The organism is Thalassiella azotivora (genome assembly GCF_054781695.1).
The window spans coordinates 1-114,978 of record NZ_BAAGTX010000006.1; the positions used below are offsets into that span (position 1 = coordinate 1).

The 114,978-nt window shown below is 74.9% G+C and carries 107 protein-coding genes and 1 pseudogene (1 of these 108 only partly in view); 79 read left to right on the top strand and 29 right to left on the bottom strand.

The features are described 5' to 3' along the window. The 6 genes and pseudogenes from ACYVQV_RS05390 to ACYVQV_RS05415 all read left to right on the top strand — a co-directional run. Positions 1-707, top strand: a pseudogene (locus tag ACYVQV_RS05390) (hypothetical protein); the annotation flags it as partial. A 294-nt stretch (positions 708-1,001) separates the two neighbouring features. Beyond that, positions 1,002-1,673: a DedA family protein gene (locus ACYVQV_RS05395; RefSeq protein ID WP_461022241.1), complete on the top strand. Its 672-nt coding sequence runs from the start codon at positions 1,002-1,004 to the stop codon at positions 1,671-1,673. Positions 1,674-1,935: 262 nt separating this feature from the next. Continuing rightward, entirely contained in the window at positions 1,936-3,036 is a 1,101-nt protein-coding gene (locus ACYVQV_RS05400) for an aminotransferase class I/II-fold pyridoxal phosphate-dependent enzyme (protein WP_461022242.1), read from the top strand. Further along, positions 3,033-4,859, top strand: a complete 1,827-nt coding sequence (gene cobT, locus ACYVQV_RS05405) for a nicotinate-nucleotide--dimethylbenzimidazole phosphoribosyltransferase (RefSeq protein WP_461022243.1) — start codon at positions 3,033-3,035, stop codon at positions 4,857-4,859. The genes ACYVQV_RS05400 and cobT overlap by 4 nt, the downstream gene beginning before the upstream one ends. A 7-nt stretch (positions 4,860-4,866) precedes the next feature. After that, positions 4,867-5,709 (top strand): uroporphyrinogen-III C-methyltransferase, encoded by an 843-nt coding sequence (gene cobA, locus ACYVQV_RS05410; protein ID WP_461022244.1) that lies wholly within the window; start codon positions 4,867-4,869, stop codon positions 5,707-5,709. Further along, positions 5,706-5,924, top strand: coding sequence for a hypothetical protein (locus tag ACYVQV_RS05415; RefSeq protein ID WP_461022245.1), 219 nt, complete (start codon positions 5,706-5,708; stop codon positions 5,922-5,924). The genes cobA and ACYVQV_RS05415 overlap by 4 nt, the downstream gene beginning before the upstream one ends. A gap of 80 nt (positions 5,925-6,004) precedes the next feature. Here the strand turns inward: ACYVQV_RS05415 and ACYVQV_RS05420 are convergent, their stop codons facing one another. After that, positions 6,005-7,015, bottom strand: a complete 1,011-nt coding sequence (locus ACYVQV_RS05420) for an aldo/keto reductase family protein (protein WP_461022246.1) — start codon at positions 7,013-7,015, stop codon at positions 6,005-6,007. 81 nt (positions 7,016-7,096) lie between these two features. Further along, positions 7,097-7,678 (bottom strand): DUF3043 domain-containing protein, encoded by a 582-nt coding sequence (locus ACYVQV_RS05425; protein WP_461022247.1) that lies wholly within the window; start codon positions 7,676-7,678, stop codon positions 7,097-7,099. A 62-nt stretch (positions 7,679-7,740) separates the two neighbouring features. Here ACYVQV_RS05425 and ACYVQV_RS05430 point away from each other — a divergent pair, with 62 nt between their 5' ends. Beyond that, a complete protein-coding gene (locus ACYVQV_RS05430) occupies positions 7,741-9,147 on the top strand; it encodes a M20/M25/M40 family metallo-hydrolase (protein WP_461022248.1) in 1,407 nt (468 codons plus the stop codon). Positions 9,148-9,206: 59 nt separating this feature from the next. Here the strand turns inward: ACYVQV_RS05430 and nadA are convergent, their stop codons facing one another. Continuing rightward, positions 9,207-10,412 (bottom strand): quinolinate synthase NadA, encoded by a 1,206-nt coding sequence (gene nadA, locus ACYVQV_RS05435; protein ID WP_461022249.1) that lies wholly within the window; start codon positions 10,410-10,412, stop codon positions 9,207-9,209. A gap of 91 nt (positions 10,413-10,503) precedes the next feature. Between nadA and ACYVQV_RS05440 the strand changes: the two genes are divergently transcribed. The 4 genes from ACYVQV_RS05440 (at position 10,504) to aat (ending at position 14,019) form a co-directional block, all read left to right on the top strand. Beyond that, positions 10,504-11,652, top strand: a complete 1,149-nt coding sequence (locus ACYVQV_RS05440) for a glycerate kinase (RefSeq protein ID WP_461022250.1) — start codon at positions 10,504-10,506, stop codon at positions 11,650-11,652. Between the two features lie 150 nt (positions 11,653-11,802). Continuing rightward, a complete protein-coding gene (locus tag ACYVQV_RS05445) occupies positions 11,803-12,177 on the top strand; it encodes a HesB/IscA family protein (RefSeq protein ID WP_461022251.1) in 375 nt (124 codons plus the stop codon). Between the two features lie 97 nt (positions 12,178-12,274). Next, positions 12,275-13,261: a carbohydrate kinase family protein gene (locus ACYVQV_RS05450; protein ID WP_461022252.1), complete on the top strand. Its 987-nt coding sequence runs from the start codon at positions 12,275-12,277 to the stop codon at positions 13,259-13,261. 56 nt (positions 13,262-13,317) lie between these two features. Beyond that, the gene (aat, locus tag ACYVQV_RS05455) at positions 13,318-14,019 is read left to right on the top strand and encodes a leucyl/phenylalanyl-tRNA--protein transferase (RefSeq protein ID WP_461022253.1); all 702 of its coding nucleotides are present in this window, start codon (positions 13,318-13,320) and stop codon (positions 14,017-14,019) included. A gap of 23 nt (positions 14,020-14,042) precedes the next feature. On the opposite strand, the gene ACYVQV_RS05460 is transcribed toward aat, so the two are convergent. Together ACYVQV_RS05460 and ACYVQV_RS05465 are read right to left on the bottom strand one after the other, a co-directional pair. Next, the gene (locus ACYVQV_RS05460) at positions 14,043-14,315 is read right to left on the bottom strand and encodes a sulfurtransferase TusA family protein (protein WP_461022254.1); all 273 of its coding nucleotides are present in this window, start codon (positions 14,313-14,315) and stop codon (positions 14,043-14,045) included. Beyond that, positions 14,312-15,505 (bottom strand): cysteine desulfurase family protein, encoded by a 1,194-nt coding sequence (locus ACYVQV_RS05465; protein ID WP_461022255.1) that lies wholly within the window; start codon positions 15,503-15,505, stop codon positions 14,312-14,314. The genes ACYVQV_RS05460 and ACYVQV_RS05465 overlap by 4 nt, the downstream gene beginning before the upstream one ends. Positions 15,506-15,679: 174 nt before the next feature. Here ACYVQV_RS05465 and ctaC point away from each other — a divergent pair, with 174 nt between their 5' ends. The 4 genes from ctaC (at position 15,680) to ACYVQV_RS05485 (ending at position 19,379) form a co-directional block, all read left to right on the top strand. Further along, a complete protein-coding gene (gene ctaC / locus ACYVQV_RS05470) occupies positions 15,680-16,531 on the top strand; it encodes an aa3-type cytochrome oxidase subunit II (protein WP_461022256.1) in 852 nt (283 codons plus the stop codon). After that, on the top strand, positions 16,531-18,276 hold the full coding sequence (ctaD, locus tag ACYVQV_RS05475) for an aa3-type cytochrome oxidase subunit I (protein ID WP_461022257.1): 1,746 nt from the start codon (positions 16,531-16,533) through the stop codon (positions 18,274-18,276). Before ctaC ends, ctaD begins: the two co-directional genes overlap by 1 nt. Beyond that, positions 18,273-18,674 (top strand): cytochrome c oxidase subunit 4, encoded by a 402-nt coding sequence (locus ACYVQV_RS05480; RefSeq protein ID WP_461022258.1) that lies wholly within the window; start codon positions 18,273-18,275, stop codon positions 18,672-18,674. Before ctaD ends, ACYVQV_RS05480 begins: the two co-directional genes overlap by 4 nt. 180 nt (positions 18,675-18,854) lie before the next feature. Next, on the top strand, positions 18,855-19,379 hold the full coding sequence (locus tag ACYVQV_RS05485; RefSeq protein WP_461022259.1) for an AAA family ATPase: 525 nt from the start codon (positions 18,855-18,857) through the stop codon (positions 19,377-19,379). A 403-nt stretch (positions 19,380-19,782) separates the two neighbouring features. Here ACYVQV_RS05485 and qcrB read toward each other — a convergent pair whose 3' ends face one another. The 4 genes from qcrB to ctaE form a co-directional block, all read right to left on the bottom strand. After that, positions 19,783-21,441 carry a cytochrome bc1 complex cytochrome b subunit gene (gene qcrB / locus ACYVQV_RS05490; RefSeq protein ID WP_461022260.1) on the bottom strand — a complete coding sequence of 553 codons (1,659 nt, stop codon included), beginning with the start codon at positions 21,439-21,441 and terminating at the stop codon, positions 19,783-19,785. Beyond that, on the bottom strand, positions 21,438-22,472 hold the full coding sequence (qcrA, locus tag ACYVQV_RS05495) for a cytochrome bc1 complex Rieske iron-sulfur subunit (RefSeq protein WP_461022261.1): 1,035 nt from the start codon (positions 22,470-22,472) through the stop codon (positions 21,438-21,440). Before qcrA ends, qcrB begins: the two co-directional genes overlap by 4 nt. Positions 22,473-22,513: 41 nt before the next feature. Then, positions 22,514-23,302 carry a cytochrome bc1 complex diheme cytochrome c subunit gene (gene qcrC, locus ACYVQV_RS05500; protein WP_461022262.1) on the bottom strand — a complete coding sequence of 263 codons (789 nt, stop codon included), beginning with the start codon at positions 23,300-23,302 and terminating at the stop codon, positions 22,514-22,516. Between the two features lie 94 nt (positions 23,303-23,396). Continuing rightward, entirely contained in the window at positions 23,397-24,044 is a 648-nt protein-coding gene (gene ctaE / locus ACYVQV_RS05505; protein WP_461022263.1) for an aa3-type cytochrome oxidase subunit III, read from the bottom strand. A gap of 118 nt (positions 24,045-24,162) precedes the next feature. Between ctaE and ACYVQV_RS05510 the strand changes: the two genes are divergently transcribed. Then, positions 24,163-24,597 carry a hypothetical protein gene (locus tag ACYVQV_RS05510; RefSeq protein WP_461022264.1) on the top strand — a complete coding sequence of 145 codons (435 nt, stop codon included), beginning with the start codon at positions 24,163-24,165 and terminating at the stop codon, positions 24,595-24,597. Further along, positions 24,594-25,646 carry an anthranilate phosphoribosyltransferase gene (gene trpD / locus ACYVQV_RS05515; protein ID WP_461022265.1) on the top strand — a complete coding sequence of 351 codons (1,053 nt, stop codon included), beginning with the start codon at positions 24,594-24,596 and terminating at the stop codon, positions 25,644-25,646. Before ACYVQV_RS05510 ends, trpD begins: the two co-directional genes overlap by 4 nt. A gap of 40 nt (positions 25,647-25,686) precedes the next feature. Here the strand turns inward: trpD and ACYVQV_RS05520 are convergent, their stop codons facing one another. Next, on the bottom strand, positions 25,687-25,968 hold the full coding sequence (locus ACYVQV_RS05520) for an Lrp/AsnC family transcriptional regulator (protein ID WP_461022266.1): 282 nt from the start codon (positions 25,966-25,968) through the stop codon (positions 25,687-25,689). Then, the gene (locus tag ACYVQV_RS05525) at positions 25,965-27,815 is read right to left on the bottom strand and encodes a DEDD exonuclease domain-containing protein (protein ID WP_461022267.1); all 1,851 of its coding nucleotides are present in this window, start codon (positions 27,813-27,815) and stop codon (positions 25,965-25,967) included. The genes ACYVQV_RS05520 and ACYVQV_RS05525 overlap by 4 nt, the downstream gene beginning before the upstream one ends. 180 nt (positions 27,816-27,995) lie before the next feature. Here ACYVQV_RS05525 and ACYVQV_RS05530 point away from each other — a divergent pair, with 180 nt between their 5' ends. From ACYVQV_RS05530 to ACYVQV_RS05540, 3 genes are all read left to right on the top strand, one after another. Continuing rightward, on the top strand, positions 27,996-28,280 hold the full coding sequence (locus ACYVQV_RS05530) for a hypothetical protein (RefSeq protein WP_461022268.1): 285 nt from the start codon (positions 27,996-27,998) through the stop codon (positions 28,278-28,280). Beyond that, on the top strand, positions 28,240-29,682 hold the full coding sequence (locus tag ACYVQV_RS05535) for a hypothetical protein (RefSeq protein ID WP_461022269.1): 1,443 nt from the start codon (positions 28,240-28,242) through the stop codon (positions 29,680-29,682). Before ACYVQV_RS05530 ends, ACYVQV_RS05535 begins: the two co-directional genes overlap by 41 nt. Positions 29,683-29,744: 62 nt before the next feature. Beyond that, a complete protein-coding gene (locus tag ACYVQV_RS05540) occupies positions 29,745-30,887 on the top strand; it encodes a glycosyltransferase family 4 protein (protein WP_461022270.1) in 1,143 nt (380 codons plus the stop codon). 64 nt (positions 30,888-30,951) lie between these two features. Here ACYVQV_RS05540 and ACYVQV_RS05545 read toward each other — a convergent pair whose 3' ends face one another. Then, positions 30,952-32,742, bottom strand: a complete 1,791-nt coding sequence (locus tag ACYVQV_RS05545) for an AMP-dependent synthetase/ligase (protein WP_461022271.1) — start codon at positions 32,740-32,742, stop codon at positions 30,952-30,954. Between the two features lie 121 nt (positions 32,743-32,863). On the opposite strand from ACYVQV_RS05545, the gene ACYVQV_RS05550 reads away from it, so the two are divergent. The 8 genes from ACYVQV_RS05550 to ACYVQV_RS05585 all read left to right on the top strand — a co-directional run bounded on the left by ACYVQV_RS05550 (position 32,864) and on the right by ACYVQV_RS05585 (position 38,841). Beyond that, entirely contained in the window at positions 32,864-33,259 is a 396-nt protein-coding gene (locus tag ACYVQV_RS05550) for a polyketide cyclase / dehydrase and lipid transport (RefSeq protein WP_461022272.1), read from the top strand. Between the two features lie 44 nt (positions 33,260-33,303). Next, complete coding sequence (locus ACYVQV_RS05555) at positions 33,304-33,753, top strand: hypothetical protein (protein ID WP_461022273.1); 450 nt, start codon at positions 33,304-33,306, stop codon at positions 33,751-33,753. Between the two features lie 179 nt (positions 33,754-33,932). Further along, positions 33,933-34,376, top strand: a complete 444-nt coding sequence (locus ACYVQV_RS05560; RefSeq protein WP_461022274.1) for an SRPBCC family protein — start codon at positions 33,933-33,935, stop codon at positions 34,374-34,376. Positions 34,377-34,384: 8 nt separating this feature from the next. Next, complete coding sequence (locus tag ACYVQV_RS05565; protein WP_461022275.1) at positions 34,385-35,521, top strand: ArsA family ATPase; 1,137 nt, start codon at positions 34,385-34,387, stop codon at positions 35,519-35,521. Between the two features lie 26 nt (positions 35,522-35,547). Then, a complete protein-coding gene (locus tag ACYVQV_RS05570; RefSeq protein WP_461022276.1) occupies positions 35,548-36,030 on the top strand; it encodes a hypothetical protein in 483 nt (160 codons plus the stop codon). After that, positions 36,023-37,015 (top strand): ROK family glucokinase, encoded by a 993-nt coding sequence (locus ACYVQV_RS05575; protein WP_461022277.1) that lies wholly within the window; start codon positions 36,023-36,025, stop codon positions 37,013-37,015. Before ACYVQV_RS05570 ends, ACYVQV_RS05575 begins: the two co-directional genes overlap by 8 nt. Positions 37,016-37,102: 87 nt before the next feature. Beyond that, entirely contained in the window at positions 37,103-38,131 is a 1,029-nt protein-coding gene (locus tag ACYVQV_RS05580) for an ROK family glucokinase (RefSeq protein ID WP_461022373.1), read from the top strand. Then, the gene (locus tag ACYVQV_RS05585; RefSeq protein ID WP_461022278.1) at positions 38,128-38,841 is read left to right on the top strand and encodes an endonuclease/exonuclease/phosphatase family protein; all 714 of its coding nucleotides are present in this window, start codon (positions 38,128-38,130) and stop codon (positions 38,839-38,841) included. Before ACYVQV_RS05580 ends, ACYVQV_RS05585 begins: the two co-directional genes overlap by 4 nt. A 56-nt stretch (positions 38,842-38,897) precedes the next feature. On the opposite strand, the gene ACYVQV_RS05590 is transcribed toward ACYVQV_RS05585, so the two are convergent. The 3 genes from ACYVQV_RS05590 to ACYVQV_RS05600 all read right to left on the bottom strand — a co-directional run bounded on the left by ACYVQV_RS05590 (position 38,898) and on the right by ACYVQV_RS05600 (position 41,728). After that, positions 38,898-40,148, bottom strand: a complete 1,251-nt coding sequence (locus tag ACYVQV_RS05590; protein ID WP_461022279.1) for an ornithine cyclodeaminase, nickel-pincer nucleotide-dependent — start codon at positions 40,146-40,148, stop codon at positions 38,898-38,900. 126 nt (positions 40,149-40,274) lie between these two features. Continuing rightward, the gene (locus tag ACYVQV_RS05595) at positions 40,275-40,958 is read right to left on the bottom strand and encodes a hypothetical protein (protein ID WP_461022280.1); all 684 of its coding nucleotides are present in this window, start codon (positions 40,956-40,958) and stop codon (positions 40,275-40,277) included. Positions 40,959-40,963: 5 nt separating this feature from the next. Further along, positions 40,964-41,728: an alpha/beta hydrolase gene (locus tag ACYVQV_RS05600; protein WP_461022281.1), complete on the bottom strand. Its 765-nt coding sequence runs from the start codon at positions 41,726-41,728 to the stop codon at positions 40,964-40,966. Between the two features lie 251 nt (positions 41,729-41,979). On the opposite strand from ACYVQV_RS05600, the gene ACYVQV_RS05605 reads away from it, so the two are divergent. From ACYVQV_RS05605 to ACYVQV_RS05630, 6 genes are all read left to right on the top strand, one after another. Next, entirely contained in the window at positions 41,980-42,909 is a 930-nt protein-coding gene (locus ACYVQV_RS05605; RefSeq protein WP_461022374.1) for a lysophospholipid acyltransferase family protein, read from the top strand. Beyond that, positions 42,906-44,144, top strand: a complete 1,239-nt coding sequence (macS, locus tag ACYVQV_RS05610; protein ID WP_461022282.1) for a MacS family sensor histidine kinase — start codon at positions 42,906-42,908, stop codon at positions 44,142-44,144. Before ACYVQV_RS05605 ends, macS begins: the two co-directional genes overlap by 4 nt. A 96-nt stretch (positions 44,145-44,240) precedes the next feature. Further along, positions 44,241-44,909: a response regulator gene (locus ACYVQV_RS05615; RefSeq protein WP_461022375.1), complete on the top strand. Its 669-nt coding sequence runs from the start codon at positions 44,241-44,243 to the stop codon at positions 44,907-44,909. A gap of 203 nt (positions 44,910-45,112) precedes the next feature. After that, positions 45,113-46,054, top strand: a complete 942-nt coding sequence (dapA, locus tag ACYVQV_RS05620; protein WP_461022283.1) for a 4-hydroxy-tetrahydrodipicolinate synthase — start codon at positions 45,113-45,115, stop codon at positions 46,052-46,054. Then, positions 46,051-47,736, top strand: coding sequence for a ribonuclease J (locus ACYVQV_RS05625; protein WP_461022284.1), 1,686 nt, complete (start codon positions 46,051-46,053; stop codon positions 47,734-47,736). Before dapA ends, ACYVQV_RS05625 begins: the two co-directional genes overlap by 4 nt. 36 nt (positions 47,737-47,772) lie before the next feature. Beyond that, positions 47,773-48,132, top strand: coding sequence for a TFIIB-type zinc ribbon-containing protein (locus ACYVQV_RS05630; RefSeq protein ID WP_461022285.1), 360 nt, complete (start codon positions 47,773-47,775; stop codon positions 48,130-48,132). Positions 48,133-48,157: 25 nt separating this feature from the next. Here the strand turns inward: ACYVQV_RS05630 and ACYVQV_RS05635 are convergent, their stop codons facing one another. Further along, positions 48,158-49,795 carry a multicopper oxidase family protein gene (locus ACYVQV_RS05635; protein ID WP_461022286.1) on the bottom strand — a complete coding sequence of 546 codons (1,638 nt, stop codon included), beginning with the start codon at positions 49,793-49,795 and terminating at the stop codon, positions 48,158-48,160. Between the two features lie 38 nt (positions 49,796-49,833). Next, entirely contained in the window at positions 49,834-50,301 is a 468-nt protein-coding gene (locus tag ACYVQV_RS05640; protein ID WP_461022287.1) for a hypothetical protein, read from the bottom strand. Positions 50,302-50,520: 219 nt separating this feature from the next. Between ACYVQV_RS05640 and ACYVQV_RS05645 the strand changes: the two genes are divergently transcribed. The 6 genes from ACYVQV_RS05645 (at position 50,521) to ACYVQV_RS05670 (ending at position 58,509) form a co-directional block, all read left to right on the top strand. After that, positions 50,521-53,223, top strand: a complete 2,703-nt coding sequence (locus ACYVQV_RS05645; protein ID WP_461022288.1) for a DNA translocase FtsK — start codon at positions 50,521-50,523, stop codon at positions 53,221-53,223. A gap of 22 nt (positions 53,224-53,245) precedes the next feature. Next, positions 53,246-54,778 carry a 30S ribosomal protein S12 methylthiotransferase RimO gene (rimO, locus tag ACYVQV_RS05650; RefSeq protein WP_461022289.1) on the top strand — a complete coding sequence of 511 codons (1,533 nt, stop codon included), beginning with the start codon at positions 53,246-53,248 and terminating at the stop codon, positions 54,776-54,778. Further along, on the top strand, positions 54,775-55,419 hold the full coding sequence (pgsA, locus tag ACYVQV_RS05655) for a CDP-diacylglycerol--glycerol-3-phosphate 3-phosphatidyltransferase (protein WP_461022290.1): 645 nt from the start codon (positions 54,775-54,777) through the stop codon (positions 55,417-55,419). Before rimO ends, pgsA begins: the two co-directional genes overlap by 4 nt. Before the next feature lie 80 nt (positions 55,420-55,499). Beyond that, positions 55,500-55,970, top strand: a complete 471-nt coding sequence (locus tag ACYVQV_RS05660; protein ID WP_461022376.1) for a CinA family protein — start codon at positions 55,500-55,502, stop codon at positions 55,968-55,970. A gap of 286 nt (positions 55,971-56,256) precedes the next feature. Beyond that, positions 56,257-57,783, top strand: coding sequence for a S8 family peptidase (locus ACYVQV_RS05665; RefSeq protein WP_461022291.1), 1,527 nt, complete (start codon positions 56,257-56,259; stop codon positions 57,781-57,783). Positions 57,784-58,200: 417 nt separating this feature from the next. Further along, positions 58,201-58,509 (top strand): helix-turn-helix domain-containing protein, encoded by a 309-nt coding sequence (locus tag ACYVQV_RS05670; RefSeq protein WP_461022292.1) that lies wholly within the window; start codon positions 58,201-58,203, stop codon positions 58,507-58,509. A 121-nt stretch (positions 58,510-58,630) separates the two neighbouring features. Here the strand turns inward: ACYVQV_RS05670 and ACYVQV_RS05675 are convergent, their stop codons facing one another. Both ACYVQV_RS05675 and ACYVQV_RS05680 read right to left on the bottom strand, forming a co-directional pair. Then, positions 58,631-59,548 carry a DNA-formamidopyrimidine glycosylase family protein gene (locus tag ACYVQV_RS05675; protein WP_461022293.1) on the bottom strand — a complete coding sequence of 306 codons (918 nt, stop codon included), beginning with the start codon at positions 59,546-59,548 and terminating at the stop codon, positions 58,631-58,633. Continuing rightward, positions 59,535-64,592, bottom strand: coding sequence for an ATP-dependent helicase (locus ACYVQV_RS05680; RefSeq protein WP_461022294.1), 5,058 nt, complete (start codon positions 64,590-64,592; stop codon positions 59,535-59,537). Before ACYVQV_RS05680 ends, ACYVQV_RS05675 begins: the two co-directional genes overlap by 14 nt. A gap of 82 nt (positions 64,593-64,674) precedes the next feature. Here ACYVQV_RS05680 and ACYVQV_RS05685 point away from each other — a divergent pair, with 82 nt between their 5' ends. From ACYVQV_RS05685 to ACYVQV_RS05720, 8 genes are all read left to right on the top strand, one after another. After that, positions 64,675-65,409: an N-acetyltransferase gene (locus tag ACYVQV_RS05685; RefSeq protein ID WP_461022295.1), complete on the top strand. Its 735-nt coding sequence runs from the start codon at positions 64,675-64,677 to the stop codon at positions 65,407-65,409. Positions 65,410-65,473: 64 nt separating this feature from the next. Next, positions 65,474-65,710, top strand: coding sequence for a DUF3046 domain-containing protein (locus ACYVQV_RS05690; RefSeq protein ID WP_461022296.1), 237 nt, complete (start codon positions 65,474-65,476; stop codon positions 65,708-65,710). Beyond that, positions 65,700-67,046, top strand: coding sequence for an MFS transporter (locus ACYVQV_RS05695; protein WP_461022297.1), 1,347 nt, complete (start codon positions 65,700-65,702; stop codon positions 67,044-67,046). Before ACYVQV_RS05690 ends, ACYVQV_RS05695 begins: the two co-directional genes overlap by 11 nt. Before the next feature lie 177 nt (positions 67,047-67,223). Continuing rightward, the gene (locus ACYVQV_RS05700) at positions 67,224-68,162 is read left to right on the top strand and encodes an ABC transporter ATP-binding protein (RefSeq protein WP_461022377.1); all 939 of its coding nucleotides are present in this window, start codon (positions 67,224-67,226) and stop codon (positions 68,160-68,162) included. Next, positions 68,162-69,001 carry an ABC transporter permease gene (locus tag ACYVQV_RS05705; protein WP_461022298.1) on the top strand — a complete coding sequence of 280 codons (840 nt, stop codon included), beginning with the start codon at positions 68,162-68,164 and terminating at the stop codon, positions 68,999-69,001. The genes ACYVQV_RS05700 and ACYVQV_RS05705 overlap by 1 nt, the downstream gene beginning before the upstream one ends. Further along, the gene (locus tag ACYVQV_RS05710) at positions 69,001-69,843 is read left to right on the top strand and encodes an ABC transporter permease (protein ID WP_461022299.1); all 843 of its coding nucleotides are present in this window, start codon (positions 69,001-69,003) and stop codon (positions 69,841-69,843) included. The genes ACYVQV_RS05705 and ACYVQV_RS05710 overlap by 1 nt, the downstream gene beginning before the upstream one ends. 230 nt (positions 69,844-70,073) lie before the next feature. Then, positions 70,074-72,200 (top strand): intein-containing recombinase RecA, encoded by a 2,127-nt coding sequence (gene recA / locus ACYVQV_RS05715; RefSeq protein ID WP_461022300.1) that lies wholly within the window; start codon positions 70,074-70,076, stop codon positions 72,198-72,200. A 287-nt stretch (positions 72,201-72,487) separates the two neighbouring features. Further along, positions 72,488-72,964: a regulatory protein RecX gene (locus ACYVQV_RS05720; protein WP_461022301.1), complete on the top strand. Its 477-nt coding sequence runs from the start codon at positions 72,488-72,490 to the stop codon at positions 72,962-72,964. Positions 72,965-72,967: 3 nt separating this feature from the next. Here the strand turns inward: ACYVQV_RS05720 and ACYVQV_RS05725 are convergent, their stop codons facing one another. The 4 genes from ACYVQV_RS05725 to ACYVQV_RS05740 form a co-directional block, all read right to left on the bottom strand. After that, the gene (locus ACYVQV_RS05725) at positions 72,968-73,855 is read right to left on the bottom strand and encodes an amino acid ABC transporter permease (RefSeq protein WP_461022302.1); all 888 of its coding nucleotides are present in this window, start codon (positions 73,853-73,855) and stop codon (positions 72,968-72,970) included. Continuing rightward, complete coding sequence (locus tag ACYVQV_RS05730) at positions 73,852-74,502, bottom strand: amino acid ABC transporter permease (RefSeq protein ID WP_461022303.1); 651 nt, start codon at positions 74,500-74,502, stop codon at positions 73,852-73,854. Before ACYVQV_RS05730 ends, ACYVQV_RS05725 begins: the two co-directional genes overlap by 4 nt. Positions 74,503-74,580: 78 nt before the next feature. Beyond that, positions 74,581-75,471 (bottom strand): glutamate ABC transporter substrate-binding protein, encoded by an 891-nt coding sequence (locus ACYVQV_RS05735; RefSeq protein ID WP_461022304.1) that lies wholly within the window; start codon positions 75,469-75,471, stop codon positions 74,581-74,583. A 58-nt stretch (positions 75,472-75,529) separates the two neighbouring features. Further along, positions 75,530-76,327: an amino acid ABC transporter ATP-binding protein gene (locus ACYVQV_RS05740; protein ID WP_461022305.1), complete on the bottom strand. Its 798-nt coding sequence runs from the start codon at positions 76,325-76,327 to the stop codon at positions 75,530-75,532. Positions 76,328-76,430: 103 nt separating this feature from the next. Between ACYVQV_RS05740 and miaB the strand changes: the two genes are divergently transcribed. The 9 genes from miaB to ACYVQV_RS05785 all read left to right on the top strand — a co-directional run bounded on the left by miaB (position 76,431) and on the right by ACYVQV_RS05785 (position 86,833). Further along, positions 76,431-77,900 (top strand): tRNA (N6-isopentenyl adenosine(37)-C2)-methylthiotransferase MiaB, encoded by a 1,470-nt coding sequence (gene miaB / locus ACYVQV_RS05745; RefSeq protein WP_461022306.1) that lies wholly within the window; start codon positions 76,431-76,433, stop codon positions 77,898-77,900. A gap of 171 nt (positions 77,901-78,071) precedes the next feature. Next, positions 78,072-79,592 (top strand): alkaline phosphatase PhoX, encoded by a 1,521-nt coding sequence (locus ACYVQV_RS05750; protein ID WP_461022307.1) that lies wholly within the window; start codon positions 78,072-78,074, stop codon positions 79,590-79,592. Between the two features lie 163 nt (positions 79,593-79,755). Beyond that, positions 79,756-80,022 (top strand): hypothetical protein, encoded by a 267-nt coding sequence (locus ACYVQV_RS05755; RefSeq protein WP_461022308.1) that lies wholly within the window; start codon positions 79,756-79,758, stop codon positions 80,020-80,022. Continuing rightward, a complete protein-coding gene (locus ACYVQV_RS05760; RefSeq protein ID WP_461022309.1) occupies positions 80,019-83,162 on the top strand; it encodes a helix-turn-helix transcriptional regulator in 3,144 nt (1,047 codons plus the stop codon). Before ACYVQV_RS05755 ends, ACYVQV_RS05760 begins: the two co-directional genes overlap by 4 nt. Positions 83,163-83,171: 9 nt before the next feature. Next, positions 83,172-83,981, top strand: coding sequence for a class III extradiol ring-cleavage dioxygenase family protein (locus ACYVQV_RS05765; protein ID WP_461022310.1), 810 nt, complete (start codon positions 83,172-83,174; stop codon positions 83,979-83,981). A 62-nt stretch (positions 83,982-84,043) separates the two neighbouring features. Further along, positions 84,044-85,060, top strand: coding sequence for a tRNA (adenosine(37)-N6)-dimethylallyltransferase MiaA (miaA, locus tag ACYVQV_RS05770; RefSeq protein WP_461022311.1), 1,017 nt, complete (start codon positions 84,044-84,046; stop codon positions 85,058-85,060). Positions 85,061-85,069: 9 nt separating this feature from the next. Further along, positions 85,070-86,017 (top strand): diaminopimelate epimerase, encoded by a 948-nt coding sequence (gene dapF, locus ACYVQV_RS05775; protein WP_461022312.1) that lies wholly within the window; start codon positions 85,070-85,072, stop codon positions 86,015-86,017. A gap of 279 nt (positions 86,018-86,296) precedes the next feature. Continuing rightward, complete coding sequence (locus ACYVQV_RS05780; RefSeq protein WP_461022313.1) at positions 86,297-86,527, top strand: hypothetical protein; 231 nt, start codon at positions 86,297-86,299, stop codon at positions 86,525-86,527. Between the two features lie 93 nt (positions 86,528-86,620). Beyond that, positions 86,621-86,833: a hypothetical protein gene (locus ACYVQV_RS05785; RefSeq protein WP_461022314.1), complete on the top strand. Its 213-nt coding sequence runs from the start codon at positions 86,621-86,623 to the stop codon at positions 86,831-86,833. A 44-nt stretch (positions 86,834-86,877) separates the two neighbouring features. Here ACYVQV_RS05785 and ACYVQV_RS05790 read toward each other — a convergent pair whose 3' ends face one another. Continuing rightward, on the bottom strand, positions 86,878-87,489 hold the full coding sequence (locus ACYVQV_RS05790; protein WP_461022315.1) for a class I SAM-dependent methyltransferase: 612 nt from the start codon (positions 87,487-87,489) through the stop codon (positions 86,878-86,880). 187 nt (positions 87,490-87,676) lie between these two features. On the opposite strand from ACYVQV_RS05790, the gene hflX reads away from it, so the two are divergent. The 5 genes from hflX (at position 87,677) to ACYVQV_RS05815 (ending at position 93,827) form a co-directional block, all read left to right on the top strand. After that, positions 87,677-89,200, top strand: a complete 1,524-nt coding sequence (gene hflX / locus ACYVQV_RS05795) for a GTPase HflX (protein WP_461022316.1) — start codon at positions 87,677-87,679, stop codon at positions 89,198-89,200. A gap of 58 nt (positions 89,201-89,258) precedes the next feature. After that, the gene (locus ACYVQV_RS05800; RefSeq protein ID WP_461022317.1) at positions 89,259-89,957 is read left to right on the top strand and encodes a hypothetical protein; all 699 of its coding nucleotides are present in this window, start codon (positions 89,259-89,261) and stop codon (positions 89,955-89,957) included. A gap of 9 nt (positions 89,958-89,966) precedes the next feature. Then, the gene (locus ACYVQV_RS05805; RefSeq protein WP_461022318.1) at positions 89,967-92,021 is read left to right on the top strand and encodes an ATP-dependent DNA helicase; all 2,055 of its coding nucleotides are present in this window, start codon (positions 89,967-89,969) and stop codon (positions 92,019-92,021) included. 91 nt (positions 92,022-92,112) lie between these two features. Then, a complete protein-coding gene (locus ACYVQV_RS05810; protein ID WP_461022319.1) occupies positions 92,113-93,006 on the top strand; it encodes a L,D-transpeptidase family protein in 894 nt (297 codons plus the stop codon). Further along, positions 93,003-93,827 carry a M15 family metallopeptidase gene (locus ACYVQV_RS05815; protein WP_461022320.1) on the top strand — a complete coding sequence of 275 codons (825 nt, stop codon included), beginning with the start codon at positions 93,003-93,005 and terminating at the stop codon, positions 93,825-93,827. Before ACYVQV_RS05810 ends, ACYVQV_RS05815 begins: the two co-directional genes overlap by 4 nt. Positions 93,828-93,886: 59 nt before the next feature. On the opposite strand, the gene ACYVQV_RS05820 is transcribed toward ACYVQV_RS05815, so the two are convergent. Then, positions 93,887-94,828: a LysR family transcriptional regulator gene (locus ACYVQV_RS05820; protein ID WP_461022321.1), complete on the bottom strand. Its 942-nt coding sequence runs from the start codon at positions 94,826-94,828 to the stop codon at positions 93,887-93,889. An 81-nt stretch (positions 94,829-94,909) separates the two neighbouring features. On the opposite strand from ACYVQV_RS05820, the gene ACYVQV_RS05825 reads away from it, so the two are divergent. Together ACYVQV_RS05825 and ACYVQV_RS05830 are read left to right on the top strand one after the other, a co-directional pair. Beyond that, the gene (locus tag ACYVQV_RS05825) at positions 94,910-96,013 is read left to right on the top strand and encodes an aminotransferase class V-fold PLP-dependent enzyme (RefSeq protein ID WP_461022322.1); all 1,104 of its coding nucleotides are present in this window, start codon (positions 94,910-94,912) and stop codon (positions 96,011-96,013) included. Between the two features lie 18 nt (positions 96,014-96,031). Continuing rightward, positions 96,032-97,042 carry a nucleoside hydrolase gene (locus tag ACYVQV_RS05830; RefSeq protein ID WP_461022323.1) on the top strand — a complete coding sequence of 337 codons (1,011 nt, stop codon included), beginning with the start codon at positions 96,032-96,034 and terminating at the stop codon, positions 97,040-97,042. A 15-nt stretch (positions 97,043-97,057) separates the two neighbouring features. Here the strand turns inward: ACYVQV_RS05830 and ACYVQV_RS05835 are convergent, their stop codons facing one another. After that, complete coding sequence (locus ACYVQV_RS05835; RefSeq protein ID WP_461022324.1) at positions 97,058-97,330, bottom strand: DUF7218 family protein; 273 nt, start codon at positions 97,328-97,330, stop codon at positions 97,058-97,060. Positions 97,331-97,534: 204 nt separating this feature from the next. Between ACYVQV_RS05835 and ACYVQV_RS05840 the strand changes: the two genes are divergently transcribed. Then, positions 97,535-98,167: a UdgX family uracil-DNA binding protein gene (locus ACYVQV_RS05840; RefSeq protein ID WP_461022325.1), complete on the top strand. Its 633-nt coding sequence runs from the start codon at positions 97,535-97,537 to the stop codon at positions 98,165-98,167. Between the two features lie 15 nt (positions 98,168-98,182). Here ACYVQV_RS05840 and lexA read toward each other — a convergent pair whose 3' ends face one another. Next, complete coding sequence (gene lexA / locus ACYVQV_RS05845) at positions 98,183-98,929, bottom strand: transcriptional repressor LexA (protein ID WP_461022326.1); 747 nt, start codon at positions 98,927-98,929, stop codon at positions 98,183-98,185. A gap of 386 nt (positions 98,930-99,315) precedes the next feature. Here lexA and ACYVQV_RS05850 point away from each other — a divergent pair, with 386 nt between their 5' ends. Beyond that, complete coding sequence (locus tag ACYVQV_RS05850) at positions 99,316-99,771, top strand: LysM peptidoglycan-binding domain-containing protein (RefSeq protein ID WP_461022327.1); 456 nt, start codon at positions 99,316-99,318, stop codon at positions 99,769-99,771. Here ACYVQV_RS05850 and ACYVQV_RS05855 read toward each other — a convergent pair. After that, a complete protein-coding gene (locus tag ACYVQV_RS05855) occupies positions 99,744-100,541 on the bottom strand; it encodes an MBL fold metallo-hydrolase (protein ID WP_461022328.1) in 798 nt (265 codons plus the stop codon). The two genes, ACYVQV_RS05850 and ACYVQV_RS05855, sit on opposite strands and share 28 nt — an antisense overlap. Positions 100,542-100,633: 92 nt before the next feature. Between ACYVQV_RS05855 and ACYVQV_RS05860 the strand changes: the two genes are divergently transcribed. Both ACYVQV_RS05860 and ACYVQV_RS05865 read left to right on the top strand, forming a co-directional pair. Beyond that, the gene (locus ACYVQV_RS05860; protein ID WP_461022329.1) at positions 100,634-101,134 is read left to right on the top strand and encodes an OsmC family protein; all 501 of its coding nucleotides are present in this window, start codon (positions 100,634-100,636) and stop codon (positions 101,132-101,134) included. Positions 101,135-101,211: 77 nt separating this feature from the next. Next, on the top strand, positions 101,212-101,658 hold the full coding sequence (locus ACYVQV_RS05865; protein ID WP_461022330.1) for a nitroreductase family deazaflavin-dependent oxidoreductase: 447 nt from the start codon (positions 101,212-101,214) through the stop codon (positions 101,656-101,658). A gap of 45 nt (positions 101,659-101,703) precedes the next feature. Here ACYVQV_RS05865 and ACYVQV_RS05870 read toward each other — a convergent pair whose 3' ends face one another. After that, positions 101,704-102,441: a GOLPH3/VPS74 family protein gene (locus ACYVQV_RS05870; RefSeq protein WP_461022331.1), complete on the bottom strand. Its 738-nt coding sequence runs from the start codon at positions 102,439-102,441 to the stop codon at positions 101,704-101,706. Positions 102,442-102,648: 207 nt separating this feature from the next. On the opposite strand from ACYVQV_RS05870, the gene ACYVQV_RS05875 reads away from it, so the two are divergent. The 11 genes from ACYVQV_RS05875 to ACYVQV_RS05925 all read left to right on the top strand — a co-directional run. Next, complete coding sequence (locus tag ACYVQV_RS05875) at positions 102,649-102,963, top strand: (2Fe-2S)-binding protein (RefSeq protein WP_461022378.1); 315 nt, start codon at positions 102,649-102,651, stop codon at positions 102,961-102,963. Beyond that, a complete protein-coding gene (gene bfr, locus ACYVQV_RS05880; protein ID WP_461022332.1) occupies positions 102,845-103,324 on the top strand; it encodes a bacterioferritin in 480 nt (159 codons plus the stop codon). Before ACYVQV_RS05875 ends, bfr begins: the two co-directional genes overlap by 119 nt. A gap of 123 nt (positions 103,325-103,447) precedes the next feature. After that, entirely contained in the window at positions 103,448-106,807 is a 3,360-nt protein-coding gene (locus ACYVQV_RS05885; RefSeq protein WP_461022333.1) for a SpoIIE family protein phosphatase, read from the top strand. Then, positions 106,804-107,856 (top strand): DNA polymerase IV, encoded by a 1,053-nt coding sequence (locus tag ACYVQV_RS05890; protein ID WP_461022334.1) that lies wholly within the window; start codon positions 106,804-106,806, stop codon positions 107,854-107,856. Before ACYVQV_RS05885 ends, ACYVQV_RS05890 begins: the two co-directional genes overlap by 4 nt. Before the next feature lie 199 nt (positions 107,857-108,055). Continuing rightward, the gene (locus tag ACYVQV_RS05895; protein ID WP_461022379.1) at positions 108,056-108,607 is read left to right on the top strand and encodes a helix-turn-helix domain-containing protein; all 552 of its coding nucleotides are present in this window, start codon (positions 108,056-108,058) and stop codon (positions 108,605-108,607) included. A 180-nt stretch (positions 108,608-108,787) separates the two neighbouring features. Then, the gene (locus ACYVQV_RS05900; RefSeq protein WP_461022335.1) at positions 108,788-109,858 is read left to right on the top strand and encodes an ABC transporter substrate-binding protein; all 1,071 of its coding nucleotides are present in this window, start codon (positions 108,788-108,790) and stop codon (positions 109,856-109,858) included. Between the two features lie 44 nt (positions 109,859-109,902). Next, positions 109,903-110,709: an ABC transporter ATP-binding protein gene (locus tag ACYVQV_RS05905; RefSeq protein ID WP_461022380.1), complete on the top strand. Its 807-nt coding sequence runs from the start codon at positions 109,903-109,905 to the stop codon at positions 110,707-110,709. Next, a complete protein-coding gene (locus ACYVQV_RS05910) occupies positions 110,709-111,542 on the top strand; it encodes an ABC transporter permease (RefSeq protein WP_461022336.1) in 834 nt (277 codons plus the stop codon). The genes ACYVQV_RS05905 and ACYVQV_RS05910 overlap by 1 nt, the downstream gene beginning before the upstream one ends. 165 nt (positions 111,543-111,707) lie before the next feature. Further along, positions 111,708-113,066 (top strand): FAD-dependent oxidoreductase, encoded by a 1,359-nt coding sequence (locus ACYVQV_RS05915; RefSeq protein WP_461022337.1) that lies wholly within the window; start codon positions 111,708-111,710, stop codon positions 113,064-113,066. A 3-nt stretch (positions 113,067-113,069) separates the two neighbouring features. After that, complete coding sequence (locus ACYVQV_RS05920; RefSeq protein ID WP_461022338.1) at positions 113,070-114,296, top strand: CaiB/BaiF CoA transferase family protein; 1,227 nt, start codon at positions 113,070-113,072, stop codon at positions 114,294-114,296. Continuing rightward, on the top strand, positions 114,293-114,978 hold the 5' portion of the coding sequence (locus ACYVQV_RS05925) for an enoyl-CoA hydratase-related protein (protein WP_461022339.1). 127 nt of this gene lie beyond the right edge of the window; only the first 686 of its 813 coding nucleotides appear in the window; its start codon is at positions 114,293-114,295; the stop codon falls past the right edge of the window. Before ACYVQV_RS05920 ends, ACYVQV_RS05925 begins: the two co-directional genes overlap by 4 nt.

Here is a 114,978-nt window from a genome sequence, read left to right on the forward strand (position 1 = left end):
GCCCGGAGGGCCGCCCCTGCGGCGGCCGGGCCGTGCCCGGCCCGGGCGGCGGTGCACCGGCCGGTGAGGTCGCCGCTGCGGAGGGTGGGCCGGACGCGGGGACGTCGACGACCGCGGCGTCCTGCGGGCCGGCGGCGGGCGATCCGGTCGCGGCCGAGCCGGTGGCCGGTGAGCCCGTGGCGGGTGAGCCGGTGGCCGGTGAGCCCGTGGCCGGTGAGCCCGTGGCCGGTGAGCCGGTGGCGGGTGAGCCCGTGGCCGGTGAAGCGGTGGCCGGTGAAGCGGTGGCGGGTGTGCCGGTGGTCGGAGGTGTCGGTCCGGCCGCCGCGGAGGCCGCCGGGGAGGGTGCCGCCGTCCGGTCGGCGCCTGCCGCACCCCCCGGACCCCCGGCGGCGGGCGTGGGCGCGTCCTGCGGCGAGCCCGTGGGCGACCCGCTCGCGAGCGGGTCGGTGCCGGTGGCCTGCCCCTCGGCGGTCGCGGCGCCGGCGGCCGCTGGTGCGCTGGTCGCCTCGGTGCGGGACGGGGGCGTCCCGACGGGCGTGTCGCCGGTGCCGGCGTCCTCGCTGCTCGTGCTGTCGGTGCTGCCGGTGCCTGCGCCGGCGCTGTCCTGGCCGGTGGGGCCCGCGTCGGTGCGGCTGACGCTGATCGGGTCCGGTGCCGTGTCCTGGGCGACGGCGGGACCCGGGGCCGCGTCGGCCTCACCCGGGTGACCACCGAGGACCTTGGCCCCGCTGGGCGGTGCGACCACCCGTCTGCGCCTCTTCGACGGGTCGCCTTCGGTCGGGCGCTCCGAGTCGTTCACGGTCCCTCCTCAGGGCGGGCCGGCCACGGCCGACCGGTTACCGGCTGCTGCCGGTGATCATGTCGCGTTCTACCACCACTGGGGAGGCTATTCCTGTCCGGAACCTCGCGCCGTCCGGTTCACCGCGCGCGGCGTGGCGCCGCGACGGCAGCCTGCCGGGCGCTTGCCTGCGTGCGCGGCGGGCCGCGCGTAGGGTCGGACCGTGAACCGCGCACCCCTGCTGCCCCGCTCCGTGAGCGGGGCGGGATCCGCGGACGGCCAGGGTCTGGGGGGTCTGGCGGGCTGGGTGGCCGACGTCATCGACAGCCTGGGGGAGGTCGGGGTCGGCCTGCTCACGCTGCTCGAGACGGTCTTCCCCCCGGTCCCGAGCGAGATCGTCCTGCCGCTCGCCGGCTACCTCGCGCAGCGCGGGCGGATGGAGCCGGGGTGGGTCCTCGTCGCGGCCACCCTCGGGTCGCTGGTCGGTGCCTGGCTCCTGTACTGGTTGGGGCACGCGGTGGGCCCGGAGCGCTCCCGCCGCGTCGTCGCGGCCGTGCCGCTGATGGACGCCGAGGCCGTCGACACCGCCGTGGCGTGGTTCCACCGGCACGGCCCCACCGCGGTCCTGGTGGGACGGCTGGTCCCGGGGGTGAGGTCGCTGGTCTCCCTCCCGGCCGGGTCGGAGCGGATGCCCTTCGTGCGCTTCACCCTGCTCACCGCGCTGGGCAGCGCCGCCTGGAACGGGCTGCTCGTCGGGGCGGGCATGCTCCTGGGCACCCAGTACCGCCTCGTCGAGGAGTACTCGTGGGTGCTGGACGTCCTGCTCGTGGGTGGGCTGCTCGTCCTCGTGGTGCTCGGCGTCCGCCGGCGGTTGCGGCAGCGGTCAGCGCGCTGACCTCCACCTGGGTGACCGCGTCGGGGGTGCCTTCCCGTGCCGACGACGGGGGCGTACATTGCCGGTCGACCCGTCGCCGTCCGGAGGCGGGTGGCCCGACGACGTGGAACGGCAACGACTGGATGAGGCAGCGGCGGACGGAAGCGGTCCCCGCCGCACCGCCGCTCGCAGGTCGTGACCCACAGTGGCCGACTGGCCACGGCCCGCAGCCCGTCCGTGGAGGTCGCGCCGGGATCCGCTCGGCTCGTCCGGAGGTGCCCCGGTGAGCGCCGGACCGACGCGGTCGGGACACCCCGGCGCGAGCCGGACCGTCTCCGGCCAGCGCCCGGCGGTCGCCGACATGGCCCGCACCAGCCGCACCCCCGTCCCGCCCTCGTGGCTGCGCCGGGTGCTGCACGAGGCCCTGGACGACCTGTCCGCGCACCCGCGACCCGAGCAGGCGGTGGCCGCCCTCGCGCGACGGCACGCGGTCGGCGAGCAGTCGGTGCTCGTCACAGCCGGTGCCGGGGAGGTCCCGACCCTGCTCGGCCGGGCGCTGCTGCCTGCGTCCGACGTGCGGCGCGCCGCGGTCGTGCACCCGATGCCCCAGGAGGCGGAGCGGGCGCTGCGCCTCGCCGGCCACGACGTCGTCCGCGTCGTCCTGCGCCCCGAGGACGGCTTCGAGCTCGACCCGCACCAGGTCCCCGACGACGTCGACCTGGTCCTGCTCGGCAACCCCGCCAACCCGTGCTCGGTCCGCCAGCGGGCGTCCCTGCTCGCCGGCCTGACCCGCGCCGGCCGGGTCGTGTGCGTGGACGAGTCCTTCCTGCCGGGCGGCCCCGGGGACCCGGGGTCGATGCTCGCCACCGGAGCGCCGGGCGTCGTCAGCGTCCGCAGCCTCACCAGGACCTGGGGGGTGGCGGGACTGCGCGCCGGGTACGTCGTGGGCGACCGGGACGTCGTGTCCCGCATGCGCGTCCAGCAGGCTCCCGGGACCGTCAGCTCGCTCGCGCTCGCCGCGCTGCGGGCCAGCGCCGAGCCGCAGGCGGTCGCCGAGGCCTTCGACCTCACCAGCACCGGGGTCTCCCAGGCGCGCCTGCTCGCGACCGCCCTGCGGGCCCTCGCCGAGGAGGGGCTGGACCTGCACGTCCCGGTGTACCCGCAGGCGCCCTTCGTCCTGGTGCGGGTGGACGACGGCGAGTTCCGCCGCCAGCGGATGCGCGCCCGCGGGTGGGCGATCCGCAGCTGCACCGACTTCCCCGGCCTGGGGCCGGACTGGTGGCGGCTGTCGGCGCGCGACCCCCTCGTGACCGTGCGCTTCCTGGAGGACCTGCGGGACGTGCTGTCGCTGCCCGCGCTCGCCGTCCCGGACAGCGGCTGGTGAGCCCCCGCGACGTGGCCCCGCCGTTCGACGACGACGACCGCGAGGCCGTGCACCGGGTGCTGCGCGAGCGACGTGACGTCCGCAGCACGTTCCGGACCGACCCGGTCGACGACGCCGCGCTCACCCGTGTCCTCGCCGGCGCGCACGTGGCGCCCAGCGTCGGGCTGTCGCAGCCGTGGGACTTCCTCGTGGTGCGCGACGAGCGCACCCGACGCCGCGTCGCGGACGTCGTCGCCGCGCAGCGTGCCCGGTTCGCCGCGTCGCTGCCGGCCGCGCGCGCCCGCGCCTTCGCCGGGCTGAAGGTCGAGGCCGTGCTCGACACCCCGGTCAACATCGCGGTCACCTGCGACCCGACCCGGGGCGGCCGCCACGTCCTCGGCCGGCACGCCGACCCCCGCACCGCCGCCTTCTCCGTCGCCGGCGCCGTGCAGAACCTGTGGCTGGCCGCCCGGGCCGAGGGCCTCGGCGTCGGCTGGGTCAGCTTCGCCGAGCCCGAGGAGCTGCGCGCCGCGCTCGACCTGCCCGCTCACGTCGAGGTCGTCGCCTACCTGTGCCTCGGCCACGTCTCCGCCTTCCCTCCCGGACCCGAGCTCGCGCTCGCCGGGTGGGCCCGCCGACGGCCCTTGGCCTGGGCGGTGCACCATGAGCGCTGGGGACGACGAGGCCTACCCGGAGGAGAACCCGTGCACCTGCTCGACGAGACCGTCGCCGCGATCCGTGGCGCGGACGACGCGGTCGCCGCGCGGGCGTGGGACCGCCAGCACGACCTGACCAAGCCCCGCGGCTCGCTGGGCGCCCTCGAGGCCCTGGCCGCCCGCGTCGCCGCCTCGACCGGCCAGGTGGAGCCGGTGCTCGAGCCGGCCGCCGTCGCGGTGTTCGCCGCCGACCACGGCGTCCACGCCCGCGGGGTGTCCCCGTGGCCGCAGGAGGTCACCGCCCAGATGGTCGCCGCCGTCCTCGGCGGCGGCGCGGCCGTCAACGCCTTCGCCCGCCAGGCCGGTGCCGAGGTGCAGGTCGTCGACCTCGGTGTCGTGGGCGCGGTCCCGGGAGCGGACGAGGAGCTCGCCGACGGCTCGGTGCGCCGGGGCGGCGCGCCGGGCCTGCTGCGTCGTCGGGTCGCCGAGGGCACCGCGGACCTGTCCGAGCGGCCCGCCATGACCCGGGCGCAGGCCGTCCAGGCGCTCGAGACGGGCATCGAGACGGCCCGTGACCTCGTCTCCGCAGGCAACCGGCTGCTCGTCGCCGGGGACCTCGGGATCGCCAACACGACGGCGTCCGCCGCGCTCGTCGCCGTCCTCACCGGTGCCGACCCCGAGCTCGTGACGGGCCGCGGCACCGGGGTGGACGACAGCGTGCTCGCCCACAAGGTCACCGTCGTGCGGCAGGCGCTGGACCTGCACCGACCCGACCCGGCGGACCCCGTCGGCGTCCTCGCCGCCGTCGGCGGCCTCGAGCACGCCGGCATCGCCGGGTTCCTGCTCGGCGCCGCCGCGTGCCGGGTGCCCGTCGTCCTGGACGGCGTCATCGCGTGCGCCGCTGCCCTCGTCGCGCAGGCCCTGGCACCGGCCGCCGTGGACCACTGGGTCGCCGGCCACCGCTCCGAGGAGCCCGGCGCCACCGCGGCCCTCGCCGTCCTCGGCCTCGAGCCGGTGCTCGACCTGGGCCTGCGGCTCGGCGAGGGCACCGGGGCGGTGCTCGCCGTGCCGGTGGTCCAGGCCGCCTGCCGGGTGCTGGGGGAGATGAGCACGTTCTCGTCGATGGCGCTGCAGGACGCCGCCGAGCGCGCGTCGGAGTCGGCCGCGCTGGCCGACGACGACCGCTGACCGTCCCGTGACCGGCGACGCGCGGCCGCGCGACGACGCGGGTGCGGGTGGCGACGCGGACGCGGTCGGGGGGCGCGGTCGCGTCGTCCTGGTCGGCGGCGGACCGGGCGACCCCGGCCTCATCACCCTCGCGGGGTGGCGGGCGCTGCAGGAGGCCGACGTGGTCGTCACCGACCACCTCGGCCCGGTGTCGGTCCTCGACGACCTGCCCGAGGGCGTCGAGGTGGTCGACGTCGCCAAGCACCCCCGCGGCCCGTCCACCCCGCAGGAGACCACGAACGCCCTGCTCGTCGAGCACGCGCTCGCGGGCCGGGTGGTGGTGCGGCTCAAGGGCGGCGACCCGTTCCTCTTCGGTCGCGGCGGCGAGGAGGTCGACGCGTGCCGGGCCGCGGGCGTCCCGGTCGCCGTCGTCCCCGGGGTGACCAGCGCCGTGGCCGTGCCCGCCCTCGCCGGGATACCGGTCACGGACCGGGAGCTGTCGCAGGGCGTCACCGTCCTCTCCGCGCACGTCCCTCCCGGCGACCCCCGCAGCACGGTGGACTGGGCGGCCGTGGCGCGCACCGGGACGACGGTCGTCGTCCTGATGGGCGTGCGCACGCTGCGCGCCGTCGCCACCGCGCTGGTCGACGGCGGCCTGCCTGCGTCGACGCCGGTCGCCTGCGTCCAGGACGGCGGTCTGCCGACCCAGCGCGTCGTGGCCGCCACGCTGGCCGACGCGGCCGACGCCGCCGACGCCGCCGGGCTGCGACCGCCGGTCGTGACCGTCGTCGGGGCCGTCGCCGCCCGTGCCCGGGTGGGCGACGGCGCCGGTGGCAGCGACGGACCGGCGGCTCCTACGCTGGCCCCATGACGTCGAGCACCTGGACCTGGACCTTCGAGGACGCCACGGGCCGGCCGGTGTCGCCGCCGTCCGCGCCGTCCTCGCCCTTCCCGACGCAGGCGGACGCGGAGAGCTGGGTGGGGGAGACCTACCAGCAGCTCGTCTCCGAGGGGGTCGACGCGGTGCGCCTGCACGACGGTGACTCCGAGGTGTACGGCCCGATGTCGCTGCACCCCGCGGGCTGAGGCCAGCGGGCGGCGGGCCGCGGACGTGACGAGGGGCGACCCGGCCCGGGCCGGGTCGCCCCTCGCGTCGCGTCGGGTCCTCAGACCACGCGGGTCTGCGGAGCGCCCTCCCGGGTCCGGGCCGGGTCGCGCTCGACGACGCCGTCGAGGGCGTCGTCGATCCGGCGCATGACGTCGGCGTCCAGGCGGACCCCGGCGGCCTTGACGTTCTCCGCGACCTGCTCGGGGCGGGAGGCGCCGACGAGGGCCGCGGCCACGTTGTCGTTCTGCAGCACCCACGCCACCGCCAGCTGCGCCATGGACAGGCCCAGGTCGTCGGCGACGGGCCGCAGGTCCTGGACCTTGGCGAGCGTCTCGTCGTTCATGAACCGCTCGATCATCTTCGCGCCGCCCTTGTCGTCGGTGGCGCGCGAACCCTGCGGGTGGGGCTGGCCGGGCACGTACTTGCCGGTCAGCACCCCCTGGGCGATGGGGGACCAGACGATCTGGGAGACGCCGAGCTCGCGGCAGGTGGGGACGACCTCGTCCTCGATGACGCGCCACAGCATCGAGTACTGCGGCTGGCTCGAGACGAGCTGCACGCCGAGCTCCTTGGCCAGGGCGTGACCCTCGCGGATCTGGTCGGCGGTCCACTCGCTGACACCGATGTACAGGGCCTTGCCCTGGCGGACGACGTCCGCGAAGGCCTGCATCGTCTCCTCCAGCGGCGTCTCGGTGTCGTACCGGTGCGCCTGGTAGAGGTCGACGTAGTCAGTGCCGAGCCGTCGCAGCGAGCCGTTGACCGACTCCATGATGTGCTTGCGGGACAGGCCGGTGTCGTTGGGGCCCTTCGGGCCGGTGGGCCAGTAGACCTTCGTGAAGATCTCCAGGGACTCGCGCCGCTCGCCCTTCAGGGCGTCACCCAGCACCTGCTCCGCCACGGTGTTCGCGTAGACGTCGGCCGTGTCGAACGACGTGATGCCCGCGTCGAGCGCCGCGCGCACGCACTGCGTGGCGACGTCGTTCTCGACCTGGGACCCGTGGGTCAGCCAGTTGCCGTAGGTGATCTCGGAGATCTTGAAGCCGCTGTTGCCGAGGTATCGGTACTCCATGTGGCGACCCTACGGGCGACAAGGGTCGTCCCACGAATCAGGAGACGGCGTCCGCCCGGATCAGCAGCGCGTGCAACGCGTTCAGGACGGGTACTCGCCGCGCGCCACCATCGGCTTCGGCAACCGCGTGCGGCGGATCTGGAACGCCCGCAGCACGCCGTAGCGGACGGTGCCGCCCTGCAGCCCCTCCTCGCCGAACCGCGCCAGCAGCGCCTTGCGGAGCTGCCGGGCCAGCAGCCAGCCGTCGAGCAGGGACATCAGCACCGTGGCCCACAGGGCCAGCGTCGCGACGAGCCGCAGCAGCGGGCTGGGGGCGAACGTCAGCAGGACGACGACCAGCGCGATGAGCAGGAAGAACTCGCCGACGCTCCACCGGGCGTCGACGTAGTCGCGCACGAAGCGCTTGTGCGGACCCTTGTCCCGTGGCGGCAGGTGCTTCTCGTCGCCGCTGAGCATGGCCTCGCGGGCCCTCATCCGCTCGGCCCGGGCGTGCTCGCGGGCCTGCTTCGCGGCGGCCTTGCGGTCGTCCGGCACCAGCGGCCGCCGGCGCTGGGCGACCCGCTCGTGGCGCTTGGGCGTCGGACGGTTCTTCGCCCCGGGACGCGGCGCCACCTGACGCGGGGCGGGGGCCTGGGGGGTGGGCGTCTTCTTGCGTCCGAGCACACGCCGAGCGTACCCGCGCCCGTCGTCGTGACGGTCCGGCGGTGTCGCTACCGTGACCCGTCATGACCGCCTCGACGACCCCTGCGCCTGCTCCCGACCTCGACGTCACGGCCCTGCGCGAGGCCGCAGCGGCCGTCCTGCCCGGGGTCCGGGCCGACCTGGAGCGGCTGGTCCGCATCCCGAGCGTCTCCGCGGCGGCGTTCGACCAGGCGACCCTCGACACGAGCGCCGAGGCGGTCGCGTCCCTGCTGCGGGACGCCGGTATGCCGGAGGTCGAGGTCCTGCGCGCGGAGCGACCCGACGGCAGCCCGGGGGCCCCCGCGGTGGTCGCCCGCCGTCCGGGGCCCGACGGCGCGCCCACCGTGCTGCTGTACGCCCACCACGACGTCCAGCCCCCGGGTGCCGAGGCCGACTGGACCACCCCCGCCTTCGAGCCGACCGAGCGCGACGGGCGCCTCTACGGCCGCGGTACCGCTGATGACAAGGCGGGGGTCATGGCCCACGTCGCGGCCCTGCGCGCGCTGCTGCCGACCTGGGGGCCGCAGGACGGCGTCGGTGTCGTCGTCTTCGTCGAGGGCGAGGAGGAGTCCGGGTCCCCGTCGTTCGCCGACTTCCTCCGGCGCTACCGCGACCGCCTCGCGGCGGACGTGATCGTCGTCGCCGACTCCGACAACTGGGCCGTGGACACCCCGTCGCTCACGACGAGCCTGCGCGGACTGGTCGAGGCGGACGTCGAGGTCCGGACGCTCTCGCACGCCGTCCACTCGGGCATGTACGGCGGCGCGGCCCCCGACGCGATGATGGCCACCACGACCCTGCTGTCGCGCCTGTGGGACGACGAGGGCGACCTCGCCGTCGAGGCGCTCCAGCGGCACGAGTCCCACGACGTGACGGTCGCGGAGGCCGACGTCCGCCGCGACGCGGGCGTGCTGGACGGCGTCCGGCTCGTGGGGCGCGGCCCGGTGGCCGCCCGGATGTGGAGCCGGCCGTCCGTCACCGTCACCGGGGTCGACGCGCCGTCGGTCGCCACGGCGTCGAACACCCTGCTGCCGGTCGTGCGCGCCAAGCTGTCGATGCGGATCGCGCCCGGCCAGGACCCGCAGACCGCATTCGAGGCGCTGCGGGAGCACCTGCTCGCCACCGCGCCGTTCGGCGCGCAGGTCGAGGTCACCCTCAAGGAGCTCGGGCAGTCCTTCGCCGGCGACGTCGGCGGCGAGGTCTACGACACCGCCCGCTGGGCCCTGTCCCAGGCGTGGGACGGCGCCCAGGTCGTGCACCAGGGCATCGGCGGCTCCATCCCGTTCATCGCCGACCTCACCGACGTGTTCCCGGACGCCACCGTCCTCGTGACCGGTGTGGAGGACCCGGACACCCGGGCGCACGGCTACGACGAGTCGCTCAGCCTCGCCGTGCTCGAGCGCGCCTGCCTGGCCGAGACGCTGCTGCTGGCGGCGCTGGCCGCCCGCTGAGGTCGGCCGCCCGCCGCGCGGGCGGTCCGCCCGTCCCGGGCCGAGGGGTCCTCGCGGGCTCAGACCGGGACGGTCGCACGCGCGGTCGGGCCGGGCAGGGCCAGCATCCGGTCCAGGGCCACCCGCGCCCAGTGGGCGACGTCGGGGTCCACCGCGATCCGGTTGACCACGCGCCCGGCGGCGAGGGACTCCAGCGACCACACGAGGTGCGGCAGGTCGATCCGGTTCATCGTCGAGCAGAAGCACACCGTGCGGTCCAGGAAGTGCACCTGCAGCTCCGGGTGCCGGTTCGCCAGCCGGCGCACCAGGTTGAGCTCGGTGCCGATCGCCCAGTGCGAGCCGGGCTCGGCGCCCTCGAGCGCCCGGATGATGAACTCGGTGGACCCCACCAGGTCCGCGGCGGCGACGACCTCGTGCCGGCACTCGGGGTGCACCAGGACGTTCACCCCGGGCACCCGCTCGCGCACGTCGGCGACGTTCTGCGCCGAGAAGCGCCCGTGCACCGAGCAGTGCCCGCGCCACAGGACCATCCGCGCACCACGCAGCTGCTCAGGCGTCAGGCCACCGGCCGGCTTGTGCGGGTCGTAGACGACGCAGTCGTCCAGGGACATGCCGAGGTCGCGCACCGCCGTGTTGCGCCCCAGGTGCTGGTCGGGCAGGAAGAGGACCTTCCCCCGGCCCTCGGCCCGCTGCTCGAACGCCCACGTCAGCGCCGTCGCGGCGTTGGACGACGTGCACACCGTCCCACCGTGACGGCCGGTGAACGCCTTGATCGCCGCGGAGGAGTTCATGTACGTCACGGGCACGACGTCGTCCGCCACGCCGGCGTCGACGAGGACGTCCCACGCGTCCTCCACCTGGGAGATCGCGGCCATGTCCGCCATCGAGCAGCCGGCGGCCAGGTCCGGCAGCACGACCTGCTGGGCGTCCGAGGTGAGGATGTCGGCGCTCTCGGCCATGAAGTGCACGCCGCAGAACACGACGTACTCCGCGTCCGGTCGCGCGGCGGCCTCCCGCGCGAGCTTGAACGAGTCGCCCGTGACGTCGGCGAACTGGATGACCTCGTCACGCTGGTAGTGGTGGCCGAGCACGAACACCCGGTCACCGAGCGCGGCCTTCGCCGCGCGGGCGCGCTCGACCAGACCCGGGTCGGACGCGGCGGGCAGCTCACCCGGGCACTCGACCCCCCGCTCGCTGCGCAGGTCGGCGTCGCGGCCCAGCAGGAGCAGCGCGGCAGGGGTCGCACGGGGCTCGGTGAAGGTCACGCCGCGATGCTACGGCCCCCGACGCCGCGCGCGTCAGCGGTCCGCGGGGTGGGGTGCGCCACCGCCGCGGGGCCTGCGCGAGGATGACCCGGTGCGCGTCCTGATCGCCCCCGACTGCTTCTCGGGCACCCTGACCGCCTCCCAGGCCGCCGCCGCGATGGCCGCGGGGTGGCGCCGGCAGGCGCCCGCGGACGACGTGGCCACCTGCCCGCTGTCCGACGGCGGACCCGGCTTCGTCGACGCCCTGCACGAGGTGCTCGGCGGTGAGCTCGTCGCCGTCACCGTCACCGGCCCCGTCGGCGACCCGGTGCCCGCGACGGTCCTGGTCGTCCCCGGGGCGGACGGCGCGCCCGGTCACGCGTACGTCGAGTCGGCCCAGGCCTGCGGCCTGCACCTCGTCCCCGCCGACCGCCGCGACCCCACGCGCACCACGACGACGGGCGTGGGCGAGCTGCTGCTGGCTGCCGCGGGCACGGGGGCTCGCCGCGTGGTCGTCGGCCTCGGCGGGTCCGGCACCGTCGACGGCGGAGCGGGGGCGCTGGCCGCGCTGGGTGCCGGGGCTCCCGAGCTGCTCGCCGGCGGCGGGGGCGCCCTCGACGCGCTGCCCGGCGCCGGGCTGACCGGCCTGGCCCGCGCCCGCGAGCGCCTCGCCGGGGTCGAGCTGGTGGCCGCGAGCGACGTCGACGTCCCGCTCCTGGGGTTCAAGGGCGCCGCCGCGGGCTTCGCGGCCCAGAAGGGCGCCACCCCCGAGCAGGCCCAGCACCTCGACCGGGCCCTCGGTCGTTTCGCCCAGGTCGCCCTCGAGACGCTCGGGCCCGACCTGGCGCCGCAGCGGCTCGTCGCCGAGGCCGGCGCCGGTGCGGCCGGCGGGCTGGGGTTCGCGCTGCGGCTGCTGGGTGCGGTGCGCGAGCCCGGGGCGCAGGTCGTCGCCGACGCCGTCCGGCTGGGCGACCGGCTCGCCGCCAGCGACCTCGTGGTCACGGGGGAGGGCTGCTTCGACTGGCAGTCGCTGCGGGGCAAGGTGGTGGCCGCCGTCGCCCACCACGCGCTCGCCGTCGGGGTCCCCACCGTCGTGGTCGCCGGCCAGGTGCAGGTCGGGCGACGCGAGACCGTGGCCCTCGGCGTGGAGTCCGCCTACGCCGTCGCGGAGCGTCCCGACGACGTCGAGCGGTCGCTGGCCGACCCCGCCGGGACGCTCGCTGACCGCACCGCGCGCGTGGCCCGCACGTGGTCGCGCTGAGCGGGGCGTAGGCTGGAGCGAGGGGGACGCCCCACCGCCTCCGGCGGCGGGAACAACCAGGCGCCTCCCTCGGGTTGACCCCGGTGACGGCAGGCGCCGCCCCCGGTGGCCTGCCCCGGACCTGCCCCCGGCACCACGGAGAGATGGCACATGAGCGAGACCCAGACCAGCACCCCGGCCGAGACCACCACCGCGCCCACCCACGGCGTCGAGCTGACCGCTCCGGCTGCTGAGAAGGTCCGCAGCCTCCTGGAGCAGGAGGGGCGCGACGACCTGCGGCTGCGCGTCGCGGTGCAGCCCGGCGGCTGCTCCGGCCTGATCTACCAGCTGTACTTCGACGAGCGCACGCTGGACGGCGACGCCGTCCGCGACTTCGACGGGGTCGAGGTCGTCGTGGACCGCATGAGCGTCCCCTACCTCGACGGCGCGACGATCGACTTCGCGGACACGATCGAGAAGCAGGGGTTCACGATCGACAACCCCAACGCGGGCAGCTCCTGCGCCTGCGGCGACTCCTTCAGCTGAGCTGCGCCGACCCGGCGCGCACGACGGGCACCCCACAGGCCGTGGGGTGCCCGTCGTCGTCCCGGGGGTGGTCGTCCGGCGGGTAGAGTTCCCGCTCGTGCGCCTCGCAGTCACCGGGTCCATCGCGACCGACCACCTCATGACCTTCCCGGGCCGGTTCGCCGACTCCCTCGTCGTCGAGCAGCTCGACAAGATCTCCCTGTCGTTCCTCGTCGACGACCTCGAGGTCCGCCGGGGTGGCATCGCCGCCAACATCGCCTTCGGGCTGGGCAACCTCGGCCACCGGCCGGTGCTCGTCGGCGCGGTGGGGCAGGACTTCGTGGACTACCGCTCGTGGCTGGACCGCCACGGCGTCGACACCAGCCACGTCCACGTCAGCGAGCTCCGGCACACCGCACGCTTCGTGTGCACCACGGACGCCGACCACGCGCAGATGGCCTCGTTCTACGCGGGCGCGATGACCGAGGCGCGCGAGATCGAGCTCGGCCCCATCGCGGAGCGTGCCGGGGGCATCGACATGGTGGTCATCAGCCCCAACGACCCCGAGGCGATGCTGCGGCACACCGAGGAGTGCCGGACGCGGGGCATCCCGTTCGTCGCCGACCCCTCGCAGCAGCTCGCGTGGATGGACGGCGACCAGATCCGCCAGCTCGTCGACGGCGCCGCGTACCTGTTCAGCAACGCCTACGAGGCCGCGCTGATCGAGAAGAAGACCGGGTGGTCGGCGGAGGAGGTGTCCGCCCGCGTGGGCGTCCGGGTCACCACGCACGGCCGGGACGGCGCGACCGTCGAGGCGGGTGGGGTGGAGGTCGCCCGGGTCGCGACGCCGAGCGAGGAGCGGCGCGCCGACCCGACGGGGGTGGGCGACGCCTTCCGGGCGGGCTACCTGGCCGGGTTGGCGTGGGAGCTGTCCGCGGAGCGCTGCGCCCAGGTGGGCGCGATGCTCGCCACGTACGTGGTGGAGACCGTCGGCACGCAGGAGTACGAGCTGGGGCGGGCGCGCTTCCTGTCCCGGTTCGCCGAGGCGTACGGGGACGCGGCGGCCGCGGAGGTCGGCGAGCACCTGCGCACCCCGCGGCCCTGACGGGCCCGGCCGGGGTGGCGGGCCGCGTGCCGTCGGGCAGGCGCTGAGGTCCGTCGGTGACGACGGGCGGCGAGGACGTCGGGGCGCAGCTGCGTGACCTGCTGTCGCGGGTGCCCGCTGGCGAGGACCTGGTCGCCGCCGGTGCGGACCTCGAGCCGGCCACGCTGCTGGCCGCCTACCGGTCCGGGCTGTTCCCGATGGGCCTCGGCCGGCACGGCAGGCCCCCGTGGGGCTGGTGGTCACCCGACCCCCGTGGGGTGCTGCCCCTGGATGGTCTGCGGGTGAGCCGCTCGCTGCGCCGGTCGGCCCGCAGGCTGCGGTGGACCACCGACACCGCCTTCCGCGAGGTCGTCGCCGGGTGCGCCGACCCGCGCCGGGAGGGGCGGTGGATCACCCCGCGCGTCGCCGCCGCGTACACCAGGCTGCACGAGCTCGGCCACGCCCACAGCGTCGAGGTCTGGCAGGGGGACCGGTTGGTCGGTGGCCTGTACGGGGTCGAGGTCGGCGGCCTGTTCGCCGGGGAGTCGATGTTCCACGGCGTCACCGACGCCTCGAAGGTCGCGCTGGTCGCGCTGGTCGACGTGCTGCGCGCGGACGGTGACCCGCGGCGGCTGCTCGACGTGCAGTGGTCGACGCCCCACCTGGCCGGGCTCGGGGTGGTGGAGGTGCCGCGCGCCGAGTACCTGCGGCGGCTCGCCTCGGCGGTCGCCGCCCCGCCGGCGGCCTGGCCGGCACGGCCCGCCGCAAACCGGCACTGACGTCCGGGGACCCGCGGCGCTCCTCAGGCGACCTCGACGAGCAGCTCCAGGACGCCGTCCCGGTCTCGGGAGCCCATCAACCGCTGGCCCCGCATCCGGCACCATGCCGCGACGTCGGGAGCGGCGGCCGGGTCCGTGGCCAGCAGGAGCACGGTGTCACCAGGCCGCAGCCCCCGCACGGCCCGGGCGAGCTCGATGACCGGCAGCGGGCACCGGGCCGAGCGGGCGTCCACGACGAGCGTCGCCTCGCGCCGCCGCTGCTCGACCGGAGGGCGCTCGGGGTCCCCGCCGGTCACAGACCCTCCGCCCCCAGCACGGCCCGCAACCGGCTCACGGCGCGGGGGAGGACCTCGAGGAAGCGCTCGGCATCGGTCTCGAGGCGGCCGGGCGGCGCACCCGGGGGCAGGCCGACCCGCACGTTGCCGTGGGTGAGGGCGCCCATGGCGGACAGCACGTGGCTGGGCTCGAGCGTGTCCGCCGTGCACGCCGACCCGGAGCCCACCGCGAACCCCTCGCGGTCCAGCTCGGTGACCAGCGCCTCGCCCTCGACGTACAGGCAGGAGAACGTCAGCACGTGGGGGAGCCGGTCGGTGGGGTCGCCGACGACCTGCAGGTCCGGCACCAGCTGCGGCAGCCGGCGGCGCAGCAGGTCCACGACGTCCCGCCGCCGGGCGTCCTCCGCCTCCCGCTCGTCCTCGGCGGCCCGCAGGGCGACCGCCGCGCTGAGCAGCTCGGGGACGCCCACCGGCCCGGGTCCCGAGCGAGGGTCGGAGCCGGTCGGCGGCCACGGCCACCGCCACCGGACGCCGGTGCGCACCGCCAGCAGCCCCACCCCGGCCGGACCGCCCAGACCGTGCACGCCCGACGCCACGACGTCCCAGGACGAGGGCACGACGGCCCGGCCGAGCGCCGGGTCCGCGTCCACGACCAGCGGGACCCCCGCCTCGACGGCGACCGCGTGCGCGCGCTCCACGGGCTGCACGGTGCCCACCTCGCCGTTCGCCGCCTGCAGGCACGCCGCGGCCACCCCGTCCTCGTGCACGACGGCCGTCCAGGCGGTCAGGTCGACCCGGCCGAGGTCGTCGACCCGCACCGGGTGCGCGGTGCCGCCACCGGCGACGTGGTGGGCGGCCGTGCGCAGCACGGACGAGTGCTCGACCGCGGAGTGCACCAGGGCGCCGCCGACGCGGCGCCGTCCCGCCAGCACCCCCAGCACCCCGGTCCGGACGGCGTCCGCGTGGCCGGCGGTGACCACCAGCTCATCGGGTCGCGACCCGAGGCCCGCGGCGAGGACCTGGCGCGCGCCGTCCACGAGCGCCGCGGCGCGCCGGCCCTCCGAGTGCAGCCGTCGCGGGTCCGCCCAGCCGTCGTCGAGGGCCGCCAGGAGCGCCTCGCGGGCCCGGGGGTGGTAGGGGACGACCGACGCCGCGTCCCAGTACGCGCGGTGCCCGGACGCCTCTCCGGCAGGGTGGTGCGGACTCGCCACGCGGGCACCGTAGCCGCACCCCGCCGCCGTTCCGCAGGCCCCAGGGAGTAGGGTTCGCGTGTTCGTGTTGGTAGCTCTCGTCCTCCCGACGAGTCAGCACTGTGGAGTGGGAAGGCCGACGTGCATCCGGACGACCGAACCCCTGGCCGACGCGCCGGCACCCGCCTCGCGGCGGTGGCGCTCGTGGCCGCCCTCGTCACCGCGGGCTGCTCCGCGGAGCAGCTCTCGACGGGCTACCTGCCCACCGAGCGCGACACCACCAACCAGGTCAACCGCGTGATCGACCTGTGGAACGGCTCCTGGATCGCGGCGCTCGTCGTCGGCGTGATCGTCTGGGGCCTGACGATCTGGTGCGTGGTCGCCTACCGGCGGCGCAAGGACGAGACGGGCCTGCCGGCGCAGATCCGCTACAACGTGCCGTTGGAGCTGCTGTACACCGTCGTCCCGGTCTTCATGGTCGCGGTGCTCTTCTACTTCACCGCGCGCGACCAGTCCGAGATCGAGGCGCGGGACCCGAACCCCGACGTGACCATCAACGTCATCGCGAAGCAGTGGGCCTGGGACTTCAACTACGTGGACGCCGACGTCTACGAGTCCACCGAGCAGGTGCCGCTGGACGGCACGGAGGCGCCGGAGGAGCTCATCCCGACGCTCTACCTGCCGGTCGACCAGTCGGTCGAGGTGGTCCTGCAGGCGCGAGACGTCATCCACTCCTTCTGGGTCCCGGCCTTCCTCTACAAGAAGGACATGATCCCGGGGCGGACCAACCACTTCACCGTCACGCCCCAGCGCGAGGGCGTGTACAAGGGCAAGTGCGCCGAGCTGTGCGGCGAGTACCACTCCGAGATGCTCTTCAACGTCGAGGTCGTCTCGCAGGAGCGCTTCGAGGAGGAGATGCAGGAGCTGCGGGACCGCGGGCAGACCGGGCAGCTCGGCATGGACCTGAGCCGCCAGGGTGAGCCGACGCGCGACCTCGGCATCACCGAGGACGAGATCGGCCGCGGCGGAACGGACGGGACGGACTGATGACGAGCTACTACGAGGCGGCCGGCGCGTCCGGCGCCACGCCCCGGACCCGGACGGTCGCCGAGCGGCGCAGCCGGCGCGGCGCCACCGTGGTGAAGTACCTGACGTCGACCGACCACAAGGTCATCGGCAACCTGTACCTCATCTCCTCCTTCTTCTTCTTCTGCGTCGCCGGTGTGATGGCGCTGTGGATCCGGCTCGAGCTGTGGGAGCCCGGCATCCAGTTCGTGCAGAGCAAGGAGCAGTACAACCAGCTCTTCACGATGCACGGCACGATCATGCTGCTGCTGTTCGCTACGCCGCTGTTCGCCGGCTTCGCGAACTGGATCATGCCGTTGCAGATCGGGGCGCCGGACGTCGCGTTCCCGCGCCTGAACATGTTCGCCTACTGGCTGTACCTCTTCGGCGGCCTGATCGCCTGCGCCGGCTTCTTCACCCCGGGTGGAGCCGCCTCGTTCGGCTGGTTCGCCTACGCGCCGCTGTCCAGCCAGGTCTACTCGCCGGGGATCGGCGGTGACCTGTGGGTCTTCGGCCTGGCGTTCGCCGGCTTCGGCACGATCCTGGGCGCGGTCAACTTCATCACCACAATCATGTGCATGCGCGCCCCCGGCATGACGATGTGGCGGATGCCGGTGTTCACCTGGAACATCCTCGTGACCAGCATCCTCGTGCTCATGGCGTTCCCGCCGCTGGCCGCCGCGCTGCTGGCGCTGGGTGCCGACCGCCGGCTCGGGGCGCATGTGTTCGAGGCCGAGAACGGCGGGGCCATCCTCTGGCAGCACCTCTTCTGGTTCTTCGGGCACCCCGAGGTGTACATCATCGCGCTGCCGTTCTTCGGCATCGTCACCGAGATCCTCCCCGTCTTCAGCCGCAAGCCGATCTTCGGCTACAAGACGCTGGTGTTCGCGACGATCGCGATCGCGGCGCTGTCGGTGACGGTCTGGGCCCACCACATGTACGTGACCGGCGCGGTGCTGCTGCCGTTCTTCGCGTTCATGACGATGCTCATCTCGGTACCGACAGGCGTGAAGTTCTTCAACTGGACCCTGACGATGTACCGAGGGTCGTTGACGTTCGAGACACCGATGCTCTGGGCGATCGGCTTCCTCGTCACCTTCCTGTTCGGCGGACTCACCGGCGTCATCCTCGCCAGCCCGCCGCTGGACTTCCACGTCAGCGACACCTACTTCGTCGTGGCCCACTTCCACTACGTGGTCTTCGGCACGGTCGTGTTCGCCATGTTCGCCGGCTTCTACTTCTGGTGGCCGAAGTTCACCGGCAGGATGCTCGACGAGCGCCTGGGCAAGGTCCACTTCTGGATGCTCTTCCTCGGCTTCCACGGCACGTTCCTGATCCAGCACTGGCTGGGCGCCATCGGCATGCCTCGCCGGTACGCCGACTACCTCGTCACCGACGGGTTCACGTGGATGAACCAGGTCTCGACGATCGCGTCGTTCCTGCTCGGGGCGTCGATGGTGCCGTTCCTGTGGAACGTCTACAAGACGTGGCGGGATGCGCCCAAGGTGCTCGTGGACGACCCGTGGGGCTACGGTGCCTCGCTCGAGTGGGCGACGTCCTGTCCGCCGCCGCGGCACAACTTCACGTCGCTGCCGCGCATCCGCTCGGAGCGGCCCGCGTTCGACCTGCACCACCCGCAGGTCGCCGCCGGCGACGTCGCGACACCCGACGACTCGATCATGGGCAAGCTGGCTGACGAGCCGGACCTGAAGGGGGCCTCCTCGTGAGGATCACGACCGCGGTGTTCGCGGGCCTGACGCTGTTCTTCCTGCCCGTCGGGATCGTCTACGGCTGGCTCACCAAGTTCGACGAGCCCGTGGGGTTCGCGGCCCTGCTGCTGACGGGCGGGATGGCGGGCATGGTCGCTGTGTACACGTGGATGACGACTCAGCGGCTGGAGACGCTGTCAGGTGACCAGCCGGACGCGGTGATCGAGGACGACGCCGGGGAGCAGGGTTTCTTCAGCCCGCACTCGTGGTGGCCCCTGCCACTGGCCTTCGGTGCCTCGCTGGTGTTCCTGGGAGTGGCGATCGGCTGGTGGATCTTCTTCATCGGGATCGGCTTCAGCGCCGTCGCTCTCATCGGCTGGGTGTACGAGTACTACCGCGGCGCCCACGCCCACTGACAGCGAGACTGATGGCTCCGCAGGCCCCGCCGGTCACCGACCGGCGGGGCCCGCGGCGTCATCCCGTCAGGCACCTGCCGAGCGCCTCGCGTCCGCCGTCCGCCGGTGGACCTGTCCTGAGTTCGCGGGTGGTGACCACAACTGGGCACTGAACCGCTCCTCGAGCACGTCCGAGGGCCCGTGCTGGAGCCCGGGGCGCGACCTGGTCTGGTGCGGATGATGTGCGGCGTCGCGGGTTCGGGCAAGACGACGTACGCTCGCCACCTCGAGGCCCTCGGTTTCACCAGCCTCTCCGTTGACGAGACGATTTGGCGCACCGTCGGCCGTTACGGCGTCGACTACCCGCCGAGGGAGTACGAGCGGCACCAGACGAGCGCCACCCGCCAGGTGCGGCGGGAGCTCGTCGACGGCCTGGCGGCTGGACGCTGCACGGTCCTCGACCTCAGTTTCTGGTCCAGGCGGGACCGTGCGTCGTGGACGCGTCTCATCACCGAGCACGGTGGGCGGCGCGAGCTCGTCCACCTCCAGGTGGACGAGACCACGCTCCGGCATCGGCTCGCCCGCCGGGCACAGCGCTTCGACGCGGACGCTGCGTTCCCTGTCACGCCGGAGACGCTCGACCGCTACCTCGCCGGCTTCCAACCACCGCAAGGCGAGGGGGAGACGGTCCTGTGCTGGGCGGACGCAGGCGTCGACCACCCCTGAAACCCCCGGCGAGCCCCGATGGGGCGCCCGGAGCGCGGCGGTTCCGGCAGCGCCCGCCCGGCGCCCCGTGCCCGCACGTTTCCACCAAGGTGCGGGTTGGGTGCCGTCTGGGGGCGCAGGTTTCCACCAAGGTGCGGGTTGGGTGCCGTCTGGGGGCGCACGTTTCCACCAAGGTGCGGGTGGGGTGCCGTCTGGGGGCGCACGTTTCCACCAAGGTGCGGGTGGGGTGCCGTCTGGGGGCGCACGTTTCCACCAAGGTGCGGGTGGGGTGCCGTGTGGGGCGCACGTTTCCACCAAGGTGTGGGTCGGGTGCCGTGTGGGGACACCGTGCGGAGACGCCGCACGGCGACGAGGGCCGCTCCCCGGTGTGGGGAGCGGCCCTCGTGTCGAGCGGTGGTCCGGGTCAGTGCCCGGTGGTGACGGCCGGACGCTCCGACTCGCCCTCGACCGCGTCGTGCTCGGCGTGACCGTGGTGGCTGGCCGCCAGCTCGGCAGGGGTCAGCGGCTCGACGCGGTCCTCGTAGAACCACTCGGACAGCTTGCGCCGCACGCGGTCCTTGCGAGCCCCCGGCCGCGCGACCCCGTTCTCGTCCACGTCCGGCGCGAGCTCCAGCGGGCGACGGGACTCGTGCTGCACCAGCAGCCAGCGCTCGTGCTCGTCGAGGGCCTCGTGGACCTCGAAGTACTCGCCGTCGGCGGTCCGGACGATCCGACCGGTCTCCCGTCCGTGCAGCGCGAGCTCCTTGTCCTTGCGCTGCATGCCGAGGCAGATCCGCTTGGTCGCCCAGAAGGCCACGGCGGGGGCCACGAACAGGAGCACCCGGAACGCCCACGTCAGGTCGTTGATGGACAGCCCGAAGTGCGTGGCGATGAGGTCGTTCGTCGCGGCCAGCGCCAGGATGACGTAGAAGACGATCGCGGCCACACCGGCGCCGGTCCGGAACGGGGCGTTGCGGGGACGGTCCAGCAGGTGGTGCTCCCGCTTGTCGCCGGTGACCCACGACTCGATGAACGGCCACGCGATCAGGGCGGTGACCATGATGCCTGGCAGGACGAGACCCGGGACCAGGATGTTCCAGGAGATCGTGAACCCGGCGATCGTGGACTCCAGGCCCGGCATCAGCCGCAGCGCGCCGTCCACGAACAGGATGTACCAGTCCGGCTGGGTGCCGGCGGAGATCGGCGACGGGTCGTACGGGCCGTAGTTCCACACCGGGTTGATCGCCACCGTCGCCCCGAGGAACGCGATGATGCCGAAGACGATGAAGAAGAACCCGCCGGCCTTCGCCGTGTACACGGGGAAGAGCGGGAAGCCCACCACGTTCGAGTTCGTGCGCCCCGCGCCCGGGTACTGGGTGTGCTTGTGCAGGGCGACGAGCCCGACGTGCGCGCCGATCAGGGCCAGGATCAGGCCGGGGATCAGCAGCACGTGGACGATGTAGAGCCGCGGGATGATGGACTCACCCGGGAACTCCCCGCCGAAGAGGAAGAACGAGACGTACGTGCCCACGACGGGGATGGCCTTGATGACGCCGTCGATGATCCGCAGGCCGTTGCCGGAGAGCACGTCGTCCGGCAGCGAGTAGCCGCTGAAGCCGGCGCCGAGGCCCAGCAGCGCCAGGACGCTGCCGAGGATCCAGTTGATCTCACGGGGCTTGCGGAACGCGCCGGTGAAGAACACGCGGAACATGTGCACCGTCATCGTGGCGATGAACAGCAGCGCGGCCCAGTGGTGGATCTGCCGCATCAGCAGGCCACCGCGCACGTCGAACGACAGGTGCAGGGTCGAGGCGAAGGCCTCCGACATGGTCACGCCGTACATGGGCGCGTACGAGCCCTCGTACTCGATGAGGCCCATGCTCGGGACGAACCACAGCGTGAGGAACGTCCCGGAGATGAGCAGCACGATGAAGCTGTACAGCGCCATCTCGCCGAGCATGAACGACCAGTGGTCGGGGAAGATCTTGCGTGCCATGCCCTTGACGGCCTTGGACACGCCGAGCCGCTCGTCGAGGAAGTCCGCAGCCCCGGCGGCGGGTCCGGTACTCGTCGTGGTGCTCATCCGCGCTCCCAGTAGCTCGGTCCGACGGGTTCGAGGAAGTCGCTCTGGGCGATGAGGTAGCCCTCGTCGTCGATGGCGATCGGGAGCTGCGGCAGCGGGCGCTTGGCGGGACCGAAGATCACCTTGCAGTGCTGCGTGACGTCGAAGGTCGACTGGTGGCAGGGGCAGAGCAGGTGGTGGGTCTGCTGCTCGTACAGCGCCACCGGGCACCCGACGTGGGTGCAGATCTTGGAGTAGGCGTAGATGCCGTCGACGTCCCAGCCGACCCGCTCGGGGTCCTGCTGGACGTCGTCCGGGTCGAGCCGGATCAGCAGGACCGCGGCCTTGGCCTTGTCCTCCAGCACGTGGTGCGACTCGTACAGGTTCTCCGGGATGACGTGGTACACGGAGCCGAGCGTGACGTCGGCTGCCTTGATCGGCTCGCCGTTGGGGTCACGCGCCAGCCGGACCCCGCGGGCCCACAGCGTCTTGGTCAGCACGTCCTGGGGGAGGGGCCCGAGGTCGCCCAGGAGGAACACGGCCGGGAGCGGGAAGAGGGCCAGCGCGCCGAGCAGCGAGTTGCGGATCAGGGGGCGCCGGCCGATGCCGGACTCGGCGCTGCCGGTCTTCAGGATCTCCACGGCGGCGGCGCGCTCCGCGTCGGTGCCCCGCATCGTGTGCCGGTTCTCGACGAGCTCGTGGTCGGGCATCAGCGTCTTCGCCCAGTGCACGGCGCCGAGGCCGATGCCCATGAGCGACAGGGCCATCCCGATGCCGATGACGAAGTTGGACAGCTGCAGGGTGGCGAAGTCGCCCCCGTCCGGCTGCCAGGCGAGGTAGCCGACGACCGCGATGACCGTGCCGACGGCCGACAGGGCGAACAGGAGGGTGACCTGCCGCTCGGCACGCTTGGCGGCAGCCGGGTCGGTGTCGGCCATCCGGTAGCGGTGCGCGGGCAGTCCCGGGTCCTCGAACCGGTCCGGCAGGCCGGCCTGGTCGTCGCGCTGGGCGACGTCGGTGGAGGTCGCCTGCCCGTGCTCTGGTGCGTTCATGCCGTCCCGTCCTGCTCCGCTGGGCTCCGAGTGACGTCCGCTCACGACGACTTCGCCCCCAGCCAGACCGCGGCGCCGATGAGCAGGGCCATCGCGCCGACCCACACGAAGAGGCCCTCCGAGACCGGCCCGAGGCTGCCGAGCGACAGGCCGCCGGCGGAGGGGCGCTCCTCCATGTACTTGAGGTAGCTGATGATGTCGTTCTTCTCCTCGGGGGAGAGGTTCGCGTCGTTGAAGACGGGCATCGACTGCGGGCCCGTGGCCATCGCCTCGTAGATGTGCTTCTCGCTGACACCGTCCAGCGCCGGAGCCCACTTGCCGCGGGTCAGCGCGCCGCCGGCGCCGGCGACGTTGTGGCACATCGCGCAGTTGATGCGGAACAGCTCGCCGCCGCGCGCCAGCGCCTCGGGGTCGTCGGTGGGACGCAGCACGTCCTCGTCCGGGATGGCCGGGCCGGGGCCGAGGCTCGCCACGTAGGCTGCGAGGTCGGCGGTGTCCTGCTCGGTGAGCTCACGGGGCTTGTTCGGGGCCTGCGGGGCGGTGGCCTGCATCGGCATGCGGCCGGTGCCCACCTGGAAGTCCACCGCGGCCGCACCCACGCCGACGAGCGACGGCGCGATCCCGGTGCCCGTGGCCTGGTCGCCGTGGCACGTGGAGCAGTTCGCCAGGAACAGCTCGCGGCCGCGCTCGGCGTCGCCCTCGGCGGTCGTGCCTGCCTCCGCGGAGCCCGGCGCCACGGTGGCGTAGGCCGTGCCGGTCACGAGCAGGCCGAGGAGCAGGAGCACCACGGTGGCCAGTGGGTGGCGCCGGCGTGCGGCGAGTGCCTTCACAACGAGGTCCTTCTCTCTCGTCCGGCGCCCCGGTGGGGGGTCCGGTCCGGCTCGCGGTGCGCGCCGGGGTCGGGGTCGGTGCGGTCCGGGCGGGTCACTTCAGCACGTAGATGATGACGAACAGCCCGATCCACACCACGTCGACGAAGTGCCAGTAGTACGACGTGACGATCGCGCTGGTGGCCTCGTGGTGCCCGAACCGACGCGCGGCGAACGCGCGGCCGATGATGAGCAGGAAGGCGATCAGACCACCGAGCACGTGCAGACCGTGGAAGCCGGTGGTCAGGTAGAAGACGGAGCCGTACGCGTGCGAGGCGATCGTGACGCCCTCGGTGACGAGTGCCGCGTACTCGTAGATCTGCCCGGCGATGAACACCGAGCCCATCGCGAAGGTGAGGACGTACCACTCGACCATGCCCCACCGGCGGACGTCGAGCAGCGAACCGGTCCGCAGCGCCTGGAAGCGCTCGGCGGCGAACACACCCATCTGGCAGGTCACCGAGCTCAGCACCAGGATGGTGGTGTTGGCGAGGGCGAACGGGATGTTGAGCTTCTCCGTCTCGCTCACCCACAGGTCGGGCTCGACCGCGCGGATCGTGAAGTACATCGCGAACAGGCCCGCGAAGAACATCAGCTCGCTGGAGAGCCACACGATCGTGCCGACCGACACCATGTTGGGTCGGTTGACCGTCACGTGGGTCGGGGTGCCTGAGACTGCGGTTGCTGTCGCCACGAGGAGCATTATGTCTGGCCCGGGTCCGCGGGGACAGGCACCCCCCGTGTCGTCCGGCGTGGCCCTCGACACGGGTAGCATCCGCGAGCAGGCGACGACACGGCCAGGCGAAGGCGGCGAGGACGCGATGACGACCAGCAGCACCCCCGAGCGGACGCTGAAGGCGCTGCTCTACAGCAGCAACGCGCAGACGCGGTCGGCGGTGCGGATGGCGGTCGGTCGGCGTCCGGCGTCGGACCTGCCCGTCGTCGAGTGGGTCGAGTGCGCGACGCAGCCGGCGGCGCTGGCCCACGTCGACGCCGGTGGCTTCGACCTGCTCGTGCTGGACGGCGAGGCCCAGCCCAGCGGCGGCATCGGCCTGTGCCGCCAGCTCAAGAACGAGGTCTACCGCTGCCCGCCGGTGCTGGTGCTGACCGGCCGGCCCCAGGACGCGTGGCTGGCCGCCTGGTCGCAGGCGGACGCCGCCGTCCCGCACCCGCTCGACCCGCTGGCCGTCGCCGACGCCGTCGCCGACCTCGCCCGGGCGCGGTTCGCGGCCACCGGTGCCGCCGGACGGGCATGACCTCCCCGGAGGCGGCTCGTTCGTTCCCCCAGCTCGTCTCCACCCTGCTCCAGGGCCAGGACCTGGCGGCCGACGAGACCGCCTGGGTGATGGACCGCGTGATGGCGGGTGAGGCGACGCCGGTGCAGGTCGCCGGCTTCCTCGTGGCGCTGCGCGCGAAGGGGGAGACGGTCGACGAGCTGCGAGGGCTCGTCGAGGCGATGCTCGGCAACGCCGTGCGCATCGAGGTGCCGGGTCCGACGGTCGACATCGTGGGTAGCGGTGGCGACCGCGCCAACACGGTCAACATCTCGACGATGGCCTCGCTCGTGGTGGCCGGCGCCGGCGAGCGCGTCGTCAAGCACGGCAACCGGGCCGCCTCCTCGGCGTGCGGTTCGGCCGACGTCCTCGAGGCGCTCGGCGTGCGCCTGGACCTTCCTCCCGAACGGGTCCAGGCCCTCGCCACCGAGGTCGGCATCACCTTCTGCTTCGCCACCGTCTTCCACCCCGCGATGCGGCACGCCGCGGTGCCACGGCGCGAGCTGGGGGTGGCGACGGCGTTCAACTTCCTCGGCCCGCTGACGAACCCCGCTCAACCGCAGGCCAGCGCGATCGGGGTCGCCGACCGCCGGATGGCCCCGCTCGTCGCGGGTGTGCTCGCCGCGCGCGGGACCTCGGCCCTGGTGTTCCGGGGTGACGACGGGCTGGACGAGCTGACCCTGAGCGGTACCTCGACGGTGTGGTGGGTGCGCGCGGGCGAGGTGTCCCGCGAGGTCCTGGACCCAGCCGACCTGGGGCTGGACCGCGCGGACGTCGAGGCGCTGCGCGGTGGCGACGCCGCCCACAACAGCGCGGTGGCGCGGGCCCTGCTCGCGGGCGAGCGCGGCCCGGTCCGCGACGCGGTGCTGCTCAACGCCGCCGCTGCGCTCGTCGCGGCCGGACGGGGCAGCGGCGAGCTCGTCGAGCGGATGGCGCAGGGGCTGCAGGACGCCGCACGGGCCGTCGACTCCGGTGCGGCGGCCGACGTGCTGGACCGGTGGGTCGTCGCGACCGGCGGTCAGGTCGGCTGAGCCGGCCCGGCGCGGACGCGCCGCCGACGGCCGGAGCGAGTCAGTCGCCGAGCCCCAGGTCGAACGCCGACTCCAGGTCGTGACGCGAGTAGGTCTGGAAGGCGATGTACGTCCGCGTGCCGCGGACCCCGGGCACCTTGCTCACCCGGTCGGCGATGACGTCGGCGAGCGCCTCGTGCTCGCGCACCCGGACCATCGCGACGAGGTCGGTGTCGCCGGTCACGGAGTAGACCTCGCTGACGCCCTCGATCTCGGCGATCTCCTGCGCTGCCTCCGGGATGCGGTCGACGTCGGTCTCGATGAGCACGATCGCGGTGATCACTGGTCCTCCTGGTGCCGGGTCCGCAGCAGCGTAGTGCGTGCCCGGAAGGGGTCGGTGCCGCGCCCGTGGCGGGGCGCGACGGCGGGCTCGCCGAACCGGGGTGCCTCGTCGCGCAGGGTGCCGTGCGGGTCGACCCGGGTGCGCCACCGGGACGCGCCGTTCACCGGGCACGACCAGCTGCCCTCGAGCGCGACGAGCCGCACCCCGGGCGACTCCAGCCAGCGCAGGACCTTCTCGGTCTCCTCGGGGTGCGCGGCCCCGACGGGCCCAGGGGGCCTCGCGACGACCTCACCGGTCGCGCGCAGCGCCTCCACGAACGGCATCGGGTCGGCCCCGGGGGGCGTGGTGGTCGTGCCGGCGAGGCGCCCCCAGCGGACCAGGACGACCTCCCAGCCGCCCTTCGGCGACCGCCTGGCCGCCACGAGCTCCTCGGTGCCGGCGAGCGGGGCCAGGCGCTGCGCGCGGCTGGCCCCACGCAGGTAGGCCAGCAGGCGGTCGCGGTGCAGGGCCGCCTCCTCATAGCGCTGGTCGCGGCTGAGCGCCTCCGCCCGGGACAGCACGGTCGTGGCCACGCGCTCGGCGTCCTGGGTGAAGGCCGACCGGGCGGCGTCCACCACCTCGGCGTACTCCTCCCGCGTCTGCGCCCCGGTGCACGGCGCCCCGCAGCGCCCGATGTCGGCGAGCACGCAGGCGCCCGCGTCGGGTGCGGGCCGGGTGGGGATGCGGCGGGTGCACTGGCGCAGCGGGAACGCCTCGTGCAGCGCGGCCACCGCGCGCTCGGCGGCTGCGGTCGAGCCGAACGGCCCGAGGTACGCGGCCCCCTGCTCCACGTCGCCCCGTACCTGGCGGACGACGGACAGCCGGGGGAACGGCTCCACGGTGAGCTTGACCCAGGGCGCCCGCTCGGGGTGCCGGCTGCGCCGGTTGAAGCGCGGCTTGTGCTCGGCGATGAGCCGCAGCTCGCGCACCTGCGCCTCGAGGGACGTCTCGCAGACCACCGGCCGGACGTGCTCGGCGAGGGCCACCATCTGGCCCATCCGGCTGCGGGTCTCGGACGCCGTGAAGTACGTGCGGACCCGGGTCCGGATGTCCTGCGAGGTGCCGACGTACAGCACCTCGCCGCGCGCGTCGCTGAACACGTAGACCCCCGGCGCGTGCGGGAGCCCCTCCGCGAGGTGCCGCTTGCGCCGCTGGGCCAGCGTGACGCGCGAGGTGTACGTCGTCAGCTCCTCGAGCGACGTTACGCCCAGGTTGCCCACGCGCTCGAGCAGGCCGTGCAGGACGTCGACGGTCGCGCGCGCGTCCTGCAGGGCCCGGTGGTTGGGCGTGGTGGTCGACCGGAAGAGCCGGGCGAGCGTGCCGAGCTTGCGGTTCGGCACCTCGTCACGGGAGACCACGTGCTGGGCGAGGCGCACCGTGTCCAGGACGTGGTGCCCCGGCCAGGCCACGCCCGTGCGGACGCAGGCCGCCTTGAGGAAGCCGACGTCGAAGCCGGCGTTGTGGGCGACGAGCACCGAGCCCCGCGCGAACTCCAGAAAGGCGGGCAGCGCGGTCTCGACCTGCGGCGCGCCGACGAGCATCGAGCTCGTGATGCCGGTCAGGACGGCGATGAAGGGCGGGACGGGGTGGCCGGGGTCCACCAGGGTCTGGAACTCGCCGACGACCTCACCGCCGCGGACCTTGACCGCGCCGATCTCGGTGATGCCGCACTCCTGGGCCGAGCCGCCCGTCGTCTCGAGGTCGACGACGACGAAGGTGACGTCCGACAGCGGGGTCCCGAGCTCGTCGAGGGTCGCCTGGACCGGGACGGCCGGAGGCGCGGGGTCTCGCGGGACGGTGCTGCTCACGGGGCGAACGCTAGGTGGGCGCACCGACACCGGCGGGCAGCGACGCGCGGCGGGCGGCCGGTCGTGACGTCCGCTGCGCGTGGCCTGTCGGTGGGCCCGCTTAGCGTCCTGGGCGTCCCGGCCGTCCGGCCGGGGCAGGCAGACGCGGCGGGGGGCCGCGGACGGACGGAGGAGGGGCTCGTGATCATCGACTGCGACGGGTGCAGGGTCCGTGACCTGGCGTGCGGCGACTGCGTGGTGTCGGTGCTGCTCGGGGCGCCGGGCGACCTGGACGCCGCGGAGGCGCGGGCCATCGACGTCCTGGCGGGGTCGGGGCTGGTGCCGCCGCTGCGGCTGCTCGCGCCGTCGGCGCCGCGCGGCGCAGCGGGTCACGGACGGGAGCAGGACGACCGAGCGGTGACGCAGCGCACCTACGATGGCACGCGTGGTGGCGCAGCGCGACGAGGTGACGTCCGGGCCGGCTGAGGCCTCGGGCCCGGTCCGCGACGCCGCCGGTCGAGGGCGTCGACGTCCTCGGTGGACCACCCGGGCGCTGCTGCCCGCGGTGGCCGTCGTCGTGGCGGCTGCCGTGGTCTCGGCGGTGCTGTTCCTGCGGGAGGGTGCGCCCGACGCGGGGCCGGGGGCCGCGCCGCCTCCGTCGGTCAGCCCGGTCACGCCGTCGGTCGACCCGGCGCTCGACCGTCGACAGGCGCTCGACGTCCTGCTGGGCGTGCGGTCGGGTGCGGCCCTGTCCGGGGACGCCGCGGCCTGGCTCGGCACCGTGGACCCCCAGGCCGAGGACTACGCGACCCGCCAGGGCGAGGTGATCGACCGCCTGGGTCGGCTGCCGCTGACGTCGTGGTCGTACGAGCAGGCCGGCCAGGGCCCGGCCTTGTCCGCGGCGCGCAGGACCGAGCTGGCCGCCGACGACGCCTGGGTCGCCCGGGTCGTCCTGGCCTACGCCCTGGCCGGCGGTGGTGGGCAGGTGCGGCGCGAGCAGAACCTGACCGTCGTGCGACGGGGGGACGCCTGGTTCCTCGCGGGTGACCGCGACGGGCCCACGGCGGTCGACCTGTGGGACCTCGGCCCGGTGCAGGTCGCGCGTGGCGGCAGGTCCCTCGTGCTGGGCACCGCCGGGCAGGACGTCCTCGACCGGTACGCCGGGGAGGTGGACGAGGCGGCCGAGCGCGTGGACGCGGTGTGGGGGACCGGCTGGCCCCGCACCGTGGTCGTGATGGTGCCCCGGGACAGCGCCGAGATGGCCGCGCTCCTCGGGCGCCAGGACGCTGCGGGCCTCGACCAGATCGCGGCGGTCACGACCGGGGAGATCGGGCTCGACTCGGTCGCGACGTCGGCGGACCGGGTGATCGTCAACCCGGACGGGTTCGCCGAGCTGGGGCCGCTCGGCCGGGACGTCGTGCTCGTGCACGAGATCACGCACGTCGCCACCCGCGCGACGACGACCGCCAGCGTGCCCATCTGGTTGAGTGAGGGGCTCGCGGACTACGTCGCGTACGCCGGCACCGACCTCGGCCCGGACGACGTCGCCGCCGACCTCCTGGCCCAGGTCCGGGACGGGCAGGGACCTGCCCGGCTGCCCGGGCCGGCCGAGTTCGACCCGGCCAACGGCCAGATCGCCGCCGCGTACTCCGGCTCGTGGCTCGCCGTCCGGCTGGTCGCGGACCGCGCCGGCCAGGACGGCGTCCTGGCGCTGTACCGGGAGGTGGCGGGTGCGCAAGGGGGCACGGCGCGGTCCACACCCGGTGCCACGCCCGCCTCCCAGGCGGTCGTGGACGCCGCGCTGCAGCGCCGGCTCGGGGTCGACGAGGCCGGCTTCACCGACCTGTGGCTGTCCGAGCTGGACCGGCTCGCCGGCGACGGCACCTGACCTGCGCCCGGGCCCGCCTGCCCCGGTGCGGCGGGGTGGACCCGGCGCCCTAGGGTCGGCCCATGCACGGCTCGCGCACGCTCGTGGTGACCAACGACTTCCCCCCGCGGACCGGCGGCATCGAGTCGTTCGTCCTCGCCGTGACCGAACGGATGGACCCCGACCGCGTCGTCGTGCACACGGCCCGACAGCCCGGGGACGCCGCGTTCGACGCGACGCTGCCCTTCGAGGTCGTCCGCGACCCCTCGCCGCTGATGCTGCCCACGCCCGCGATCAGCCGCCGTGCCGCGGGACTCGTGCGCTCGCGCGGGTGCGACCGGGTCTGGTTCGGGGCGGCGGCTCCCCTGGGGCTGATGGCATCGCGCCTGCGCGCGGCCGGGGCGCGGACGACGGTGGCGACGACGCACGGGCACGAGGTCTGGTGGGCCACGCTGCCCGGGACGCGGCGCGCGCTGCGCGCGGTCGGCGACCGCAACGACACCGTCACCTACCTCGGCGAGTACTGCCGGACCAGGATCGCCGCGGCGCTGTCCGAGTCGGCGCGCACCCGGATGCGCCAGCTGACCCCGGGGGTCGACGACACCGTCTTCCACCCCGGCAGCGGCGGTGACGCCGTGCGCGCCAGGCACGGACTGGGGCAGCGGCCGGTCGTGGTCTGCGTGTCGCGCATGGTCGCCCGCAAGGGCCAGGACGTGCTCGTGCGGGCGATGCCGCAGATCCGGCGGCGGGTGCCCGACGCCGCGCTGCTGCTGGTCGGCGACGGACCGCACCGCCGCGCGGTGGAGCGGTCGGTGCGCGAGCTCGGCCTGACCCGCGACGTCGTCCTCGCCGGCCGCGTGCCGTGGCAGGAGACGCCCGCCTACTACGACGCGGGGGACGTGTTCGCGATGCCGACGCGTACGCGCCTCGGCGGGCTGGAGCCCGAGGCGCTGGGCATCTGCTACCTGGAGGCGGCGGCGACGGGGCTGCCCGTGGTGGCCGGGGACTCCGGCGGGGCCCCGGACGCGGTGCTGGACGGCGAGAACGGCTGGGTCGTCGACGGCCGGGACGTGTCGGCGGTGGCCGCGCGGGTCGCCGACCTGCTGTCCGACCCGGGGACGGCGCGGCGGATGGGGGAGCGGGGGCGGCGCTGGGTCCGCGAGCGCTGGTTGTGGGACCAGCAGGCGGCACGGTTGAACGCGCTGCTGCACGGTCGCGAGCCGTGACACGCCACCGCCCGCCGTCCCGGGTGGGGACGACGGGCGGTGGGTGCGGTTGGCCGCTGCGGGCTCAGCCGGCGTAGATGGCGGCGACCTCGTCGGCGAAGTCCTTCATGACGACGTTGCGCTTCAGCTTCAGCGACGGGGTCAGGTGCCCGGTCTCCTCCGTGAAGTCGACCGGGAGGATCCGGAACGCCTTGATCGCCTCGGCCCGCGAGACCGCCTCGTTCGCCTCGTCGACCGCGGCCTGGACGGCGGCGCGCACGTCGTCGTCGCGGGCGGCGTCGGCGACCGACAGGTCGGGCTTGCCGTTGTTGGCCAGCCACGTGGGCAGCATCTCGGGGTCGAGCGTCACCAGCGCCGCCACGAACGGCTGGCCGTCGCCGACGACGATGGTCTGGCTGACCAGGGGGTGCGCCCGCAGCCGGTCCTCGAGCACCGCGGGGGCGATGTTCTTGCCGCCGGCGGTCACGAGGATCTCCTTCTTGCGACCGGTGATCCGCAGGCAGCCGTCCGGGGTGATCTCGCCCAGGTCGCCCGTGCGGAACCAGCCGTCGGTGAAGGCCTCCTCCGTGGCGGTCGGGTTGTTCCAGTAGCCGCGGAACACGTGCGGGCCCCGCAGCAGGATCTCGCCGTCCTCGGCGATCTTGGCGGCGGTGCCGGGGATCGGCTGGCCGACCGTGCCGATCCGCAGCACGTCCAGGGAGTTCACGGACGTCGGCGCGGTGGTCTCGGTCAGGCCGTAGCCCTCGAGGATCGTCAGGCCGATGCCGCGGAAGAAGTGGCCGAGACGGGCACCCAGCGGGGCGCCGCCGGAGACCGCGTACCGGGCGCGGCCGCCCAGCTTCGCCCGCAGCTTGCTGTAGACGAGCTTGTCGAACACGGCGTGCATGAGCTTCAGGCCCAGGCCCGGTCCACCCGCGTCGATCGCCTCGGAGTACGCGATCGCGACGTCGGCCGCCTGGCGGAAGATCTTGCCCTTGCCACCGGACTCGGCGGTCTGCTCGGCGGAGTTGTAGACCTTCTCGAAGACCCGCGGGACGGACAGGATGAAGGTGGGCTGGAAGGACCCGAGGTCCTCCAGCACGTTCTTGATGTCGGCGGTGTGCCCCATCGTGGTGCCCGACGCCGCGCAGAGCACCTGGATGAAGCGGGCGAAGACGTGCGCCAGCGGCAGGAAGAGCAGCGTGGAGGCCTCCTGGGAGCCGACGACCTCCTTCAGCTGGGCGGTCGAGTTGCTCGCCAGCACGGTGAAGTTGCCGTGGGTGAGCTCGCAGCCCTTCGGGCGGCCGGTGGTCCCGGAGGTGTAGATGATCGTGGCGAGGTCCTGCAGGCCGGACGCGCTGCGCCGCTGCTCGACGTCCTCGTCCGTGACGGACCCGCCCGAGGCGGCGAGCTCGCGCAGCGAGCCGGCGTCGATGCCCCACACGTGACGCAGCTCTGGGAGCTGGTCCCGGACGCGGCCGACGAGGTCGGAGTGCTGCTCGGTCTCGACGACCACCCCCACGGCGCCGGAGTCGCTGAGGATCCAGGAGACCTGCTCCGCCGAGGAGGTCTCGTAGATCGGGACGGTGACGGCGCCGGCGAACCAGGCGGCGAAGTCGGTGAGGGTCCACTCGTAGCGCGTCTTGGACATCAGGCCGATGCGGTCGCCCGGCTGCACCCCGGCGGCGACCAGGCCCTTGGCCAGCTCGGTGACCTCTCCGAGAAACTCGCGCCAGGTGACGTCCTGCCAGCGATCGGCGACCTTGCGCCGGAACGCGACGGCGTGCGGCACGCGGACGGCGTTCTGGACGACGAAGTCGGTGATATTCGACGACGGGTCCACCTCGACCAACGGGGGGACGGAGAACTCTCGCACGAAACGCTCCTGGGGATCGGGGGCGGGGTGCCCGGCGGCGGGCGCTTGCGACCCTACCCGCCAGTAGGCCACCGGGGGGAGGGTTCGCACGTCACGGATCGGTCGCTGTCATCCTGTCGGAGTGACCGCGATCGACCTGGTCGACGACACCTTCGTCGCCGCGCCGCCGACCGTGGTGGCCGGGCACGTCCACGACCCGTCGCGCTGGGCCGTCTGGTGGCCGGACCTGGGGCTCGTGGTCAGTCGGGACCGCGGACCCAAGGGCGTCCAGTGGGTCGTGGCCGGGCGCGCCCGGGGGTGGACGGGGACGGCGGAGGTCTGGCTGGAGCCGTGGGGGGACGGGGTGCTGGTCCACCACTACCTGCGGCTCGACCCGGTCGACGGCGGCGACCGCCTGAGCCCGCGCCGGGCGGATGCCGAGCGACGGCGCCGTGCCCTGGCCTGGAAGGCGCACGTCCACGCGCTCAAGGACGCCCTCGAGCGCGGCCGCCGTCCCGGGGAACCCGTCGTCGGCTGAGGCCGGGCTCAAGGTCCCGGGTGGCCGGGCCGATGTGCACGGGGATGGACGACGTCGTGACCACGACCCGGTGTCCCTCGTGCAGCGCCCGGCTGCCCGACGGGGCCGCCTGGTGCACCCTCTGCTACGTCCCGCTGCCCCACGCCGCCGGTCCCGCCGCGACGGACGACGACCTCGCCGGGACCCGCGACCGGGTGGGCGCCGCCGACCAGGCGGGATCGCCCGGCGAGCCCGGTGGCCGGCGCCGCGGGCGGCACGCCGCACCCTCTCCCGAGGACGCGGCCGCGCCGGTGGTCTCCGAGGCCGAGCGAGCCAGGGCCGAGGCCCTCGCCGACGAGATGCTGCTGCGGATGGCTGCGGAGCGCGGGGCGCCCCGTCTCGTCCGCGAGGTCACCGGCTCCACCCCGCGCCGGCTGCTCGTGGGCGTCGTCGGGCTCGTGGTGGTGGGTGCCCTCGTCCTCGGCCTGATGGCCGTGGCCGGCACGCTCGGCTGAGACCGCGCGCCCGACCCCGGTGCGGGTGGCGCCGCAGTGTCGACCTGCAGTGTCGACCCGCGGTGTCGACCTGCCGTGTCGACCCGTCGTGTCGACGCAGACCGGCGGCGGCGTGGACGGGTAGCCTTCCGCGCAGCCCGGCGGGCCTGCCGGGCGGTCACGACACCGGGAGTCCGCCGATGGCCGAACGCACCGAGTCCAGCATCCACGTCGAGGCGTCCCCGTCGGACGTGCTCGCGGTGATCGCGGACCTGGCGTCGTACCCGGAGTGGGCGGGCGACGTGAAGAGCGTCGAGGTGCTGCAGAGCCGGGGACGCAGGCCCAGCACGGCGAGGTTCGTCGTGGACAGCGGGCCGATCAAGGACACGTACGTCCTGGACTACACCTGGCCCGCCGGGCGCTCGGGCGAGGGCGTGGTCAGCTGGACCCTCGCCGAGGAGGGCTCGATCATCACCCGCCTCGACGGCGACTACGAGCTGGCCGCGGACGGCGGTGGCACCACGGTGACCTACCGGCTCGCCGTCGACGTGCGGATCCCCATGCTCGGGATGCTCAAGCGCAAGGCCGAGAAGGTCATCATCGACACCGCGCTGAAGGAGCTGAAGAAGCGGGTCGAGGGCTGACCGCGGCCGTGCGCGTCCTGCTCGTCACCGGCAAGGGCGGCGTCGGCAAGACCACGACGGCCGCCGCCACGGCGGTGCACGCGGCGCGTGCCGGCCGCAAGGTGCTGGTCGTCTCGACGGACGCCGCCCACTCGCTGGCCGACGTCCTCGACCGCCCGGTCGCCGCCCGGCCCACCGAGGTGGAACCGGGCCTGTCCGCGCTGCAGGTCGACCCGCGCACCCGCGCCCGCACCAGCTGGGACGTCGTGCGCCGCTACCTCGTCGACGTCCTCGACGAGCTCGGGGTCGACCCGATGACCGCCGAGGACCTCGCCTGCCTGCCCGGCGCCGATGACGTGCTGGGCCTGCTGGAGCTGCGAGACCAGGTCGCGTCCGGTCCGTGGGACGTCGTGGTGGTCGACTGCGCCCCCACCGCGGAGGCGCTGCGGTTGCTGGTGCTGCCCGAGGTGGTGGGGCGGCAGCTGCAGCGCCTGCTCTCGCCCGAGCGGCGGATCGCGCGGCTGCTCGCGCCCGGGCGCGCCGGCGGCGCGGCCCGCCCCGGCGAGGCGGTCGTCGCCGCGGCGCGCCGGCTCACCGACGAGCTCTCCGAGGTCCGTGGGCTGCTGACCGGTCCCGGGGCCGCCGTGCGGGTGGTGACGACCGCCCAGCGGGTGGTGCTGGCCGAGTCCCGGCGGGCCTACACGGCCCTGGCGCTGCACGGGTACGCCGTCGACGCCGTGGTGGTGAACCAGGTGCGACGGGAGGCCGACGAGCGCGACGCGGTGCGGGAGGCCTTCCCCGGCGCCTCGGTGCTCAGCGCCCCGCACCGGGTCGACGAGCCGGTCGGTCCCGACGCCCTGGCGGCGCTGGCGTCGGACACCTACGGGACCGCCGACCCGGTGAGCGAGGCGGGCGCTGCCGAGCCGTTGCGTGTCCGGCGCGACGGCGACGACCTGGTCCTCGACCTGTGGCTCCCCCTGGTGAGCGTCTCGGACGTCGACCTGTCCCGGCAGGGTGACGACCTCGTCGTCGACCTCGGTCCGACGAGGCGGGTGCTCGCCCTGCCCGCCGCGCTGCGTCGCTGCGACGTGGTCGGCGCGACCCTGCGGTCCGGGCACCTGCTGGTGCGGTTCCGCCCTGACCCCGACCGGTGGCGGTCGTGGTGAGCGGGGGCGGGGCGGAGCGTCCGGCGGTGGGTGAGGAGGCCGTGCGCCTCCTGGGCGCCCTCCAGGACGCCGCCGCGGCGTGGGCCGCCGCGGGGGGTGGCTCCGGCGGCCCTGCCGGGGACGGCCCGACGACGTGCACGTGCGGCCGGTCCGCCGCCGCGCCGTGCAGGGTCTGCCCGGTGTGCCGGGTCGTGGAGCGCGTGCAGCGCCTGCGGCCCGAGGCGGTGCACCACGTCGCGGAGGCCGCGACGGCGTTGCTCGTCGCGCTCTCGGACCTCCTCGCCGACGAGCCCGGTGGTACCGGCGCGCCGGACGTCCCGGTCGGGGAACCGGCTGACGCCCCGGCCGACCAGCCGGCCGACGAGCCGGCCGACGAGCCGGGCACGGGTCGCAACCCGCCGCAGGATGGGCACGGCGGACACCACGGCCGAGGGACGTGGGACGGTGGGCCGCCGGTGCAGCGGATCCCCGTCACCGAGGACGACACGAGCGGAGGACCAGGTGGCTAGCGCACAGGGGTCGCGGAACCCCGACCGGACCGGCGGGAGCGCCATCGGCGTCGACGTCGGGGGGACGAAGATCGCGGCCGGGGTGGTGGCGCCCGACGGCACGATCGTGGCCCGCACCCGCAGGCAGACCCCCGCCCAGGACCCGGAGGCGATCGAGTCCGCCGTCGCCGAGGCGGTCGCCGAGCTGCGGGCCGAGCACGAGGTGCACGCGGTGGGCGTGGCGGCCGCGGGCTACATCGACGCCACGTGCTCGACGGTGCTCTTCGCCCCGAACCTCGCCTGGCGCGACGAGCCGCTGCGCGAGGAGCTCGAGGCCCGGACCGGGCTGCCCGTGCACGTGGAGAACGACGCGAACGCGGCGGCGTGGGGGGAGTTCCGGTTCGGGACCGCCCGCGACGTCGACGACATGGTCCTGCTCACCGTGGGCACGGGTCTGGGCGGCGGCGTCGTCGTCGACGGCAACCTGCTGCGGGGCGCCCACGGCGTCGCCGCCGAGCTCGGTCACGTGCGCGTCGTGCCGGACGGGTTGCGTTGCGGGTGCGGCAGCAAGGGCTGCTGGGAGCAGTACGCCTCCGGGTCCGCGCTGGTGCGCGAGGCGCGGGCGCTGGCGCGCTCCGGTGCGCTGCCGGGCGCCCGGCTGCTCGAGCTGGCGGGGGGAGACCCCGACGCCATCACCGGGCCGCAGGTGACGCAGGCGGCCCAGGAGGGCGACCCGGCCGGCCAGGAGCTGCTCGCCGACCTCGGCCGGTGGCTGGGTGAGGGCGCGGCGAGCGTCGTCGCCGTCCTGGACCCGGCGCTCGTCGTCGTCGGCGGGGGCGTCGCCCACGCGGGGGACCTGCTGCTGGAGCCGATGCGCTCCGCGTTCCGCCGGCACCTCACCGCACGCGGGTACCGGCCGGAGGCCCGGATCGCCCCCGCCTCCCTCGGCAACGACGCGGGGATGGTGGGTGCGGCCGACCTCGCCGCCCGGCGGCACGACGGGTAGCCGGCCGTGACCTCCGCAGGGGCGCCCCGCGGTCCGGACGAGCACGCCGCCGCTCCCCGACGGCCGCTGCGCCCGCGGAGCCGGGTCATCGGACGCAGCGCCCGGCAGGTCGTCCGCCAGCAGGCCCGCCGCGCGCTGATCGGCGACGGTCCCGCGATCGGCGTCGACGTGGGCGGGACGAAGGTCGCGGCCGGGGTCGTGGACGGGACGGGCCGGGTGGTCCGCCGCACCCGCCGGGACACGCCGACGACCAGCGCGCAGGCGGTCGAGGACGTCATCGCCGAGGTGGTCGAGGAGCTCGCCGAGGGGCAGGACGTCGTCTCCGTCGGCATCGGCGCCGCGGGCTTCGTCGACGCCGAGCGCTCCAGCGTCCTGTTCGCCCCGCACCTGGCCTGGCGCGACGAGCCGCTGCGCGACGCCGTCGAGCGCCGGGTCCGGGCGCGTCTGGGCCGGCGGGTGGGCCGGCGCACGGTGGTGGAGAACGACGCGAACGCCGCGGCGTGGGCCGAGTACCGATTCGGCGCCGGGGCGGGGGAGAGCCGACTGGTGCTCGTCACCCTCGGGACGGGCATCGGCGGCGGCATCGTGGACGACGGCCGGGTGCAGCGGGGGCGCTTCGGCATCGCTGGCGAGTTCGGGCACATGGTCGTGGTCCCCGGCGGGCACCGCTGCGAGTGCGGCAACCGCGGGTGCTGGGAGCAGTACGCCTCCGGCAACGCCCTGGGCCGCGACGCCCGCGAGCTCGTGCGCACGGGTTCGCCGCTGGCGGCCGGGCTGCTCGCCCGGGCCGGCGGCGACCCCGACGCCGTGGTGGGTCAGCTGGTCACCGGCGCCGCGGCCGACGGCGACCCCGCGGCGCGGGAGGTGCTCGCGGACGTCGGCACCTGGCTGGGCAGGGGACTGGCGAACCTCGCGGCCGCGCTGGACCCCGGGACGTTCGTCGTCGGCGGGGGCGTGTCCGCGGCAGGCGAGCTCCTCCTCGGCCCGGCGCGGGAGGCGTTCCGCCGCTCGCTGACCGGGCGGGGGCACCGGCCGGAGGCCAGGCTGGTCGGGGCGACGCTCGGACCGGACGCGGGTCTGGTCGGCGCCGCGGACCTGTCGAGGGGGTGGGGGTGACGGACGACGGCCCGGCGCAGCCCGCGCTGCGCGTGCTCTGCTGGAACGTGCGCGACATGCTCGGCGACCCGCTGGCGGTGCACCGTGTCGTCCGCGCGGCCCGCCCCGACGTGGCCTGCCTCCAGGAGGTCTCGCGCCGCCCCCTGTCCCGCTCGCGGCTGGCGGCCCTGGCCCGGGCCACCGGCCTGCTGTTCACCTGCGGGGGGCGTGCGGGCGGGGGCACCGCGGTCCTGACGAGCCTGCGCACCCGGGTCGACGACGCCGCGGCGGGCCGGTTGCCCGTGCAGGGGGTGCTCACGCGCCGTCGCGGCTGGGCCGGGGCGACCGTCCGGCTGCCCGGCGGGGGGCCGCTCGTCGTCACGAGCGTCCACCTGGGGCTGGACGAGCGGGAGCGGGCCGACCACGTGCGTTGCCTGCTGGACCTGCGGGTGCCCGCCTGCCCTCCCGCCGCCGTCGTCGGGGACCTCAACGAGCCGCCCGGCGGGCCGTCCTGGCGCGTGCTCGGAGAGCGGCTCGCGGACGCGTGCCCCGACGGCGGGCCGACCTTCCCCGCGAGGCGCCCACGACGACGCATCGACGCCGTCCTGGTGGACGCCCGGGTCCAGGTGCTGGGCTGCGGGTTCCCGCAGGGCGTGTCCGCGAAGGACGTCCTGGCGGCCAGCGACCACCTGCCGGTCCTCGCGTCCCTCGTCCCCCCGCCGTCGGCCTGACCACGAGCCCGCGCTCCGCCGCGCGCTCGCGGGGGCGGGTCAGTCGCGGTGGCGGGTCAGTCCCGGGGTCGCGGCCGGTCCGGGACGAGCTCGTCGGCGAGCTGCTCGAGGAACAGGCCGATGTCGGTCACGATCCCGCGGGCCTGCGAGGAGCCGCGGTCCGCCAGCTTCGTCACCGTCGCGGGGTTGATGTCGACGCACACCAGGGGGACGGACGCGGGCAGGATGTTGCCGGTCGCCACCGAGTGCAGCATCGTCGCGACCATGATCGCGAAGCCGACGCCCTCGAGCTGCGCACGCATCGCCCGCTGACCCTCGATGACGTCCGTGTGCACGTCGGGGAGCGGTCCGTCGTCCCGGACCGAGCCGACGAGGACGAAGTCCTTGCCCTCCTCGACCAGGGCGTGCATGACGCCACCGGTGACCACGCCGTCCGCGACGGCCCGGGCGATGGAGCCGCTGCGCCGGACCGCGTTGATCGCGCGGATGTGGTGCTCGTGCCCGTGCTCCACGCCCCGACCCTTGGTCAGGTCGACTCCCAGCGAGGTGCCGTAGATGGCCGACTCGATGTCGTGCGTGGCGATCGCGTTGCCGCCGAAGAGGACGTCGACGTAGCCGGCGCGCACGAGGGCCACCATCGCGGGCGAGGCGCCGGTGTGGACGACGGCCGGGCCGGCGACCCAGAGCACGCGCTTGCCCGCCGCCTTGCAGTCCCGCATCTCCTGGGCGATCTGGCGGACCAGCAGCGCCTGGGGCTTCTCGCTGGAGACCTCCGAGTTCATGAACTCGAAGACCTCGTCCTCGTCCGGCCGCTCCATCGCCGCCTGGACGATCCGCACCCCGCCGAAGCCGCAGACGATCCGGTCGCCGACCTTCGCGTCGCTGACGGGGACGGTGCGCACCGCGAGGGTCGGGCCCTCGCCCGTGACGAGCAGACCGCAGTCCATCTCGGGGTGCTGGACGTCGACCCACCGGCCCTGCAGGCGCACCTGGGTGGCCAGGTTGGTCGTGGAGTAGAAGTCGGCCGGGAAGACGCCGTCGGCGTCGACCTCGCGGGTGAGCGCCTCGCCGGGGTCGGTCAGGTTGACCCCGTAGGAGTTCAGCCGCATGAGGATGGACGCGAGGTGCTCCTCGTCGTCGGCGGTGACCCGGATGCGGGCGTAGGACTCGTCGTCGGAGTCCTTGCCGACGTCGAGCCGGACGATGACGTAGTCGCCGCCGAGGGCGCGCACGTCCGACGCGCACCGTGACAGCACGCCCGTGTCCAGCAGGTGCCCGCGGATCTCCACCGTCTCCGAACGCTGCACCGACGCACCTCCACGACCTCGCGGCTGCCCGGGGCGCCGTCGCCCCGGGGACGAGCGGAGGCTACCCCTCGATCAGGGCCGGGGTCGCATCGCGGCGCGTCGCCCGCCCCGGTGGGACGACGACGGTCAGACGACGGCGCCCTCGTCGGGGTCGTCGTCGTCCCGGTCGGGCATCCGCAGCACCAGCGTGGCGAAACCCGCCACGAAGGCGGCGACGGCTGCGACCACCAGGATGGTGGGGGCGCTGCGCCAGAACAGGGCCGCGAGGAGGAAGAACAGCGGGGCCCCGAGGACCGCGCCCCACGCCAGCCGGGACACCGTGTCCCCGGTCGGCAGCGGCGGCGGCTCGGGCGGGACGTACCGCTCGTCGTCCTCGGCGGCGGCGGAGCGGGCCGCGACGGCGTCCTGGTGCGCGCCGACGTCCAGGGCGGCCTGCCCCCCGACGTGGGACCGGGGGGCGTCCCACTCGTCGTCACCCCAGCCGTCGTCTTCGCCGTCGTCCGCCGGGACGTCGTCGTCGCGCCACGTGCCGTCACCCGTGGGCGGAGCGGGGACGGGGTCGGTCGCGTCGACGTCACCGGCCGGCGCCCCGGTCCCGGCGGCCTCCTCCGGCTCCGCGGTGCGCCCGCCGCCGGTCGCGGGGCGCTGCGACGGCCGCTCGGGTGCGTCCTCGGCGCCCGGGGGGGCCGCAGCTCCCGGTGGGCCGGTCGCGGCCGTCGCGTCGTCGTCCCAGTGCGCGACGATGTCGGCCCAGGCCGCCTCGACGTCGACGCTGCCGTCGTCGTCGCGCTCGGGGGGCGGTGCGGACACGGTGCTCAGCGCCTGCTGGTCGCGGTGGTCGTGACGCGCTCGACGAACTCGACGGTCCGCTCGAAGATCCGCTGGGCGTCGTGGTCCTGGGTCGCCACGTGGTAGCTCTCCTCCAGCACGACCTCCTCGACGTCGGTGGAGGACACCCGTGCCAGGACGAGCGCGCTGCTGGACGCGGGCACGACGTGGTCGACGGTCGAGCGCATCAGCAGCAGCGGCGCCGTGACCTCGGGCAGGTCGCGGACGACCTCCCGGTACAGGCCGAGCATGGAGTGCAGGGCGTGCAGCGGCGTGCGGTCGTAGGCGAGCTCGACCTCGCCCTGCTTCTTGATGTCGCTGGCGATGCCCGGCAGCGACGCCACGACGTGGCGCAGCACGGGGAGCGCGACGAGCCGGCGGTCCTCGAGGTGCACGGCCGGGTTCACCAGGACCAACCCCGCCACGGCCGGGCCGTGCTCCTCGGCCAGCCGCAGCGCCAGCGCCCCACCCATCGACAGGCCGCCGACCACGACCGCGCGACAGCGCTCGCGCAGCTCGCGCAGGGACCGGTCCACGGTGGTGTACCAGTCCGGCCACCGGGTCCGGTTCATCTCCTGCCAGGTGGTCCCGTGCCCGGGCAGGCGGGGGGCGCGGACCGTGAACCCCACCGCGGCCAGGTGCTCGCCCCACGGACGCATGCTGGCCGGCGTCCCGGTGAACCCGTGGCACAGCAGCACCCCGACGTCACCACCGTCGTGGGAGAAGGGCTCGGCCCCGCGCATCACCGGCACGGAGTCATCGTGGCACGCCGGGTGAGCGGCGGTCGAGACGGTCCGTGTGCCGGTCCGTGTGCCGGTCCGCGTGGCGGGACGCCCGGGGGCCGGGGCGCGTCCGCCGTGTCCCGGTGGTCGGTGCTGCGGCACGCGGGACCACGCACCGTCTGGCAGAGTTCGCTCTGCGTTCGCTCTGCGCGAGGGCCGGCGCACCGCCGGTGCCGACCGCGGGGGCAGTGGCAGCCGCAGGGGCGGCGGGACGGAGGACGGTGTTCTACTGGGTGCTCAAGCGGATCGTCCTCGGTCCGCTGCTGCGTGCGCTGTTCCGGCCCTGGGTGGTCGGCGGTGAGCACGTCCCGTCCGAGGGCGGCGCGATCCTGGCGAGCAACCACCTCTCCTTCTCGGACTCCTTCTTCCTGCCCCTGATGGTCGAGCGGAAGATGACCTTCCTCGCCAAGTCCGACTACTTCACCGGCCGCGGGATCAAGGGCCGGCTGACCGCCGGGTTCTTCCGGGGAGCGGGCCAGGTGCCCGTCGACCGGTCCGGCGGCGAGGCCGGGGAGGCCGCGATCCGCACCGGCCTGCGCGTGCTCGCCGCCGGTGACCTGCTCGGCATCTACCCCGAGGGGACCCGCAGCCCCGACGGCCGGCTCTACCGCGGCAAGACGGGTGTGGCGCGGCTCGCGCTCGAGGGCAAGGTGCCGGTGCTGCCCGTCGTCATGGTCGGCACGCGCGAGGTCCAGCCCATCGGCCGGCGCATCCCGCGTATCCGGCGGGTGGGGATGATCATCGGTCCGCCGATGGACTTCTCGCGGTACGAGGGGATGGAGGGCGACCGCTTCGTCCTGCGGTCCATCACCGACGAGATCGTGTACGAGCTGATGCGGCTGTCCGGCCAGGAGTACGTGGACGAGTACGCCGCGACCATGAAGGAGCGGATGGCCGCCGCCCTGCGCCAGCGCACGAGCGGCACCGGCCCGGCGGGTGACGCCGCCGGCGAGGGTGCCAGCGCGCCGGGTGGACGCGTCGCCCCACCGGCCGCGTCGGTCGGGCACCCGGCGGCCGCGTCCGAGGACCCCCCGGTCGACGTGGTGGACGGGACGGCCGCCGAGGTGCAGCCGGATGCCGTGGACGACGCCCTCGACGTCGAGCCGGACGTCGGGGACCCCGGCGTCGCGGACGGTCGCCGCGCCGGGTGACGGGCCCTGGCCACCGGGCGCGGACGCGCGGCCTGGCGCGGCCCGGCGCCCGCCGCGCCGGCTCGCCGGACGGCGCCTTCGGCACGCGGCTGCGTCCCGGCGACGACGACTTCGGTCTGGTCACCGCGCTGTGGCGCGGGGTCGACGTCTTCCGGGTCGCCTCCCTCGCCTACGCCGTCCTGACCTTCGTCCTCACGCACGGCGCCTACCGCCGCCCGGTGGCGGCGGCTGCCGTGCTGGTCGGGATGGGCGTCTGGACCGGCTACGTGTGGTTGCGGCGCTCGCGGCCCGGGCGTCTCGTCGTCGCCGACCTGGTCGTCTCCGTCGCCGCGGTGCTGTCGACCCGGTGGGTGGACGACGTCACCCGCGTCGGCGAGGGCGCCTCCACCCTCCCGCTCACCTGGCCCGCGGCCTCCGTGCTCGCCTGGGCCGTGTGGCGCGGCTGGTGGGGCGGTGTCCTGGCCGCCGCGGCCGTCGGTGCCGCCGACCTCGTCGTCGTGGACCCGGTCAACGGCCGCACCGTCCACAACATCGTCCTGCTGCTGCTGGCCGGCGCCGTCGTCGGCTACGCCGCGGGCCTGTACCGCCGCAGCCGCCGGGCCCTGGCCGAGGCGCTGCGCGTCGAGGCGGCCGTCCGCGAGCGCGAGCGGCTGGCCCGCGACATCCACGACTCGGTCCTGCAGGTGCTGGCCCACGTGCAGCGGCGCGGGGCACGGCTCGGGGGAGAGGCCGCCGACCTGGGACGCCTCGCGGGCGAGCAGGAGGTCCTCCTGCGCCACCTGGTGACGGGTGAGGGTGCGCTCGCCGGACGAGGACCCGGACCAGGACCCGGACCCGGACGCGGCCTCGTCGACCTGCGCGCCGCCGTCCGGGGGGTCTCGGTGCCCCGTGCGGAGGTCGCGGCGCCGGCGCACCCCGTGCCGGTCCCGGTCGTCGTCGCCGAGCAGCTCGCCGCCGCCGTCGCCGCGGCGCTCGACAACGTCGACCGGCACGCCGGTGACGGCGCCCGCGCCTGGGTACTGGTCGAGCAGGAACCGGCCGCCGTCGTGGTCACCGTCCGGGACGACGGCGTCGGCATGACGGCCGGCCGGCAGGCCGAGGCCGCCCGGGAGGGACGGCTGGGCCTCGCCTCGTCCGTGCGGGGCCGGGTCCGGGACGTGGGAGGCGTCGTCGCCGTCACCTCGTCACCCGGGACGGGGACGGAGGTCGAGATGCGCGTCCCCCTGCCCGCCTAGGCTTCGGCCGTGCAGGAGGACGAGCAGGAGGACGTGCAGGGAGAGCAGCGGACCGGCGCGGCGCCACCCCGGCCGCCAGGGGACGGCGAGGCCGCCGTGAGAGTGCTCGTCGCCGACGACCACCCGATGTGGCGGGACGCGGTCGCCCGCGACCTGCAGGACGCGGGCTACGACGTGGTCGCCACCGCCGCCACGGGGGCGGAGGCGGTGCGGCGCGCGCTCGCCACCCGCCCCGCGGTGGCGCTGCTGGACCTGCAGATGCCGGAGGTCGACGGCGTGGAGGCGACCCGCCGGATCGTCGCGGGCGTCCCGGGCACCCACGTCCTGGTCCTGTCGGCCAGCGGCGAGCAGGAGGACGTGCTCGAGGCGGTCAAGGCCGGCGCCAGCGGGTACCTGGTCAAGTCGGCGACCCGGGAGGCGCTGCTGGACGCCGTGCGGCGGACCGCCGCGGGGGAGGCGGTGTTCACACCCGGGCTCGCGGGCCTCGTGCTCGGCGAGTTCCGGCGCGTCTCGGCCGCACCGCCGCCGCGCCGGGAGCCACCGCGCACGGGGCTCACGCCGCGTGAGATCGAGGTGCTGCGGCTCGTCGCCAAGGGGATGTCCTACCGGCAGATCGCCGAGCGCCTCGTGGTGTCGCACCGGACGGTGCAGAACCACGTGCAGAACGTCCTGGGCAAGCTGCACCTGCACAACCGGGTGGAGCTCACCCGCTGGGCCATCGCCGCCGGGCTCGAGGACCCGGGAGCCCCGCCCCGGTCCGAGTGAGCCACGTCACCCGATCGGCCCAGTGCCGGCTGTAACGCTTCCGTCCCCTCGCCCGATGGAGCCCTCGAGACCCGGTGGCTGCCCGAACCCCCGAGCGGGGAGCCACCGGGTCCTCGTACGCCTCGTCCTCCGCACCGTCCCACACCGTCGAGCCGGTCCCGGGGGCACCGGGACGCACCTGGCACAGCGGTACGGTGGCCCCCATGCCCAACGCCTCGCCGGACCGTCCGGCCCGCCCGTTCGGGGCGGTCCTGTCCGCCATGGTCACCCCGTTCGCCGCCGACGGGTCCGTCGACCTGGACGGCGCGGCGCGCCTGGCGCGCCACCTCGTGGACGTCGACGCCCACGACGGCCTCGTCGTCAGCGGGACGACGGGGGAGTCGCCCACCACGTCGGACGCGGAGAAGGACGCCGTGCTGCGCGCCGTCCTGGAGGCGGTCGGCGACCGCGCCCACGTGGTCGCGGGCGTCGGCACCAACGACACGGCGCACACGGTGGAGCTGGCCCGGGCGGCCGAGCGGGCCGGCGCCCACGGCCTTCTCGTCGTCACGCCCTACTACTCCAAGCCCCCCCAGGAGGGGCTGCTCGCGCACTTCCGCGCCACCGCCGACGCCACCGGCCTGCCGGTGATGCTGTACGACATCCCGGGCCGCTCGGGCGTGCCGATCGAGGTGGACACGATGCTCCGCCTCGCCGAGCACCCGCGGGTCGTGGCCGTCAAGGACGCCAAGGACGACCTGCACGCGGCCGCCACGGTGATGGCGCGCACCGACCTGGCCTGGTACTCCGGCAGCGACGAGCTGAACCTGCAGCACCTCGCGCAGGGCGCCGCCGGCGTCGTCAGCGTGCCCGGGCACGTGATCGGCTCCCGGCTCGCGGCGCTGGTCGCCGCCGTGGACGCCGGCGACCTGGTGACCGCGCGCCGGGTGCAGCGCGAGTGCGCCCCGGTCGTGGACGTGGTGATGCGCCGCACGCAGGGCGTCATCGCCGTCAAGGCCGCGCTGGAGGTGCTCGGCCTGCTGCCGAACCGCGACGTCAGGCTCCCCCTCGTCCCCGCCGGCGACGACCTCGTCACCGAGATCCGCACGGTGCTCGCCGCCGCAGGGCTGGGCGCCGCGACCCCGCAGGAAGCAGGCCGTCCGTGAGCCACCCGCACCCCGAGCTGTCCGCACCGCCCCCGGTCGACCCGCAGTCGCTGCGCGTCGTGCCGCTCGGCGGGCTCGGCGAGGTGGGACGCAACATGGCCGTCCTGGAGCACCAGGGCAAGGTCCTCGTCGTCGACTGCGGGGTGCTGTTCCCCGAGGACCACCAGCCGGGTGTCGACCTCATCCTGCCCGACTTCTCCTACATCGCCGACCGGCTCGACGACGTCGTCGGCGTCGTGCTCACGCACGGCCACGAGGACCACATCGGCGCCGTGCCGTTCCTGCTCCGGCTGCGGCCGGACATCCCCCTGATCGGGTCCCAGCTGACGCTCGCGCTGATCGAGGCCAAGCTGCGCGAGCACCGGATCAAGCCCCTCACGCTGGCCGTCACCGAGGGGCAGGTCGAGCAGCTCGGGCCGTTCGGCTGCGAGTTCGTCGCGGTCAACCACTCCATCCCGGACGCGCTCGCGGTGGCGGTCCGGACGGCGGCGGGCACGGTCCTGCACACCGGCGACTTCAAGATGGACCAGCTGCCCCTCGACGGGCGCATCACCGACCTGCGCGCGTTCGCGCGGCTCGGCGAGGAGGGGGTCGACCTGTTCATGGTCGACTCCACCAACGCGGAGGTGCCGGGCTTCACCACCCCCGAGCGGGAGATCGCCCCCGTCCTGGACCGGGTGTTCGCCGGCGCCCAGCGGCGCGTGATCGTCGCCTCGTTCGCCTCGCACGTCCACCGGGTCCAGCAGGTGCTCGACACGGCCCACGCGCACGGGCGCAAGGTGGCGCTCGTCGGCCGGTCGATGGTCCGCAACATGGGCGTCGCCGCAGACCTGGGCTACCTGACCGTGCCGGACGGCGTCCTGGTCGACGTCAAGGCCGTCGACGACCTGCCCGAGGACCAGGTGGTGCTGATGTGCACCGGGTCGCAGGGCGAGCCGATGGCGGCCCTGTCCCGGATGGCGAACAAGGACCACCGCATCCAGGTCGGGCCGGGGGACACGGTGGTGATGGCGTCGTCCCTCATCCCCGGCAACGAGAACGCCGTCTACCGCGTCATCAACGGGCTCACCCGCCTGGGCGCCGACGTCGTCCACCAGGGCAACGCGCGGGTGCACGTGTCCGGTCACGCCAGCGCCGGCGAGCTCCTGTACTGCTACAACGTCATCCGGCCGCGCAACGTCATGCCGGTGCACGGGGAGATCCGGCACCTGCACGCCAACGCGGCCCTCGCCCGTGCCACCGGCGTCCCGGCCGACCGCGTCGTCATCGCCGAGGACGGTGTCGTGGTGGACCTCGTGGACGGCGTCGCGCGGGTCGTCGGTGCGGTCCCCTGCGGGTACGTGTACGTCGACGGCTCGTCGGTCGGGGAGATCACCGACGCCGACCTCAAGGACCGGCGCATCCTCGGCGAGGAGGGCTTCATCTCCATCTTCGTCGCGGTCGACTCGGCCACCGGCAAGGTGGTGGTGGGGCCGGAGATCCACGCCCGCGGGGTGGCCGAGGACGACGCGATCTTCGACGGCATCAGGCCCTCGATCTCCGAGGCGCTGGCCGACGCCGGTCGCCAGGGGGTCAGCGACACCCACCAGCTGCAGCAGGTCGTCCGGCGGGTCGTCGGCCGGTGGGCGGGGACGAAGCTGCGCCGGCGTCCCATGATCATCCCGGTGGTCGTCGAGGCCTGACGGGAACCACCGCCGGACCCCGGGGGTTGGACCGGCATGGACCTCACCTGCCCCAAGTGCCGCGGTGCGATGCGCCAGTACGAGCGCAACGCCGTGGTCGTCGACCAGTGCACGGACTGCCGCGGCGTGTTCCTCGACCGCGGGGAGCTGGAGAAGCTCATCGACGCCGAGGCGCGGTGGGCCGACGGCGTGCCGTCGGCCGCGGCGAGCGCGCCGCCGCCGGCTCCGCAGCAGTACCAGCAGGCGCCTCAGCAGCAGGGTTACCAGCAGCAGGACTACCGGCAGCAGGGTTACCAGCAGCAGGGCTACCGGCAGCAGCCGTACCAGCAGGGCTACCGCGACGAGTACCGGAAGAAGCACCGCCGCAAGTCGTTCCTCGACGAGCTGTTCGACTGACGGCCTCGACGGACGCCGGACGGGATCACCGCCTCACCTCGAACGTCGCCATCATCATCATGTCCTCGTGCTCGAGGTTGTGGCAGTGCATCACGTAGCGCCCCGGCAGGTCCGGGAAGCGCACGAGGACGTCGACGTGCTCGGCGGGCCGCAGGTCCACGGTGTCCTTCCAGCCGCCGTCCATCGGCCCCGGCCCGCCCGACCCCCGCGCCACGACCTGGAAGGCCGCGAGGTGCACGTGCACCGGGTGGTGCAGGTCGCCCCCCAACCGCCACCGCTCGACCTGCCCGGGCCGGACCACCGCCTCCGGGCGGACGGGGTCGAACACCCGGCCGTTGACGGTCCACGGTGCGTGCCCGCCGTCGCCGTCCCGCGCGGTGACCGGCCCGCGGGTGAACCGGAAGGCGCGCGTCGCCACGGCGTCCTCGCCGCGCAGCCGCTCGACGTCCACCAGCCGCGAGGGGACCTCCCGACCGGCGGCGGCCGCACCCCGGCCACGGCGGACGACGTCGAAGCGCATCACCAGGCCCGCGCCGCCCTCGCCGAGGGTGTTGCGCAGCACCACGCGGGTGCCCACGGGGTAGGCGGAAAAGTCCACCACCACGTCGACCCGCTCCGCAGGGGCCAGCGTGAGGTTCGAGTGGCCGACCGGCGCGGCGAGCAGGCCGCCGTCGGAGCCGACCTGGGTGAACGCCGCCCCGGACGGCGGGGGAGGGTCCAGCTCGAGGCGGTACCGACGCGCGTTGGACGCGTTGAGCACCCGCAGCCGGTACGCCGCCGCGTCGACGTCGGCCACCGGCCACGGGGTGCCGTTGACGAGGACGACGTCCCCGAGGACCCCCTCGACGGCGTGGTCCCGGACCCCGGGCTGCCGGGTGAGCGTCGGGTCGAGGGAGGGGTAGAGCAGCTCCGCGTCGTCGCCGAAGGCCCGGTCGGCGACCATCAGCGGCAGCTCGTGCTCGTCCCGGGGGAGGCCCAGGGCCTCCTCGGCGTCGTCGCGCACGAGGTGGAACCCGGCCAGGCCGCGGTAGACCATCGGGCCGGTGAAGTCCATCCGGTGGTCGTGGTACCAGAGCGTGGCCGCCGGCTGGTCCATCGGGTACCGGTAGACCCGCCGACCCGTGCTGACCCTCGCCAGCGGGTCGCGGACGTGCCCGGCGCCGCCCGGTGGGTGCCCGTCGCCGCCGTGGGCGTGCCCCGGTGCGGACGGCGCGTGCCGACGTTGCGCGGTCGGCTCCGGCAGCACCAGCTCCGTCGGGAAGCCGTCGTCGCCGGCCGGGACCACCCCGCCGTGCAGGTGCACGACCATCGGCACCGGGAGCCGGTTCACGTGCTCGACGTGGACCGGGCGGCCGCGGCGCGCCTCGACGGTGGGTCCGGGGAAGGAGCCGCCGTAGGTCAGCATCTCGGTCCGCAGGCCGGGCAGCACCTCGACCTCGGTGACCCGCGCCTCCACCCGGTAGGTGTCCACGTCCGGCGCGGTCGCCGGGGTGGGTGCGAGCACCGGCGGAACGGTCAGGGCCAGGGTGAACGGGGCGGGCAGCGGGCGCGTGCTGCGCAGCAGCTCACCCGTCGACCCGTGGGTGGAGCACCCGGCGGTCACCCCCGCGCCGGCCGCCACCGCGCCCCACGCGCCGGCCCGCAGCACGGAGCGACGGGTCACCACGGGTCCCGGTGGCGCCGGGGGCCGTCGCCCGGCGCTCACGTCCACCACCCGCGCCGTGGCCGACCCGCCGCGGGGCTGCACGTCCACGCGGCGAGGGCCACGGCGCCACCCACCACCACGACCCCCAGGACGACGTGCACCGACAGCACGCGCGTCCACCCGAGCACCATCTGCACGCCCTCCAGGCACCACAGCACCACCGCCGCGGCCGTCGGCCACCCCGCACCGCCCCGGGCCCAGGTCAGCCCCGCCGCTGCGACGACGACCGCGGCCGCGCCCGGCAGCAACGACCCGTTCACCCCGTGCGCGGCGACCCAGTCGAACCGGCCGTCGAGGTAGCCGCCGATGAGCACGGGCTGGGCCAGGGCCAGCAGCGCGTGCGCGACCGCGACCAGCGCGAGCAGGAGCCGGCTCGTCCGGGGCCCGCGGCGTGCGGCCGGCGACCGCCGACCGGACCCGGGCGCCAGCCCCGGCGTGGACGGGGGGAGAGGTGACGTGACCACCCACCCAGCCTCGGCCGCCGGGGGGCCCGGCGGAACGCGGCCAGCCACCGCAGCGGTCTCGCGCCCGCCCCCGTCGTGGAGGTGGGGCGGTCCCCACCCCGCGCTGTCCCGTCAGGCTGTCCCGTCAGGCTGTCCCGTTCGGGCGGTCCCGTCGGGGCGTGCGGCGTGTGACGGCTGTGAATCCCGGGACCCGTGGGGTCCGCGCGGTAGCGTGGCCGCATGGCCAGCCGCACCTCCACCCCGGCGCGCCGCACGGGCCAGGGGGCTCGCGGCGGTTCGACGAAGTCCACCCGCGGGTCCTCCCGCCCGGCCGGGCGCAAGCCCGCCACGTCGAAGGGCGCCGGCCTGCCCCTGCCGCTGCGGGCGGCACGCGGCGCGTGGATGGGCTGCGCCCACGTCGTCGGCGGGACGGCCCGCCGGATCGGCAGCGGTGCCCGGGACCTCGACCCCGCCCACCGCAGGGACGGCGCGGGCCTGGTCCTCGTCGCCCTCGCCGTCGTCGTCGCCGCCCGCGAGTGGTGGGGTCTCGAGGGCTCCTTCGGTGACGTCGTCCACGCCGTCGTGGCGGGCACGTTCGGCCGGGTCGGGCTGGCCGTGCCGCTCCTGCTGCTGCTGGCCGGGGTCCGGCTCATGCGCCACCCCGAGCGGACCCAGGCGAACGGCCGGATGGGTGTCGGCCTGTCGGCCGTGGTGGTCGCGGCCAGCGGCCTGACGCACGTCGCCGGCGGCCTGGCGTCGCCGTCGGACGGCGCCGACGCCATGCGCGCCGGTGGCGGCATGATCGGCTACCTGGTCTCCTCCCCGCTGGCGGCCGCCGTGACCGTCTGGGTCGCCGTTCCGTTGCTGGTGATGCTCGGCTTCTTCGGCGTCCTCGTGGTCACCGCCACGCCGGTGCACGCCATCCCCGAGCGGCTGCGGGGCCTGTACCACCGGCTCACCGGGCACACCGAGCCGGAGGCCGAGCCGGTCGCCGACGACGCCCCGACCCAGCCCCTGCGGCGCGGCCCACGTCGCCGTCGCGTCGGTGCCGCCGCCGGCACCGGGTCCGGTGACGAGGCGTTCGAGCAGGCCGTGCAGGTCGTCCCCGACAAGCGGTCCGGGCGCACGGGCGGCCGCGCGGGCGCCGCCGACGCGGCCGACGGCGCGGACGGCGGTCCTCGTCCGGGGGAGAAGCGGCCCGTGCCAGGTCTCGTCGTCCCCGGTGGATCCGGCGCTCCCGCAGGGGAGACCCAGGGCAAGGCGGCGGCGAAGACGCCGTTGGAGGCCCCGCCCACCCAGCCCCTGCCCCAGCGCGTGGAGCAGCTGGCGCTCGCCGGTGACGTCACGTACACCCTGCCCCCGAACGAGGTGCTCGCCCCCGGGTCGCCGCACAAGGCCCGCAGCGCGGCGAACGACCGCGTCGTCGAGGCGCTCACCGGCGTCCTGGAGAGCTTCGACATCGACGCGCAGGTGACCGGGTTCAGCCGCGGCCCGACGGTCACCCGGTACGAGGTCGAGCTCGGGCACGGTGTGAAGGTCGAGCGCGTCACCGCGCTCAGCAAGAACATCGCGTACGCCGTGGCCAGCGCGGACGTGCGGATCCTGTCGCCGATCCCAGGCAAGTCCGCCATCGGCATCGAGATCCCCAACACCGACCGGGAGACGGTCTCGCTCGGCGACGTGCTGCGCAGCCAGGCCGCCCGGGGCAACCACCACCCGATGGTGATGGGCGTCGGCAAGGACGTCGAGGGCGGTTACGTCATCGCCAACCTGGCGAAGATGCCGCACCTGCTCGTCGCCGGGGCCACCGGCGCGGGCAAGTCGAGCTTCGTGAACTCGATGATCGTCTCCATCCTCATGCGGTCCACGCCCGACGAGGTGCGGATGGTCCTGGTCGACCCCAAGCGGGTCGAGCTCACCGCCTACGAGGGCATCCCGCACCTGGTGACGCCGATCATCACCAACCCCAAGAAGGCGGCGGAGGCGCTGCAGTGGGTGGTCCGCGAGATGGACACCCGGTACGACGACCTCGCCGCGTTCGGCTTCAAGCACGTCGACGACTTCAACAAGGCCGTCCGGGCGGGCAAGGTCCAGCCGCTGCCCGGCAGCGAGCGCAAGATCGCGCCGTACCCCTACCTGCTGGTCATCGTCGACGAGCTCGCCGACCTGATGATGGTGGCCCCGCGCGACGTCGAGGACTCGATCGTGCGGATCACCCAGCTGGCCCGAGCCGCCGGCATCCACCTGGTGCTGGCGACGCAGCGGCCGAGCGTCGACGTCGTCACCGGCCTGATCAAGGCGAACGTGCCGAGCCGGCTGGCGTTCGCCACGTCGTCGCTGGCGGACTCGCGCGTCGTCCTCGACCAGCCGGGCGCCGAGAAGCTCATCGGCCAGGGGGACGCCCTGTTCCTGCCGATGGGTGCGTCGAAGACGATGCGCGTGCAGGGCGCGTGGGTGACCGAGTCCGAGGTCAACGCCGTCGTCGAGCACGTCAAGACCCAGCTCAAGCCCGTGTACCGCGAGGACGTCACCGTCGCCGCCGCCAAGAAGCAGGTCGACGAGGACATCGGCGACGACCTGGACCTGCTGCTGCAGGCCACCGAGCTCGTCGTCACCACGCAGTTCGGCTCGACGTCGATGCTGCAGCGCAAGCTGCGCGTGGGCTTCGCCAAGGCGGGCCGGCTGATGGACCTGCTGGAGTCGCGGGGCGTCGTCGGCCCGTCCGAGGGTTCCAAGGCCCGCGACGTCCTGGTCAAGCCGGACGACCTGGCGGCCACGCTGGCGCTGCTTCGCGGCGAGGAGCCGCCCGCCGCGGCCGACGACGGCGAGGTGGCGGCCGCTGACGGCGACCGCTACGGGGATGACGTCGTGGGTGACCAGTTCGACGCGTCGGCGCAGGAGTCGCAGTCGCAGGACGCCTGGGAGCTCACCGGGCGGGGCTGACCGCTCGCGTAGCCTGTGCGCCGTGTCGACCCCCCAGCCGCCGACCCCGGCCGCCACCGCCACCGGCGGTCCCCCGTCGTCGTCGCCGTCGTCGCCGTCCCGGTCCGTCGCCCTCGTCACGCTCGGGTGCGTGCGCAACGAGGTGGACTCGGAGGAGCTGGCGGGACGGCTGGAGGCGGCCGGCTGGCGGCTCGTCGACGACGCCGCCGAGGCGGACGTCGCGGTGGTCAACACGTGCGGTTTCGTCGAGCAGGCGAAGAAGGACAGCGTCGACGCCCTGCTCGAGGCCGCCGAGCTCAAGGAGCACCACGACGGTGCGCGCACCAAGGCCGTGGTCGCGGTCGGCTGCATGGCCGAGCGGTACGGAACCGAGCTCGCCGACTCCCTCCCCGAGGCGGACGCCGTGCTGGGCTTCGACTCCTACGCCGACCTCTCCTCCTCGCTGGACGCGGTCCTGCGGGGGGAGCGGCCCGCCTCGCACGTGCCCCGCGACCGGCGCACGCTGCTCCCGGTCAGCCCGGTCCGGCGCCAGCAGGCCTCCGGCGCGCTGGTCGTGCCCGGCCACGGCTCGGTGGCCGAGCCGCTGGCGGCCCAGGTCAGCGGACCGGCGTCCGGTCCCCGCGTGGTGCGACGCCGGCTGGACGGGCGGCCGTGGGCACCGCTGAAGCTCGCCTCGGGCTGCGACCGGCGGTGCACCTTCTGCGCCATCCCCGCCTTCCGCGGCTCGTACCTGTCGCGCCGGCCGGCGGAGGTGCTCGAGGAGGCCCGCTGGCTCGCGGCCGAGGGGGTGCGCGAGCTCTTCCTGGTCAGCGAGAACTCCACGTCCTACGGCAAGGACCTGGGGGACATCCGCCTGCTCGAGGCGCTGCTGCCCGAGCTGGCTGCCGTCGAGGGGGTGGACCGGGTCCGCGTGTCGTACCTGCAGCCGGCGGAGGTGCGACCCGGCCTGCTCGAGGCCATCGCGGGCACCGACGGCGTCGCGTCCTACTTCGACCTGTCCTTCCAGCACAGCGCCCCCGACGTGCTGCGGCGGATGCGCCGGTTCGGGTCCACCGACCAGTTCCTCGACCTGGTCGCGCGGGTGCGCGCCCTGGCGCCGCAGGCCGGCGTCCGCTCCAACGTGATCGTGGGCTTCCCGGGGGAGACGGAGGCGGACCTGGAGGAGCTGCGGCGCTTCCTGGTCGAGGCCGAGATGGACGTCGTCGGCGTCTTCGGGTACTCCGACGAGGACGGCACGGAGGCCGCGGGCCTCGAGGGAAAGCTGCCCGAGCACGAGGTCGCGGCGCGGCTGGCGGACGTCACGTCGCTGGTGGAGGAGCTGACCTCGCAGCGCGCCGAGGCGCGGGTGGGCACCGAGGTGCTCGTCCTGGTCGAGGAGGTCGACGAGGACGGCGTCGCGTGGGGTCGCGCCGAGCACCAGGGGCCGGACGTCGACGGCGTGACCTCGCTGACCGCCGCGCCGTCCGCCCCGGAGGCCGTCCACGGGCCCGGGGAGCTCGTCCGCGCGCGAGTGGTCGCCGCCGAGGGGGCCGACCTCGTGGCGGAGGTCGCGTGAGCGCGCCGGGACCGACACCGGCGTCCGACGCGCCGAGCGCCTGGAACGTCGCCAACGCCCTGACGGTGCTGCGGATCGCGCTGGTGCCCGTGTTCGGGCTCCTGCTCGTGCACGACGGCGGTGAGGACCCGGCGTGGCGGCTCGGCGCGTGGCTGGCGTTCACCGCGGCGGTCCTCACCGACCGGTTGGACGGCGACCTGGCCCGCCGCTACGGGCTGGTGACGGACTTCGGGAAGGTGGCCGACCCGATCGCGGACAAGGCCCTGGTGGGTACGGCGCTCGTCCTGCTGTCGTGGCTGGGCGAGCTGCCCTGGTGGGTGACGGCGGTGGTGCTGCTCCGCGAGCTGGGCATCACGCTGCTGCGCTTCGTGGTCATCCGGCACGGCATCATGCCCGCGTCTCACGGCGGCAAGATCAAGACCGTGCTGCAGACGGTGGCGATCGGGCTCTACCTGCTTCCGCTGCGCTCGTGGTTCGGTGGGTGGGCCGTCGACGTGGCGTGGTGGGTGATGCTGGTCGCGGTCGCCGTGACGGTGGTGACCGGGGTCGACTACGTCGTCCAGGCGGTGCGCATGCGTGCAGGCAGTGACCGGACGGCGGCCAAGCGCGCCGCCAGGGCCGCCGGTCGTGACGGGGCGTGACGGAGCCGGTGCAGGAGTCGGTGCAGGAGTCGGTGCAGGAGTCGGTGCAGAAGTCGGTGCAGAAGTCGGTGCAGGAGTCGGTGCAGGAGTCGGTCGTCCGGACGGCGGCGGCTGCTGGGCTCACCGTCGCGGTGGCCGAGTCGCTGACCGCCGGGCTGGTCGCGGGCGCCCTCGCCGACGTCCCGGGTGCCTCGGCCGTCCTGCGTGGCGGCGTGGTGGCCTACGCGACGGACCTGAAGTCCGACCTGCTGGGCGTGCCGGCCGGCCTGCTGGCCGAGCGTGGCGCCGTGGACGGCGACGTGGCCGCGGCCATGGCTGCTGGGGCGCGTTCCAGGCTGCGCAGCGACCTCGGGGTCGCCACCACGGGCGTCGCCGGCCCTGACCCGCAGGACGGGGTCGACCCGGGGACCGCGTTCGTGGCCGTCGCGTGGCCCGGCGGCGGTACGGTCCGGAGGCTGGAGCTCGACGGTGACCGGGCGTCGGTGCGCGCAGGCGCCGTGAGGGCTGCGCTGGAGCTGCTCGACGAGGTGCTCGGGCAGCTCTCGCCGTGATCCGGCGGCCACCGAGCCCCGGCTGCGGAGTGTGACAGGCCAGTCACAGCTCGCCCTGACGGAGCGTCACGTCCTCTGACCCTGAGTGCTGTGAGAGCGTGTCCACCACTGTCCGTTTCGCCTGACTTAGCAGCGTTAAATCTGGATTTCAAGACTGTCATAGATGACGATCCGGGGTCTAACGTCCCTCGCGGCTGAGGGCACCCGGCCCGCAGTCGAACTCCAGGAGGCAGACGTGAGAAGAAGGTCGCGAAACGGCGCCCTCGCAGCGGGTACCCTCGCCGCGTTGGCGCTGGTCGCTCCGGCGGCGACCGCGCTGGCAGCACCTGCCGGCGAGGCCGAGCTGGCACCGCTGATGGCCACCGACTCCCCGAACGCGGTCAAGGGCAGCTACATCGTGGTGCTCAAGGACCAGCACCTGAGCCTGGGCGCCCGGCAGGCGTCCGAGACCGTCACGGCGGCGGCCGACCGGGCCGAGGAGGCCGGTGTCGAGGTCACCCACAAGTACACGACCGCCATCCGCGGCTACGCCGCCGAGATGACGGACGCCGAGCTCGCCGAGGTGCGCAAGGACCCGGCCGTCGACTACGTCGAGGCCGACCAGGTCATGAAGGTCGCCGGCAGCCAGTCGAACGCCACGTGGGGTCTCGACCGCGTCGACCAGCGCAACCTGCCGCTCAACCGCACCTACACCTGGACCCCCACCGGCTCCGGGGTCGACGCGTACATCATCGACACGGGTGTGCTGACGTCGCACCAGGAGTTCTCCGGCCGCACCGCCTCCGGGTACTCGGCCGTCAACGACGGCCGCGGGACGACCGACTGCAACGGCCACGGCACGCACGTCGCCGGCACCGTCGGCGGCACCACCTACGGCGTCGCCAAGGGCGTCACGATCATCCCGGTCCGTGTCCTGGGCTGCGACGGCTCCGGCTCCAACTCCGGTGTCATCGCCGGCATGGACTGGGTCGCCAACAACGCCAGCGGCCCGTCCGTCGCGAACATGAGCCTCGGTGGTGGCGCCTCCACCGCCACCGACGCGGCGGTCAACCGCATGGTCAGCGCCGGCGTCACCGTCGTGGTCGCCGCGGGCAACGAGAACCAGAACGCCTGCAACGTCTCGCCGGCCCGGGCGCCCGCCGCCCTGACCGTCGGCTCGACGACCAACAGCGACGCCCGCTCGAGCTTCTCGAACTACGGCAGCTGCGTCGACGTGTTCGCGCCGGGCTCGAACATCACCTCGGCCTGGTACACCTCGAACTCCGCGACGAACACCATCAGCGGCACCTCGATGGCCTCGCCGCACGGCGCCGGCGTCGCCGCGCTCTACCTCCAGGGCGCCCCGAACGCCTCCCCGGCGACCGTGAACAACGCGATCGTCAGCACCTCGACTCCGAACGTGCTGTCCGGCGTCGGCTCCGGTTCGCCGAACCGGCTGCTGTACTCCCTGCTGAGCGGCGGCGGTGGCGGCGAGCCGACCCCGACCCCGACCCCCACCCCGACCGACCCGCCGTCCGGCGACTGCTCGGGCACCGTCACCGGCTCGCTGTCCGGCGCCCGTGACTCGGACGTCTACACCTACACCGTGTCCGGCTCCGGCCAGCACTCCGGCTGCCTGACCGGCCCGTCCGGGACCGACTTCGACCTGTACCTGCAGAAGCAGAGCTGGTACGGGTGGACCACCGTGGCGCGCGGCATCAGCGGCAGCTCCACCGAGAACGTGACCTACAACGGCACCGCGGGCAACTACCGCTGGGTCGTGCAGTCCTACAGCGGCTCCGGCAGCTACACCCTGAAGTACGGCATGCCGTGACCCGTGGTGCGCTGACGCTCCGCGCCGAGACGTCGTCGGAGTAGGAGCGGCACCACCGACCCCCGGTCGCCGTCGGCCCAGCGACAGCAGGCGGACGGTCCCACCGACCGAGGACGGACGCCCCACCCGCACCGCGGGTGGGGCGTCCTGCGTCTCGGTGCGGACATCTCGCGATGGGCAGCGATTTCCCACGGTCTCTCCCGCGGCCGCCACGGCGTCCCCGCGATGGACGGCCGTCTCAGTGGGTGGTCGGCACGGTGCCCGCGGAACAGCCTCGGCCCGCGGGCCGTTGGACCCGACGTGGTTGATCCGTACAGGGCATCTGGGGGCTCCGAGCGGCGCGTGCTCGCCGCGCGAGGGTACGGTGGTGGGCACGCCCTGGGGAGCCGGGGACCGACGCGGGAGGGAGGCCCTGACGTGGTGCTGCTGCGCCGTGAGATCGGCGACGTCCTGCGCGACGCCCGCAACCGCCAGGGCCGCACGCTGCGCGAGGTGTCCGCCGCCGCCCGGGTCTCCCTGGGGTACCTGTCCGAGGTCGAGCGCGGCCAGAAGGAGGCCTCCTCCGAGCTCCTGGGCTCGATCTGCGGCGCGCTCGAGGTCCCGCTGTCCCTCGTCCTGCGCGAGGTGAGCGACCGCGTCGCCCTCGCCGAGTCCGTCACCGTCCCGGACACCGTCCCGCCGGAGTTCACCGAGGACGTGCAGGGCGACCTGTACAGCGTCGTCTGAGTCGTCTGAGTCGTCTGAGTCGTCTGAGTCGGCTGAGTCGGCTGAGTCGGCTGAGTCGGCTGGGTCCTCCGGGTCGTCGCAGTGGTGTGGGCCCCAGCGTCGTGACGCGCTCGTCCCCGCGTCACCCGCGGGGCGCGTACCCGCCGGGCCCTCGCGGGCCGCGTCGCCGGGTGGGGGCGGCCGCCGGTGTCGGCTGCGGCTGCCACCCGGCGGGAACGGGCTGGCACCGGGGGCAGTGGAACGCGACCCGGTCCTGCGGGGCCGCCCCGATGGGGTCGACGCGCACGGGGGTGCCGCAGCGGCGGCAGGGCCGTCCGGCGCGCGGGTGCACCCAGCTGGTGCGCCCGGGCCGCAGGTCGCCGGTCGTGGCCTGCACCGGCCGGTCCGCGTTCACGCCGAGCATGCGGCGCGCGACGTCGACGACGGCGCCGAGGTCGACGTCGCGCACCGGCGCCCACGGGCTGACGCCGCGCACGAACAGGCTCTCGGCCATGTAGTAGGTGCCGATGCCGGCGAGGTTGCGCTGGTCCAGCAGCGCCTCGCCGACGGCGCGGTCGGGCTGCCCGGCCAGGTTGGCCAGCGCCGTCCGCCTCCCGCGGTCCTCCCAGTCCTCGGCGAGGACGTCCGGACCGAGGTGACCGACCACGTCGGCCTCGGCGTCCGTGCGGACGAGCTCGAGGACCCCGAGCCGGTGACCGACCGCCGTCCAGACCGCGGTGGCGAGCACCGCGCGCACGCCGTCCTCCGGGCGGCGGGGGCCGTCCGCGCCCCAGCCCCGCCCGGTGCGGTGCACGTGCCACGACCCCTCCATCCGCAGGTGGCTGTGCAGCGTCACAGGCGGTTCGTCAGGCCGGTGCAGGGGCGGGGTCATCCGCGTGAGCAGGTGCTTGCCGACGCTGCGCACCTCGGTGACCCGCCAGCCGGTCAGGTCCACGGTGGCCAGCGACGGCCACCTCAGGTCGCAGTGGACGAGCTCACCGCCGGCCAGCGCGGAGTGCAGCCGGCGGGCGGTACGCAGGACGACGTCACCCTCGGGCACGGCCCGGTCCCGTGCCCGGTCGCATGCGCAGGCCGCGCGGGGTCGCGTGGAAGCCGGCCGCCTCGAGGGCCTCGGCCAGCGGGCCGCCGGTCAGGACGCCCTCGCCGTCGGCGCGCTGGACGGTCAGCCGACCGAGGGCGCCGTCCCGCACCGCTCCGGCCAGACCGTCGGCCGCGCCTCGCAGGACCGTCGGGTCGTCCGTCCACGACAGCAGCGACCGCCCCCCGCGCTCGACGTACAGGACGAGGTCCCCGTCGACGAGCACCACCACGGCGCCGGCCTTGCGACCGGGACGGTGACCCACCGTGCCGTCACCGGCGGCCGGACGCTCGGGCCAGGGGAGCGCGGCCCCGTAGGGGTTCGCCGGGTCGGCGGCGGCCAGGACGACGGCCGGCGGCACGACCGCGGACCGGGCGCCCCCGTCCGGTCGGGGCGAGGGTTGCTCCCACCACACGTCGGGGCCGGGGCCGGCGGACCGACCCGGGTCGGGTCGTCGTGGGCCGCCACCTCGCCCGTCCGGGGCAGGCGGCCCCGCCCAGGGCCCCTCGTCGGCGGCGGCCCGGCTGCCGGGCCGTCCACCCACGGGACGCGCCGACGCGCGCAGCCGGTCCACGGCCCCGGTGGAGGCGAACTGCGACGCGCCCAGACCCTCGACGAAGTACCCCCGCCGCACCCGGCCGGCCTCCTCCATCGCCGCGAGCACCCGGTACACGGCCGCGAAGCCGCCGACGACCCGCTCCGCGCCGACGCTGCCCCGGGTCAGGACCCCGTACCGGTCGAGGAGCACCTCGGCCGTGGCGTGCGCCCGCAGGGTCGCGTCCTGCTCGGGCGGGGGCAGCAGCGACCAGCGGCCGGCGGCGGACGGCGGGCCGGAGCGGCTCGGCACGACCGCCCGCCCGGCCTGCCGCCCGGCGGCGCCACCGGCGAGCCCGCGCAGCCCGCCGCGGCCGGGCCGGGCGTAGCGCGTCCGGGGTGCGGACGGCGCGCGGCGGTGGGTGACCCGGCCACCGGTCAGGCGGGCGCGAAGCGGCGCCAGGGTGTCGTTGGTGAGGTGCCCGGCCCAGACGAGGTCCCACAGCGTCTCGGTGAGCGCGGCGTCGTCGGTCGACCCGACCGCGTCCGACAGCGCCCTGAAGAAGTACGCCCCCCCGCCGGCGAGGGCGTCCAGGACCGCACGGTGGGCGTCGGTCGGCTCCAGCGCGGTCTCCGGCTCGGGCAGCGTGAGGGACGCGGTGTCGGCCAGGTGCAGCGACACCCAGCCGTCGTCACCGGGCAGCGCCCCGTGCCCGGCCCAGAGCACCTCGCCGGAGGCGGTGAGCTCGTCCAGCAGAGCGGGGGAGTAGTCCCGGACGCGCGCGGGGAGCACCAGGGTCTCCAGCCCGCTGGCGGGCAGCACCGCCCCCGCGAGCTGCTCCACCACCCGCACCAGGCCGTCCACCCCGCGCAGCCCGCCGCGTCGCCCGCCCTGCCCACCGCTGCGCCCACCGCCATTGCCGCCGTCCGCGCTGCCGCTTGTCGACACCCCCTGCCACGCCGGTAGGAACGTGGCCAGGTCCTGCGCGGGGACCGGCTCCACCTCTGCCCGCAGCGCCGCGAGGGACCGACGGCGCAGCACCCGCAGCACCTCGGCGTCGCAGTAGTCGAGGGCCCCCGGGGCGGAGGGCTCGACGCCGGGCAGGACGCCGCGGACCGCGTCCGGGAGCAGCTCCCCGGAGGCCACCCGGCCGGTCGCCTCGAGCCGGCGGAGGGCGTCGGTGACCACGGCGACGCCCAGGCCGTACCGATGCGCGACCTGCGGCGCCGTGAACGGCACGTGGGTGCGCGCGTAGCGGGTGACCAGGTCGCCGACCGGGTCCGGAACGGGTTCGGTGAACGTCTCGGCGACCCCCACCGGCAGGGGCGTGCCGAGGGCGTCGCGCAGGCGCCCGGCGTCCTCGACGGCCGCCCAGCGCGGTTCGCCGGCGACCCGCACGGCGATCACCCGGCGGGACTGCTCCAGGGACGCCAGCCAGCCCGCCACCGCCGGCTCGTCGGACAGGCTGCGCTGCGCCACCTCGCCGGTGGACAGCGGACCCAGCACCCTCAGCAGGTCCGCGACGTCCTCGGCGTCCCGGGCCCGCCGGTCCTCCGCGAGGCGCTGCAGCTCCCCGTGCGTGCGCAGCACGGCCTGCGGGTCCAGCAGGTCGGCGAGGGCCGCTCCCTCGCCGCGGCCGAGCAGCTCCGCGAGCAGCGACGGGTCGAGCGCGAGCGCCGCGGCCCGCCGCTCGGCGAGCGGGCTGTCACCTTCGTAGAGGAACTGCGCGACGTACCCGAACAGCAGGCTCCGCGCGAACGGGGACGGCTGCTGGGTCGTGACGTCGACGACCCGCACCTGCCGGGCGCGCAGGTCGCGCAGCAGGCTCACGAGGCCCGGCACGTCGAAGACGTCCTGGAGCACCTCGCGGACCGTCTCCAGCACCACCGGGAAGGAGGGGTAGCGGCTGGCGACCTCGAGCAGCTGCGCGGCCCGCTGACGCTGCTGCCACAGCGGTTGCCGGCGGTCCGGGCGCCGGCGCGGGAGCAGGAGGGCGCGCGCCGCGCACTCGCGGAACCGGGCCGAGAAGAGCGCCGACCCGCCGAGCTCGGCGGTGACGAGCTCCTCGACGTCCTCGGGCTCGAGCAGCAGCGCGTCGGTGACGTCCGGGGGCTCGCCGCCCTCCAGCTCGAGGTCTGGCAGGCGCAGCACCAGGCCGTCGTCCGCCGGCATGGCCTGGACGTCCACCCCGTGCTTCTCACGCATCCGGGCGGCGACGGCCAGCGCCCACGGGGCGTGCACCTGGGCCCCGAACGGGGAGTGGACGACGACCCGCCAGTCGCCGAGCTCGTCGCGGAACCGCTCGACGACGAGGGTCCGGTCGTCGGGCACGTGCCCGGTGGCGTCCTGCTGCTCGCGCAGGTAGGCGAGCAGGTTGTCCGTCGCCCAGGTGTCCAGGCCCGCCTCGGCGACGCGGTGGCGGGCGACGTCCCCGTCGAGGCCGCCCGGTCCCGCGGCCAGCTCGCGCACGAACCCGCCGATGGCCGCGCCGAGCTCGGCGGGCCGGCCGAGGGAGTCCCCGTGCCAGAACGGCAGCCGGCCCGGCTGGCCGGGGGCGGGGGTGACGAGCACCTGGTCGTGGGTGATGTCCTCGATCCGCCACGAGCTCGCGCCGAGGGTGAACACGTCACCGACCCGGGACTCGTAGACCATCTCCTCGTCGAGCTCGCCGACCCGGCGCCCCGGTCCCTCGCCGGTGGCCAGGAAGACGCCGTAGAGCCCGCGGTCGGGGATCGTGCCGCCACTGGTGACCGCGAGGCGCTGCGCCCCGGGACGCGCGGACAGCACGCCGGCGACGCGGTCCCACACGAGCCGGGGGCGCAGCTCGGCGAACTCCTCGCTCGGGTAGCGGCCGGCCAGCATGTCCAGCACGGACTCCAGCACCCCGCGGGTGAGGGTCGCGAACGGCGCGGCCCGGCGCACGACGGTCTCCAGGTCGTCGACCGGCCAGTCGTCCATCGACGTCATGGCCACGACCTGCTGGGCGAGGACGTCCAGGGGGTTGGACGGCACCCGCAGCGCCTCGATCCGCCCGGCGCGCATCCGCTCCGTGACGACGGCCGTCTGGACGAGGTCGCCGCGGAACTTCGGGAACAGCACGCCGCGGCTCACGGCGCCGACCTGGTGGCCGGCCCGGCCGATCCGCTGCAGTCCGGAGGCCACGCTGGGCGGGGACTCGACCTGGACGACGAGGTCGATCGCGCCCATGTCGATGCCGAGCTCGAGGCTGGACGTCGCCACCACGGCGGGCAGCCGCCCGGACTTCAGGTCGTCCTCGATCAGCGCGCGTTGCTCCTTGCTCACCGACCCGTGGTGCGCGCGGGCCAGCACGGCCGGCGCCCCCACGGACGCACCCGCCTGCGCCATGACCTGCGCCGGCGCCACGGACCCGGGGTCGGGCAGCGCCTCGGCGTCCTCCTGCCGCTGCGCCCAGACCTCGTTGAGACGGGCGGTCAGGCGCTCGGCGAGACGGCGGGAGTTGGCGAACACGAGCGTGCTGCGGTGGGCGGTCCCCGCGGCGCCCCCGCCGGCGGCCTCGACACCTCCGTCGGGGCCCTGCGTGACGAGGTCGACCACCCGCTCCTCGACGTGCGGCCAGATGGACGCCGTGCGCGGCGCCCCGGCCGCCGGGCCGGTGAGGTCGTCCGTCTCCTGGCCCAGCTCGCCCATGTCGGCCACGGGGACGACGACCCGCAGGTCGAAGACCTTCGTGGACGGCGGCTGGACCACGGCCGTGCGCCGCCCGCCGTCCGCCGGCGCCCGGGAGCCCGCGAGGAACCGGGCCACCTCGTCGACCGGCCGCACCGTCGCGGACAGCCCGATCCGCTGCGCGGGCCGGTCGAGCAGCGCGTCGAGACGCTCCAGCGACAGCGCCAGGTGCGCGCCGCGCTTGGTGCCGGCCACGGCGTGCACCTCGTCGACGATCACCGTCCGCACCCCGGCCAGCGCCTGCCGGGCCTGGGACGTCAGCAGCAGGAACAACGACTCGGGGGTGGTGATCAGCACGTCCGGCGGCGTGCGGGCGATCGCCCGGCGCTCGGCCGCAGGCGTGTCTCCGGACCGCATCGCGACCCGGACCTGCGGCTCCGGGTGGCCCAGGCGCAGCGCGGCGTGCCGGATCCCGGTCAGCGGGGCGCGCAGGTTGCGCTCCACATCGCTCGCCAGCGCCTTCAGCGGTGACACGTACAGGACCCGGCACCGGTGCAGCGGGTCCTCGGGGACGGGGGAGGTGACCAGGCCGTCGAGGGCCCACAGGAACGCCGACAGCGTCTTGCCCGACCCCGTGGGCGCCACGACCAGCGCGTGCTCGTCGCGAGCCACGGCGTCCCACGCCCCGAGCTGCGCGGCGGTCGGCTCCGCGAACGACTGGGTGAACCACTCCCGCGTGGGCGCGGAGAACCGGCCCAGGACCGCGGCCGGGTCGAGGGCCGCTGCGGCGACGGGTGCGGCGTCGGGTGCGGAGCCGGTCACGGCGCGATCGTGTCAGGCGACGCCGACAACGGCGCGCCGGAGACCCGCTGGCCGCGAGCGCGCCGCGGGTACCGTCGGCCGCATGCAGGTCGTCACCCTCGCAGAGCGCCCGGACCTCGCCGACCGGGTCTTCGACTTCCCCGGCGCGTGGCCGGAGCACATGATGCACGACCCCACCGCCGAGCTGTACTACGAGGACGTCCTGTCGGCGCTGCCCCAGCACGTCCTGCTCGCGGTCGAGGACGGCGCCGCGGTGGCGAGGGCGTTCACGGTGCCGCTCCGGCACGACCCCGGGCCCGCCGAGCTGCCCGACGACGGCTGGGAGTGGGCGATCCGGTCCGGTGCGCGCACCCGGCTCGAGGGCTGGACGCCGAACCTCGTGTCCGCGCTGGAGATCACCATCCAGACCGGCCACCGTGGACGCGGCCTGGCGGCGGTGCTGCTCGAGGCGATGCGACGCAACGTGCGCCGGCTGGGTTTCGACGACCTCGTCGCGCCCGTGCGACCCAACGGCCGCGGCGCGTCCGTGGACGAGCCGATGACCGACTACGTCGCGCGCACCCGCGACGACGGGCTGCCGGTCGACCCGTGGCTGGGGGTCCACGTGCGGGCGGGCGGCACCGTCGTCGGCGTCGCCCGCACGTCCATGGTCATCGCGGGCGCCCTCGACCGCTGGCGGGAGTGGACTGGCCTGCCCTTCGACGCCACGGGCCCGGTCCGCGTCCCAGGTGCGCTCGTCCCCGTCGACTGCGACGTGCGCCACGACCGGGCCGTGTACGTCGAGCCCAACGTGTGGGTCCACCACCGCCTGACCTGACGCCCGCGCCCCGAGCTCGCCGCCGGCTCGCCGTGCGGGGTCCGGCCCGTGGCACCCTGTCCCGGTGAGGCACAGCGACTTCTGGCGCCTGATGGAGGACGAGTTCGGACGGGCGTACGCGCGCTCCGTCGCCTCCGACCAGGTGATCGGCGCCCTCGGTGGCCGGACCCCCCACCAGGCGCTGGACGCCGGCGTGCCACCGCGCGAGGTGTGGCACGCGGTGTGCGACGCCATGCACGTCCCGGCCGAGCGGCGGCTGGGTGCCGACCCCGAGGACCGGAGGCGCCGCGGTGCCCGCTGAGCCCGCCCCGACCTCGGACGCCGACCCGGCGACCCGGCTCCAGGCGACCACCGCGGTCCACCAGCGGCGGACCGTCCGCACGCTCGTCGTCAGCCAGGTCCTCGGCGGCGTGGGCGTCGCGGGCGGCATCACGGCGGGGGGCCTGCTCGCCGAGGAGGTCTCGGGGTCGACCTCCGTGGCCGGCCTCGCGCAGACCGCGACCGTCCTGGGCGCCGCACTGCTCGCGGTGCCCCTGGCGCGCGTGGCCGCCGCCCGGGACCGCCGGGCCGCGCTCGCCGGCGGCTACGCCATCGGCCTGGCCGGCGCGCTGCTCACCCTGCTGGCGGCCGTCGCGGGGTGGCTGTGGCTGGTCCTCCTGGGGTCAGCCCTCTTCGGCGGGGGCACGGCGTCCAACCTGCAGGCCCGCTACGCCGCGACCGACTCGGCGACCCCGGCCACCCGGGGGCGGGCCCTGTCGGTGGTCGTCTGGGCCACGACGGTGGGCGCCGTCGCCGGACCCAACCTCGTCGGGCCCGGCGCCGCCGTCGCGGACGTCCTGGGGCTGCCGAGGCTGGCCGGCCCCTACCTGTTCTCGGTGGTCTCCTTCGCCGCCGGGGCCGCCGTCGTGCTCGCGCTCCTGCGCAGCGCGCCCGCGGCGGACCCGGACGGGGCGTCCGGCGCCTCGGGTCGCGCCGCCCGCGCTCCGGGGCCGCGCCTGCTCGTCGTCCTCACCGAGGTGTGGCGGGTGCCCCGCGCCCGGCTGGCGGTGACGGGCATCGCCGCCGCCCACGCCGTCATGGTCGGTGTCATGGTGATGACGCCCGTGCACCTCGGCCACGGCGGGGCGACGCTGACCGTCGTCGGCGTCGTCATCAGCCTGCACGTCGCCGGCATGTACGCCGCCAGCCCGGTGATGGGCTGGCTGACCGACCGGCTGGGGCCGGTACGTGCCCTCGGCGCCGGCTGCGTCGTCCTGCTGACCTCGCTCCTCCTGGCGGCGACGAGCCCGGGCGCCCCGGGAGCACCGGGTGAGGAACTGGGGCACGTCGACTACGGCTCCGAGCCGGTGCAGGTCGCGGCGGCGCTGACGCTGCTGGGACTGGGCTGGTCCGCGTGCGTGGTCGCCGGCTCGGCACTGCTCGCCGAGGCGGCGCCGGAGCCGGTCCGGGTCCCCGCCCAGGGCGCGTCGGACATGGTGATGGGCCTGGCCGGTGCCGGCGCGGGGGCGCTCGCAGGCCCCGTGCTGGCAGCCGCCGGGTACGGCCGGCTGAGCCTGCTCGCCGGGCTGCTGCTGCTCCCCGTGCTGACGCTGGCGGTCGTGCTGCTGCGTGGGCGGCGCGCGGCCACGCCGCTGTGAGCGGCCACGCGGGCGGGCGAGGGGCCACCGGTAACGGGTGCGGGTGGAAACCCGGTCGTCGACGGTCGGGGGCGGTCGCTAGCGTGGTCCGACGTGCCAGACAGCCACGGTGGGACCACGTCAGCCGCGCCACCAGCCGGGCCGGGTGAGCCGGGCCCGGACGCCCGCCGCGGCTCCGTGGGGGACGACGTCCCCGCACCGTTGATCGACGCGCGCGGGCTCACCAAGCGCTTCGGTGACTTCACCGCGGTCGCCGGCATCGACGTGCAGGTGCAGCCGGGGGAGTCGTTCGGGTTCCTCGGTCCGAACGGGGCCGGCAAGAGCTCGACGATGCGCATGGTCGGCTGCGTCTCCCCGCCGTCCGGAGGCACCCTGCGCATCCTCGGTCTCGACCCGGCCACGGACGGCCCGGCGATCCGGGCGCGGCTGGGCGTCGTCCCGCAGCGCGACACCCTCGACGAGGAGCTGACCGTCGAGGAGAACATCTGGGTGTACGGCCGGTACTTCGGCCTGTCCCGGTCCGTCGTCCGCGAGCGGGCCGCCGAGCTGCTGGAGTTCGCCCAGCTGTCCGACCGGGCGGGGTCCAAGGTCGAGCCGCTGTCGGGCGGCATGAAGCGCCGCCTGACGATCGCCCGCTCGCTGGTGAACTCGCCGAGCATCCTGCTGCTCGACGAGCCGACGACCGGGTTGGACCCCCAGGCCCGGCACGTGCTGTGGGACAGGCTCTTCCGGCTCAAGCGGTCCGGGGTGACCCTCGTCCTGACGACGCACTACATGGACGAGGCGGAGCAGCTGTGCGACCGGCTCGTCGTCATGGACCACGGCCGGATCGTCGCCGAGGGCTCGCCGCGCTCCCTGATCGAGCAGCACTCCAGCCGCGAGGTCCTCGAGCTGCGGTTCGCCGCGGACGACCACGCGCCGTTCGCGACGCGGGTCGAGGGGCTGGCGGAGCGGGTGGAGGTGCTGCCGGACCGGCTGCTGCTGTACGTGCCGGACGGCGACGCGGCCGCGACCGCGGTGCACGAGCGCGGCCTGACCCCGCTGTCGAGCCTGGTCCGCCGCTCCACCCTCGAGGACGTGTTCCTGCGGCTGACCGGCCGGACGCTGGTGGACTGATGGCCACGACGACCCACGCGCGGCCGGTCACCGCGCCCGCACCCGGCGGCCCGCGCGGCGGCGGCTGGCGGTCCGCGTTCGAGTTCTGGTGGCGCACGTACCTGCGCACCTGGCGGGGGAGCGTCTTCACGGGGTTCCTGTCGCCGCTGCTGTACCTGGCGGCGATGGGGTACGGACTCGGGGCCCTGGTCGACCGCGGCGACGCCGGCGGGGTGCTCGTCGCGGGTGAGGTCGTGCCCTACGTGCTCTTCGTCGCGCCGGGGGTGCTGGCCGCGACGGCCATGCAGGCGGCCGTGGGGGAGGCCACCTACCCGGTCATGGGCGCCATCAAGTGGCAGCGCCAGTACCACGCGATGATCGCCTCCCCGCTCGGCGTGCAGGACGTCGCCCTCGGGCACCTCGCGTACCTCGTGGTGCGGGTGGCGATCACCTCCGCCGTGTTCGTCGCGGTGGCCGCGGCGCTCGGGGCGTTCGCGTCGTGGTGGGCGCTGCTCGCCCTGCCGGCGGCGGTCCTGACGGGGACGGCGTTCGCCGCGTCGGTGTACGCGTTCGCCACCGCCCAGGAGAACGACCAGGGCTTCAACGTGCTGTTCCGCTTCGTCGTCACGCCCATGTTCCTGTTCTCGGGGACGTTCTTCCCCGTCGACCAGCTGCCCGGCTGGCTGCAGCCCGTCGCCTGGGTGACGCCGCTGTGGCACGGCGTCGAGCTGTGCCGCTCCCTGACGCTCGGGACCGTCGAGGTCGGGCCGGCGGCGCTGCACGTGGCCTACCTGCTGCTGTGGGTCGCCGGCGGCGTCGCCGTGGCGCTGCGTTGCCTGGGCCGGAGGCTGGTGGACTGATGAGCGCAGGAGCACCTCCGGCGGCGGCCCGCGGCGGGGCCGTCCACCAGCTCGCCCGCGCGCTGCCGCTGCCGGCCGGCGCGGGGATGGCGCGGATGCTCGTCGAGCGCAACGCCCGCGCCTTCCGGCGGATGTGGGTCACCGTCGTCAGCGGCTTCTTCGAGCCGGTGTTCTACCTGTTCGCCCTGGGCGTCGGCCTCGGCGCGCTGGTCGGCGAGGTGGCCCTCGGGGACGGGACCTCGGTGCCGTACGCGGTCTTCGTCGCCCCGGCGCTTCTGGCGTCCTCGGCCATGAACGGTGCCGTGTACGACTCGACCTTCAACATCTTCTTCAAGCTCAAGTACGCCAAGCTCTACGACTCGGTGCTCGCGACCCCGCTCGGGCCGCGGGACGTCGCGGTGGGGGAGATCGGGTGGGCGCTGCTGCGCGGCCTGGTCTACTCGGTGGCCTTCTTCGTCGTCGCGGTGCTGGCCGGGCTGGTGACGTCGTGGTGGGCGGTGCTGGCGCTGCCCGCCGCGTCCCTCATCGGGTTCGCCTTCGCGTCCGTGGGGATGGCGGCCACGACCTTCATGCGGTCGTGGGTCGACTTCGACTACGTGCAGCTGGCGATCCTGCCGATGTTCCTGTTCTCGGCGACGTTCTACCCGCTGTCGACGTACCCCGACGGGCTGCAGTGGGTCGTGCAGGCCACCCCGCTGTTCCACGGGGTCCAGCTGGTCCGGGACCTCATGCTGGGCCAGCTGCACGCGGGGCTGCTGTGGCACGTCGGGTACCTCGTGGCGATGGGGCTCGTCGGGCTGGTCGTCGCCGGCCGCCGGCTCGAGCGGCTGCTGCTCTCCTGACCCCACCCGCGGTCCTCCCGGCCCACCCGCCGGTTCGCGACACGCCGGGCGCCGGACTGGACCTCGAACACCTGTTCGGTACTGTGCTGTCCACAGGTGGCGGGTCGAGGCCCTCCCCGTCCACAGGCAGCGCGTGGCGAGCACCCGCTGTCGGTGGGGACCCGTAGCGTCGTCCACGACGACACGACGACTTGATCCGGCGAGCGCGCCGGCGACCGTGAGGTAGGGACATGCCAGCTCCTGCAGACCGCGAGAAGGCCCTCGACACCGCTCTCTCGCAGATCGACCGCCAGTTCGGCAAGGGCTCCGTGATGCGCCTGGGCGACGACATCCGGGCTCCCATCGAGACCATCCCCACGGGGTCGATCTCCCTGGACGTCGCCCTCGGCATCGGCGGTCTGCCCCGCGGCCGGGTCGTGGAGATCTACGGCCCGGAGTCCAGCGGTAAGACGACGGTCGCGCTGCACGCCGTCGCCAGCGCCCAGAAGGCCGGCGGCATCGCCGCCTTCATCGACGCCGAGCACGCGCTCGACCCGGAGTACGCCAAGAAGCTCGGGGTCGACACCGACGCCCTGCTGGTCAGCCAGCCGGACACCGGTGAGCAGGCCCTCGAGATCGCGGACATGCTCATCCGCTCCGGTGCGCTCGACATCATCGTCATCGACTCCGTCGCGGCGCTCGTGCCGCGGGCCGAGATCGAGGGCGAGATGGGCGACAGCCACGTGGGCCTGCAGGCCCGGCTGATGTCCCAGGCGCTGCGCAAGATCACCGGTGCACTCTCCGCGTCCAAGACGACCGCGATCTTCATCAACCAGCTCCGCGAGAAGATCGGAGTCATGTTCGGGTGCTTCTCGTACAACACCCGCGTGACCCTGGCGGACGGCAGCACGGAGAAGATCGGCAAGATCGTCAACCAGCGCCTGCCCGTCGAGGTGCTCACCTACGACGCCGCCGCCGACCAGGTGGTCGCCCGCCCGATCACCAACTGGTTCGACAACGGGCCGACGGAGAGGTTCCTGCAGTTCACGGTGGCGAAGTCCGGTGGCAACGGTCGTTCGCAGTTCGCCGCGACGGAGAACCACCTCATCCAGACCCCCGGTGGGTGGCGTGAGGCAGGGGAGATCCTGGCGGGTGACCGCGTCGTCGCCGCCGAGAAGGTCCGGCTGAGCGACCAGCAGTGGCAGGTCGTCCTCGGTGGTCTGCTCGGTGACGGGCACCTCGCCCCCAACCGTCGCGGACGTAACGGCGTCCGCTACCGGATGGGTCACGGGGCCAGGCAGGTCGAGTACCTGGACTGGAAGGCCTCGCTGCTGGGCAACATCCCCCAGTCGCGGTCCGAGCGAGCCGACGGTTCGGTGCACGTCGACCTGACGCCGCTGCCCGAGCTCGGCGAGCTGCGCGAGGTCATGTACTGGGGTGACGGCAAGAAGCACGTCACCGACGACGTGGTCAAGGCCCTCACGCCGCTCGCGCTGGCGATCTGGTACATGGACGACGGCTCCTTCGCCTCGCGATCGAAGGGTCTGCAGGCGCGCACCGAGGGCGGTAGCGGACGGATCCAGATCTGCGTCGAGGCCCTCAGCGAGGGCTCCCGCGAGCGCCTGGCCGACCACCTGCGCGACACCTACGGCGTGGAGTGCTCGCTCCGGCTCGCCGGCAAGCGGCAGAAGGCGGTCCTCACCATGACGCGTGCCGGCACCGACGCCTTCATGGAGGTCGTCGCCCCGTACGTCCACCCGTCGATGGCCTACAAGCTGCTCCCGCGCTTCCAGGACCGGTTCGCCGTGCAGCCCGAGTTCGTGGCGCCGGCGGAACGCCTGGTGCCGACGCGGGTCCTCGACGTGAAGGTCAAGCCGCCGACGCGCTCGATGCACCGCTTCGACATCGAGGTGGCGGGGACGCACAACTACTTCGTCGACGGCGTCATGGTGCACAACAGCCCCGAGACGACCACCGGTGGTAAGGCGCTGAAGTTCTACGCCTCGGTCCGGCTGGACGTCCGCCGCATCGAGACGCTCAAGGACGGCAGCGAGCCGGTCGGCAACCGCACCCGCGTGAAGATCGTCAAGAACAAGCTCGCTCCGCCGTTCAAGCAGGCCGAGTTCGACATCCTCTACGGCCAGGGCATCTCGCGTGAGGGCGGCCTGATCGACATGGGCGTCGAGCACGGCTTCGTCCGCAAGTCGGGCGCCTGGTACACGTACGAGGGCGACCAGCTCGGGCAGGGCAAGGAGAACGCGCGGTCGTTCATGCGCGACAACCCGGACCTGGCCGACGAGCTGGAGAAGAAGATCAAGGAGAAGCTGGGGGTCGGCCCGCGCGTCGACGCGCCGGCTGAGGCGCCGGTCGAGTTCTGAGGTCGATGACACCCGAGGACCAGCACGGTCACGACGACCCGCTCCCTTCCACCGACGAGGTGGGGGAGCGGGTCGTCCCGCGCGGTGACGGCGGGTCCCGGCGGGCACGGCGCAACGGTGGGCGACGTCGTGACGACGGTCGCCGCCGAGCCGGTCGGGGTGCGAGCGCACCCGACGCCGGTCCGTCGGTCGACGGTCCGTCGACCGCCGGTCCGTCGGTCGACGGTCCGTCGGGCGACCCGGCGACGGACGACCGCGCCGCCGACCCGGACGCGGACCCGCACTCGGTGGCGAAGGCGATCGCCCTGCGTCAGCTGACGATGGCCTCGCGCAGCCGGGCGCAGCTGCGCCAGGCGATGGCCCGCAAGCTCGTCCCGGACGACGTGGCCGAACAGGTGCTCGACCGGCTCGAGGAGGTGCGGCTCGTCGACGACGCCGCGTTCGCCGAGGGGTACGTGCGGTACCGGCAGCGTGAACGGGGGCTGGCCCGCCGGGCGCTGGCGTACGAGCTCCGGCAGAAGGGTGTCGACGACGAGACCGCCCGGGCCGCGCTCGACGAGCTCGACCCCGACGACGAGCTGGCCGCCGCACGGGACCTCGTCGCCCGCAGGCTGCGCAGCACCGCACGACTCGACCGCGACGCCCGGATCCGCCGCCTGGCCGGCATGCTCGCCCGCAAGGGGTACCCGGCCGGGGTCGCCATGCAGGTCGTCAGGGACGCCCTGGCCGCGGAGGGCGAGTCAGCCGAGGACGACTGGACCTGACCGTCAGGCGCCGGTGTTCGCCGGCTCCTTCTGCTCTGCCGTGGTGGTCGACCGGCCCTGCCGCTTCTGGATGAAGATCGCCAGTCGCGACAAGGCGATGTTGATGGCGATGTAGATGACGGCGACGACCGTGAACGTCTGGATCGGGTTGTCCAGGTTCTGCTGGATGCGCTCCCCGGCGTTGAGCAACTCCTCGTAGCTACCGACGAACGCGATCAGCGACGTGTCCTTGAGCACGACGACGAGTTGGCTGATGACTGCGGGCAGCATTGTCCGAAACGCCTGAGGGAGCAGCACGATCCGCATCGTCTGCCCGTCGGTGAGCCCTGTCGCGAGCGCAGCTTCGCGCTGACCCTTCGGCAGGGAGAGGACACCGGCGCGAATGATCTCCGCGAGAACCACCATGTTGTAGGCCGTCAGACCGAGGACCAGGCCCCACAGCTGCTGCCCGCCCGGCCACCCGGAGAGGTCGACACCGACGTCGGGAAGCACGCGGACGCCGAAGTAGATGAGGATGACGACTGGTGCCCCACGGAGGATCTCGACGACACCGATCAACGGGATCCGGCCCGCCTTGCCGAGGGACAACCTGCCGACGGCGATGATCGTGCCCAGGCCGAGGGAGAGCACCATCGCGATGGCGGCGGCCTTCAGCGTGTTGAGCAGCCCGTCGCGCAGCACGCCCCACACCAGGGGGAAGAGCTCGTCGTTGGGGTTGATGAGCGGCCCCCATCGCTCCATCGTCAGCTCACCGCCGTCCGCGAGCCGGTCGATGACGACGTAGGCGACACCGGCCAGGACGGCCAGCGCGATGACGGTGCCCACCGCGATACGCCGGCGCGCGCGAGGGCCCGGCTCGTCGTAGAGGACCGAGGTCTGCGGGGCGCTCATCGGGCGATCGCCACCTTCCGCTCGATGACCTGCAACAGCGCTCCGGCAGGCAAGGTGATGAGCAGGTAGCCGATCAACGCACCGGTGATGACCGGGAGCGTCTCGTAACCGCGCGCGCTCGTCAGCGTCTGGACCTGGCTCCAGAGGTCCGAGCCGACGCCGAAGGCCCCCACTACCGCGGAGTTCTTGAACATCGCGATGATGACGCTGCCCAGGGGCGGGACGACCGTTCGCAGCGCCTGCGGCAGCACCACGTGCCGTAGCGACTGCGAGAAGGTCAGTCCGATCGACCGTGCGGCCTCGGCCTGGCCGGGGGCCACGGAGTTGATGCCGGAGCGGATGGCCTCGCACACGAAGGCCGAGGTGTAGAGGATCAGCCCCAACACGCCGAAGTAGTAGTACGAACGGTTGATGCCGATCTCGGGGAGGCCGAAGGCGCAGAAGAACAGCACCACGGTCAGCGGCGTGTTGCGGAAGGTCGTCACCCAGAACGACCCGAAGGCGCGCAGCGGCGGCACCGGTGACACCCGGCAGGCGGCGATGACCGTACCCAGCACCAGAGACCCTGCCAGCGCGCCGAGGATGATCCTCAGGGAGCCCAGGAACCCTGCCCAGTACATGTCGAGGTTGCCGGTGACTGCTTCCACGCGACCCTCCTGAGGTCGGACGGCGCTCGGTCCAGCGCATGGCACGCGTGCGCTGGACCGAGCGGTCTCACGGCTGGATCAGACGCAGGGGTCCGGCTCCGGCAGCTCGGGGGTCTGAGTGCCCTCGATCTGCCCGGCGGTCGACTCCCAGGCCTCCAGGTAGGCGTCCTCGTTGTCCTGGAGCGCCTGGTTGATGAACTCGCAGAACTCGGTGTCGCCCTTCTCGATGCCGATGCCGTACGGCTCCTCGGTGAACTGCTCACCGACGAGCTTGTACGCGCCGTCGGACTCGGCGACGAAGCCCAGCAGGATGACGTTGTCCGTCGTGACGGCGTCGACCTGGCCGTTGCCGAGGGCGTCCTCGCACTGGGAGTACTCCTCGAAGAGCACCAGCTGGTCGGGGCTGGCGAGGTAGGGACGGATCTGCTCGGACGGCGTCGAGCCGGTCACCGAGCAGACCTTGGCGTCCGGGTTCTCGGCCAGCGACTCGGGGCCCGTGATGGTCTCGTTGTCGGCGGCCACCATGATCTGCTGACCGGCCGTGTAGTACGGACCCGCGAAGCTGATCCGCTCCTTGCGCTGGTCGTTGATGGTGTAGGTGGCGACCACCATGTCGACCTCACCGCCCTCGATGACCTCCTCGCGGATGGCCGACGGGGTCTCGACCCACTCGATCGAGTCCTCCTCGATGCCGAGCTCGGCGGCGATGATCTTCGCGACCTCGACGTCGAAGCCCTCGAGCTCGCCCTCGAGGTTCTCCAGGCCGAAGCCGGGCTGGTCGAACTTGGTGCCGATCCGGATCGTCCCGGCCTCGTTGATCTCGGCCATGGTGGTGCCGGCCTCGAAGTCGGTGTCGGCCTCGACCTCGACGTCCGGGCCGGCGCCCTCGTCGCCGTCGCCCCCGCACGCGCTGAGCGTCAGCGCGGCAGCCATCGCGGTGGCGAACACCGCAGTACGTCGGATCCTCATGAACGTCCCCTTCTGTCGGTACCGGGTCTGTGCCGCCGGGCCACTCGAGTGGCCCGGCTCAGTGGGTCAGGATCTTGGACAGGAAGTCCTGGGCGCGGGCGCTCTGCGGGTTGGTGAAGAACTCCTCGGGCGTGTTCTGCTCGACGATCTCCCCGCCGTCCATGAAGACGACGCGGTCGGCGGCGCGGCGCGCGAAGCCCATCTCGTGGGTGACGACGATCATCGTCATCCCCGACTTCGCCAGCGTCGTCATGACGTCGAGGACCTCGTTGATCATCTCGGGGTCCAGGGCGGACGTCGGCTCGTCGAAGAGCATCACCTTCGGGTCCATCGCCAGCGCCCGCGCGATGGCCACGCGCTGCTGCTGGCCGCCCGACAGCTGCGCCGGGTACTTCTCGGCCTGGTTGGCGACCCCGACGCGCTCGAGCAGCTCGCGGCCGCGCTTGTCGGCGTCCGCCTTCTTCTGCTTGCGCACCTTGATCGGCCCGAGCGTCACGTTCTCCAGGACGGTCTTGTGCGCGAACAGGTTGAACGACTGGAACACCATGCCGACGTCCGCGCGGAGCTTCGCGAGCTCCTTGCCCTCCTCGGGCAGCGGCTGCCCGTCCAGGGTGATGGAGCCGGCCTCGAACGTCTCCAGCCGGTTGATCGTCCGGCACAGCGTCGACTTGCCCGAGCCCGACGGTCCGATGACGACGACGACCTCGCCGTGGCCGACCGTCAGGTCGATGTCCTTGAGGACGTGCAGGTCACCGAAGTGCTTGTTGACCTTGTCGAGGACGACGAGCGGTTCGTGCCCACCGCCCTGCTGGGGCGCCGGCTGGCCGGCTGCCTGACCGTCTGCGGACTGCGCCATGCGGGGGAACCTACTGGTCGAGGGCCCCTCGGGCCACGCAACCGGCGGTGCGCGGTGGTGTTGTGACCAGTCCGCAACCTCAGCACGTACCCTGGACGGCGAGATGAGGACCTACGCCGTGCGCACCTTCGGGTGCCAGATGAACGTGCACGACTCCGAGCGGCTCGCGGGCCTGCTCGAGGGCGCCGGGTACGCCCCGCTGGACCCCGCCGCCGACCCGGACGCCGCCGACGTCGTCGTGTTCAACACGTGCGCCGTGCGGGAGAACGCCGACAACAAGCTGTACGGCAACCTCGGTCACCTGGCGCCGGTGAAGGCCAAGCGACCCGGGATGCAGATCGCCGTCGGGGGGTGCCTGGCCCAGAAGGACCGCGACACGATCGTGAAGAAGGCGCCCTGGGTGGACGTCGTCTTCGGCACCCACAACATCGGGTCCCTGCCCGCGCTGCTCGACCGCGCCGAGCACAACCGCGAGGCCCAGGTCGAGATCCTCGAGTCGCTCGAGGTGTTCCCCTCGACCCTTCCCACGAAGCGCGACTCCGCCTACTCGGGCTGGGTGTCCATCAGCGTCGGCTGCAACAACACCTGCACGTTCTGCATCGTGCCGAGCCTGCGCGGCAAGGAGAAGGACCGCCGCCCCGGCGAGGTGCTGGCCGAGGTCCAGGCCCTCGTGGACGACGGCGCCATCGAGGTGACGTTGCTCGGCCAGAACGTCAACACCTACGGCGTCGAGTTCGGCGACCGCGGCGCGTTCGCCAAGCTGCTGCGCGCCTGCGGTGGGATCGACGGCCTGGAGCGGGTCCGCTTCACCAGCCCCCACCCCGCCGCCTTCACCGACGACGTCATCGAGGCGATGGCGCAGACGCCGAACGTCATGCCGCAGCTGCACATGCCGCTGCAGTCCGGGTCCGACCGAGTGCTCAAGGCGATGCGCCGCTCCTACCGCAGCGACCGCTTCCTCGGCATCCTGGACCGCGTCCGCGCCGCCATCCCCGACGCGGCCATCTCGACGGACATCATCGTCGGGTTCCCGCGGGAGACCGAGGAGGACTTCCAGGCCACCCTGGACGTCGTCGCCCGGGCGCGGTTCGCGAACGCCTTCACCTTCCAGTACTCCAAGCGCCCGGGGACGCCGGCCGCCGAGCTGCCCGACCAGCTCCCCAAGGCCGTCGTCCAGGAGCGCTACGAGCGGCTCGTCGCGCTCCAGGACCAGGTCTCCTGGGACGAGAACACGACCCAGGTCGGCCGCACCCTCGAGGTGCTCGTCGCCGAGGGGGAGGGGCGCAAGGACGGCGCCACCGCCCGGCTGTCTGGCCGGGCCCGGGACAACCGGCTCGTGCACTTCACGGTCCCCGACGGCGCCGAGCGTCCCCGCCCGGGCGACGTCGTCACCGTGGCGGCGACCTATGCCGCCCCGCACCACCTGGTCGCCGACGGCCCCGGGTACGCGCTGCGCCGCACCCGCGCCGGCGACGCCTGGGACCGCCGCCAGGCCGACTCCTGCGGTGCGCCCGCGGCCGGTCCCGGCCAGCGGGCGGTCTCGCTCGGCCTGCCGTCGCTGCGCCCCGCCTGAGGACCGCTCCCAGCCGTCCGCCCCAGCCGTCCCCCCAGCCGTCCGCCCGCGTGGTCGGCGCCGGCCACCGCCGGTGAGGGCCGCCGTCCCTCCTGACCGCCCACCTGGCCCCGCACGCAGCGCGGAGGTACCGTCACAGGGTGCGATGACAGCGAGCGGAGGGAGGTCGTCGTGCCCGACGTCGACCGCCGCGCGGTCCTGCGCGCCGGCGTCACCGCCGTCCTCGCCGGGCACCTCACCGGTGCCGGCTGGGTCTCGGCCGACTCGGACCCGCCGACCCCTGGCCGCGGCCGCACCGTGCTGGACCCGGTGCGCGACCTCAGGGACGGCCAGGTGCGCCTCGCCCTGCCCCGCGGGTTCAGGTACCGCAGCTTCGACCCCGCGGGCGCCGACCTGACCGCCGCCGCGGCCGCCGGTGCCGTCGTCCCCGCCGGTCACGGGGCGCTCGGCGCCTTCCGCGCCGCCCGGCGCCCGGGGCTGTTCACCCTCGTGCGCGACCACGACCTGACCGACCCCGCCACGGGGGCCGGGGTGCCGGTGGCGGCCGCCGACGGGGCGGTCCACGACCCCGCCGCACCCGCCGGGACGACCACCGTCGTCGTCGACGGCGTCGGCGAGGTGCGAGAGTCCCGCGTCAGCCTCGCGGGCACGCTGGCGAACAGCGGCGGCGGCGTGATGCCGTGGGGTTCGTGGGTGACCTGCGAGGGCACCGTCGCCGGCCCCGACGTCCAGCCGGCGGTCGAGGCCGACGTCCAGTCCGGTCCGACGCCCACCCAGTCACCCGGGGGCCCCACCGCGCCGGCCCTCACGGACCGGCACGGCTACCTGTTCGAGGTCCCGGCCGACGCCGTGGGCGACGGGCTGCCGGTGCGGGCCGCGGGCCGCTTCGCCCACCGGGGCGTGGCCCTCGCGGAGGGCGAGGGCGCCTACTACCTGACCGAGGACGCGGGGACCGCCCCGAGCGGCTTCTACCGCTACGCCCCGCCGAGCGACCCGGACCGGTCGGGCCGGCTCGAGGACGGCGGCCGGCTCTCCGCGCTCGCCGTGCACGGCCGCGCCCGCCACCACCTCGAGGCGGAGGACCGCGTCGGCGCCACCTTCAACGTCGAGTGGGTCGAGGTCGACGAGCCCGATCCCGCGTTCACGGTGCGCGACGGGCGGCCCGAGGTCGACGCCGCCACCGCGGTGCAGCACGTGGGCGCCCAGTCCCGCGACGGCGGCGCGGCGCTGTTCGCCGGTCTCGGGCAGGTCGTCGTCGTCGACGGCGTCGTGTACTTCGCGGCCCCGCACGGCGGCGGTGGGCGTCAGGACTGGAAGGACGGCGACCCCCCGCTGGCCGACGGGTTCGGCCGGGGGAACGGGCAGGTGTGGGCGTACCACCCGCGTCGTCAGCTGCTCGAGCTCGTCGCGGTGACCCGCCGCGGGGACTCCCTGACCCGGCCGCACGCGCTGGCCGGCGGACCGTCGGGGTCCGTGCTGCTGGCCGGCCCCGGCACCGTGGGGCACCGTCTGCGGCTGCGCCAGCCCGACGGGACCGCGGTGGAGGTCGCCCGCACCAGGGACGCCGCCGCGGACAGCGAGGTCACCGGCGCGGTGCTGTCGCCCGACGGCCGGACCCTGTTCGCCAGCCTGCGCGGTGCCGAGGACGTCTCCGTCGCCGTCTGGGGCCCGTGGGAGCGCCTGCTGCGCTGACCCGCCCGGTGGTCGTCTGAGGTACCTCAGGTCGTCGTCTGAGGTGCCGCGTGGCTTCGCCCTCACGCGTGCTGCGTGAGCTCCCGATCCGTGGCCGCCGCCCTCAGGCCCAGGCTGGTGGTCACGCCGGGGCACCGGGCCCAGGCGGGACGGAGGGTCAGCCATGTTCACCACGTTCGGACCGGTCCTCGACGCCGAGATCGCCTACCGGCAGCAGGCCGCGCGGGTGAGCCGCCGGCCGCTGAGGTCGCACCTCCCGCGCCACCGCCGCCCTGTCCTCTCCGTGCGCGGCCAGGCGCCGGGTGGGCGCACGGCGTCCGCCGGGGCCGGTGCCGCTGCCACCCCGAGGCCGGTGGTCCGCACCGCAGGCGCCGCCCCCGCGGGCCGCGCGGTCGGCTGCGGTGCCGCGGGCGCCGGTCGCGCCGCGTGAGCGACGCGCTCGCGGTCGCCGCCGTCGCCGCGCCGGGTGCCAGGATGGGTGACGTGCCCCGCGCCACCTCCACCTCGCGGCTCGTCGGCCGACGCGAGCAGCTCGAGACGCTGCGTGTGGCGCTGGGCGAGGCCGCCTCCCGCCGGCCGGCGACGGTCCTCGTCGGCGGCGACGCCGGTGCCGGCAAGACCCGCCTCGTCGAGGAGCTGGTGCGCGAGGCCGCCTCCGACGGCGCGCTCGTGCTGGTCGGGCACTGCCTCGACCTCGGCGACGTCGGCCTGCCCTACCTGCCCTTCTCCGAGGCGCTCTCGCACGCGCGCCGCACCGGGACGGCCGACCTCGACGCGGTGACCGGCCGGCACCCGGCCCTCGCCGGCCTCGTCGGCGGCGGTCCCGTCGCCTCCGACGACGAGGTCGGGCGGCTGCAGCTGTTCGAGGCGGTCGCGGCGGCGCTCCGCGAGCTGGGCGAGCAGGCGCCCGGCCCGGTGCTCCTGGTCCTGGAGGACGTGCACTGGGCCGACCCGTCGACGCGTGACCTCCTGCGCTTCCTGGTGGCCCGCGCCCGCGACCAGCGCCTGCTCGTGCTGGCCACGTACCGCTCGGACGACCTGCACCGCAGGCACCCGCTGCGCCCGCTGCTCGCCGAGCTGGTGCGCCACCCCGCCGTCGAGCGGGTTGAGGTACCGCCGTTCACCCCCGAGGAGCTGCGCGAGTTCGCCGACGTCGTGACCGGCGGCACCGCGAGCGACGCGGTCGTCCGCGGCGTCGTCGAGCGCTCCGAGGGCAACGCCTACTTCGCGCAGGAGCTGCTGGAGGCGGGTGAGGACGGCTGGTGCGGACCCCGGGCCGCGCTGCCCGAGACGCTCAGCGACGTGCTGCTGGCGCGGGTGGACCGCCTCGACGCCGCGGTCGTCGAGCTGGTGCGCGTAGCCAGCGTCGCCGGACGCCGGGTGGCCGAGCCGCTGCTCGCCGCCGCCCTGGGGCGCGGGGCCGCCGAGCTCGAGCCGTCGCTGCGGGCAGCGGTCGCCCACCAGGTCCTCGTCGCCGTCGACGGCGGCTACGCGTTCCGGCACGCCCTGCTGGGCGAGGCCGTCTACGCGGACCTGCTCCCCGGCGAGCGGGTGCGCGTGCACGCCGCGTACGGGGCCGCCCTGGCCGACCCGACGCTCGGGTCGGCCGCCGAGCTGGCGCACCACTGCCGCGCCGCCCAGGACCTCCCGGGCGCCCTGTCCGCGTCCCTGGCCGCCGCACAGGAGGCCACGCGGCGGTTCGCCCCGGCGGAGACGCTGCGGCACCTCGAGACGGCGCTGTCGCTGTGGGACGCCGTCCCCGACGCCCCGCAGCGTGCCGGTGGTGGTCAGGACGACCTGCTGCTGCGGGCCGCCGCGGCGGCGCACCGGGCCGGTGAGCTCGACCGCAGCGCCGCCCTGAGCCGGCAGGCGGTGCACGTGGCCGCCGACCGCGGCGACGCCGCGACCGAGGCGGTCGCCCGCCTCCACCTCGCGCAGGACCTGCTGGCGCTCGAGCAGCCGGGCGCGCTCGACCAGACGACGCGGGCCCTGGCGCGCCTCACCGGCCCCGGGACGGCCCTGGCCTCACCCCGCCCACCGACCGGCACCGGGCCGGACGGAGGGCCGGACGGAGGGCCGGAGTGGGCCGCGGACGACCGGACGACGCGCCTGCTCAAGGCCGCGTCCGTGCACGCCAGGGTCAGCCTCAGCGCGGACCGTGACGACGACGCCCGGGCCTGGGCGACGTGGGCGCTGGAGGGCACCCGCACCCTGGGGCTGACGTCGGTGGAGGCCGACCTGCTGACCACCCTGGCCGTCCTCGCCGAGCCGGAGACCGCCACCGACCTGCTGCGCCGTGCCCTGGAGGTCGCCCGGCGCGGCGGGGTCGTCGGGGTGGAGCTGCGGGCGTCCTACAACCTGGCCGCCAACCTCTACTACGGGGGCGCCGTCCCCCAGGCCCTGGCGACTCTCGGCGAGGCCAGGGAGAGGGCCGAGCGCGCCGGTGCGCGCTGGAGCTCGTGGGGCCTGGAGCTGCGGGTCCTGGAGGTCATCGCCCGGTACCTGCACGGTGACTGGGAGGGCAGCGCCTCCGTCGCCTCGCTGGTCGGGACCAGCGCACCGCCGGACCTCGTCGCGGCGCGGCTGTCCGCCGCGGGCCTGTACGTGCGCGTCGGTCGCGGCGACCCCGACGCCGTCCGGGACGCCGAGGGCCTGCGCCCCGCGTGGGGCCGCGACGGGCAGATCGCCCTGGTGGGCGGTGGGGTGCTGGTCGACGCGCTGACGTGGCAGGGCCGCTACGCCGACGCCGTGACCGTCGCCCGCGAGGTCGTCGACCACCTCACCCGCACCTGGAACGACTACTTCCTCGGTGGGATCTGGCTGTCCGCCCTGGCGGTGGCCGCGCTCGCCGACCAGGCGGCCGCCGCCCGCGGCCGGGGCGCACCGGACGACGTGACGCGCGAGGCGGACGACCTGCTGCAGCTGGCGCAGACCACCGCCGAGCGCGGCAGGCCCCGCCTCGGGCGCCTCGGCCCCGAGGGGCGGGCGTGGGTGGCACGGGTCCGTGCGGAGCACGCCCGCGCCCACGGCCGCGCCGAGCCGGCGCTGTGGCAGGAGGCGGTGGACGCGTTCGGCGACGGCTACCCCTACGAGCAGGCGCGCAGCCGGTACCGGCTCGCGGAGTCGCTGCTCGAGACGGGACGCCGGGACGAGGCCGTCGAGGAGCTCGCCGCCGCCCGGCGCGCCGCCCGCGACCTGGGTGCCGAGCCGCTCGCCGCTGCGGTCGTCACCCTGGCCCGGCGGGCCCGCGTCCCGCTGCCGCCGACCGCTCCACGCGACGAGCCGCCGGCCCCGCTACCAGCGCGCGGGCCGAGTCCGCCCGGTCCGCCCGGTCCGCCCAGTCCGCTCACCCCCCGCGAGGCGGCGGTCCTGGCGCTCGTCGCCGAGGGCCTGACGAACCGCCAGGCGGGGGAGCGGCTCTTCATCAGCGAGAAGACCGTCAGCGTGCACCTGAGCAACCTGATGACCAAGCTCGGCGCGACCGGGCGCACCGAGGCGGTGTCGATCGCGCACCGGCGGGGCCTCCTGGCGGGTGCGGGCCACGACGCCGCCGGGTCGCCGCTCGGCTAGCGTCGGGACGTGCCCGTCGCCGTCGCCTGCCCCGGCCCGCCGCTGCTCGTGCCCGGGGTCGCGGGGACCACGGCGCCCGAGGTCGACGAGCTGCGGGCGGCCTGCCAGGCCGCGGTCCGCGCGGTCGTCCACGACGCCCGGCGGTCCCCTGTGCCGCCCGCTGCACGTGCGGGCGACGCGAACGGTCACCTCGACGAGCCCCCTGCGGGCGTGACGCTCGTCGCCGTCGTGCCCGGGCCGCCGGGCACGCCGGTCGACGGCCGGCCGTGGCGCCTCGACGCCGCGGGACCGGGCACGCTGTCCGGGATCGGCGTCGACGTCCCGGCCGCCGACCGGCCCGACCCGGACGGGGCCGACCGGCCGCCGCTGCCGACGTCCGCCACCGTCGGCCGGTGGCTGCTCCGGGACGCCGGGTGGACCGGCCGTGTCGACCTGCTCGTCCTGCCGGCGACCGCGACACCGGGCACGTGCCTGCGGCTCGGCGCCGAGCTCGCCGGCCGGCCGCTGCTCGTCGTCGCCGACGGGTCGAACCGGCGGGGCCCCAAACCACCTGGGGGGCCCCACCCCGACGCGGACGCCGTGGACCGGGACGTCGCGCGGGCGCTCGCCGCGGGCGACGCCGGCGCGCTGGAGCGGCTCGACGCCACCCGGTACGCCGCCGCCGGCTGCGAGGGCCGCGCCGGCTGGCAGGTCCTGGCCGGGTGGGCACGAACCCGCTCGCCCGCCGTCCGAGCGGCCCCCGGCGGGGTGCGGGCCGAGGTGCTGCACGACGCGGCGCCCTTCGGCGTGGGGTACCTCGTGGCCTCGTGGACGGTGTGAGCCCCCCTCGGGCTCCGAGCGCCGGTACCGGCGCGCGCCGCGACGGGTGCCACACTCGTGGCGTGACGTCGGACCGGCCCGGTGAGCGGGGAACCCCCCTGGTCGTCGTGGTCGGCCCCACCGCCTCCGGCAAGTCGGACCTCGGCGTCGCCCTCGCCCTGGCCCTGGGCGGTGAGGTGGTCAACGCGGACGCCTCGCAGCTGTACCGGGGGATGGACGTGGGCACCGCCAAGATCCCGCCGCAGGAGCGGCGCGGGGTCCCGCACCACCTCCTCGACGTCCTGGACGTCACGCAGGAGGCCAGCGTGGCCGCCTACCAGCGACAGGCCCGCGCCTGCGTGCAGGACGTCCGGTCCCGCGGCCGAGTGCCCGTGCTGGTGGGCGGCTCCGGCCTCTACGTGCGGGCCGTGGTCGACCCGCTGGAGTTCCCCGGCACCGACCCGGACGTCCGCGCGCGGCTGCAGGCGGACGCCGACCGCGACGGTGCCGCGGCGACGCACGAGCGCCTGCGCGCGGTCGACCCCGTGGCGGCCGCCGCGATCCTGCCCGGCAACGTCCGGCGCGTGGTCCGGGCGCTGGAGGTCGTCGAGCTCACCGGCCGTCCGTTCAGCGCGACGATGCCCCGGTACGAGTACGTCGCCCCGACCGTCCAGGTCGGCCTCGACGTCCCCCGCGACGTCCTGGACGACCGGATCGCCCGTCGCGTCGACCGGATGCTCACCGAGGGGCTCGTCGAGGAGGTGCGCCGGCTCGAGCAGGAGGGTCTGCGCCGGGGCCGGACGGCGTCGCGCGCCCTCGGGTACGCCCAGGTCCTCGAGCACCTCGACGGGACCTGCACCCTGACCGACGCGCGGGACCGGACCGTGCAGGCGACCCGCCGTTTCGGCCGCCGGCAGCGGTCCTGGTTCCGCCGCGACCCGCGGGTGCACTGGGTCGACGCCGGCCCCGCCGCCTCCCGGCACCCCGTGGACGCGGCGCTGCACCTCGTCCGCCGCGCGCGCGCCGACGGCGCCGCCGCCGATGGCGTGACCGACGGGGTGGCCGACGAGAGGTCCGGCGCCGCGGCCCCCCGCCCGTAGGCTGGCGGCATGGCGTCCACCACCGTCGACTTCGTCAAGGGCCACGGCACCGAGAACGACTTCGTGCTCGTCGTCGACCCCGACGGGGTCCTCGACCTGGGTCCCGACGCGGTGGCCGCCCTGTGCGACCGGCGCGCCGGGGTCGGCGCGGACGGTCTGATCCGGGTCGTGCGCTCCGCCGCGCTCGACGCCGGCTCGGCGGCCCTCGCGGAGGACCCGGACGCCGAGTGGTTCATGGACTACCGCAACGCCGACGGGTCCGTCGCCGAGATGTGCGGCAACGGCGTGCGCGTGTTCACCGCCCTGCTGGAGGCCGACGGCCTGGTCGACCGGGAGGTGCTCGACGCCCCGGAAGGGCTGGCGGTCGGCACCCGGGGTGGCGTCAAGCGGGTCAGGCACGCCGTCGGACCCGGGGGCCGCACCGACTGGCTCGCCGTGGACATGGGCGGGTGGCGGTTCAGCGGCGGCGAGCAGGCGGTGCGCGAGGGCCACGACAGCCTCGTGCAGGTCGACGGCCTGGACGGCGTGGCGCGGCCGGCGCTGTCCGTGGACCTCGGCAACCCGCACACGGTGGTCGCGCTGACCGGTGACGACGAGCTGGCCGCCGCCGACCTGACCCGGGCTCCCGTCGTCCGGCCCGTCCCGGACCACGGCACGAACGTCGAGCTCGTGGTCATCGAGGCGGCGGCGGACGCCGAGGGCGCCGGCCGGCTGCGGATGCGCGTGCACGAGCGGGGCGTGGGGGAGACCCGCTCCTGCGGGACGGGTGCATGCGCCGCCGCCCTGGCGGCCTCGGCGTGGGCCGGCGACGAGGCGCCGCGGGCCTGGTGGGTCGAGGTGCCGGGCGGCACGGTGCGGGTGAGCCTGCTGGACGACGGCGACGTCGAGCTCGCCGGCCCGGCCGCGCTCGTCGCCCGCGGGACGGCGACCGTCGCCCGCTCCCGCTCGCGGCACTGACCGGGCACCGGCGGGACGTCCTCGCGACGACGTCGCCGACCGGTCCGGGCGGCCGTCCGCACCCGTCCGGGCTCCTTCCGGAAGTTACTCGGACGCCGGTGCAACCTCCCGGGCGTCTCGTGCGTCCAGAGGGGGAGGGCCGCCCCCGGCCGGACCGCCGTGCGGGGTGACCGTCCGGGGCGGGCCCTCACCAGGACGACGCGGGCACCGACGAAGGTCGGGGGTCGGCGAGACGAGCGGCCGACGCGTGCGGCGGTCGCTGCGCGGTGGACTGGTCCCGTGAGCCGACGGGGCGGCCGAGGGAGGGAGCAGCAGATGCACGAGGTGGTGGCGACGACGGCCGTCAGCACGCTGGCCCGGGCCACGGTGACGGAGCTGGCCCACGAGGAGACGGCGCGCGACCTCGCGGACGCCGAGCGCAGGCGCCGCCGCGAGGCGCTGCTGCACCACCTGGAGCTGGCCCGCGAGCGCCGGCGCCGCCGTCCCGGCGGGGTCCTGCGAGCGGTCTGACCTCGTCGTCGGCCGCGTGTACCACCCGGCGTGTACCACCCGGCGTGCACCACCCGGCGTGTATCACCCGGAGCCCCGACGGCACCTGGGGGCATGCGCACCGACACCGCCGTGAGCCTGCCCGGCCCGACCAGCACGAGGACCGGCACGAGGACCGGCACGAGGACCGGCACCGTGCACCTGCCCGTCCCGCGCCTGTCGGACGCGGTGGACGCCGACCGCCGGGCGCGCCGAGAGCTGGTGATCCAGGCGCTCGAGGCGGCCCGGGCCTCCCGCCGTAGGCGGCCGATCAGCCGGTTCGTCTGACGGCCTGACCAGCGCCGCCCCAGCCGTCCGGTCAGGCGGTCCGGTCAGGCGGTCCGGCGCACCCGCAGGACGCGGAACCCCTTGGCGCTGGCCTCCTTCGCCGTCACCAGCTGCGGTCCGAGCGCGCCGTTCAGCCAGGTGGCCAGCGAGTCCGAGCCGAGGTTGCGCTGCACCACGAGGAAGGCGCTCGCCCCGTCGTCCAGCCGTGGCAGCCAGCGGCACAGCAGCTCGTGCAGGGCCGCCTTGCCGACCCGGATCGGCGGGTTGGACCAGATCGCGGCGAACCGGACGTCGTCGGGCACGTCGTCCGGGTGCACCGCCCGCACCCCGCCCAGACCGAGCGCCTCGGCGTTGCGGCGGGTCAGGTCCAGCGCCCGGTCGTTGACGTCGACCGCCCACACCCTGGCCTCCGGGGCGAGCATCGCCATGGTCAGCGCCACCGGTCCCCAGCCGCAGCCGAGGTCGAGCAGGTCCCCGTGCTCGGGCGGGTCCGGCACCTCTCGCAGCAGCACGCGGGTGCCGAGGTCCAGCCGGTGGCCGCTGAACACCCCCGAGGAGGTGACGACGTCCACGTCGCGGCCCGCCAGCGGCACGGTCAGGGTCCGCCGCTCGTCCGCCGCCGCGGGCCGGGAGCTGAAGTAGTGGTCGCCGTCCATCGCGGGCGAACGGTACGCCACCGGGGCCCGCCGCGGCAGACCTTCACGAGGTCCGGCGCCGCGCACCGGGCCCGCACGAGGAATCCGGTGGAGCGGCCGGGCGTTGACCTGTCAGGCTGACTCGTGACCGCTCCGGCGCACCGGGCGGGAGCGGCCCACCCAGCCACGGACCAGACCCGGGAGACCGATGACCGCCCAGCACCACGACCGCCCCACCGACGCCGACACCGACGACCAGCTCGTCCCGGCCGGCCCCGTGGACGCGGTCAACCGGATCCTGTCCCGCCACGGGACGGCGGTCGCGGAGGGCGGGACGAGCCACCACGAGCGCGACGGCGACCAGCTCGACCTCGAGGAGCGGCAGGCGCTGCGGCGGGTGGCGGGCCTGTCCACCGAGCTCGAGGACGTCTCCGAGGTCGAGTACCGCCGGCTGCGGCTGGAGAACGTCGTCCTGGCCGGCCTGTGGACGTTCGGCACCGCCGAGGACGCCGAGAACTCCCTGCGCGAGCTGGCGGCCCTCGCCGAGACGGCCGGGTCCGTCGTCCTGGACGGCGTCCTGCAGCGGCGCAGCGCCCCCGACCCGGGGACGTTCCTCGGCTCCGGCAAGGCCGCCGAGCTGCGGTCCGTCGTGGAGGCCACCGGCGCCGACACCGTCATCTGCGACGGCGACCTGTCGCCGTCCCAGCGCCGCGGCCTCGAGGACATCGTCAAGGTCAAGGTGATCGACCGGACGGCGCTGATCCTCGACATCTTCGCCCAGCACGCCAAGTCCAAGGAGGGCAAGGCGCAAGTCGAGCTCGCCCAGCTCGAGTACCTGCTGCCGCGCCTGCGCGGCTGGGGCGAGTCGATGTCCCGCCAGGCCGGTGGCCGTGTCGCCGCGGGTGCGGGGATCGGCTCGCGCGGCCCCGGCGAGACGAAGATCGAGCTCGACCGGCGGCGGATCCGCACCCGGATGGCGAAGCTGCGCCGCGAGATCAGGGCGATGAAGCCCGCGCGGGAGACCAAGCGCGCGGACCGCCGGCGCAACGCCGTCCCCAGCGTCGCGATCGCGGGCTACACCAACGCCGGCAAGTCCAGCCTGCTCAACCGGCTCACCGGCGCCGGGGTGCTGGTCGAGAACGCGCTGTTCGCGACGCTGGACCCCACGGTCCGCCGGGCGCAGACCCCCGACGGCCGCCTCTACACGCTGGCGGACACCGTCGGCTTCGTCCGCCACCTGCCCACCCAGCTCGTCGAGGCGTTCCGGTCGACGCTGGAGGAGGTCGCCGAGGCCGACCTCGTCCTGCACGTCGTCGACGCCTCGCACCCGGACCCCGAGGGCCAGATCGTCGCGGTCCGCGACGTGCTCGTGGAGGTCGGGGCGGACGGCGTCCCGGAGCTCGTCGTGCTCAACAAGGCGGACGCCGCGGACCCGGAGACGGTGGCCCGGCTGCGCCGGCGGGAGCCGCACAGCGTGCTGGTCTCGGCGCGCACCGGCGCGGGCATCGAGGCGCTGCGCGAGGCGGTGGCCGCCGAGCTGCCGCGGCCCGACGTCGAGGTGGACGTCGTCGTCCCCTACGACCGCGGGGACCTCGTGCACCGGGTGCACGCCACCGGGGAGGTGCTGGAGGAGGAGCACACCGGCGACGGCACGCGGCTGCGGGCCCGGGTGGGCAGCGAGCTCGGGGCCGACCTCGAGCCGTTCTCGGTCGCCTCCACCGGTGGCCATTGAGGGGACCCTCACCCGCCTGACCCACGGGCCGGCGTCCGGGGGCAGTAGCGTCGGTCGCGTGCGGGTGCGCGGACGAGCAGCGGGGGTGGTCACGGCGGTCGCCGTCGCGTCCCTGCTCGCCGGCTGCGCGGCGGCGTCCGACGACGAGCCGGAGCCCGTGGCGGGCGTCACCCTGCAGCACGTCATGGCCGAGGAGCCCCCCAGCTGGCAGACGGGCCTGCTCGAGGCCGGCGCGCGGCTGCAGTACGTCGACGGCGCCTACCGGATGACCGCCACGGGGTGGCCGCTGGTCTCCCCGAACCAGGACCGGCGGGCCGTCGACCTCGACCCCGTCGTCGTCGACGCGGGGCTGCGGCTGGTGTCCGGCACCGGCCTGTACGGCGTGGCGTGCGGCGTCACCGAGGACAGCGCCTACGTGTTCGTGGTGGGCAGCCAACCCGGCGGGACGCCCTACTACGGCGTGGCGACGCTGCGCGACGGCGTGGCACGCGTCCTGCAGGACTCCTCGACCAGCCCCACGGCGCCGCCCGGCCCGCAGGCCGGTCCGGGCACGGTGACCCGGGTCGGGGGCCGCTGCTCCGCCGGGGACGAGCCGGGCACCGCCGTCCTGCAGATGGCGGTCGACGGCCGGGAGGTGCTGACCGTCGAGGCCGACGAGGGCGAGCCCCGGGGGCAGGTCGGGCTGGTGGCGCTGAGCCGCTCGGAGCAGCCCCTCGTGGTGGACGTGCTCGACGTCGGGATCGCCGGCCCCGGCTAGGCTCTCGCGGTGCCTGCCGCCGACACCGCCGACACCCCGCCCCGCACCCGCCGGGACCGGGACGTGCCCGCGGTCGCGGACCTGCTCGCCACCGCGGTGGACGCGCTCGGCGGCGCCCACCGGCCCGGTCAGCAGGCGATGGCCGAGGCCGTCGAGACCGCGGTCGCCACGGGTGAGCACCTGCTCGTGCAGGCCGGCACCGGGACGGGCAAGTCGCTGGGGTACCTGGTGCCGCTGGTGCGCCAGGCGGTCGTCTCCGGGCGCACCACGGTGGTCTCCACCGCGACCCTCGCCCTGCAGAACCAGGTGGTCGAGCGCGACCTGCCCCGGCTCGCCGACGCGCTGGAACCCGTCCTCGGCCGCCGTCCCACCTGCCAGATCGTCAAGGGCCGGGCCAACTACGTGTGCCTGCACAAGCTCGAGGGCGGCTTCCCGGAGGACGACACCCTGTTCGGCGCCGAGTCCCTGCCCGACCTGCCGGGGACGGTGGTCGCCACGGACGCCGGCGCCAGCCGCCTCGGCCGCGAGGTGGTGCGGTTGCGCGAGTGGGCGGAGCGGACCACCAGCGGTGACCGCGACGAGCTGGTCCCCGGTGTCTCCGAGCGGGCGTGGCGTCAGGTCAGCGTGGGGCCGCGGGAGTGCCTCGGCGCGCAGAAGTGCCCGCAGGCCGCCGCGTGCTTCGTCGAGACCGCGAGGTCGCGGGCGCACGACGTCGACGTCGTGGTCACCAACCACGCCCTGCTCGCCATCGACGCGTTCGAGGGGCGGCAGATCCTGCCCGAGCACGACGTCCTCGTCGTGGACGAGGCCCACGAGCTGGCGGACCGGGTGACCTCGGTGGTCTCCGCGGAGCTGAGCGCGGGCATGGTCGCGGCGGCGGCGAGCCGCGCCCGCAGCAGCGCCGGGACCGACTCCAGCGACCTGCAGGTCGCGGCCGACGAGCTGGCCTCGGCGCTGGACCCGCTGCCCGAGGGCCGGCTCGCGCACGGCCTGCCGGACGGCGTGCGGCCCGTCGTCGAGGGGGTCCGGGACGCCGCCCGGCAGCTGCTCACCGCGCTGAAGCCGGCGCCGGGGGAGCGGGGCGACGACGTCGCCGGTGCGGGCCGTCAGCTCGCCCGGGCCGCGGTGACCGAGGTCTTCGACGTGGCCGAGCGGATGGCGGCCGACCTCGCCGGGGACGTGCTGTGGCTCTCGGTCAGCCGGTTCGGTGCCGGTGAGCCGCGCCGGGCGCTGCACGTCGCGCCGCTGTCGGTGGCGCGGATGCTGCGCGAGCGCCTCTTCGCCGAGCGCACCGTGGTCCTGACCTCGGCGACCCTGACGCTCGGCGGGACCTTCGACGCGGCGGCCGGCTCGGTCGGCCTGCTCGACAGCCAGGGCCCGCCCGACGAGACGGTCCGCTGGCGCGGCCTGGACGTCGGCAGCCCGTTCGACTACCCGCGGCAGGGGATCCTGTACGTCGCCCGCCACCTGCCGCCGCCCGGCCGCGACGGCGTGCCCGACCGGTTGCTCGACGAGCTGGCCGCGCTGGTCGAGGCCGCCGGCGGCCGCACCCTCGGGCTGTTCTCCTCCCGGCGCGGTGCGGAGACCGCAGCCGCCGCGATGCGCGAGCGGCTCGACGTCGAGGTGCTGTGCCAGGGCGACGACACCACCCCGACCCTGGTGCGCCGGTTCGCGGCGGAGCCGTCCACCTGCCTGTTCGGCACCCTGTCGCTGTGGCAGGGCGTCGACGTCCCCGGCCCGGCGTGCCGGCTCGTGGTGATCGACCGCCTGCCCTTCCCCCGCCCGGACGACCCGCTGGCCAGCGCCCGCCAGCAGGCGGTCAGCGCCGCCGGTGGCAACGGGTTCATGGCCGTCGCCGCCCAGCACGCCGCCCTGCGGATGGCCCAGGGGGCGGGGCGGCTGATCCGCTCCACCGAGGACCGCGGGGTCGTCGCCGTGCTCGACCCGCGGCTGGCCACCGCCCGGTACGCCGGGTTCCTGCGCTCGTCGCTACCGCCGCTGTGGCCGACCACGGACCGGGACGTCGCGCTCGGAGCCCTGCGCCGGTTGCACGCCGCGGGCTGACGAGCGGGTAGCGTGACCGTCCGTTGTGTCCGGTCGGTCGCTCGGGGTGAGGAGACGACCGGCGGGAGTGGACGGGACCCCCGGAGGCGAGATGGGCACGGGACGGGCGCGCCGCGCCGCCGTGGTGGTGACGGCCGTGGTCGTGACCCTCGGCGTCGTCCTCGGCACGGCGTACGGCGCGGGCCTGCTCGACCGGTCGGGTGCCCCGGGCGCCGGCCGCCCGGCCGCGTCGGCCGACGGCGACCCTGACCGCCCTGGGGCCGCCGGCGCGGTCGAGGTCAGCGTGCCGTCCGCGACCGGGCGGCCGCCCGAGCCGACGTCCGGGTTCGTGCCCGTGCCGCCTCCGCAGGCCACGCTCGTGGTGACCCCGGACGCGGGTGGCACGGGTGCCCCGGACGCGGGGCGGAGCGAGTCGGGGACGGGCGAGGCGTGCGACGTCGGACGGGCCGCCGGTGCGGACCAGGTCGTCGTCGTCCGCTCCTCGGGGACGCGCGCCACCGTCCGGGCCTGCGCCCGCGGCGACGACGGGTCGTACGTCACCGAGCTCGGCCCCTACCGCGGCTACGTCGGGTACTCCGGCGTCACCGGCAGCAAGCGCGAGGGGGACGGCGCCACCCCCGCCGGCGTCCACCCGCTGCGCGGCGGCTTCGGCACGCGCCCCGACCCGGGCCTGGCCCAGGGCTGGTTCGTCACCGGCGCCGCGGACGTCTGGGTCGACGACCCCGACTCACCGCACTACAACACCCACCAGCGCAAGCCCGCCGACGGCCGCTGGGCCAGCGCCGAGGACCTCGTCAACCCGCCCGCCTACGACTACGCGCAGGTGATCGGCTGGAACGAGTCGGCGACCCCGGGTCGCGGCAGCGCGATCTTCCTGCACGTGTCGACCGGCAACCCGACCGCGGGCTGCGTCAGCCTCCCGCGGTCCGACCTGCTCGAGGTGATGCGGTGGCAGCGCAGCGGCGCGGTCATCGCCATCTCGTGAGCGGTCGCCAGCAGGCCGCCCGGGCGGCCCTCGCCGGCGCCGCGGTGCTCGCCCTGCTCGCCGGGTGCGGTTCGCCGGACGCCGTCCCCGACGCCGCCGACCAGACCGCGGCCGTCGACGCGCCGGACGACGACGGCGCGCTGGTCAGCGTCCCGCCGGCGCCCGAGCCGACCGGACCGCCCACCGCGGTCCTGCGCGCCGAGCCGCCCCCCTCGCCGACCGTCCTCCCCGGCGTCGCGCAGGGCACCGCCCCGAGCGGCGCGCCCGATGGTTTCGTCTGGTCCGTCGCACAGGTCGGGCCGGCCGACCTGCCGCACTCCTGGCGCGAGGGGTGCCCCGTCCCGCCGTCGGACCTGCGGGCCGTCACCCTGTCGCACCGCACGATGGACGGCGGCGTGCGCACCGGCGTGCTCGTCGTCCACGCCGACCTGGTCGAGCGCACCCGCCGCGCGTTCGCCCGGCTCTTCGAGATCGGGTTCCCGATCACCAGCATCCGCCCGGTCGACGAGTTCGGTGGGGACGACGACGCGTCGATGGCCGCGGACAACACCTCGGGGTTCAACTGCCGCGCCGCGGTCAGCGACGGGCCGACGTCCTGGTCGAAGCACGCCTACGGGCGGGCGATCGACGTCAACCCCGTGATCAACCCGTACGTCCTCGGTGGCAGGGTGCTGCCCCCCAAGGGCGCCCGGTACACCGACCGCGACCCGGTGCCCGGCATGTTCACCCCCGGCAGCGAGGCGCTGGCGGCGTTCACCGACAACGGGTTCACGTGGGGCGGCACCTGGCGCAACCCGGACTACCAGCACCTGCAGCGCTGACGGCCGCTGACCCGTCACCGACCCGTCGCTGACGAGGGCGTTCCGGCGAGGACGCGGCGTCAGCCGTCGAGGCGGGTCATCTCCTCGCCGAGGTCGGCGGCGGTCTCCACGAGCACGTCCACGGCGGCCGCCACCGCCGGGACGCGCAGCAGGTCGGCCGTGGTCACCGCGTGCACCTGGCGGGTCGACGGCGGGGTCACGCGGCGCAGGACGACGTCGGTGTTGCGCGACGCCTGCAGCACCATCCCCGGGATGAGCGCCACGCCCAGCCCGGCCGACACCAGCCCCAGCACCGCGACGTAGTCGTCGGTGGCGTACGCGACCTCCGGCTCGAAGCCCGCCGCGTCGCAGACCTGCAGCAGGTGGCCGCGGCAGCGGGGGCAGCCGGCGATCCACGTCTCGGAGTCCAGGTCCGCCAGCGCCACCTCGGAGGCCCGGGCCGCGGGGTGCCCGGGCGGCAGGGCGAGCCACAGGGGGTCGGTCAGCAGCGGCCGGGTGACCAGGCCGCGCAGGTCGCCGGTGTCCTCGCCACCGAGCTCGTTGCCCGGGTAGGAGAACGCGACGGCGAGGTCGCAGCGACCGTCGCGCAGCTGCTGCAGCGACTCCGGGGGCTCGGCCTCGGCGAACGTCACGCGCACCCCCGGGTGGCGCTCGCGCAGCCGCACCAGGGCGCGGGGGAGCAGCGTCGCCGACGAGGAGGGGAAGGCCGTCAGCCGCACCCGGCCGGTGCGCAGCCCCGCGAGCGACTCGACCTCCTCGCGGGCGGCCTCCAGCGCGGCCGTCACGGCGGCCCCGTGCCGGGCGAGGACCTCCCCCGCCTCGGTGAGCCGCACGCCGCGGCCCGCGCGCTCGAGCAGCGCCGTCCCCAGCCGGCGCTCGAGCCGGCGTACCTGCTGGCTCACCGCGGGCTGGGACGAGCCGACCACCGCGGCGGCCGCGGAGATCGTCCCGGTGTCGGCGATGGCGCGCATCATGCGCAGCGCGGAGGGGTCGAGGTCCACCACCCGACCATAACGTCGGTGATGGGTGGGAGACCTGACTGTCGGTTGTGTGATCCCTCGACCGCGCGGTGCACTGGTGGGGTGACGACCTCGACGACCGCGACCCCCTCCCTCGACCGCCGCGAGACGCCGGGTGCTCTCGAGGCCGCGCGCGCCGCGTTCGACCGGGTCCCCGGGCACCTGGACGCCGCGTCGGCGGGTCTGCCGCCGCGGACCGTCCAGGCGGCGCTGCGCGGCGCGCTCGACGAGTGGGCCGCGGGCAGGGCCACCCCGGCCGGCTACGACGAGGCCGTACGACGCTCCCGCTCCGCGTACGCCGGTCTCGTCGGCGTGGAGGCGGACCGGGTGGCCGTGGGGTCGCAGGTGTCCGTGGCCGCGGGGCTCGTCGCCGCCGCGCTGCCCGACGGCGCCGAGGTCGTCTGCGTCGACGGCGACTTCTCCTCGATGGTGCACCCCTTCCTCGTGCACGCCGACCGGGGCGTCACCGTCCGGCACGTGCCGCTGGACGGGCTGGCCGAGGCGCTGCGCCCGTCGACCACGCTGGTCGCCTTCTCCCTCGCCCAGTCCGCGTGCGGCTCGCTCGCCGACGCCGTCGCCGTGCGCGAGGCCGCCGCCCGGCACGACGTCCTGACGTTCTGCGACCTCACCCAGGCCGCCGGCTGGATGCCGGTGGACGCGGGCGGTTTCGACCTGACCGTCTGCTCGGCGTACAAGTGGCTGTGCGCCCCCCGGGGCAGTGCGTTCCTCACGGTCGCCCCGCGGCTGGAGGAGCGGTTCCCGCTGCGTCCGCTGCACGCTGGCTGGTACGCGGGCGAGTCGGTGTGGGACTCCTGCTACGGGCCGGGCATGGAGCTCGCGCACAGCGCCCGCCGGTACGACGTCTCCCCGGCGTGGATGCCGTGGGTGGGGACGGTGCCGGCCCTCGAGCTGTTCGGGTCCGTCCCGGCCGAGGACGTGCGCCGCTGGGACGCCGGCCTGGCCGACCGGGTGCGTGAGGCGCTGGACCTCCCGCCCGCCGGTCGAGCCGTCGTGTCCCTGGACGACCCGGACGGCACGTTGCGGTCGCGCCTGCTGGACGCCGGTGCCCGCGTCGCGGGCCGGGCCGGCAGGGTGCGCCTGGCGTTCCACCTGTGGAACGACGAGGACGACGTGGACCTCGTGGTCCGCACGCTGACGCGCCGCTGACCACCTGGGGAGGAGCCCGTGCCACGTCCGCCCGGCGCGGCGCCGGTGCCCGTGGTGCTCGACGTGGACGCCCGCGAGGACGACCTCGTCGCGGTCGCGGTGGCGGCCGGGCACCCCGACCTGGACCTGCGGGCGGTCACGGTGACGGGCGCGCTGCCGGACGACGAGACCGGGGCGGAGCGGGTGCGCGCGCTGCTCGGTGCGATCCGCGGGAGGTCGGGGACGGGGCCGGAGCTCCTGCGGCCCGAGGACGCGGGGGAGCAGGTGGCGGGCACGGGCGCGGCCGGCCTGGCCCGGGCGCTCCAGCAGGTGCCCCGGAACGCGGCTGACCGGTCACCGGCTCGGGCGGGCGGGTGCGTCCTGGTGGTGACCGGACCACTGACCTCGGCGGCCGAGGTCGCGGTGTCCAAGCCTGATCTGCTCTCGCGGGTCCGACGACTGGTGTGGATGGGCGGGGTCCTCGGGCCGGGCGTGGTGGGCACCCGCGGAGGACGGGTGTGGGAGCAGCCGCGCCCCGGCGGCGGGCGGCTGCCGGACGTCGAGACGAACGCCCGCGCCGACCCGAGGGCTGTGCGCACGGTCCTGTGCGGCGTCCCTGGTGCCCGCGGCGTCGGGCCGGTGGTGCCGGCGACGGTGTGCGGCCTGGACGCGACGTTCGGGGCGCTCGTCGACGACGGCGTCGTCGACCGGATCCGGGGGACGGCGCGGGACGCGGCGCACGCAAAGCTCCTGGACCGTCTGGTGGCGTTCGCGCTGGCGCACGAGACGCGGTACCGACGCGACGCCGGACTCGCCCACCCGCCGCTGCACGACGCCGTCGCCGTGGTCGCGGCGGCCCGTCCCGAGGTGCTGCGCACGGTGCCGGGTGGGGTGAGGGTGCAGGTCGAGGGTCCGCGGGCGGGGCGGCTGCACCTCGGGACCGCCGGGCCGGGCGCCGTCCCGGTGCACGTGGCGACCGGTGTGGACACCACCCTCCTGTGGGACCACGTGGTCCTGGCGCTCGCCCGGCTCGGCGGCGGCCCGCGCTGAGCCGCCCGCGCGCGGCTAGTGGTTGCGCAGGGCGTCGATCAGCTCGTCCTTGGTCATCGAGGACCGTCCCTCGATGTCCAGCTCGGCCGCTCGGCCACGCAGGTCGTCGACCGTCCAGTCCTCGTACGAGCCCGAGCTGCCGCCCTTCTCCCCGACGTCGCTGCGGCTGCTGTTGCTCGCCGCGTTGGCGATCCGGGCGGACTTCTCCTTCGAGTTCCCCTCGTCCCGGAGCTTCTCGTACAGCTCCGGGTCCTTGACGCTGGGGCCGGGGTCCTTCTGACCGGGCACGGTCTCCTCCTCCTCGTCGGTTGGGCGTGGAGCGCCCTCTCACCGTGCACCCGCTCGTCGTGACCGGCCACTCCAGCCGGCCTCCTGAGGTCGGGTCGCACGAGGTCCCGGCCGGTCGTAGCGTCCGGTCGTGGCCGGCGCGCGGGTGGACGCGCCCCGGGCAGGGCGCCGGCCCAGCCGTCGCGACGCCGGGGTGGTGAGGACGTGGAGCGTCCGGGTGCGCAGCAGTGGGTGCCGTCGGGGGGTCGGGTCGGCGTCTCCACCCTGAGGCGGGCGGCGGAGGCGTGCCGCGGGTGCGAGCTGTACCAGGACGCCACGCAGGTGGTGTTCTCCTCGGGGCCCGCCAGGGCGCGGATGGTGCTCGTCGGTGAGCAGCCTGGTGACGTCGAGGACCGGGAGGGCGAGCCGTTCGTCGGACCAGCCGGACGGCTGCTGCGCAAGGCGCTGGCGGAGGCAGGGCTGGACGCCGGCACCGTGTACCTGACGAACGCCGTCAAGCACTTCCGCTTCACGCCGACCCGCGGTCGCCGGCGGCTGCACCGGACGCCGGACCTGGCGCACCTGACGGCCTGCCGGCCGTGGCTCGACAAGGAGCTGGCGGTGGTGCGGCCGGAGGTCGTCGTCCTCCTCGGGGCCACCGCGGCGAAGGCGGTCTACGGCTCGTCGTTCGCGGTGACCCGGCAGCGGGGGGTGGTGATGGCCTGGCCGTCCCCATCGGGACCGCAGGCCGTGGCGACCGTCCACCCCTCGGCGGTCCTGCGTGCCCGCGACCGCCGGGACGAGGCCTTCGACGGTCTCGTGCAGGATCTGGCCGTGGCGGCCGCGGCCCTCGGCTGAGCGGCGTGGACCGCGTCAGACGCTGCGCAGCACCGCGACGACGCGACCGAGCACGGTCGCCTCGTCGCCGGGGATCGGCTCGAACGCCGGGTTGTGCGGCAGCAGCCAGACGTGGCCGTCGCGACGCTTCAGCGTCTTGACGGTCGCCTCGCCGTCCAGCATCGCGGCGACGATCTCGCCGTTCTCGGCGACGGGCTGGCGGCGTACCACCACCCAGTCGCCGTCGCAGATCGCGGCGTCCACCATCGAGTCGCCGACCACCTTGAGCAGGAACAGCTCGCCGTCACCCACGAGCTGGCGGGGGAGGGGGAAGACGTCCTCGACGGCCTGCTCGGCGAGGATCGGCCCTCCGGCGGCGATGCGGCCGACGACGGGGACGTACGACGGCGCCGGGCGGTCGTCGCCGGAGCCGGTCTCGTCGACGGCGCCGGGTGTCACGACCTCGATCGCGCGTGGGCGGTTCGGGTCACGCCGCAGGTAGCCCTTGCGCTGCAGCGCCGTCAGCTGGTGGCTGACGCTGCTCGGGCTGGTCAGGCCGACCGCCTCCCCGATCTCCCGCATGCTCGGCGGGTACCCGCGGCGCGTGACGGCCTCGCTGATGCACTCGAGCACCTTGCGCTGGCGCGGCGTGAGGTCCGTGCCGTCGGCCGCATCGGGCAGCTCGTGCACGGTCGCCTCCACCTGCGGGCCGACCGGTACCGCGCCGTCGGTCGCCGTGCCCTTGCTCGTCCTGCCGCTCGTCCTGCTCCGCCTCGTGGCCACCCTCGCTCCTCCCGTGGTCGGGTGCCGCACCCGAACCGCCCGCACACCCGCCTGACCGGACCCCGCGCGCACGCCGAGACCGCCTGCACCGACTCGCCGTGCCGTTGGTGATCACCGTAGTCCGACGGACCCCTGGGTTCAAACAGGTGTTCGACTGCGTGTCATGCGAGGCGCTGCTCCGATCGGGTGACCCGTCGCGGGCCGGGCTGTCGGTGGTGGCTGCTGCAGTGGCTGCTGCAGGTCGGGTCCGACCGGCGGACCGGGAGGCGGTTGCTCACGGCGAGAGCGGTGGACTCGTTCGAACAGGTGTGCTAGACATCGAACCTGTGTTCGACTCGAACACGAGTTCGACCCGGCTCAGCCGGTGACGAGGAGCGGGAGGGACCATGAGCGCAGCCACCCTGGACGTCCGCCTGACGGGCGGGTGCCCGCCACGGGACGTCGACGCCCTCGTCCTGTCCTTCCCGAGCCGGCGGACGTCGAGCCGCACCGAGCCGGCGCCGGGCCACGCGTCGCGGGCGCGGCTGGCTCGGCCCGCGCGTGCGGAGCGGCCGCTCCGGCTGACGCGGCGCGGTCGCCTCGTCGTGACCCTGACGAGTCTGCTGGTCGTGACCGGGCTGGGGGTCCTGGGCGCCCAGACGGCCACCGGCGGGACGACGGCGGCCGAGCCGACCGGCCTGGCGTCGGTGACGGTGCTGCCCGGGGACACCCTCTGGTCGATCGCCCTCGAGCAGGACGCCGAGGGCGACGTCCGCGACCGCGTGGCAGAGATCCGGTCGCTGAACGCCTTGAGCACCTCGAATCTGCAGGCCGGTCAGGTGCTGCTCGTCCCGACGTCCTGACCCCCGACGTCCTGCCTCCTGGCGTCCCAAGTCCCGGCGTCCTGGCTCCCGACTCCCTCACCCGGCGTCCGGGGCCCGGCAGCGCGCTCGCGCAGGTGCGACCGCTGCTGCTCCACGAAGGTCCGGTCCACCGCCGCGCCGTGACCGGGGATGACGACGTCACCGTCGCCGATCCGTCCGAGCAGGCGCCCGAGCGTCGCAGGCCACGCCCTGAGGTCGCTGTCCGCGCCGACCGAAGGGGGCCCCGACTCCTCGACCAGGTCACCGACCAGCCAGCACCCCGCGGCGGGGACGTGCACCACCAGGTCGTGGTCGGTGTGACCGCGACCCGGGTGCCACAACCGGACCTCCCGGTCGCCCAGGAGGACGCGGTGCTCGTCGACGACGACCTGGTCGGGTTCGACGAGCCGGACCTCCCCGAGACCAGGCACCGGACCGTCACCGTCGCGCACCCACCGCTCCAGGTCGGGCCGCTCGTAGGCGTCGAGGTGACCCGCGAGCCGCTCGTGGCCGTACACCGGGACCGGCCCCGTGGACGCGAGCACGCGGTGCGTGCCGAAGGAGTGGTCGAAGTGCGCGTGGGTGAGCACGACCGCCCGGACCGGCACCGCGAACACGACGAGGTCCTCCAGCAGCCGGCGGGCCTCGCGGGCCGAGGACCGCGTGTCCACCAGCAGCAGGCCGTCCTCGCCCCTGACGACCCCGACCGTCACGTCGAACGGGTCGTACCTGCCCTGCAGCACGCCGTCCGCGACCTCCACCCACCTCACGGGACGGACGGTACGCCGCAGCCCGACCGGTCAGGTCCCGCCGACCGCGCCGGCGCTGCCGACCGGGCCGGTGCCCTGAGAGAGTGGGTCCCATGGCCGAGACCCCTTCCCCGCAGCCTGCGCCGACGGCTGCCGACCCGACCGCCGCCGACACGACCGCCGCCGACACGACCGCCGCGGACACCCACCGCGAGGTCACCCTCAGCCGCCTCGACACCGGCGTCTACCTGGCGCGCAACGCCCGCGGCGGTGAGCTGAGGTTCGGCAGCACCGCGGGCGCCGACTTCACCCCCGTGGAGCTGCTCCTGGCCGCCATCGGCGGGTGCTCGGCGGTGGACGTCGACGTCGTGACCGGCAGGCGCAGCCCCGCCGACCACTTCGAGGTCGTCGTCGGGGCCGACAAGCACCGCGACGCCGACGGCAACAGCCTGCGCGACATCACCGTCACCTTCCGGCTGCGCTTCCCCGACGGCGCGGACGGCGACGCGGCCCGGCAGGTCCTGCCCCGGGCCGTCTCCGCCTCGCACGACCGCACGTGCACCGTCAGCCGCACCGTGGAGCTGGGCACGCCGGTGACCGTGGTCGTGGACTGAACTCCGAGCCCGGTGCAGGACGCGCCCGCGGGCGCGGTGGGTGGTGCGCGCGTGAGCCCGTCGCGTTGAATGACGACGTGACCCGACTCGAGGACAGCGCCTACACGCCCAGCCCCAGCGAGTTCGTCCGCCGGCAGGTGGAGCAGTACGAGAGCAGCGGTGGGACGTCCGTCCCGCTGATCCAGGGCCGACCGACCGTCCTGCTGACGATGCGTGGCGCCCGGACCGGCGGCGTGCGCAAGGTGCCCCTGATGCGCGTCGAGCACGACGGCCGGTACCTGGCGGTCGCCTCGATGGGGGGCGCGCCGTCCCACCCGGCGTGGTACCACAACCTCGTCGCGAACCCCCGCATCCTCCTGCGGGACGGCACCACCCAGACCGAGGTGGTCGCCCGCGAGCTCGACGGCCCCGAGCGCGAGGAGTGGTGGCAGCGCGCGGTGGCGGCCTTCCCGCCGTACGCGGAGTACCAGACCAAGACCGACCGGCTGATCCCCATCCTCCTGCTGGAGCCCGTGGCCGCCTGAGAAGCGCGCCGGGCCTGGGCAGGGCGACGACCGACGGCGCCGTGGTCAGGTCGCGGTGGTCGCCGCGACGGTCCCGGCCACGATGACCGTGGCCATCACGGCGGCGTCGACCTCCTCCACGGCCTTGCGCACCGCCGCGGGCGCCCAGTCGGCCGACGTGAGGTCCTTCGCCCGCCGCGCCACGGCCTTGCGGTCCCCGTCGGGGACGACCTTGTGCAACGCGTCGACCGCAGCCAGCAGGCCGACGAGCGCCGTGGTCCGGGGGTCACCCGGGTGACCCCCCAGGACCACCCACCGCAGGCGGTGCCGGACCCGCTGCTCGGGGTGGGGGTCGGTCTCGGGCCACGCCCGCGTGCGGAACAGCCCCAGCACGCGGCCCTCCCGCTCCTGCACGATCCCGGCGGCCGTCAGGCGGTTCAGCAGGCCCTCCCGCAGACCCCGGGCGAGCGGGCCGAGCGCGTCCTGGGGCTTCCTGCCCGACCGGTGCGCCACGCGGGCGAGCGCCTCGCCGAGCAGGGGGTCCGCGGGGGCCGGTGCGCCCGTGGTGAGGAGACGCCCGACCGGCAGCGGCCCGCCGTCCGCCCCGTGCTGGGTCCCGTCGGAGACGACGACGTGACCGCCGAGGGCGAGCTCGGCGAGGACGGCGCCGGCCAGTGCGGGGTCGAGCCGGCTGCCGTCGACGAGCGGGCGCCCGGTGTGCTCGTCCAGCAAGAGCAGGAGGAGCTCCTCGGCCAGCAGCAGGGGGTGGCGCACCGGGTCACCGGTCGGTGGGGACGTGCTCACAGGGGGCCTCCTCCTCGTCGCCGGGCACCGCCCGGTCCGCGTTCCCGTCCGCGCCCAGTCTGCGCGGGGTCGCTCTCGTGGGCATCGACCCTCCGGGCGGTCGACCGGTTCCCCCTCGCGACGGACCCGCGCCCCCGCCGCCGTCCCGCGGGTCGGGACAGCGACATCGACCACAGCGAGACTTAGGCTAGCCTTGCCTCCGTGATCGTGTGCCACTGCGAGGTCGTCAGCGACCGCCAGCTGCGGGCCGCCGTCGACGACGGCGCCTCGACGCTGGCCGAGCTGTGCCGACGGACGGGTGCGGGGCAGAGCTGCGGTGGCTGCGTCTTCACGGTGAAGGCCGTCCTCTGCCAGCATGGCGTCGCGCACACGCCGTCGAGGGGAGAGGTCCCGCATGCAACCCGTGAGCCCGCGAGTGGTGGAGCTGCTCAACTCGGCGCTGACGTTCGAGCTGACGGTCACCAACACGTACTTCCTGCACGCCAGGATGCTGGACAACTGGGGTTTCTCGCGGCTGGGTAAGGTCTTCTACGACCTGTCCATCGACGAGATGAAGGACGCGGACGCGCTGATCAACCGCATCCTCATGTTCGACGGGCACCCGAACGTGCAGAAGCTCAACCCCATCACCGTCGGCGAGGACGCCCACGAGATGCTGCGTCTCGCGCTGGACAGCGAGAAGGCCGCCGTCGCCCAGTTCAACGCCTCGGCGCAGGAGTGCCACGACCTCGGTGACCACGGCACGGCCGCCGTGTTCGAGGAGATGGTGCGCGAGGAGGAGGAGCACGCCGACTGGTTCGAGGGCCAGCTCGACGCCATCGAGCGGATCAGCATCGGCCAGTACCTCGCCCAGCAGATGGAGCCCGGGCACGCGCCCGGCTGACCCGCAGGCCCGTTCCGCGCGAGCATGCTCCACCCGGGCTAACGAACCATCACGCTGCGTCCCCGCTCGCCTACGCTGATCCCTCGACGTCCGCCCCTGCGGCGGGCCGGTGGGGAGGTGCACGTGGGCAACGGCGCGGAGGTCGTGGCCATCGCGGGCGACCCGGACGCGGTCCCGGCGGCGCGCAGGGCCACCGCGGAGGTGCTGGTCGGCGGCCGGTTCGAGGTGCTGGCGGACGACGCGACGCTGGTCGCGACCGAGCTGCTGACGAACGCCCTGCTGCACACCGGGTCCACCGCCGTGCTGCGGATCGTCCCCGGGGCGCAGGTGCTGCGGATCGAGGTCCAGGACTCCGGCCGCCACCTGCCGGTGCTCGGGACGCCGTCCAGCGAGTCGATGACCGGCCGCGGGCTGGCCCTGGTCGACACGCTGTCGCACCGCTGGGGCGCCACGCCGATGCCGGGCGGCAAGGTCGTGTGGTGCGAGCTGGCCCCCGACGGCGCGGCGGACCCCGTCCCCGACGCGTCCGGTCGCCGGCGTCCGGGTGGGCCGGAGCTCGTGCAGCCGGGGACCGCGGGCACGCTCACCGTGGACCTCGGCGAGGTGCCCACTGCCCTCGTGCTGGACACCAAGGCGCACGTGGAGAACCTCGTCCGGGAGCTGATGCTGCTGCGCGTCGGTGGCGGCTCCGGCCGCGGCCCGACGCTGCCGCGCCGGGTCGACGACGTCCTCGACGTGCTGACCGGCCGGTTCGTCGCGGGGCGGCGGGCACTGACCCGCCCCGCCGTGGAGGCCCGTCGCCGGGACCGCGACCGCACCCACCTGGTGGTCACGCTCCCCGCGGCCGAGGTCGACGACGCGGAGCGCTACCTGGAGGCGCTGGAGGAGGCGGACGCGTTCTCCCGCTCCGGGTTGCTGCTGACCCAGCCGGCGCCGCCCCAGCACAAGGTCCTGGTGCGCTGGTACGTGGACAGCCTGACCGGCCGCCTGCGGGAGCGCCGCGCGGGCCGGACGCCCGCCCGGGTGCTGACGCTGGAGCAGCGGCTGCTCGACGAGCTGGGATCCGTCGCCGCGGCGCGCCGTACCGCCGAGCGCGCGTCCCGGCTGCAGGGACTCACCGCCGAGCTCGCCGCCGTGATGACCTGGCCCGACGCCGCGCGGGTCGTGGTGCGCGCCGGTGCCGGTGCGCTGCGGGCCTCCGGCGGGGGCCTGCTGATCCCCGTGCGGGACGGCAGCGCGCTGGAGGTCTCCGGTGCCGTCGGCTACGGGCGGGACGTCGTCGAGCGGCTGCGCGACGAGACGGCGGACGACGACCTGCCCGCCGCCACCGCGATGCGCACGGGGGAGCCGGTCTGGGTCCGCACTCCCGCGGAGCGCGACGAGCGGTTCCCGCGGCTGGCCGACGTGGAACCGGGGACGGCGGCGATCTGCGCGCTGCCGCTGGAGGTCAAGGGCGCCGTCGCCGGCGCCCTGCGGCTCAGCTTCGAGGAGCCCCAGGCCTTCGACGAGGACGACCGGACGTTCCTGCTGGCCCTGGCGGCGCAGACGTCGCTGGCGATGGAGCGCACCGCGCTGCACCGCGCCGAGCGCGACGCCCGCGGCTCGGCCGAGCGGCTGGCGCGCCGGCTCGAGCGCCTGCAGCGCGTCACCGCGGAGATGGCCGGTGCCGGCGACGTGGACGCCGTCTGCCAGATGATCGTGACGCACGTCGCGGGTGCGCTGGGCGCCAGCGTCGCCACGGTCTCCCTCGTCGAGGGCGACCAGGTGCACCTCATCCGCTCCAACGGCGGGTCCGTGGGCCTGCACGAGCGCTGGGGGGCGTTCTCGCTGGACGCCCACCTGCCCGTCAGCGAGGCGATCCGCAGCCGGCGCGTCGTCGTCGTGCCGGACCGGCTCGAGCTCGGTGAGCGCTACCCGCTGCTGGCGGCCGAGCCGGCGCAGGCCGGGTCGCTGGTCGTCCTGCCGCTGGCCGTCGGGGACCGGCCGATCGGCGCGGTGACGCTGACGCTGACCGACCGCACCGAGGTCAGCGACGTCGCCGAGCTGAGGTTCCTGGAGACCCTCGCCGACACCTGCGCCCAGGCGGTGGACCGGGCCCGGGCGCTGTCGGCGGCGCGGGAGGCCTCGCAGAAGCTGGCGCTGCTCGCCGACGCCAGCGCCGTCCTGGCCCAGGTGGACGGCTACCGCGACGCCCTGGGGCAGGTCGCGCGCCTCGTCGTCCCCCGGCTGGCCGACTGGTGCGCGATCACCGTCCGCGAGTCGGGCCGGCTGCAGCCCGTCGCCGTCGCGCACGTCGACCCGCAGCGGGTGGCGTGGGCGCGGGAGCTGATCTCGCGCTTCCCCGGCCTGCTGGACGACACCAGGGGCGCGGCCCAGGTCGTGCGCACCGGGGTCAGCGAGCTGACCCCGGTGGTCACCGACGAGCTGCTGGAGCTCGCCGGCCTCGAGGGGGACCTGCTCGAGGCGGCCCGGGGTCTCGGCGTCCGCAGCTCGCTGACGGTGCCGCTGACCGGTCGCACGGGGACGTTCGGGGCGATCCAGCTGTACTACGCGGAGTCCCGACGCCAGTACACGACCGCCGACCAGGCGCTGCTGGAGGACCTGGCCCAGCGCGCCGCCGTGGCCGTGGAGAACGCGCGAGCGTTCGAGATGCAGAAGGCGCAGCTGGCCTCCGTCAGCCGGGTGGCGGAGGTCGCCCAGCACGCGATCCTCGCGCCGGTTCCGCACCGGCTGGGTCCGGTGCGGCTGGAGGGCACCTACGTCAGCGCCAGTCGCGACGCGCTGATCGGCGGCGACCACTACGAGGTCGTCCCGCGCGAGGACGGCGTCCGGTTGATCATCGGCGACGTGCGCGGCAAGGGCCTGGACGCCGTGCGGCTCGCGACCGTCGTCCTCGGCATGTTCCGCGCCGCCGCCGCCGACCACGACGACCTGGCGGACGTCGCCCGGGAGGTCGACCAGCGCCTGCGGCCCTACCTCGGGCCGGAGGACTTCGTCACCGCGCTGATGGTCGACCTCGACGACGACGGCTGGTGCCGGGTCGTCAGCTGCGGGCACCCGCCGTTGCTGCGCGCGCACGACGGCCGGCTGGAGGTCCTGCAGACCCCGTCGGCGCTGCCGTTCGGGCTCGGCGCGGACCCGGAGCCCGGGGCGATCCGCCTGGTCCCCGGCGACCGGCTGCTGCTGTACACCGACGGCCTGGTCGAGAGCCGCGACCGTGCCACGGGCGAGTTCCTGGCGCTCGAGCAGGTCGCCGCGCCGCTGCTGGGGGAGGACGTCGGCCAGGTGCTGGGCAACGTGCTCGCCGAGGTCCAGGACCGGGCCGGGCAGCGGCTGGCCGACGACCTGGCCATGCTCGTGGTGGAGTACGACCCGGAGCCGGCGCCCGTGGCCGGTGCGGGGCGGTCGACGGCCGGTGACGGTGCCGGTGACGTGCCCGTGCATGGCGAGGACGCGGCGACGCGGGCAGATTGCCCCGCGTGACCTGGTGGGTCCTGCACGTCGACCTGGACCAGTTCGTGGCGGCCGTGGAGGTCCTGCGCCGCCCGGAGCTGGCCGGCCTGCCCGTGGTGGTCGGCGGCGACGGCGACCCGACCAAGCGGGGCGTGGTCTCGACCGCGTCCTACGAGGCACGTGAGCACGGCGTCGGCTCCGGGATGCCCCTGCGCGTGGCCGCCCGCAAGTGCCCGGACGCGGTCTTCCTGCCCGTCGACGCCCCGGCGTACGAGGCCGCGTCGGCGGTGGTCATGGAGACGCTGCGGGCGCACGACGCCGTGGTCGAGGTCCTCGGCTGGGACGAGGCGTTCCTCGGTGTCGAGGCCGACGAGCCCGAGGCGTTCGCGCGCCGGCTGCAGGACGCCGTCCTGGCGGCCAGCGGGCTGCGCTGCTCGGTGGGGATCGGCGACAACACCCTGCGCGCCAAGACCGCGACGGGGTTCGCCAAACCCGCTGGCGTGCACCGGATCACGCGCAGCACCTGGTTCGAGCACGTCGGGGACGAACCGCCCGACGCGCTGTGGGGTGTCGGCCGGGCCACCCGTCGCAAGCTCGCCGAGCTCGGCGTCACCACGGTCCGCCAGCTCGCCGAGGCGGACGAGGCGGTCCTGGCCGCGCGCCTCGGGCCGCGGATGGGCCCCTGGTACCGGTCGGTCGGGCGCGGCGTCGGTCGGCGCGAGGTCCACGGGGAGGCGTACGTGCCGCGCTCGCACAGCAGGGAGACGACGTTCCAGAGCGACCTGACGGACTGGGACGCCGTCCGCGCGGAGCTCACCGCTCTCGCCGCGAGGGTGGCCCGCGACGTCGTGGACGACGGGCGGCCGGCGGTCCGGGTCGCGGTCAAGGTCCGGTACGCGCCGTTCCTCACCCAGACCCGCAGCGCGCCGCTGCCGGAGCCGACGCAGGACGCCGGCGCGCTGCGGGACGCCGCGCTGGCCGTGCTTGAGCGGTTCGAGGCCGGCCGGCCGGTGCGGCTGCTGGGCGTGCGCGCCGAGTTCGCCGACGGAGGCAGCCGGCTCGGACCGGGGCGGCGGTGAGTCCGGGTTACCGGCGGGTCACCAAACTCGCCAGATTGTGAAAACTTCATTTCGTTGCCACTCGGGCGTTGACGTGACTGAAGAACTGATGGTCTAGTGAAGACGTGAGCCCGACCACACCCGATCGGAGGACCGCGTGACCGCGGAAGCGACCGAGGCCGGCGGCACCCTCCCCGGGCGGCCGAACACCGAGGCGTTGATGGCCACCGTCGGGACCCAGCTGCGGACGCTGCGCAAGATGCGGCGCCTGACGCTGGAGGAGCTGGGGCGTCGCAGCGAGGTCAGCATGGGCCTGATCAGCCAGATCGAGCGTGGCCGGGGCAACCCCTCGTTCAACACGCTCGTGCAGATGGCGCACGCGCTCGACGTGCCGATCGGGCGTCTCTTCCACACCGCGGAGGAGACGTCGCCGGTGGTGCGTGCGGCGGAGCGCCGCAGCCTCGACGTGCACAACGCCGGTGGCATCGACGCGCTCCACGAGCTGCTCACCCCCAACCTCGAGGGCGCGCTCGAGTCGATCTGGGTGGAGGCCCCCGCCGGCTACGACACCTCCGAGACGCCCTTCACCCACCCCGGCGAGGAGTTCGGCCTCGTCCTGTCCGGCCGCCACGAGGTCTACCTGGACGGCGTCCGGCACGAGCTCGGGCCCGGTGACTCCATCACCTACCCGAGCACCACCCCGCACTGGTACCGCAACCCCGGCCCGGAACCCGTCACCGCCGTCTGGGTCATCACACCCCCCACCTTCTGACCCGTCCGGGTCGCCGGCCCCCAGCGCCGAGCGGTCCGGCAGGCAGCGCCACCGCTCGCTGCTCACGCTCCGTCACGCGGAGTCGCATCGTCACACCCTCACGCCGTCGACCGCCGACGGTTCCGCACCCCTACCCACTTGAGGTCACCCACCGTGACCACGGAGGAACGGATCATCACCATGACCACGACCCCCGCACCCTTCACCCGTCGCAGCTTCCTCACCCGCTCCGGCCTCGTCATCGGCGGCGCCGTCGGCGGGACCACCCTGCTGGCCGCCTGCAACGACGCGGCCCGCGACGCCAACACCGGCGGCGGTTCCGGCGGTGGCACCGAGAACCTGTCGCTGCAGCTCGGGTGGCTGATCAGCGAGGGCCAGCTCGGGGAGGCCGTGGCCATGTCCAAGGGCTACTACGCGGACAACGGCATCAACCTGTCGATCTCTCCCGGCGGCCCGAGCATCGACGGCGTCGCGCTCGTCGGCGGCGGCCAGCACGACCTCGGCGAGGTCAGCTCCAGCCCGTCGCTCATGCTCGCCCGGTCCCAGGGGGTGCCGGTCAAGGCGTTCGCCGTCGGCGTCCAGGAGCACCCGTACGCCTACGTGTCCCTGCCCGACAACCCCGTGAACGAGCCGCGCGACCTCATCGGCAAGAAGGTCGGCACCCAGGCGACCGGGCAGGTCCTGCTGTCCGCGCTGCTGGCCAAGAACGACATCGACCCCGCCGACGTCGAGGTCGTCGTCATCGGCGCGGACGTCGTCCCGCTGACCACCGGCCAGGTGGACGTGTGGACCGGCTGGCTGAGCAACACCACCGCGATGCGCCCGCTCGGCGGCGACTTCGTCACGATGCGGCTGTGGGACGCGGGCATCCAGCTGTACGGCTACCCGTACTACGCCACGGACGACACCCTCGAGCAGAACGCCGAGCTGGTCCAGAAGTGGACGGCCGCCACGGCGCAGGGCTGGATCGACGCCCGCGACGACCTGCAGGCCGCCGCCGAGGCCGTCGTGGAGCTGCAGCCCACGCTCGTCGCCGACGACATCCGCGAGCAGGGTGAGGTGCTGCTCGAGTTCGCGTTCACCGGTTTCACCGAGGAGAACGGCTGGGGCGCGATGGACCGCGAGGTCTGGCAGAGCCAGATCGACACGTGGGCCGAGCTCGACCAGTTCAAGGGGGCCGCGCCGTCCGTGGACGAGGTCGTCACCCTCGACGTCCTCGACGCGACGTCCGACGACCGCCAGATCGCCTGAGCGCCGGCACCTCCCGCGCCCCGACCCTGATCGGAACCGTGAGCATGACCCACACCACCGTGAGCACCCCGTCCGGTACGACCACCGACCGCGGCGCCGTGTCCCTGCGCGACGTCACCGTCACCTTCGACACCGACAGCGGCCACGTCACCGCCCTCAAGGACGTCAGCGTCGACCTGGAGGAGTCGTGCTTCGTCTCCCTCCTCGGCCCGTCCGGCTGCGGCAAGTCCACGCTGCTGCGCGTCGTCGCCGACCTGCTGCACCCCACCGACGGTGACGTCACCGTCCTCGGCGCGGCGCCCGAGGAGGCCCGCAAGGCCCGCAAGCTCGGCTTCGTCTTCCAGGACGCCGCGCTGCTGCCGTGGCGGACGGCGATCGAGAACGTCCGCCTCCCGCTGCAGGTCGGCAGGCTCGCCAAGGACGCCGACCACGACTCGCCGGAGCGGCTACTCGAGCTCGTGGGCCTCAAGGGTCGCGAGGACGCCTACCCGCACGAGCTGTCCGGCGGCATGCGCCAGCGCGTGTCCATCGCCCGCGCCCTCGTCTGCAAGCCGAAGGTGCTGCTGATGGACGAGCCGTTCGGTGCCCTGGACGAGATCACCCGCGACCGGCTCAACGAGGAGCTGCTCAAGATCTGGCAGGCCACGGGGACGACGATCCTGTTCGTCACGCACAGCATCCCGGAGTCGGTCTTCCTCTCCCAGAAGGTCCTCGTGCTCTCCTCGCACCCCGGGCGGGTGCGCGAGCTCGTGCCGATCGACCTGCCCTACCCGCGTGAGCTCGCGGTGCGAGACACCCCCGAGTTCACGGCCATCGCCGCGCACCTGCGCCAGCTGCTGGAGACCTGCTGATGACCACCCTCGCCACGACCGAGACCGAGAAGGACCTCTCCGGGCCGCCGACGCCCCCGTCCCGCAGGCGCCGTCGCCACGGGGTGGGCCGGCTCCTGCTGCCCCTGGGCGTCGCCGCGGCGATCCTGCTGATCTGGCAGCTCGTGACCGACGTCTTCGGGATCCCCACCTACATCGTGCCCTCGCCCGTCGAGGTGTGGGAGTCCCTGCGGACCAACTGGTCCATGCTCATGCAGAACACGTGGCCGACGTTCATCGAGTCGGTCGCCGGGTTCGTGCTCGGCAACGGCGTCGCGATCCTGCTCGCCGTGCTGTTCGTGCACTGGAAGACCGCCGAGCGGGCCCTGATGCCCGTCGCGGTGTTCGTCCGGACCATCCCGATCGTCGCCGTCGCGCCCGTGCTGGTCATCATGTTCGGCCAGGGCTACACGCCGAAGATCCTCATCGCCGCGCTGATCTCCTTCTTCCCGACGCTGGTCAACATGGTCAAGGGCCTGGAGTCGGTCGACAAGCAGTCGATCGAGCTGCTGCGGGTGCTGTCCGCCTCGCGCGCCGAGGTGTTCTGGAAGGTGCGGGTGTTCGCGTCCCTGCCGTACCTTTTCGCCTCCCTGAAGATCGCGGCCGGCAACGTCGTCATCGGCGCGATCGTCGCCGAGTGGATCGGCTCCCAGGAGGGCCTGGGCTACCTGATCATCCAGGCGACGTACAACTTCAACACGCCGCTGCTGTACGCGACCATGGCGGTCGCTTCCCTGATGGCGGTCGTGTTCTTCGCCCTCGTCGGCCTCGCCGAGCGGCTCGTCGTGACGTGGGAGGCGGAGGTCACCGCCTGACCCCGCGCGCCGGCGGCCGGGCCCGACCGGCCGCCGGCGCCCTCCCCGCGCAGTTCCGCACCGCCCGCGCAGCCCCGCACCGCCGAGCAGCACGGCCTGCGCCGGTGCCAGCCCCCAGCAGTCCCGCGCGCCCCGCGCCGGTCTGCCGTACCGAAGGAAAGTCCCATGCAGCAGTCCGACCTGAAGCTCTCCTCCGCCGACCTGGACGCACCCGTCGTCAGCCGCTCCGACGTCGTCGTCGTCGGCGGGGGACCGGCCGGGGTCAGCGCCGCGGTCGCCGCGGCCCGCACCGGCGCCAGCGTCACCCTCCTCGAGCGCTACTCCGCCCTCGGCGGCCTCGCCTCCGGCGGCATGGTCCTCGTCCTGGACGACATGGCCAACGGCCAGGAGATCTCCGTGACCGGCATCGTCTCCGAGTACGTCGACCGGATGGAGAAGATCGGCCTGGCGGTCTACCCGCCGGAGTCCGACCGGTACTCCTCGACCGAGACCTGGAACAGGTGGGGCCGCTGGGGGACGTTCGACTTCCACTCCCACTCCAGCCCCAAGCCGATCTGCTACGCGGTCGCGTTCGACCCTGACGGCTGGAAGCGCGTGTCCAACGACCTGGTCCGCGAGGCGGGGGTGAACCTGCGGCTGCACTCCTGGTTCTCCCGCCCGGTCGTGGACGACGGCCGGCTGAAGGGCGTCGTCGTCGAGACGAAGCAGGGCCCGCAGGCCATCCTGGGAGACGTGGTCATCGACACCACCGGCGACATCGACGTCGCCTCCCGCGCCGGCGCCGGGTACGTCAAGGACAACTACCTGACGACCCTGGTCTTCCGGCTCGGCGGCGTCGACACCGACGCCGCGGAGCGCTTCGAGCAGGAGAACCCCCGCGAGGCCCGGGCGATCAACCGCAAGGTCAAGCGCATGCTCGGCGGGGCGTGGGACCTGTGGTGGCTCAAGACCCCGATCCCCGGCGTCGTGTGGTGCAACTGCCCGCACATGACCGGGTACGACGGCACCGACCCGGCGTCCCTGACCGCGGCCGAGTTCGACGCCCGCGAGCGGATGGCCGCCGCCGTCGAGTACGTGAAGGAGAACCTGCCCGGGTTCGAGAAGAGCTACCTCGTCGACGTCGCCGAGCAGATGGGCGTGCGCCAGACGCGGCTGCTGCAGGGCGAGTACGTCGTCACCAAGGACGACGTCACCGGCCGGGTGCACTTCCCCGACTCGGTCGCCCGCGGCCGCGACTACTACACCCCGTACCGGGCGCTGCTGCCCCGCGAGGTCGACCAGCTGCTCGTCGCCGGCCGCCACTACTCGGCGACCCCGGACGCCCAGCGGATCTCCCGCGAGATCCCGCCCTGCATGGCGATGGGCCAGGCGGCCGGGGTGGCCGCCGGTCTCGCCGTGGACGCCGGCACCACCGTCCGCCAGGTCGACCCGGCCCTGATCCAGGCGAAGGTCCGCGAGCAGGGCGGCGACCCGGGCGACGTGCCCGCCCCCAACGCCACCGTCCCCGAGCTGTCGGAGGTCTGAGCCGTGGTCGAGATCCACCCACCCGCGCACGTCAACCCGCACGACCGGACGGCGCTGCCGCTCAAGGGCATCACCGTCGTCGACTTCACCCAGGTGTACATGGGCCCGAGCTGCACGCAGATGCTCGGCGACTACGGCGCCGACGTCATCAAGATCGAGCGGCCCGGCGTCGGGGACCTGTCCCGGTCGTCCATCCCGGACAAGGACGGCAAGGACAACCCGATCTTCCTGTCCATCAACCGCAACAAGCGCAGCGTGTCCGTGGACACCCGCACCGACGAGGGCAAGCAGGTCGTCCACCAGCTCGTCCGTGACGCCGACGTGGTCGTCAGCAACTTCCGCGCCGGCGTGATGGAGCGGATCGGGTTCGGCTACGACGCGCTGCACGAGATCAACCCGCGTCTCGTCTGGGCCCAGGGGACCGGCTTCGGCGAGTCCGGCCCGCTGTCGCACAAGGGCGGTCAGGACGTCATCGCGCAGGCGTACTCCGGGGTGATGTGGCGCCGTGAGGCGCCGGAGATCCCGCTGAACGTGTACCCGACGACGCTGTGCGACTACACCACCGGGATGCACCTCATGCAGGGCATCCTGATGGCCCTCATCGCGCGGGACCGCACCGGTGAGGGCCAGCGGGTCGACGTCACCATGTACGACTCGATGCTGCACATGCAGATGCAGGAGGCCTGCATGCAGCTCAACCGCGGCTACGAGATCAACTGGGCGAGCATGCCGCTGTCGGGCGTGTTCGAGACCCAGGACGGCGCGGTCGTCATGGTCGGCGCCTTCAAGCAGAACCCGCTGCAGGACATCTCCAAGGCCCTCGAGCTCGACGAGGACCTGTCCGAGCGCGAGGAGTTCTCCACCCAGGAGAAGATGTTCGCCCAGCGCCCCGCGCTGCAGAAGATCTTCTCCGACCGGATGGCGACGAACACGACCGACCACTGGGTCAAGCGCCTCGAGGGCGAGGACATCCTCTGCGCCCCCGTCCGCACCATGGCCGAGGCGCTCGAGGACGAGCAGACCGTCGTCAACCAGATGGTCATCGAGGTCGAGCACCCCACCGCCGGGACCGTGAAGATGCTCGACGCGCCGATCAAGCTGTCCGCCACCCCGCACCAGGTGCGGCGGGTGCCGCCGCGCCTCGGCGAGCACAACCGCGAGGTGCTCCTCGAGCACGGCTTCGACCCGGAGACCATCGACGCGCTCGTGGAGGCGGGGGTCCTGCGGTGAGCGCCCCCTCCGAGGCCACGCCCGCCGTCGACGAGGTGCGGTTCGAGGTCGTCGACCACGTCGCCCGCGTCACCATCGACCGGCCCGGCGTCCTCAACGCCGTCGACCGCCCCACCCACGACCGGCTCAACGAGGTCTGGGCGGCGATCGAGGCCGACCGGGACGTGCGCGCCGTCGTCCTGACCGGGGGAGGGGAGCGGGCGTTCTGCGTCGGCGCCGACATGTCCGCCTCGGCCATCGACAAGTCCGGCGTGGAGTACTGGGCGGACCTGGACCCGAACGGGTTCGGCGGCCTGTCGCTGCGCCGCAGCCTCGACGTCCCCGTCATCGCGCGCGTCAACGGCTACGCCCTCGGCGGCGGGATGGAGATGGTGCTCGGCTGCGACATCGTCATCGCCTCCGAGAAGGCCCAGTTCGGGCTGACCGAGCCCCGCGTGGGCCGGCTGCCCCTGGACGGCGGCATGCCGAACCTCGTCCGCCGCGTCCCGCACGTGCAGGCGATGGGCATGCTGCTGACCGGGCGGCGCGTCCCGGCCGCCGACATGCACCGGATGGGCCTGGTCAACGAGGTCGTCGCCCCCGACGAGCTCGACGCGGCCGTCGACAGGTGGCTCGCCGACGTCCTGGCCTGCGCGCCGACGTCCCTGCGCGCCATCAAGCAGCTCGTCCAGCGCACCGAGCA

Bases quoted from the DNA above. Each gene is read 5' to 3' on its own strand.
- ACYVQV_RS05415 (WP_461022245.1), top strand. From the start codon at position 5,706: ATGACGTCGAGCACCTGGACCTGGACCTTCGAGGACGCCACGGGCCGG.
- ACYVQV_RS05420 (WP_461022246.1), bottom strand. From the start codon at position 7,015: ATGGAGTACCGATACCTCGGCAACAGCGGCTTCAAGATCTCCGAGATC.
- ACYVQV_RS05430 (WP_461022248.1), top strand. From the start codon at position 7,741: ATGACCGCCTCGACGACCCCTGCGCCTGCTCCCGACCTCGACGTCACG.
- ACYVQV_RS05445 (WP_461022251.1), top strand. From the start codon at position 11,803: ATGAGCGAGACCCAGACCAGCACCCCGGCCGAGACCACCACCGCGCCC.
- ctaD (WP_461022257.1), top strand. From the start codon at position 16,531: ATGACGAGCTACTACGAGGCGGCCGGCGCGTCCGGCGCCACGCCCCGG.
- qcrB (WP_461022260.1), bottom strand. From the start codon at position 21,441: ATGAGCACCACGACGAGTACCGGACCCGCCGCCGGGGCTGCGGACTTC.
- qcrA (WP_461022261.1), bottom strand. From the start codon at position 22,472: ATGAACGCACCAGAGCACGGGCAGGCGACCTCCACCGACGTCGCCCAG.
- ctaE (WP_461022263.1), bottom strand. From the start codon at position 24,044: ATGCTCCTCGTGGCGACAGCAACCGCAGTCTCAGGCACCCCGACCCAC.
- ACYVQV_RS05510 (WP_461022264.1), top strand. From the start codon at position 24,163: ATGACGACCAGCAGCACCCCCGAGCGGACGCTGAAGGCGCTGCTCTAC.
- trpD (WP_461022265.1), top strand. From the start codon at position 24,594: ATGACCTCCCCGGAGGCGGCTCGTTCGTTCCCCCAGCTCGTCTCCACC.
- ACYVQV_RS05540 (WP_461022270.1), top strand. From the start codon at position 29,745: ATGCACGGCTCGCGCACGCTCGTGGTGACCAACGACTTCCCCCCGCGG.
- ACYVQV_RS05555 (WP_461022273.1), top strand. From the start codon at position 33,304: ATGGACGACGTCGTGACCACGACCCGGTGTCCCTCGTGCAGCGCCCGG.
- ACYVQV_RS05560 (WP_461022274.1), top strand. From the start codon at position 33,933: ATGGCCGAACGCACCGAGTCCAGCATCCACGTCGAGGCGTCCCCGTCG.
- dapA (WP_461022283.1), top strand. From the start codon at position 45,113: ATGCCCAACGCCTCGCCGGACCGTCCGGCCCGCCCGTTCGGGGCGGTC.
- ACYVQV_RS05630 (WP_461022285.1), top strand. From the start codon at position 47,773: ATGGACCTCACCTGCCCCAAGTGCCGCGGTGCGATGCGCCAGTACGAG.
- ACYVQV_RS05645 (WP_461022288.1), top strand. From the start codon at position 50,521: ATGGCCAGCCGCACCTCCACCCCGGCGCGCCGCACGGGCCAGGGGGCT.
- ACYVQV_RS05685 (WP_461022295.1), top strand. From the start codon at position 64,675: ATGCAGGTCGTCACCCTCGCAGAGCGCCCGGACCTCGCCGACCGGGTC.
- ACYVQV_RS05705 (WP_461022298.1), top strand. From the start codon at position 68,162: ATGGCCACGACGACCCACGCGCGGCCGGTCACCGCGCCCGCACCCGGC.
- ACYVQV_RS05710 (WP_461022299.1), top strand. From the start codon at position 69,001: ATGAGCGCAGGAGCACCTCCGGCGGCGGCCCGCGGCGGGGCCGTCCAC.
- recA (WP_461022300.1), top strand. From the start codon at position 70,074: ATGCCAGCTCCTGCAGACCGCGAGAAGGCCCTCGACACCGCTCTCTCG.
- ACYVQV_RS05725 (WP_461022302.1), bottom strand. From the start codon at position 73,855: ATGAGCGCCCCGCAGACCTCGGTCCTCTACGACGAGCCGGGCCCTCGC.
- ACYVQV_RS05735 (WP_461022304.1), bottom strand. From the start codon at position 75,471: ATGAGGATCCGACGTACTGCGGTGTTCGCCACCGCGATGGCTGCCGCG.
- ACYVQV_RS05740 (WP_461022305.1), bottom strand. From the start codon at position 76,327: ATGGCGCAGTCCGCAGACGGTCAGGCAGCCGGCCAGCCGGCGCCCCAG.
- miaB (WP_461022306.1), top strand. From the start codon at position 76,431: ATGAGGACCTACGCCGTGCGCACCTTCGGGTGCCAGATGAACGTGCAC.
- ACYVQV_RS05755 (WP_461022308.1), top strand. From the start codon at position 79,756: ATGTTCACCACGTTCGGACCGGTCCTCGACGCCGAGATCGCCTACCGG.
- dapF (WP_461022312.1), top strand. From the start codon at position 85,070: ATGGCGTCCACCACCGTCGACTTCGTCAAGGGCCACGGCACCGAGAAC.
- ACYVQV_RS05785 (WP_461022314.1), top strand. From the start codon at position 86,621: ATGCGCACCGACACCGCCGTGAGCCTGCCCGGCCCGACCAGCACGAGG.
- ACYVQV_RS05790 (WP_461022315.1), bottom strand. From the start codon at position 87,489: ATGGACGGCGACCACTACTTCAGCTCCCGGCCCGCGGCGGCGGACGAG.
- hflX (WP_461022316.1), top strand. From the start codon at position 87,677: ATGACCGCCCAGCACCACGACCGCCCCACCGACGCCGACACCGACGAC.
- ACYVQV_RS05810 (WP_461022319.1), top strand. From the start codon at position 92,113: ATGGGCACGGGACGGGCGCGCCGCGCCGCCGTGGTGGTGACGGCCGTG.
- ACYVQV_RS05850 (WP_461022327.1), top strand. From the start codon at position 99,316: ATGAGCGCAGCCACCCTGGACGTCCGCCTGACGGGCGGGTGCCCGCCA.
- ACYVQV_RS05860 (WP_461022329.1), top strand. From the start codon at position 100,634: ATGGCCGAGACCCCTTCCCCGCAGCCTGCGCCGACGGCTGCCGACCCG.
- ACYVQV_RS05895 (WP_461022379.1), top strand. From the start codon at position 108,056: ATGGCCACCGTCGGGACCCAGCTGCGGACGCTGCGCAAGATGCGGCGC.
- ACYVQV_RS05900 (WP_461022335.1), top strand. From the start codon at position 108,788: ATGACCACGACCCCCGCACCCTTCACCCGTCGCAGCTTCCTCACCCGC.
- ACYVQV_RS05905 (WP_461022380.1), top strand. From the start codon at position 109,903: ATGACCCACACCACCGTGAGCACCCCGTCCGGTACGACCACCGACCGC.
- ACYVQV_RS05910 (WP_461022336.1), top strand. From the start codon at position 110,709: ATGACCACCCTCGCCACGACCGAGACCGAGAAGGACCTCTCCGGGCCG.
- ACYVQV_RS05915 (WP_461022337.1), top strand. From the start codon at position 111,708: ATGCAGCAGTCCGACCTGAAGCTCTCCTCCGCCGACCTGGACGCACCC.